This is a genomic window from Thalassobius sp. Cn5-15 (assembly GCF_022347685.1).
In the GTDB taxonomy this organism is placed as follows: domain Bacteria; phylum Pseudomonadota; class Alphaproteobacteria; order Rhodobacterales; family Rhodobacteraceae; genus Thalassobius.
Genome location: NZ_JAKRGF010000002.1, coordinates 56600 through 169625, shown reverse-complemented (window position 1 = coordinate 169625; position 113026 = coordinate 56600). Strand labels below are relative to the sequence as shown.

113 protein-coding genes (1 of these 113 only partly in view) are annotated in these 113026 nt (G+C 58.9%); 69 read left to right on the top strand and 44 right to left on the bottom strand.

Annotation, left to right across the window (positions count from 1 at the left end):
• Positions 1-296: 296 nt before the first annotated feature.
• The 21 genes from ruvC (at position 297) to MHM86_RS06570 (ending at position 19597) form a co-directional block, all read left to right on the top strand.
• Positions 297-836 carry a crossover junction endodeoxyribonuclease RuvC gene (gene ruvC, locus MHM86_RS06670; RefSeq protein ID WP_239197262.1) on the top strand — a complete coding sequence of 180 codons (540 nt, stop codon included), beginning with the start codon at positions 297-299 and terminating at the stop codon, positions 834-836.
• Positions 833-1528 carry a Holliday junction branch migration protein RuvA gene (gene ruvA / locus MHM86_RS06665; RefSeq protein WP_239197260.1) on the top strand — a complete coding sequence of 232 codons (696 nt, stop codon included), beginning with the start codon at positions 833-835 and terminating at the stop codon, positions 1526-1528. Before ruvC ends, ruvA begins: the two co-directional genes overlap by 4 nt.
• 5 nt (positions 1529-1533) lie before the next feature.
• Positions 1534-2568, top strand: coding sequence for a Holliday junction branch migration DNA helicase RuvB (gene ruvB / locus MHM86_RS06660; RefSeq protein WP_239197258.1), 1035 nt, complete (start codon positions 1534-1536; stop codon positions 2566-2568).
• Entirely contained in the window at positions 2558-2899 is a 342-nt protein-coding gene (locus MHM86_RS06655) for a hypothetical protein (protein ID WP_239197256.1), read from the top strand. The genes ruvB and MHM86_RS06655 overlap by 11 nt, the downstream gene beginning before the upstream one ends.
• Positions 2896-3579, top strand: coding sequence for a hypothetical protein (locus MHM86_RS06650; RefSeq protein ID WP_239197254.1), 684 nt, complete (start codon positions 2896-2898; stop codon positions 3577-3579). Before MHM86_RS06655 ends, MHM86_RS06650 begins: the two co-directional genes overlap by 4 nt.
• Positions 3576-4127: an RNA 2',3'-cyclic phosphodiesterase gene (thpR, locus tag MHM86_RS06645; RefSeq protein WP_239197252.1), complete on the top strand. Its 552-nt coding sequence runs from the start codon at positions 3576-3578 to the stop codon at positions 4125-4127. The genes MHM86_RS06650 and thpR overlap by 4 nt, the downstream gene beginning before the upstream one ends.
• Positions 4128-4169: 42 nt before the next feature.
• Complete coding sequence (ybgC, locus tag MHM86_RS06640; RefSeq protein WP_239197250.1) at positions 4170-4556, top strand: tol-pal system-associated acyl-CoA thioesterase; 387 nt, start codon at positions 4170-4172, stop codon at positions 4554-4556.
• 183 nt (positions 4557-4739) lie between these two features.
• Entirely contained in the window at positions 4740-5435 is a 696-nt protein-coding gene (gene tolQ / locus MHM86_RS06635; RefSeq protein ID WP_239197248.1) for a protein TolQ, read from the top strand.
• 3 nt (positions 5436-5438) lie between these two features.
• Positions 5439-5927, top strand: a complete 489-nt coding sequence (tolR, locus tag MHM86_RS06630) for a protein TolR (RefSeq protein ID WP_239197246.1) — start codon at positions 5439-5441, stop codon at positions 5925-5927.
• Positions 5928-5933: 6 nt separating this feature from the next.
• A complete protein-coding gene (locus MHM86_RS06625) occupies positions 5934-7004 on the top strand; it encodes an energy transducer TonB (protein ID WP_239197244.1) in 1071 nt (356 codons plus the stop codon).
• Positions 7001-8323, top strand: coding sequence for a Tol-Pal system beta propeller repeat protein TolB (tolB, locus tag MHM86_RS06620; protein ID WP_239197242.1), 1323 nt, complete (start codon positions 7001-7003; stop codon positions 8321-8323). The genes MHM86_RS06625 and tolB overlap by 4 nt, the downstream gene beginning before the upstream one ends.
• A gap of 204 nt (positions 8324-8527) precedes the next feature.
• A complete protein-coding gene (gene pal, locus MHM86_RS06615) occupies positions 8528-9028 on the top strand; it encodes a peptidoglycan-associated lipoprotein Pal (RefSeq protein WP_239197240.1) in 501 nt (166 codons plus the stop codon).
• Between the two features lie 60 nt (positions 9029-9088).
• Positions 9089-9904: a tol-pal system protein YbgF gene (gene ybgF, locus MHM86_RS06610; protein WP_239197238.1), complete on the top strand. Its 816-nt coding sequence runs from the start codon at positions 9089-9091 to the stop codon at positions 9902-9904.
• Positions 9901-11151, top strand: a complete 1251-nt coding sequence (gene tilS / locus MHM86_RS06605) for a tRNA lysidine(34) synthetase TilS (RefSeq protein ID WP_239197236.1) — start codon at positions 9901-9903, stop codon at positions 11149-11151. Before ybgF ends, tilS begins: the two co-directional genes overlap by 4 nt.
• A 79-nt stretch (positions 11152-11230) precedes the next feature.
• A complete protein-coding gene (ftsH, locus tag MHM86_RS06600) occupies positions 11231-13147 on the top strand; it encodes an ATP-dependent zinc metalloprotease FtsH (RefSeq protein WP_239197234.1) in 1917 nt (638 codons plus the stop codon).
• Between the two features lie 169 nt (positions 13148-13316).
• Positions 13317-14000 (top strand): hypothetical protein, encoded by a 684-nt coding sequence (locus MHM86_RS06595; protein ID WP_239197232.1) that lies wholly within the window; start codon positions 13317-13319, stop codon positions 13998-14000.
• Positions 14001-14054: 54 nt separating this feature from the next.
• Positions 14055-14657: a sulfurase gene (locus MHM86_RS06590; RefSeq protein ID WP_239197230.1), complete on the top strand. Its 603-nt coding sequence runs from the start codon at positions 14055-14057 to the stop codon at positions 14655-14657.
• 182 nt (positions 14658-14839) lie between these two features.
• A complete protein-coding gene (locus MHM86_RS06585) occupies positions 14840-16516 on the top strand; it encodes a formate--tetrahydrofolate ligase (RefSeq protein ID WP_239197228.1) in 1677 nt (558 codons plus the stop codon).
• Positions 16517-16643: 127 nt separating this feature from the next.
• Positions 16644-17525, top strand: coding sequence for a bifunctional 5,10-methylenetetrahydrofolate dehydrogenase/5,10-methenyltetrahydrofolate cyclohydrolase (locus tag MHM86_RS06580; RefSeq protein ID WP_239197226.1), 882 nt, complete (start codon positions 16644-16646; stop codon positions 17523-17525).
• Positions 17526-17539: 14 nt separating this feature from the next.
• On the top strand, positions 17540-18430 hold the full coding sequence (folD, locus tag MHM86_RS06575) for a bifunctional methylenetetrahydrofolate dehydrogenase/methenyltetrahydrofolate cyclohydrolase FolD (RefSeq protein WP_239197224.1): 891 nt from the start codon (positions 17540-17542) through the stop codon (positions 18428-18430).
• A 306-nt stretch (positions 18431-18736) separates the two neighbouring features.
• Complete coding sequence (locus tag MHM86_RS06570; protein ID WP_239197222.1) at positions 18737-19597, top strand: LytTR family DNA-binding domain-containing protein; 861 nt, start codon at positions 18737-18739, stop codon at positions 19595-19597.
• An 11-nt stretch (positions 19598-19608) separates the two neighbouring features.
• Here the strand turns inward: MHM86_RS06570 and pdeM are convergent, their stop codons facing one another.
• From pdeM to MHM86_RS06485, 17 genes are all read right to left on the bottom strand, one after another.
• Entirely contained in the window at positions 19609-20298 is a 690-nt protein-coding gene (gene pdeM / locus MHM86_RS06565; RefSeq protein WP_239197220.1) for a ligase-associated DNA damage response endonuclease PdeM, read from the bottom strand.
• A 74-nt stretch (positions 20299-20372) separates the two neighbouring features.
• Positions 20373-22811, bottom strand: a complete 2439-nt coding sequence (locus MHM86_RS06560) for a ligase-associated DNA damage response DEXH box helicase (RefSeq protein ID WP_239197218.1) — start codon at positions 22809-22811, stop codon at positions 20373-20375.
• A gap of 49 nt (positions 22812-22860) precedes the next feature.
• On the bottom strand, positions 22861-24183 hold the full coding sequence (locus MHM86_RS06555; RefSeq protein WP_239197216.1) for an ATPase: 1323 nt from the start codon (positions 24181-24183) through the stop codon (positions 22861-22863).
• Positions 24184-24320: 137 nt separating this feature from the next.
• Positions 24321-24860: a prepilin peptidase gene (locus tag MHM86_RS06550; RefSeq protein WP_239197214.1), complete on the bottom strand. Its 540-nt coding sequence runs from the start codon at positions 24858-24860 to the stop codon at positions 24321-24323.
• Positions 24861-24862: 2 nt separating this feature from the next.
• On the bottom strand, positions 24863-25726 hold the full coding sequence (locus MHM86_RS06545; RefSeq protein WP_239197212.1) for a lipopolysaccharide assembly protein LapB: 864 nt from the start codon (positions 25724-25726) through the stop codon (positions 24863-24865).
• Positions 25727-25756: 30 nt separating this feature from the next.
• Positions 25757-26332, bottom strand: a complete 576-nt coding sequence (locus tag MHM86_RS06540) for a tetratricopeptide repeat protein (protein ID WP_239197210.1) — start codon at positions 26330-26332, stop codon at positions 25757-25759.
• A gap of 20 nt (positions 26333-26352) precedes the next feature.
• Positions 26353-27309, bottom strand: a complete 957-nt coding sequence (locus tag MHM86_RS06535; RefSeq protein WP_239197208.1) for a type II secretion system F family protein — start codon at positions 27307-27309, stop codon at positions 26353-26355.
• 12 nt (positions 27310-27321) lie between these two features.
• Positions 27322-28290, bottom strand: coding sequence for a type II secretion system F family protein (locus MHM86_RS06530; protein WP_239197206.1), 969 nt, complete (start codon positions 28288-28290; stop codon positions 27322-27324).
• A gap of 5 nt (positions 28291-28295) precedes the next feature.
• Positions 28296-29753: a CpaF family protein gene (locus MHM86_RS06525; protein ID WP_239197204.1), complete on the bottom strand. Its 1458-nt coding sequence runs from the start codon at positions 29751-29753 to the stop codon at positions 28296-28298.
• A gap of 41 nt (positions 29754-29794) precedes the next feature.
• Entirely contained in the window at positions 29795-31159 is a 1365-nt protein-coding gene (locus tag MHM86_RS06520; RefSeq protein ID WP_239197202.1) for an AAA family ATPase, read from the bottom strand.
• Positions 31160-31456: 297 nt separating this feature from the next.
• Positions 31457-32143, bottom strand: a complete 687-nt coding sequence (locus MHM86_RS06515) for an OmpA family protein (RefSeq protein WP_239197200.1) — start codon at positions 32141-32143, stop codon at positions 31457-31459.
• A gap of 4 nt (positions 32144-32147) precedes the next feature.
• Entirely contained in the window at positions 32148-33575 is a 1428-nt protein-coding gene (locus MHM86_RS06510) for a type II and III secretion system protein family protein (RefSeq protein ID WP_370644073.1), read from the bottom strand.
• A gap of 233 nt (positions 33576-33808) precedes the next feature.
• Positions 33809-34681, bottom strand: coding sequence for a Flp pilus assembly protein CpaB (gene cpaB / locus MHM86_RS06505; RefSeq protein WP_239197198.1), 873 nt, complete (start codon positions 34679-34681; stop codon positions 33809-33811).
• A gap of 67 nt (positions 34682-34748) precedes the next feature.
• Complete coding sequence (locus MHM86_RS06500) at positions 34749-34955, bottom strand: pilus assembly protein (protein WP_239197196.1); 207 nt, start codon at positions 34953-34955, stop codon at positions 34749-34751.
• A 163-nt stretch (positions 34956-35118) separates the two neighbouring features.
• Positions 35119-35313 (bottom strand): Flp family type IVb pilin, encoded by a 195-nt coding sequence (locus tag MHM86_RS06495; protein ID WP_239197194.1) that lies wholly within the window; start codon positions 35311-35313, stop codon positions 35119-35121.
• Positions 35314-35596: 283 nt separating this feature from the next.
• Positions 35597-35791 (bottom strand): Flp family type IVb pilin, encoded by a 195-nt coding sequence (locus tag MHM86_RS06490; RefSeq protein ID WP_239197194.1) that lies wholly within the window; start codon positions 35789-35791, stop codon positions 35597-35599.
• Positions 35792-36095: 304 nt separating this feature from the next.
• Complete coding sequence (locus tag MHM86_RS06485) at positions 36096-36290, bottom strand: Flp family type IVb pilin (RefSeq protein WP_239197194.1); 195 nt, start codon at positions 36288-36290, stop codon at positions 36096-36098.
• Positions 36291-36579: 289 nt separating this feature from the next.
• Between MHM86_RS06485 and MHM86_RS06480 the strand changes: the two genes are divergently transcribed.
• Positions 36580-37386 carry a lytic transglycosylase domain-containing protein gene (locus tag MHM86_RS06480; RefSeq protein ID WP_239197192.1) on the top strand — a complete coding sequence of 269 codons (807 nt, stop codon included), beginning with the start codon at positions 36580-36582 and terminating at the stop codon, positions 37384-37386.
• 66 nt (positions 37387-37452) lie between these two features.
• Here the strand turns inward: MHM86_RS06480 and MHM86_RS06475 are convergent, their stop codons facing one another.
• The 3 genes from MHM86_RS06475 to MHM86_RS06465 form a co-directional block, all read right to left on the bottom strand.
• On the bottom strand, positions 37453-38097 hold the full coding sequence (locus MHM86_RS06475) for a 3-oxoacid CoA-transferase subunit B (protein ID WP_239197190.1): 645 nt from the start codon (positions 38095-38097) through the stop codon (positions 37453-37455).
• A gap of 2 nt (positions 38098-38099) precedes the next feature.
• Positions 38100-38822, bottom strand: a complete 723-nt coding sequence (locus tag MHM86_RS06470) for a CoA transferase subunit A (protein WP_239197188.1) — start codon at positions 38820-38822, stop codon at positions 38100-38102.
• Between the two features lie 186 nt (positions 38823-39008).
• Entirely contained in the window at positions 39009-39914 is a 906-nt protein-coding gene (locus tag MHM86_RS06465; protein ID WP_239197186.1) for a LysR substrate-binding domain-containing protein, read from the bottom strand.
• Between the two features lie 114 nt (positions 39915-40028).
• Here MHM86_RS06465 and MHM86_RS06460 point away from each other — a divergent pair, with 114 nt between their 5' ends.
• The 8 genes from MHM86_RS06460 (at position 40029) to MHM86_RS06425 (ending at position 46978) form a co-directional block, all read left to right on the top strand.
• Positions 40029-41057 carry an ABC transporter substrate-binding protein gene (locus tag MHM86_RS06460; protein WP_239197184.1) on the top strand — a complete coding sequence of 343 codons (1029 nt, stop codon included), beginning with the start codon at positions 40029-40031 and terminating at the stop codon, positions 41055-41057.
• Positions 41058-41133: 76 nt separating this feature from the next.
• The gene (locus tag MHM86_RS06455) at positions 41134-42177 is read left to right on the top strand and encodes an ABC transporter ATP-binding protein (RefSeq protein WP_239197182.1); all 1044 of its coding nucleotides are present in this window, start codon (positions 41134-41136) and stop codon (positions 42175-42177) included.
• Positions 42177-43037, top strand: coding sequence for an ABC transporter permease (locus tag MHM86_RS06450; protein ID WP_239197180.1), 861 nt, complete (start codon positions 42177-42179; stop codon positions 43035-43037). The genes MHM86_RS06455 and MHM86_RS06450 overlap by 1 nt, the downstream gene beginning before the upstream one ends.
• Before the next feature lie 12 nt (positions 43038-43049).
• On the top strand, positions 43050-43844 hold the full coding sequence (locus MHM86_RS06445; protein WP_239197178.1) for an ABC transporter permease: 795 nt from the start codon (positions 43050-43052) through the stop codon (positions 43842-43844).
• Positions 43845-43847: 3 nt separating this feature from the next.
• On the top strand, positions 43848-44939 hold the full coding sequence (locus tag MHM86_RS06440) for an FAD-binding oxidoreductase (RefSeq protein ID WP_239197176.1): 1092 nt from the start codon (positions 43848-43850) through the stop codon (positions 44937-44939).
• Positions 44932-45234: a (2Fe-2S)-binding protein gene (locus tag MHM86_RS06435; RefSeq protein ID WP_239197174.1), complete on the top strand. Its 303-nt coding sequence runs from the start codon at positions 44932-44934 to the stop codon at positions 45232-45234. The genes MHM86_RS06440 and MHM86_RS06435 overlap by 8 nt, the downstream gene beginning before the upstream one ends.
• Entirely contained in the window at positions 45231-46622 is a 1392-nt protein-coding gene (locus tag MHM86_RS06430) for an FAD/NAD(P)-binding oxidoreductase (RefSeq protein ID WP_239197172.1), read from the top strand. Before MHM86_RS06435 ends, MHM86_RS06430 begins: the two co-directional genes overlap by 4 nt.
• Before the next feature lie 11 nt (positions 46623-46633).
• Positions 46634-46978 (top strand): RidA family protein, encoded by a 345-nt coding sequence (locus MHM86_RS06425; RefSeq protein ID WP_239197170.1) that lies wholly within the window; start codon positions 46634-46636, stop codon positions 46976-46978.
• A 70-nt stretch (positions 46979-47048) separates the two neighbouring features.
• On the opposite strand, the gene MHM86_RS06420 is transcribed toward MHM86_RS06425, so the two are convergent.
• The 3 genes from MHM86_RS06420 to MHM86_RS06410 all read right to left on the bottom strand — a co-directional run bounded on the left by MHM86_RS06420 (position 47049) and on the right by MHM86_RS06410 (position 49899).
• Positions 47049-48530: a helix-turn-helix transcriptional regulator gene (locus tag MHM86_RS06420; protein WP_239197168.1), complete on the bottom strand. Its 1482-nt coding sequence runs from the start codon at positions 48528-48530 to the stop codon at positions 47049-47051.
• A 206-nt stretch (positions 48531-48736) separates the two neighbouring features.
• Complete coding sequence (locus tag MHM86_RS06415; protein WP_239197167.1) at positions 48737-49480, bottom strand: response regulator transcription factor; 744 nt, start codon at positions 49478-49480, stop codon at positions 48737-48739.
• Positions 49481-49566: 86 nt separating this feature from the next.
• Entirely contained in the window at positions 49567-49899 is a 333-nt protein-coding gene (locus MHM86_RS06410; protein ID WP_239197165.1) for a hypothetical protein, read from the bottom strand.
• Positions 49900-50366: 467 nt separating this feature from the next.
• On the opposite strand from MHM86_RS06410, the gene MHM86_RS06405 reads away from it, so the two are divergent.
• The 6 genes from MHM86_RS06405 (at position 50367) to MHM86_RS06380 (ending at position 54245) form a co-directional block, all read left to right on the top strand.
• Positions 50367-51278: a hypothetical protein gene (locus tag MHM86_RS06405; protein ID WP_239197163.1), complete on the top strand. Its 912-nt coding sequence runs from the start codon at positions 50367-50369 to the stop codon at positions 51276-51278.
• A 96-nt stretch (positions 51279-51374) separates the two neighbouring features.
• Positions 51375-51743 (top strand): curli-like amyloid fiber formation chaperone CsgH, encoded by a 369-nt coding sequence (csgH, locus tag MHM86_RS06400; protein ID WP_239197161.1) that lies wholly within the window; start codon positions 51375-51377, stop codon positions 51741-51743.
• 36 nt (positions 51744-51779) lie between these two features.
• Positions 51780-52328, top strand: coding sequence for a hypothetical protein (locus tag MHM86_RS06395; protein ID WP_239197159.1), 549 nt, complete (start codon positions 51780-51782; stop codon positions 52326-52328).
• Between the two features lie 36 nt (positions 52329-52364).
• Positions 52365-52673 (top strand): curli assembly protein CsgF, encoded by a 309-nt coding sequence (locus MHM86_RS06390; RefSeq protein WP_239197157.1) that lies wholly within the window; start codon positions 52365-52367, stop codon positions 52671-52673.
• A 61-nt stretch (positions 52674-52734) separates the two neighbouring features.
• Positions 52735-53709 (top strand): CsgG/HfaB family protein, encoded by a 975-nt coding sequence (locus MHM86_RS06385; protein WP_239197155.1) that lies wholly within the window; start codon positions 52735-52737, stop codon positions 53707-53709.
• Positions 53706-54245: an invasion associated locus B family protein gene (locus MHM86_RS06380; protein WP_239197153.1), complete on the top strand. Its 540-nt coding sequence runs from the start codon at positions 53706-53708 to the stop codon at positions 54243-54245. The genes MHM86_RS06385 and MHM86_RS06380 overlap by 4 nt, the downstream gene beginning before the upstream one ends.
• 108 nt (positions 54246-54353) lie before the next feature.
• On the opposite strand, the gene topA is transcribed toward MHM86_RS06380, so the two are convergent.
• From topA to tldD, 3 genes are all read right to left on the bottom strand, one after another.
• Entirely contained in the window at positions 54354-57008 is a 2655-nt protein-coding gene (gene topA / locus MHM86_RS06375; RefSeq protein WP_239197151.1) for a type I DNA topoisomerase, read from the bottom strand.
• Positions 57009-57256: 248 nt separating this feature from the next.
• Positions 57257-58450 (bottom strand): DNA-processing protein DprA, encoded by a 1194-nt coding sequence (gene dprA / locus MHM86_RS06370; protein WP_239197149.1) that lies wholly within the window; start codon positions 58448-58450, stop codon positions 57257-57259.
• A gap of 114 nt (positions 58451-58564) precedes the next feature.
• A complete protein-coding gene (gene tldD, locus MHM86_RS06365; protein ID WP_239197146.1) occupies positions 58565-59986 on the bottom strand; it encodes a metalloprotease TldD in 1422 nt (473 codons plus the stop codon).
• 189 nt (positions 59987-60175) lie between these two features.
• Between tldD and coxB the strand changes: the two genes are divergently transcribed.
• From coxB to MHM86_RS06315, 10 genes are all read left to right on the top strand, one after another.
• Entirely contained in the window at positions 60176-61102 is a 927-nt protein-coding gene (gene coxB / locus MHM86_RS06360) for a cytochrome c oxidase subunit II (protein WP_239197144.1), read from the top strand.
• Positions 61103-61209: 107 nt separating this feature from the next.
• A complete protein-coding gene (cyoE, locus tag MHM86_RS06355) occupies positions 61210-62160 on the top strand; it encodes a heme o synthase (RefSeq protein ID WP_239197142.1) in 951 nt (316 codons plus the stop codon).
• Between the two features lies 1 nt (position 62161).
• Positions 62162-62335: a hypothetical protein gene (locus tag MHM86_RS06350; protein ID WP_239197140.1), complete on the top strand. Its 174-nt coding sequence runs from the start codon at positions 62162-62164 to the stop codon at positions 62333-62335.
• Positions 62336-62339: 4 nt separating this feature from the next.
• A complete protein-coding gene (locus MHM86_RS06345; protein WP_370644072.1) occupies positions 62340-62927 on the top strand; it encodes a cytochrome c oxidase assembly protein in 588 nt (195 codons plus the stop codon).
• A 24-nt stretch (positions 62928-62951) separates the two neighbouring features.
• Positions 62952-63785 (top strand): cytochrome c oxidase subunit 3, encoded by an 834-nt coding sequence (locus MHM86_RS06340; protein WP_239197136.1) that lies wholly within the window; start codon positions 62952-62954, stop codon positions 63783-63785.
• A 225-nt stretch (positions 63786-64010) separates the two neighbouring features.
• Positions 64011-64688 (top strand): SURF1 family protein, encoded by a 678-nt coding sequence (locus MHM86_RS06335; RefSeq protein ID WP_239197134.1) that lies wholly within the window; start codon positions 64011-64013, stop codon positions 64686-64688.
• Between the two features lie 14 nt (positions 64689-64702).
• Positions 64703-66091 carry a threonine synthase gene (gene thrC, locus MHM86_RS06330; RefSeq protein ID WP_239197132.1) on the top strand — a complete coding sequence of 463 codons (1389 nt, stop codon included), beginning with the start codon at positions 64703-64705 and terminating at the stop codon, positions 66089-66091.
• Positions 66088-67350, top strand: coding sequence for a pitrilysin family protein (locus MHM86_RS06325; RefSeq protein ID WP_239197130.1), 1263 nt, complete (start codon positions 66088-66090; stop codon positions 67348-67350). The genes thrC and MHM86_RS06325 overlap by 4 nt, the downstream gene beginning before the upstream one ends.
• Complete coding sequence (locus MHM86_RS06320) at positions 67350-67928, top strand: GNAT family N-acetyltransferase (protein WP_239197128.1); 579 nt, start codon at positions 67350-67352, stop codon at positions 67926-67928. The genes MHM86_RS06325 and MHM86_RS06320 overlap by 1 nt, the downstream gene beginning before the upstream one ends.
• Positions 67929-67991: 63 nt before the next feature.
• Complete coding sequence (locus MHM86_RS06315) at positions 67992-69419, top strand: FAD-binding oxidoreductase (RefSeq protein WP_239197126.1); 1428 nt, start codon at positions 67992-67994, stop codon at positions 69417-69419.
• On the opposite strand, the gene MHM86_RS06310 is transcribed toward MHM86_RS06315, so the two are convergent.
• Positions 69416-70522, bottom strand: a complete 1107-nt coding sequence (locus tag MHM86_RS06310; protein WP_239197124.1) for a pyridoxal phosphate-dependent aminotransferase — start codon at positions 70520-70522, stop codon at positions 69416-69418. The genes MHM86_RS06315 and MHM86_RS06310 overlap by 4 nt on opposite strands.
• A 139-nt stretch (positions 70523-70661) precedes the next feature.
• On the opposite strand from MHM86_RS06310, the gene MHM86_RS06305 reads away from it, so the two are divergent.
• Entirely contained in the window at positions 70662-71450 is a 789-nt protein-coding gene (locus MHM86_RS06305) for a crotonase/enoyl-CoA hydratase family protein (RefSeq protein WP_239197122.1), read from the top strand.
• A 140-nt stretch (positions 71451-71590) separates the two neighbouring features.
• Here MHM86_RS06305 and MHM86_RS06300 read toward each other — a convergent pair whose 3' ends face one another.
• Together MHM86_RS06300 and MHM86_RS06295 are read right to left on the bottom strand one after the other, a co-directional pair.
• Entirely contained in the window at positions 71591-74488 is a 2898-nt protein-coding gene (locus MHM86_RS06300; protein WP_239197119.1) for a valine--tRNA ligase, read from the bottom strand.
• A 141-nt stretch (positions 74489-74629) separates the two neighbouring features.
• Positions 74630-75064 carry an Lrp/AsnC family transcriptional regulator gene (locus tag MHM86_RS06295; protein WP_239197117.1) on the bottom strand — a complete coding sequence of 145 codons (435 nt, stop codon included), beginning with the start codon at positions 75062-75064 and terminating at the stop codon, positions 74630-74632.
• A 125-nt stretch (positions 75065-75189) separates the two neighbouring features.
• Between MHM86_RS06295 and MHM86_RS06290 the strand changes: the two genes are divergently transcribed.
• Positions 75190-76320: a type III PLP-dependent enzyme gene (locus tag MHM86_RS06290; RefSeq protein ID WP_239197115.1), complete on the top strand. Its 1131-nt coding sequence runs from the start codon at positions 75190-75192 to the stop codon at positions 76318-76320.
• Positions 76321-76408: 88 nt separating this feature from the next.
• Entirely contained in the window at positions 76409-76696 is a 288-nt protein-coding gene (locus tag MHM86_RS06285) for a DUF3572 domain-containing protein (RefSeq protein WP_239197113.1), read from the top strand.
• Between the two features lie 17 nt (positions 76697-76713).
• Here the strand turns inward: MHM86_RS06285 and MHM86_RS06280 are convergent, their stop codons facing one another.
• Positions 76714-77217 (bottom strand): MarR family transcriptional regulator, encoded by a 504-nt coding sequence (locus MHM86_RS06280; protein ID WP_239197111.1) that lies wholly within the window; start codon positions 77215-77217, stop codon positions 76714-76716.
• A gap of 159 nt (positions 77218-77376) precedes the next feature.
• On the opposite strand from MHM86_RS06280, the gene MHM86_RS06275 reads away from it, so the two are divergent.
• Both MHM86_RS06275 and MHM86_RS06270 read left to right on the top strand, forming a co-directional pair.
• Positions 77377-78078 (top strand): HAD family hydrolase, encoded by a 702-nt coding sequence (locus tag MHM86_RS06275; RefSeq protein ID WP_239197109.1) that lies wholly within the window; start codon positions 77377-77379, stop codon positions 78076-78078.
• Between the two features lie 242 nt (positions 78079-78320).
• Complete coding sequence (locus tag MHM86_RS06270) at positions 78321-79430, top strand: GGDEF domain-containing protein (protein WP_239197107.1); 1110 nt, start codon at positions 78321-78323, stop codon at positions 79428-79430.
• An 81-nt stretch (positions 79431-79511) separates the two neighbouring features.
• Here MHM86_RS06270 and MHM86_RS06265 read toward each other — a convergent pair whose 3' ends face one another.
• Positions 79512-81590: a hypothetical protein gene (locus MHM86_RS06265; RefSeq protein ID WP_239197105.1), complete on the bottom strand. Its 2079-nt coding sequence runs from the start codon at positions 81588-81590 to the stop codon at positions 79512-79514.
• A gap of 181 nt (positions 81591-81771) precedes the next feature.
• Here MHM86_RS06265 and MHM86_RS06260 point away from each other — a divergent pair, with 181 nt between their 5' ends.
• Positions 81772-82458 carry a thiamine diphosphokinase gene (locus MHM86_RS06260; RefSeq protein WP_239197103.1) on the top strand — a complete coding sequence of 229 codons (687 nt, stop codon included), beginning with the start codon at positions 81772-81774 and terminating at the stop codon, positions 82456-82458.
• Here MHM86_RS06260 and MHM86_RS06255 read toward each other — a convergent pair.
• The 3 genes from MHM86_RS06255 to MHM86_RS06245 form a co-directional block, all read right to left on the bottom strand.
• Positions 82409-83362: a DMT family transporter gene (locus tag MHM86_RS06255; protein WP_239197101.1), complete on the bottom strand. Its 954-nt coding sequence runs from the start codon at positions 83360-83362 to the stop codon at positions 82409-82411. The genes MHM86_RS06260 and MHM86_RS06255 overlap by 50 nt on opposite strands.
• A 141-nt stretch (positions 83363-83503) precedes the next feature.
• Positions 83504-84877 (bottom strand): L-serine ammonia-lyase, encoded by a 1374-nt coding sequence (locus MHM86_RS06250; protein ID WP_239197099.1) that lies wholly within the window; start codon positions 84875-84877, stop codon positions 83504-83506.
• 1 nt (position 84878) lies between these two features.
• Positions 84879-85580: a glutathione S-transferase family protein gene (locus tag MHM86_RS06245; protein WP_239197097.1), complete on the bottom strand. Its 702-nt coding sequence runs from the start codon at positions 85578-85580 to the stop codon at positions 84879-84881.
• Positions 85581-85747: 167 nt separating this feature from the next.
• On the opposite strand from MHM86_RS06245, the gene rpiA reads away from it, so the two are divergent.
• Positions 85748-86536, top strand: coding sequence for a ribose-5-phosphate isomerase RpiA (gene rpiA, locus MHM86_RS06240; RefSeq protein ID WP_239197095.1), 789 nt, complete (start codon positions 85748-85750; stop codon positions 86534-86536).
• A 27-nt stretch (positions 86537-86563) separates the two neighbouring features.
• Here rpiA and MHM86_RS06235 read toward each other — a convergent pair whose 3' ends face one another.
• Positions 86564-87181, bottom strand: a complete 618-nt coding sequence (locus MHM86_RS06235; protein ID WP_239197093.1) for a CatB-related O-acetyltransferase — start codon at positions 87179-87181, stop codon at positions 86564-86566.
• Positions 87182-87345: 164 nt separating this feature from the next.
• Here MHM86_RS06235 and mgtE point away from each other — a divergent pair, with 164 nt between their 5' ends.
• The 5 genes from mgtE (at position 87346) to MHM86_RS06210 (ending at position 93027) form a co-directional block, all read left to right on the top strand.
• Positions 87346-88794: a magnesium transporter gene (mgtE, locus tag MHM86_RS06230; RefSeq protein WP_239197091.1), complete on the top strand. Its 1449-nt coding sequence runs from the start codon at positions 87346-87348 to the stop codon at positions 88792-88794.
• Entirely contained in the window at positions 88791-89348 is a 558-nt protein-coding gene (locus MHM86_RS06225) for a 5-formyltetrahydrofolate cyclo-ligase (RefSeq protein ID WP_239197089.1), read from the top strand. The genes mgtE and MHM86_RS06225 overlap by 4 nt, the downstream gene beginning before the upstream one ends.
• A gap of 69 nt (positions 89349-89417) precedes the next feature.
• Positions 89418-90239, top strand: a complete 822-nt coding sequence (locus tag MHM86_RS06220) for a TIGR00282 family metallophosphoesterase (protein ID WP_239197087.1) — start codon at positions 89418-89420, stop codon at positions 90237-90239.
• 148 nt (positions 90240-90387) lie between these two features.
• Positions 90388-92166 (top strand): SLC13 family permease, encoded by a 1779-nt coding sequence (locus MHM86_RS06215; protein WP_239197085.1) that lies wholly within the window; start codon positions 90388-90390, stop codon positions 92164-92166.
• 120 nt (positions 92167-92286) lie between these two features.
• Positions 92287-93027 carry a YebC/PmpR family DNA-binding transcriptional regulator gene (locus MHM86_RS06210; RefSeq protein ID WP_239197083.1) on the top strand — a complete coding sequence of 247 codons (741 nt, stop codon included), beginning with the start codon at positions 92287-92289 and terminating at the stop codon, positions 93025-93027.
• 570 nt (positions 93028-93597) lie between these two features.
• On the opposite strand, the gene MHM86_RS06205 is transcribed toward MHM86_RS06210, so the two are convergent.
• Complete coding sequence (locus MHM86_RS06205) at positions 93598-94485, bottom strand: LysR family transcriptional regulator ArgP (RefSeq protein WP_239197081.1); 888 nt, start codon at positions 94483-94485, stop codon at positions 93598-93600.
• Between the two features lie 102 nt (positions 94486-94587).
• On the opposite strand from MHM86_RS06205, the gene MHM86_RS06200 reads away from it, so the two are divergent.
• Complete coding sequence (locus tag MHM86_RS06200) at positions 94588-95187, top strand: LysE/ArgO family amino acid transporter (RefSeq protein ID WP_239197744.1); 600 nt, start codon at positions 94588-94590, stop codon at positions 95185-95187.
• Positions 95188-95259: 72 nt separating this feature from the next.
• Here MHM86_RS06200 and choV read toward each other — a convergent pair whose 3' ends face one another.
• From choV to MHM86_RS06185, 3 genes are all read right to left on the bottom strand, one after another.
• Positions 95260-96279 (bottom strand): choline ABC transporter ATP-binding protein, encoded by a 1020-nt coding sequence (gene choV / locus MHM86_RS06195; RefSeq protein ID WP_239197079.1) that lies wholly within the window; start codon positions 96277-96279, stop codon positions 95260-95262.
• Between the two features lies 1 nt (position 96280).
• Entirely contained in the window at positions 96281-97111 is an 831-nt protein-coding gene (gene choW / locus MHM86_RS06190) for a choline ABC transporter permease subunit (RefSeq protein WP_239197077.1), read from the bottom strand.
• A 115-nt stretch (positions 97112-97226) separates the two neighbouring features.
• Positions 97227-98150, bottom strand: coding sequence for a choline ABC transporter substrate-binding protein (locus MHM86_RS06185; protein ID WP_239197075.1), 924 nt, complete (start codon positions 98148-98150; stop codon positions 97227-97229).
• A 96-nt stretch (positions 98151-98246) separates the two neighbouring features.
• On the opposite strand from MHM86_RS06185, the gene betI reads away from it, so the two are divergent.
• From betI to betA, 3 genes are all read left to right on the top strand, one after another.
• Positions 98247-98834: a transcriptional regulator BetI gene (betI, locus tag MHM86_RS06180; RefSeq protein WP_239197073.1), complete on the top strand. Its 588-nt coding sequence runs from the start codon at positions 98247-98249 to the stop codon at positions 98832-98834.
• 75 nt (positions 98835-98909) lie between these two features.
• Positions 98910-100370, top strand: a complete 1461-nt coding sequence (gene betB / locus MHM86_RS06175; RefSeq protein ID WP_239197071.1) for a betaine-aldehyde dehydrogenase — start codon at positions 98910-98912, stop codon at positions 100368-100370.
• A gap of 143 nt (positions 100371-100513) precedes the next feature.
• Positions 100514-102172 carry a choline dehydrogenase gene (gene betA, locus MHM86_RS06170; RefSeq protein WP_239197069.1) on the top strand — a complete coding sequence of 553 codons (1659 nt, stop codon included), beginning with the start codon at positions 100514-100516 and terminating at the stop codon, positions 102170-102172.
• 92 nt (positions 102173-102264) lie between these two features.
• On the opposite strand, the gene MHM86_RS06165 is transcribed toward betA, so the two are convergent.
• Positions 102265-103047 carry a hypothetical protein gene (locus tag MHM86_RS06165; RefSeq protein WP_239197067.1) on the bottom strand — a complete coding sequence of 261 codons (783 nt, stop codon included), beginning with the start codon at positions 103045-103047 and terminating at the stop codon, positions 102265-102267.
• Between the two features lie 263 nt (positions 103048-103310).
• Here MHM86_RS06165 and MHM86_RS06160 point away from each other — a divergent pair, with 263 nt between their 5' ends.
• Positions 103311-103550: a YdcH family protein gene (locus tag MHM86_RS06160; protein WP_058319921.1), complete on the top strand. Its 240-nt coding sequence runs from the start codon at positions 103311-103313 to the stop codon at positions 103548-103550.
• A 216-nt stretch (positions 103551-103766) separates the two neighbouring features.
• Here MHM86_RS06160 and MHM86_RS06155 read toward each other — a convergent pair whose 3' ends face one another.
• From MHM86_RS06155 to MHM86_RS06145, 3 genes are all read right to left on the bottom strand, one after another.
• Complete coding sequence (locus tag MHM86_RS06155; RefSeq protein WP_239197065.1) at positions 103767-104447, bottom strand: outer membrane protein; 681 nt, start codon at positions 104445-104447, stop codon at positions 103767-103769.
• Positions 104448-104785: 338 nt separating this feature from the next.
• Positions 104786-106183 (bottom strand): short-chain fatty acyl-CoA regulator family protein, encoded by a 1398-nt coding sequence (locus MHM86_RS06150; protein ID WP_239197062.1) that lies wholly within the window; start codon positions 106181-106183, stop codon positions 104786-104788.
• A gap of 91 nt (positions 106184-106274) precedes the next feature.
• Positions 106275-107492 carry a multidrug effflux MFS transporter gene (locus tag MHM86_RS06145; RefSeq protein ID WP_239197060.1) on the bottom strand — a complete coding sequence of 406 codons (1218 nt, stop codon included), beginning with the start codon at positions 107490-107492 and terminating at the stop codon, positions 106275-106277.
• Between the two features lie 196 nt (positions 107493-107688).
• Between MHM86_RS06145 and MHM86_RS06140 the strand changes: the two genes are divergently transcribed.
• The 5 genes from MHM86_RS06140 (at position 107689) to MHM86_RS06120 (ending at position 110893) form a co-directional block, all read left to right on the top strand.
• Positions 107689-109221 (top strand): acyl-CoA carboxylase subunit beta, encoded by a 1533-nt coding sequence (locus MHM86_RS06140; protein WP_239197058.1) that lies wholly within the window; start codon positions 107689-107691, stop codon positions 109219-109221.
• A gap of 104 nt (positions 109222-109325) precedes the next feature.
• Positions 109326-109712, top strand: a complete 387-nt coding sequence (locus MHM86_RS06135; RefSeq protein WP_239197056.1) for a hypothetical protein — start codon at positions 109326-109328, stop codon at positions 109710-109712.
• The gene (locus MHM86_RS06130; RefSeq protein ID WP_239197054.1) at positions 109705-110097 is read left to right on the top strand and encodes a DUF6497 family protein; all 393 of its coding nucleotides are present in this window, start codon (positions 109705-109707) and stop codon (positions 110095-110097) included. The genes MHM86_RS06135 and MHM86_RS06130 overlap by 8 nt, the downstream gene beginning before the upstream one ends.
• 214 nt (positions 110098-110311) lie before the next feature.
• Positions 110312-110455: a hypothetical protein gene (locus MHM86_RS06125; RefSeq protein ID WP_239197052.1), complete on the top strand. Its 144-nt coding sequence runs from the start codon at positions 110312-110314 to the stop codon at positions 110453-110455.
• An 87-nt stretch (positions 110456-110542) separates the two neighbouring features.
• Complete coding sequence (locus tag MHM86_RS06120; protein WP_239197050.1) at positions 110543-110893, top strand: hypothetical protein; 351 nt, start codon at positions 110543-110545, stop codon at positions 110891-110893.
• A 137-nt stretch (positions 110894-111030) separates the two neighbouring features.
• Here the strand turns inward: MHM86_RS06120 and MHM86_RS06115 are convergent, their stop codons facing one another.
• Positions 111031-112158 (bottom strand): DcaP family trimeric outer membrane transporter, encoded by a 1128-nt coding sequence (locus tag MHM86_RS06115; protein ID WP_239197048.1) that lies wholly within the window; start codon positions 112156-112158, stop codon positions 111031-111033.
• Between the two features lie 674 nt (positions 112159-112832).
• Here MHM86_RS06115 and MHM86_RS06110 point away from each other — a divergent pair.
• On the top strand, positions 112833-113026 hold the 5' portion of the coding sequence (locus MHM86_RS06110) for a hypothetical protein (RefSeq protein WP_239197047.1). The gene runs 10 nt beyond the window's last position; only the first 194 of its 204 coding nucleotides appear in the window; its start codon is at positions 112833-112835; its stop codon lies off the right edge, out of view.

The window sequence follows — 113026 nt, the reverse complement described above, 5'->3', positions numbered from 1 at the left end:
TTTCGTTACTTCTACTTTGACGGCATCTAGAGCGCCTTTTTTATCCGCACAACTGGGCTGAATTGCATATCTTCTATGCGGTTTGTGCATGGCCGTCGCAGGGCTGTTATCTGCCTGTAACAAAGGGGCAAAAGCGACATCGTCCGGCGTCGTTTTCAGCGATTTCAGTGGCGAAATTCAGACGCTTTTGACGCGAATAAGCCACGCGCGTCGTTTTTGAGCTTTTCGCTTTGGGCTTGGTGTTTGTTCCCCCTTTGTGCTACTGATTAAAAAAAAATGGATAAAAAGGGGCAGTGATGCGCGTTTTGGGGATCGATCCTGGGCTGCGTAACCTTGGCTGGGGTGTAATTGAGGCGGATGGAAGCCGTCTGAGCCATGTTGCCAACGGGGTGTGCCAATCTGATTCGGGTGCGGATCTGGCACAACGGTTATTGTCTTTGCATGAACAGCTGACCGATGTGTTCAACCGTTTTCAGCCTGACACCGCCGCGATTGAGCAGACTTTCGTGAACAAAGATGCTGTCGGCACCCTGAAACTGGGTCAGGCGCGGGGCGTTGCCTTGCTTGTTCCGGCGCAGTTTGGTCTGCCGGTTGGTGAATATGCCCCGAACAAGGTTAAGAAGACTGTGGTTGGTGTTGGCCACGCGGCGAAACAACAGGTCGACCATATGGTAAAAATGCAGCTGCCCGGTGTGGTGATTGAGGGGCCGGATGCGGCAGATGCGCTGGCCATTGCCATCTGTCACGCGCATTATTCGCGCGGTCCGGGTTTGAATGCCACGTTGGGGGCTGCGGATGGTATAGGTGGCTTGCGGATTAAAGAGGTGCGCAGATGATTGGTAAACTCTCGGGTATTCTGGACTATCGTGGTGAGGATCACGTGCTGATCGATGTGCGCGGCGTGGGCTATATCGTCTACTGCTCAGATCGCACCATGGCGACCCTGCCGCGCGCGGGGGAGGCGGTGGCGCTTTATACCGATATGCTGGTGCGCGAGGATCTGATGCAGCTCTTCGGCTTTCCGACGCTTTTGGAAAAGGAATGGCATCGTCTGCTGACCTCCGTTCAGGGGATCGGTGCGAAGGCGTCGCTGGCGATTCTGTCTGCACTGGGCGCAGAGGGCGTTAGCCGCGCCATCACGCTGGGAGATATTGCGGCGATCAAAGCGGCCAAGGGTGTCGGGCCAAAGACCGCGCAGCGTGTGGTGCATGAGTTGAAGGATAAGGCCCCCGGTGTCATGGCGATGGGCGGCACGCTGTCCGCTGCTATGGGAACCGAGGCCGCCGAACCTGCTGAGGTGATCGAGGATGCGCCAAAGCCTGCACGCAAACCCCGCAAGCAGGCGGAACCCACCGCGGTGCAACAATCGGCGGCGGCGCAGTCTGATGCGCTGTCGGCCCTTTCAAACCTCGGCTACGCACCGGCGGAGGCGGCAAGCGCTGTCGCCCAAGCTGCGCAGGATGCGCCAGAGGCAGGCACATCGGAACTGATCCGCGCTGCGCTGATCCTCTTGGCGCCGAAGGGATAAGCTAGATGATTGACGCCGATCCGAACCTGCGGCCAGACCCGCTGCCCGAAGACAACGACCGCGCCCTGCGTCCGCAGGAACTGGGCGATTTCATCGGTCAGGCAGAGGCGCGCGCGAACCTACGTGTCTTTATCCAATCGGCCCGCCAACGGGGCGAGGCGATGGATCACACCCTGTTTCACGGCCCCCCCGGTCTGGGTAAAACCACGCTGGCACAGATCATGGCGCGGGAGCTGGGGGTGAATTTTCGCATGACCTCAGGGCCCGTTTTGGCCAAGGCGGGTGATCTTGCGGCGATCCTGACGAACCTTGAGGCGCGAGATGTGTTGTTCATCGATGAAATCCATCGTCTGAATCCCGCCGTCGAAGAAGTGCTCTATCCCGCGATGGAGGATTACGAACTGGATCTGGTGATCGGTGAAGGTCCGGCTGCGCGCACCGTGCGGATTGAGTTGCAGCCGTTTACGCTGGTCGGGGCAACCACCCGACTGGGTCTGTTGACGACGCCATTGCGCGACCGGTTCGGCATCCCGACACGGCTACAGTTCTACACCGTGGATGAGCTGAACGAGATTGTGACGCGCAACGCCAAATTGTTGGGGGCGCCCGCAACACCCGATGGTGCGCGGGAGATCGCCAAACGGTCCCGCGGTACGCCCCGTATTGCGGGCCGCCTCTTGCGGCGTGTGGTGGATTTTGCCGTGGTCGAAGGCGATGGCAAGGTCACGCAGGCACTGGCCGATCATGCGCTGACGCGGTTGGGGGTGGATGATCTGGGCCTTGATGGCGCAGACCGTCGTTATTTGAGCCTGATTGCTGAAAACTACGGTGGCGGTCCCGTTGGAATCGAAACCATTGCGGCTGCGCTGAGTGAGAGCCGGGACGCACTGGAGGAGGTGATTGAACCTTTCCTGTTGCAGCAGGGCCTGATCCAACGCACCCCGCGCGGTCGAATGCTGGCGGCGAAAGCATGGCGGCACATGGGGCTGGAGGCGCCACAGCGCAGTGAAAAAGAACAGGGCACCCTCTTTGGCAAGTGATCGCACCGACACCCCGCGTGATTTGGCCGGGTTACAGGACATCGCCGTGCGGATTGGCCAGATCTACGGTGACAATTTTGATGTAACGCGGGATGGTAGTTTCTACCTCGGCAAGATGATGGAAGAATTGGGCGAGGTATCATCGGCCTATCTGAAACTCTCTGGTCGTTCGCGTGGCAGCGATTGTGATCCCGATGTGTTGCGTCGTGACTTAGAGGACGAGATGGCCGATCTTTTTGGCTTTGTCTTGTTGTTTGCAGACTGGCAGGGGGTGGACCTTGCCCATGTCTTTGCGCGAAAATGGGGCAAGTATCTGAAGGATCCAGAATGACACCCGAAGCCCTCTCTCCCGAAGCTGTTCAGGCGCTGTTCACCCGCGACGGCGGCGATTATGTTTTTGCCCGTTGGGGACGTCCCATCGTACCTGTGGTTTTCGGTGTTGAGGAGGAGACGCTGGAGGTCGTCAAAGGCGCGTTGGAGGCTGTGGTGGCCCTCGCCGGTCACAAGATGGCCGAAACAGACCCCGAGTTGGGCGCCAATCTGATGTTCTTCTTCTTCAAGGACTGGGATGAGTTGTTAGAGGTGCCGAACCTTGATCAGTTGGTGCCGGATCTGGCCACGCTGGTGGGCAAACTGAAAGAGCAGGATGCCAACCAGTATCGCGGTTTCAGATTTGATGATCTGGGGGCCATTCAGGCGGCTTTTGTCTTCGTGCAGATGGATGTGTCAATGGCCCAGATGCCCGCTGAAACGCTGGCGCTGACGCAGGTGGTTCAGGTGATGCTGCTTTGGTCAAATGCGGCCTTTGCTGAAACCTCGCCGCTGGCGCTTGCGGGTGAGGCTGTGATCCTGCGGCCCGATGTGGCCGGTGTGATCCGCGCGGCCTATGCACCGTTGATGCCGGGATCAGACCGCGATCCGTCCCACGCGCTGCGCCTTTATGCGCGTCTGCAGGTGCAGGGCGATCTGGTGATCGAGGATGACAGTGACCAGATCCAGCGCGGCGAATGAGGCGGCTGTTCATCGCTCTTGATCTGCCGGAGCCCTTGCGCGATGGGCTGTTGGGGGTGGCAGAGGGGCTGGGCATTGGCCGTGAGGTGGAGGAGGAGAACCTGCACCTGACCCTGTGCTTCCTTGATGCGCAGCCGGACGATGTGCTGGAGCCGCTGCATGAGGGCCTCAGCGATCTGCGTCTGCCGCAGGCGCGCCTGCAATTGCAAGGGCTGGAAGTATGGGGTGGCAAATCCCCGAACGCGCTGGTCATGCTTGCCGAACGGGTTCCGGAACTGCTGCATCTGCAGGAAAAGGTTGTGCAGGTGGCGCGCGGGGCAGGGATCGACCTGCCGCGTCGTCGGTTTAAACCTCATGTGACGCTGGTGCGCTTCCAGCGTGGTCTGCCGCCTGATGCGCAGGCGCGACTGGCGGCGTTTGTGCTGTCACAGGGCGCGGTCACGATGGCGCTTGAGGAGGGGGTGACCTTTTCCCTCTACCAATCGACCCTCACCGCTGATGGCCCTATTTATGAGCCGCTGGCCAGCTATGACTTGCAGCCTCTTTAACGTCTGCTACGGTGCGGTTACCGGATTATAGAAGGCAAGCAGATGATCTACGAACTCCCCGTGCGCGTTTACTACGAAGACACCGACATGGCGGGCATCGTCTATTATGCCAACTATCTGAAATTCATTGAGCGCGGCCGCAGTGAATGGGTGCGTGAGATCGGAATCGATCAGAACGCGATGAAGGCCGAGGGCTTCGTCTTTGCTGTCCGTCGGGTGGAGGCGGATTATTTGGCGCCCGCCAAGCTGGATGATGAGCTGATCGTCACCACAGAGGTGGCGCAGGTAACAGGTGCACGTCTGGTGATGGATCAATGGGTAACATGCCAGGGCAAAGCCCTATTTCACGCCGTGGTCACCGTGATCATGATGAATGAAGACGGTCAGCCCGCCCGCATGCCCGCAAACATTCGCCAGATGGTGAACTAGGCTCAGGATCGGCCGCTGTTACAGCGCTGTTGCGGCAACGGGGGTGGGGCTGCGCCTAAACCTGATCAATTTTAGGCGGAAAGGCGCGTGTTGACGCCATTTTGATGGCTTTCCCCCTGATTTTCAGCTAGCTTTGCGCGTAAACAAAGGTCGACAAACGGCCCAAGAGAGCAGAGCAGGCTTATGGAAACAGAAACCCTTGCCTTGGCGCAGGAGATTGATTTCTCCATGTGGGCACTATTTGCACGCGCCACACTGACCGTGAAACTGGTGATGTTGCTGCTGATTGTGGCGTCGTTCTGGTCTTGGTCGATTATTATTCAGAAAACCATCTCCTACCGTGCGGCCCGGCGCGAGGCGGCGCGGTTTGATCGCGCCTTCTGGTCGGGGGAGCCACTGGACGGTCTCTTTGATCAGATCGGGCCGGACCCCAAGGGGCATTCGGAAAAAGTCTTTGCCGCAGGCATGATCGAATGGCGTCGGTCGCATCGTGATGATGGGGGATTGATTGCCGGTGCGCAGGCACGGATTGACCGGTCCATGGATGTGGCCATCGCCAAAGAGGCCGAGGGGCTGCAAAACGGCCTGCCGGTTCTGGCGACCGTCGGTTCCACAGCGCCCTTTGTCGGACTGTTCGGCACCGTCTGGGGCATCATGGTGGCCTTCATCGACATTGCAGAGCAGCAGTCGACGAACCTCGCTGTTGTTGCACCGGGCATCGCAGAGGCGCTTTTGGCGACTGGCCTCGGCCTGTTGGCGGCGATTCCGGCCGTGGTGTTTTACAACAAGCTCTCTGCCGATGCGGATCGCATCATTGCGGGCTATGAGGCCTTTGCGGACGAGTTTTCCACTATCCTCAGCCGTCAGTTGGATCTGTGATCCATGGGCGCGGGTGTGATGAAAAAGGGGGCAGGCGGCGGGCGCCGCAGACGCGCGCGGCGCGGTGGTGCCCAGCCGATGGCAGAGATTAACGTTACGCCGTTTGTGGATGTGATGCTTGTGCTCTTGATCATCTTTATGGTCTCGGCGCCCTTGATGACGGTGGGTGTGCCGGTGGAGTTGCCGAAAACCGCCGCTGGTGCTTTGCCCGGCGAGCAGGAAGAACCGCTGGCAATCACCATCACTGCCGAAGGCACGGTGATGATCCAGAAAACCGAAGTGGCGCGCGTCGATCTGGTGGGCCGCTTGCGTGCCATCGCGGCGGAGCGTGAAGGCGATCGTGTGTTCCTGCGCGCGGACGGATCCGTGTCCTATGAGGATGTGGTGCAGGTCATGGGCGCGCTTAACCGCGCGGGCTTTAGCAATATTGGTCTGGTGACAGACACAGGCGGCCCCGCACTTGACGCAGAGACAGAGACCACAGGGAACTGATCGCAGATGCAGATCGGCTACACCATTTCAGGCGTTGCACATGTCGGCCTCATCGGCTGGGTGCTGTTCGGCGGGGCGTTCCAGCCCACGTCGGAACCGTTTGAGGTGACCGAAGTGGTGGCTATTTCTGAGGCGGAATTTGACAGTCTGTTCAACACCACCCCGCCAGAGGTGCCGTCCACAGATGTGGTCGCGCCAGAGGTCCCAGATGTGCCCCAGGATCCGCCCGAGGACCCTGCGCCTGTGCGTCCGCCCCCGCGCCCAGAACCGCCCCAACCGGTGGAACCTGACCCGCCTGCGCCGCCGTCGCCTGCGGACGATGTAACGGTGATCGCGCCGGAACCAGAGGCCCCTGAAACTGAGGGCCCGGTGACCCTAGAACCGCTGCGCCCCGAGGCGGCGGATCGTGTGGCACCGACACCGGTAGAGCAGCCTGATCCAGAGGATCAGGTGGCTGATGTGGCGCAGGAGGTGGAAACCTCTGATCAGGCGGGCGAGGAACAGCTGCCCGACCAAGAGCGCACCGTCGAAGAGGCCGCCGCGACAGAGATTGTGACAGAGGCTGAAGAGGCAGAAGAGCAGGGGCTGTCCCGTTCCCTGCGCCCGCGCCTGCGGCCGAACCGCCCCGAGCCACCGCAAGAGGTAGCGCAGCAACCAGCGCAGGAACATACCCAGTCTGCGGTTGACGATGTGCTGGCCGGATTGGCCAGTGAACAAGCAGACACGCCGTCGGAGCCTGCGCGCCCATCGGGTCCGCCGCTGAGTGCGGGTGAAAAGGATGCTCTGCGGGTGTCAGTGGAAAAATGCTGGAACACCGGATCGCTTTCGTCGGCCGCGCTGCGCACGACGGTGGTGGTCTCGGTTGCGCTGTCCGAGGATGGTAAGCCCAACGCAGGCAGCATCCGTATGCTGTCCAGTTCCGGCGGCACCGGCGGGTCTGTTAATCAGGCCTTTCAGGCGGCACGACGGGCAATTATCCGCTGTGGTGCCCGCGGTTTTCCGTTGCCGGTGGAAAAATTTGAACAATGGCGTGAAATTGAAATGACCTTCAATCCGGAGAAAATGAGGATCAAATGATCAGACGTTTCCTGACCTGCCTCGCGGCGACCATGATGCTTGGCCTGCCCGCTATAACAGAGGCGGCCCCGCTTCGGATCGAGATTACCAATGGCGTGATCGAAGCACTGCCCTTTGCCGCCCCTGATTTCGTCGCGGAAAGCAGTAACGCCAGCCAACTGGCCAAGGACATCGCGCAGGTTGTGGCCGATGATCTCAGCGGCACCGGCCTGTTTGAGGAAATCCCAGACAGCGCCTTTATCAGTACGATCACCAGTTTCTCCAGCCCTGTGCAGTTCGCCGACTGGAAGGCAATCAATGCCGAAGCGCTGATTTCAGGCGCGGTCTCTGTGCAGCCGGGCGGTGGTCTGACGGTGAAATTCCGTCTCTATGACGTGTTTGCGGGCACGGAATTGGGCAGTGGGCTGCAGTTTACCGGCACGCAGGATGGCTGGCGGCGCATGGCACATAAGGTGTCGGATGCGGTGTATAGCCGGATCACCGGTGAAAGCGCCTATTTCGACAGCCGTGTTGTGTATGTCAGCGAAACCGGTCCCAAAAATGACCGCAAGAAACGTTTGGCGATCATGGATTATGACGGCGCCAACCTGCAGTTTCTGACCGATAGTCGCGCCATCGTGCTGGCACCGCGCTTTTCGCCCACGGGTGACCGAATCCTTTATACCTCATATGAAACGGGGTTTCCGCGGATCTACGTGTTGGATGTGGCCTCGGTCCGTCGGCGGGTGCTGGAACAGCAAAACGGTACCATGAGTTTCGCGCCGCGCTTTTCGCCTGATGGGCAGACAGTGCTTTATTCGCTGACGCAGGGCGGCAATACCGACCTTTACAAAATGGACATCAATTCGGGGCGTACCCAGCGGCTGACCTCGGCACCGTCGATTGAAACCGCGCCCAGCTTCAGTCCCGATGGTCGCCGCATCGTGTTCGAAAGCGACCGCAGCGGCACCCAGCAGCTGTATATTATGGATGCCAACGGCGGCGAGCCGCGCCGGATCAGCTTTGGTCAAGGGCAATATGGTTCGCCCGTCTGGTCGCCGCGCGGGGATCTGATCGCCTTTACCAAACAGAACAAAGGCCGCTTTCATATCAGCGTCATGCGCATAGATGGGTCTGAAGAGCGGGTTCTGACCTCCTCCTTCCTGGATGAGGGGCCGACGTGGTCACCGAACGGTCGGGTGATCATGTTCACCCGTGAAACTCAGGGTGCCAACGGTAAGGCCAGCTTGTTTTCGGTCGATATCACCGGACGCAACCTGCGCCGTGTGCGCACGCAGGGCGGTGGATCGGATCCGTCGTGGTCGCCGCTGCAGGAATAACAGACAGGCCGCCCGCGCCTTTGGGATGTGGGGGCAGGGCTTGACCTGATTTGCGCTTTGCCCCCCTACTGTTGGAAACGGGCGGAGGCAGGTCAGACTGCAAGCTTGACGGAAACGACACGTGGATTGGTGCGCCGATCAGATAGAGACACGCTCTGCTAGGGCGCAGATAGAGGTAAGGGCAGGAAGATGATGAATTTGGCGATGAATAAAGGGCTCACACGGGCATTGATGCTAACCGGTGCACTGGCGCTGGCAGCCTGTACCAACCCTGGCGCAGGTGATGACGTCTACCTCAGCGGTGATCCGTCGGCAGGTGGGGTGGCTGGCGTGCAGGGTGACCCCAGTTCGCCCGCGTATTTCCAACAGACCGTTGGTGATCGCATCCTGTTTGCGGTGAACGAATCGACAATTTCGCCCACCGCTGCTTCGACGCTGGATCTGCAGGCGGACTGGCTGTTGCAGAACATGGATTTCAGCGCAGTGATCGAAGGTCACGCTGATGAACAGGGCACCCGCGAATACAACCTCGCCCTCGGGGCTCGTCGGGCCAGTGAAGTGCGCCAGTATCTGATCCAACGGGGGATTGCGCCCAACCGCCTGAAGGTGGTTAGCTTTGGTAAAGAGCGGCCGATCTCGATTTGTTCGGACGAAAGTTGCTATTCGCAAAACCGTCGTGGTGTGACGGTATTGTCGGCAAGTTAAGCCCCGCTGCTTGCAGGCAGGTACAACCGGCGGGATCGCCACTACAGGATGAGAGAACAGATGCGCTGGATTGCTATTGTCGCCTTACTTGTTGCCACCGCCCCGCAGGATGCCTGGGCGCAGGATCGCGACCAGACGCTGGCAGATATCCGGCAGGAGCTGTCAGTTCTCTATGTGGATTTGCAGCGGCTGAAGCGCGAGCTGAACACAACCGGCGCCCCCACTGCGGCGTCGGGCGGCACGTTGTTGCAGCGCGCCAATGCGATTGAGACGCAGATGCAGCGCCTGACCGCAAAGACTGAAGAGTTGGAGTTCCGCATCAATCGCATCGCCACGGATGGCGGCAACCGTGTGGGGGATCTGGAATTTCGTCTGTGCGAGTTGGAGTCCGGTTGTGATATCGCCACGCTGGCTGAGGGCAGTACTCTTGGCGGCGACGTCGATGTGGCCGCGCCTGCGCCGGATGCCGGTATTGTTGAGGGGCCTGAGCTGGCGATTGGCGAAGAGGCGGATTTTGAACGCGCTGACGCGGCGCTCAATGCGGGTAGCTATGCTGAGGCGTTGGGGCTTCTGGAGACGTTCCTCACCACCTATCCCGGCAGCCCGTTGGCACCTTTGGCGCATCTGATGCGCGGCGATGCTTTGGCGGGGGGGGGCGATCAAACCGCCTCGGCCCGCGCATACCTTGAGGCATTCAGCGCCGCGCCTGATGGTGATAGCGCGCCGGAGGCTCTCTATAAGTTGGGCTATTCGCTGGGTCAGCTGGGTCAAACTGCAGAAGCCTGCGTGACATTGGCCGAAGTGGGCGTGCGCTTCCCCGGCAGCGACTCTGTCACAGCGGCAGAGGCGGAGCGTAGCCGTCTGGCCTGTTCATGACAAAGGATGCGCTTGCCGCCCAGCTGGCGGCGGCGTTGCAGGATGTGCCTGACGGCCCGCTGGGTCTGGCGGTTTCGGGCGGTAGTGATTCCCTTGCTCTGATGTATCTGGCGGCAGACTGGTCTGCGGGTACGGGCCGTGCCCTGCATGTGGTCACGGTTGATCACCGTTTGCGGCCAGAGGCAGCGGCAGAGGCGGCAGAGGTCGCGCGTCATGCCTCAGCGCTGAAATTATCCCATGACACATTAGAATGGGCGCAGGCGGGCGCGGCGGGTGGCAACCTGATGGATGCCGCCCGCCGCGCCCGCTACCACCTTATGTCCGGGTGGGCGGCAAAGCGTGATATCGCTACGGTGCTGTTGGGCCACACCCGTGATGATGTGGCTGAAACGCTACTGATGCGGCTCGCGCGCGGGGCTGGGGTGGATGGCCTGTCTGCTATGGCGTCTGCCAAAGTGGTTGATGGCGTGACTTTTCACCGCCCTTTGTTGACGGTCGGGCGTGAGGCGCTGCGGGACGCGTTGCGCGGGCAGGGCGTCGCATGGGTCGATGACCCCAGTAATGAAAACCCGCGATATGAGCGGGTGCGAATGCGATGGGCGTTGCAAGGTCTGGCGGAGCAAGGGGTCAGCGTCGATCAGGTGGCCACCTCGGCTGAGGCGCTGGGACAGGCGCGCCAGGCCCTCAACTGGGCGGTGGCGCAGTTTGCCGGCGAGTATGTCAGCCAAGCCGCTGGCGATCTGGCGATTGACGCTGAACCCTTCGCCGCCTTGCCCGCAGAATTGCAACGTCGTTTGCTGAGCCACGCGCTGAGTTGGATCAATGGACAGGGCTACGGGCCGCGGGGGGCGGAACTGACCCAATTCCGTAACAGCGCGCTCGGCGGGCAGGGGGCCACATTAGCCGGTGTGCGCATGACGCATCGCAAAGGCGCGGTCTACCTGCACCGTGAATATGCCGCAGTTGCCGATCTGCGCGGTGAGCCGACAGTGCCGTTTGACACCCGCTGGCATCTGACCGGTCCCATGACGCCTGACCTGCACATCGCGCCGATGGGGGAGGCGGGTCTGCGGGGCTGCGAGAACTGGCGCGAATCTCTGCGCCCTGCGGCGGCGGTTATGGCGGATCCAGCGGTCTGGCGAAACGATCAGCTCATTTCAGCGCCATTGGTGGATCCAAAACAGGGCTGGAGCGGCGAACTTGCGCCCTTCTGCCGCGATTTTGCCAAATGGGTGGTATCTCGTTGAAGATAGGCGCAGGATCTCTATTTAAGTAAGGTGCCGCCTGTGATACCTGCGGTGGCAACCGAATATTGGGAGATTTTCCTTGGGCAACGCGAAAAACATCGCTTTCTGGGTGGTCCTGTTTCTGCTGGTTCTGGCCCTGTTCAATATGTTCAGTGGCTCTGGCGGCAGCCTGCAAAGCAACTCCATCCCCTATTCCGAATTTGTTAAGGCGGTTGACGAAGACAAAGTCAGTTCCGTCACGCTGGATGGTGAGGCCGTGCGCTTCCGCGGCACCGACAATCGTGACTATGTGACGATCAAGCCGGATGACGCCGAAGTCACCAAAATGCTGATTGCGGAGAACATTCCCGTCACTGCAGAAAGCCAGCAACAGTCTGGGTTCCAGACCTTCATCCTCAGCCTCTTGCCGTTCCTTTTGCTGATTGGTGTGTGGATCTACTTCATGAACCGTATGCAGGGTGGCGGCAAAGGCGGCGCTATGGGCTTTGGTAAATCCAAGGCCAAGCTGCTGACCGAAAAGAACGGTCGCGTGACCTTTGACGACGTGGCCGGCATTGATGAGGCCAAGGAAGAGCTGGAAGAGATCGTTGAATTCCTGCGGAACCCGCAGAAATTCTCCCGCCTTGGCGGCAAGATCCCCAAAGGCGCCCTGCTTGAGGGGCCTCCGGGTACTGGTAAGACCCTGCTGGCCCGTGCGATTGCGGGGGAGGCGGGTGTGCCGTTCTTCACCATCTCTGGTTCCGACTTTGTTGAAATGTTCGTGGGTGTTGGTGCATCTCGTGTGCGTGACATGTTCGAGCAGGCGAAGAAAAACGCGCCCTGCATCGTGTTCATCGATGAAATCGACGCCGTGGGTCGCCATCGTGGCGCCGGGTATGGCGGCGGTAACGACGAACGCGAACAGACGCTGAACCAGCTGCTGGTTGAGATGGACGGTTTCGAAGCCAACGAAGGTGTCATCATCATCGCGGCCACCAACCGTAAGGATGTTTTGGACCCAGCCCTGCTGCGTCCGGGGCGTTTTGACCGTCAGATCACCGTCGGCAACCCCGACATCAAAGGCCGTGAGAAGATTCTGGCCGTGCATGCGCGCAAGACACCGCTGGGTCCCGATGTGGATCTGCGCATCATCGCCCGCGGCACCCCCGGCTTCTCTGGTGCGGATCTGATGAACCTGGTGAATGAGGCGGCGCTGATGGCTGCCCGCGTGGGTCGCCGTGCGGTCACCATGGAAGATTTCGAGCAAGCCAAGGACAAGATCATGATGGGCGCTGAACGCCGCAGCATGGTCATGACCGCCGAACAGAAAGAGATGACTGCCTATCATGAGGCAGGGCATGCGCTGGTTGGTCTGAAACTGCCGAAGTGTGATCCGGTCTATAAGGCGACGATCATCCCGCGCGGTGGTGCGCTGGGTATGGTGATGTCCTTGCCTGAAATGGACCGCCTGAACTGGCACAAGGATGAATGTCACCAGAAACTGGCCATGACCATGGCTGGCAAGGCGGCGGAGATCCATAAATACGGTGCTGATCACGTGTCGAACGGTCCTGCCGGAGACATCCAGCAGGCCAGCCAGCTGGCCCGTGCGATGGTGCTGCGTTGGGGTATGTCGGACAAGGTGGGCAACATCGATTATGCCGAAGCGCACGAAGGCTACTCTGGCAACACCGGTGGCTTCTCCGTCTCTGCGAATACGAAAGAGATGATTGAGGATGAGGTGAAGCGCTTTATCCAAGAGGCCTATGAGCACGCGCAAAAACTGGTTGTCGAACACGAAGAAGAGTTCGAGCGTCTGGCGCAGGGCCTGCTGGAATACGAAACCCTGACCGGCGAAGAAATCAAGCGCGTGATGCGTGGCGATTCTCCTTATGCAAGTGAGGATGAGGATGACAATTCCGGCGCGGGCAACGCCCCCTCCGTGGCTGCCATCCCGAAAACCAAACCCAAGGCGAAGCCCAGTGGTGACGGTGGCATGGAGCCAGAGCTGAGCTAAACACCAGCCTCCCCGAAAGATCAAAGCCCCGTCCGGTGTCACCGTGGCGGGGCTTTTCATGACGCAACGTTCCGTACGGTATCCAAACTGTAACAAATTTGTGTCATTCCTTGCGGTCGATGATCGAGACTTTATCTAGATTTCATCAAACCGCACGCTGGATCCCCAAATGGCCGAGAGATCTTCAGCCGCCGCATCCGAAGGCGCGCTATCCGCATTGTTAAACACCGCCAGACAACCCGGGTCGCTTAAGACCTATTTTGTTGTCCTGCTGCTGCTGTTGATGTCCAGCGTCAATGCCGCAGGCTGGAAGGTTACCGTCACCAAAGAAATCGGCGCCTTTGAAGAGGCGGCCTTTATCAGTTTGGCGCTGGCGACGCTGCTGAGCGGCTATATTGCGGTGCTGGGGGGCAAACGCTTTATCTCTGTGCCGCTGTTCACCGGCTTTCTGGCGCTGCGCGAACTGGATTTTCACAATTGGTGGTTTGAACCTGGTGTGCTGCATATCGGGATCTTTTCGGCGCCGGTTCCGCTGTGGCAAAAAGGGGTGTCTGCAGCGCTGATGCTGGTCATCCTGCTCACCGCGATCCACCTCATTTGGGCGGGCAGCAAACCTGCCTTGCGCGCGTTGCGCGCCGGTGAACCTTGGGCGCGGGTTGCTTTTCTTGGGCTGGTCTCGGGTTTCTTCGGCAGCCAGCTGGACGGTTTGAAGCGCAATCTGGTCCCCTATGGTATCGAAATATCGGATTGGACACATCAGGCCTCTATGGTGCTGGAAGAGACCCTGGAGTTTGGCTTTGCCTTTGCGACACTTTCGGCAGTTGTGTTCTACGCCCGTCGCCATATTGTCTGACCTGTCCGGCCAGACCGGACGCCCGTAACAAGCAACCGGGAGAGCGGGACAGGCATGCCGGCACTAAAACAAACCGATTTTCACGGCACCATTGAATGGCTGGGGGTTGTAGAAGACCGCGCTCAGTCTTTGGCGTCCAGCCCGCGCGAGGCGCTGACATTGGATTGGGGCGGTGTCGCCGCAGATTCGCATGCGGGTGTGACGCGCCCCTCCTGCGGGCGGGTGGCAGGGATGCACGCTCGTGGCACTACGATTCGCAACACCCGCCAAATCTGTCTGATGGCTGCCGAGGATCTGGAAGCGATCGCGATAGAACTGGGCATTGGTGACATTGATCCCGCATGGCTCGGCACCACCGTTCTGTTGCGCGGCATCCCTGATTTCAGCCGCTTGCCGCCCAGCAGCCGCTTGCAGGCGCCATCAGGTGCCTCATTGGTGGTGGATATGGAAAATCGTCCCTGCAATTTGCCCATTCCGGTGATCGAGGCGGCGACAAAATCCCCTGCCCGAGGCCTGCGCGCGGCGGCTTGGGCCAAACGGGGCGTCACTGCATGGGTGGAAAGGGAGGGGGAGATAGCACTTGGCGACTCTCTGCAATTGTCTATTCCTGATCAGCCGGAATGGGCGCACTATGATGAGGTGCGTACGCGTCGATAGATTCGATCAAGGGTAAGCGTCGTGTTTCCTATAGGCTACATTAGCTTACCTTGCGGGAGGGCCCGTATGTTAGCGCGACGCAAGCCGTGCCGGAAATGTCGGATTTCGCGATGCACCCCCTCGTGACGCGTCGTTATTTGGGTGAGAAGAAAGATCACTCAAGTACGCCGGGAGGGCGACCCATGAGCTTTAAGACTGATATTGAGATCGCCCGAGAGGCCAACAAGAAACCGATTCAAGAAATCGGTGACCGTCTGGGCATCCCCGCGGCGGACCTGCTGCCTTACGGCCACGACAAGGCCAAGGTAAGCCAGAGCTTCATCAACTCGGTTCAGGACCGCGAAGACGGCAAGCTGATTCTGGTGACCGCGATCAACCCGACCCCGGCGGGCGAAGGTAAGACCACCACCACCGTGGGTCTGGGCGACGGCCTGAACAAGATCGGCAAAAACGCCATGATCTGTATCCGCGAAGCGTCTCTCGGCCCGAACTTCGGCATGAAAGGCGGCGCAGCGGGCGGCGGCATGGCACAGGTTGTGCCGATGGAAGAGATGAACCTGCACTTCACTGGTGACTTCCACGCGATCACCTCGGCCCACTCGCTGCTGTCGGCGATGATCGACAACCACATCTACTGGGGCAATGAGTGCGAGATTGACATCCGTCGCGTTGCATGGCGCCGTGTGGTCGACATGAACGACCGCGCCCTGCGTCAGATCACTGCCAGCTTGGGCGGCGTATCGAACGGCTTCCCCCGTGAAACCGGTTTCGATATCACTGTTGCCTCTGAGGTTATGGCGATCCTGTGTCTGGCCAACGATCTGGAAGATCTGGAAAAGCGTCTGGGCGACATCATCGTAGCCTACCGCCGCGACAAGACCCCGGTTTATTGCCGCGACATCAAAGCAGAGGGTGCAATGACTGTTCTGCTGAAAGATGCAATGCAGCCCAACCTGGTTCAGACCCTGGAAAACAACCCTGCCTTCGTCCACGGCGGCCCGTTCGCCAACATCGCGCACGGCTGTAACTCGGTCATCGCAACCAAAACCGCGCTGAAAGTTGCGGATTACGTTGTGACCGAAGCAGGCTTCGGTGCGGACCTCGGCGCAGAGAAGTTCATGAACATCAAGTGCCGCAAGGCAGGCATCGCACCGTCCGCGGTTGTGCTGGTTGCCACCGTGCGCGCAATGAAAATGAACGGCGGCGTTGCCAAGGCGGATCTGGGTGCAGAAAACGTCGAAGCAGTTCAGAACGGCTGCGCCAACCTTGGCCGCCACATTGAGAACGTGAAATCCTTCGGGGTGCCGGTTGTTGTGGGCATCAACCACTTCGTCACCGACACCGACGCCGAAGTTCAGGCTGTAAAAGACTACTGTGCAGAGCACGGTGTTGAGGCAGTTCTGTCGCGTCACTGGGAACTGGGTTCGGAAGGCTCCGCACCGCTGGCAGAAAAAGTTGTGGAAATCGTTGAAGGTGGCACTGCCAACTTCGCACCGATCTACCCCGACGACATGCCGCTGTTCGAGAAGATCGAAACCATCGCCAAGCGTATCTACCGTGCTGACGAAGTGCTGGCGGACAACAAAATCCGCAACCAGCTGAAAGAGTGGGAAGACGCGGGCTACGGCAACCTGCCGGTCTGCATGGCGAAAACCCAGTACTCCTTCTCGACCGACCCCTCGCTGCGCGGTGCGCCCACCGGCCACTCGGTTCCGGTACGCGAAGTACGCCTGTCCGCAGGTGCTGGCTTCATCGTGGTTGTCTGCGGTGAGATCATGACGATGCCGGGTCTGCCCCGCAAACCTGCGTCGGAAAGCATCCGCCTGAACGATGAAGGTCTGATCGAAGGCCTGTTCTAATCAGGCGCTGATCCCGAACAGCCCAGAGCCTACGCTCTGGGCTGTTCCTTTTGGGGCGGAATGTGCGCCTCATGCGACGAAGCCCGCATAAAGGCAGAAACGCCTGAACGAAGAAGGAAATACCCCGATGCGAGCGCAAACCATTGATGGCAAGGCCATCGCCCAAAAGATGCGTGACGAGGTGGCCGTAGAGGCCAACGCACTGGCCGAACAGGGCTGGCAGCCGCGTCTGGTGTCGATCAGCGTCGGCGATATGGCGGCCTCTGAGCTTTATGTGCGCAACCAGCAACGTTCGGCCGAAAGCGCCGGTGTGCAGTTTGAGGCGCGCAACTATCCCGAAGATATCTCGCTGGAACAGCTGACCGGTGTGCTGCAGGGCCTGAATGGCGACCCGCGCGTCAACGGTATTATCATCCAGCGTCCGCTGCCGGCCCATATTCCGGTGAAAACGCTGCAAAAAGCCGTGCACCCGCTGAAGGATGTGGAGGGTATGCACCCCGCCTCGATCGGGAACATCGTTTATAACGATCTGGCGCTTGGCCCCTGTACTGCCGTCGCGGCGGTTGAGATTTTGAAGACGTTGCCTTTGCAAATGGAAGGTCTGAACGTCACCGTGATCGGCCACAGCGAAATCGTTGGTAAGCCCATCGCCTTCTTGATGATGGGTCTGGGCGCGACGGTTACCGTATGCCACCACATGACGCGCTCGGTTGCAATGCACTCGCGCGCCGCGGACGCAGTGTTCGTGGCCGTGGGCAAACCCGGTCTGGTCACGGGCGACATGATCAAACCCGGCGCGGCAGTAATTGACATTGGCATCAACCGCGTGGATGGAAAGACCGTGGGCGACGCCGACTTTGACAGCTGCGCCGAAGTGGCCGGCTGGATCACCCCTGTGCCGGGCGGCGTTGGTCCGGTCACTGTGGCGACACTGATGAAAAACGCCGTGTTGGCAACACGGATGCAGAAAGATCACTACCGGGACAGCTACGCCCGGACCGACGTTTAAAAGAGGGTAGGCAGATGACTGCAACATTGATTGACGGCAAGGCCTTTGCGGCCAAAGTGCGCGAACAGGTGGCGGGACATGTCACCCGTCTGAAGGAAGAGCACGGCATCACCCCCGGTCTGGCGGTGGTGCTGGTGGGCGAAGATCCCGCAAGTCAGGTTTACGTGCGCTCCAAGGGCAAACAGACCGTTGAATCGGGCATGAACTCTTATGAGCATAAGATGGATGCCGACACGTCTGAAGCAGATCTGCTGGCGGTGATCGACCAGCTGAATAACGATCCTGCTGTTCATGGTATTCTGGTGCAGTTGCCGCTGCCCGGCCACCTGAACGAAGATCTGATCATCAACTCCATCGCGCCGGAAAAAGACGTCGATGGCTTCCACATCTCGAATGTGGGTCTGCTCGGCACCGGCCAGAAATCCATGGTCCCCTGCACCCCGCTGGGTTGCCTGATGATGCTGCGTGATTATCATGGTTCCATCTCTGGTATGAACGCGGTTGTGATTGGTCGTTCGAACATCGTTGGCAAACCGATGGCGCAGCTTCTGCTGAACGACAGCGCCACCGTGACCATCGCCCATTCGCGCACCAAGGATCTGCCCGGTGTGGTGAAACAGGCCGACATCGTCGTTGCCGCTGTAGGCCGCCCCGAAATGGTGCCCGGCGACTGGATCAAGGAAGGCGCCACCGTGATTGACGTGGGCATCAACCGGATCGAGCGTGACGGCAAAAACAAACTGGTCGGTGACGTCGATTTCGAAAGCGCGTCCAAGGTGGCCGGTGCCATCACCCCCGTTCCCGGTGGTGTCGGTCCGATGACCATCGCCTGCCTCTTGGCCAACACTGTGACCGCCTGCTGCCGTGCCAACGGTCTGGCAGAGCCGGAAGGCCTGACCGCCTAAACCCCTGATTCGGCAGGGCGCCCGCGATTGAACTGGCGCCCTGTTTTGCCCAGAATTGACCGGGCGAACCGACATGTTGACCGGGCCAAACGGTCGCATTTTTCCACCAAATATCACCAATCGCTGCGCCTCGGAGCGTCGTGACAGAGGGTGTCACGATTTTTTCTGCTTTGGTGCCTGATGTGACTTTTTCCCCCTAGTCTCTAACAGGATGGCGCGTGCATACGTACTATATCCTAGAAGCAGATCGCCTGTTGGGAATTCTCCCTATGAGGGCGTGATGGAAAATAAGTAGACGGTGCGATTTTGACCCTATCGAAGTCTGTAAAACGTGCAGTTCGGCGCTTGATCGCGCCGCGCGTGTTGAGCATCTGGATGCTGGCTGTGGTGGCGGGTGTGATCATGGGGCCGTTTGATACCTATTCCAGCCTTGTACTGTGTCAGCGCACCCTTTTCTGGGCGGTGATTAGCGCGACGTCGGTCGTGCTTAGCACGGTTATTCGTGACATGCGTGAGCACTATTTGCCCAACGCCTCTGATAGTCTGGGCGAGGTGCTGCATGTCGCTGGCTTTACTGTGCTGCTTAGCCCTGTGGTCTATATGCTCAGTCTCTTCTATCCGCTGGAGATCTTACAAGGCGGGACGGCGCCTTACGTGAAGGTGCTCGGCCTTGTCTTTATGGTCGCGTCCCTGTTTTCTGCCCTGCGCTTGATCACGGCGCATCCCGAATTGCTGGTCGCCTCGGCGCCCGCGTCGGGACCAGCGGTGGCTTTTGATGCCTTCGGCATGCAGGCGCCCACGTCAGAAAATGCATCAGAGGTGGCTGTAGAAGCGCCCGCGCGTCTTTATGAACGGCTGCCTGCTGGTACCACAGGAATGATTCTGCATCTGTCTGCACGCGATCACTTTGTGGATGTGGAACTGGCAGGGGCGCTGATTTCTTTGCGCATGCGATTCAGCGATGCGGTGGCGGAAATGGATGGGGTTGCGGGCATGATCACCCACCGGTCTCATTGGGTTGCCAAAGAGGCGATCACTGGCGTGCTGCGTGAAGAAGGCAAGATGTACCTGATATTGGAAACAGGCCGTCGCGTGCCTGTCAGCCGCAGTGCGCGCACACGGTTGGAGGACGAAGGCATCCTCGCTCGGTTCAACACCTCTGTTTGATTGGCGCGGCCTCAGATCTCATCATGTATGGAGCTGCGTCGCCCGGGCATCGGTATTGGCTGCGCCACATCGCCGGTCAATACCGCCAGCGCCTCTGGTCGCATCAATCCTACCAGCGCCGGATCATCGCACATCAACCCGCCCGTGTAGCTGCCATAGGCGGGCATGATCACCCGATCACTGTCAATCAGGAAACAGGGGCGGCTCAGGGTGCCTGCTTTGGTCTTGAGCTGTGCCTTCGGATGGTAGTGCCCCGAAATCTCGGCCGCGCTGCCAGGTACGGCGATATGGCGGAACTGAACCGGTGGTAGTGGCAGTTCGGCCATATGGGTGCCGCCCATCGCCAAGGGACCGGGATCATGATTGCCCTCGATCCAGACCCAGTGACGGCCGGCCTGTAGGCGGGTGATCCATGTGAACTCTTGCTCACTGATGCCACGCGCGGCGATGGAATCATCGAAACTGTCGCCCAGACAGATCACCGAACGTGCTTTGGTGCGGGTCAGGTCCTTTTCCAGCCGGGTCAGCGTGTCGCGTGTGTCATAAGGGGGCAGCATCGCGCCGCCCAGTCGGGCGATCCGTTCGCTTTTGCCAAAGTGCAGATCGGACACGCAGAGCAGGCTCTGCTCGGGCCAGAAGAGGGCCCCAGATGGCATGGCTTCCATACTTTGTCCGGCGAGGGTGAAGGAATATCTGCTCATACCTAAGAGTGTGCACACCAAATCTTGAGCTGCAAGAGATTCGCTATGGCTGATCAGATTTCCGCCACTCTTGCCTAAGCCAGTCCTGCGTCCATCAGCCCCGCCTCTGCCATCAGTTTCGCGGTCTCTTCACGCAGCAGACGTTCGCGCCCCTCACCATCGATACGGACGCGGCCCACCTCCAGCAGCAGCGGCGCGGCCAGCGGGGTGATACGATCCAGATGGCGGTGGTTGATCCGACCTGCAACGCGCGCCACAAGATCGCGCAAACGGGCAAAGTCGATCAGCCCGCTCAGCGCCTCTTGTCGTGTGATCTGTAACAAGAGGTGATCCGGGTCATAACGTTGCAGCGTGTCGTACAGGATGTCGGAGGAAAAAGTCGCCTGTCGCCCTGATTTACGCTGGCCCTGAATGTTGCGCTGTATCAGCCCTGCGATGGTGGCAACAGTGCGGAAACTACGCTTCATCAGTGCGTTAGAGGATAGCCAGCCCTCCAGCCCGTCCTCCAACGTGGCCAGATCAAACAGCGGGGCAGGGTCGCGCAATGCTTCGAGCCCCCAGATCAGCGTCGCCTGATCCGTCGCCACAAAGCCCAAGGGGCCGAGCCCCATCTCTTCCATCCGGCGGGTGGCAAGGAGGCCGAGCGTCTGCTGCGCGTTGCGCCCTGCAAAGCCATAGATACAGGTGTGTGCAAGCCCATCATGGGGGAAACTTTCGATCAGCAGTGTATCGGGGCGGGGCAGTTCGGACATCTGTCGTTGCAGATGCAGCCAGTCGGCTGTGTGGGCGGGCAGGGTGGGCCAGTCCGGTTGGTTCAGCAGATGCAGGATGCGCTGGCTCAATTGGGTGGAGGTGGCGAACTTGCTGCCCATGAAGGTGGCGACTTTGGGTCTGCGCCCCTTGTCGCGGCTGACTTGCACCACCATTTCGCGCAAGATCTCATAGCGCACGATCTGCCCGCCGATCAGAAATGTATCACCGGGGCTGAGAGAGGCGGCAAATCCCTCCTCAATCTCCCCCAACGGTGTGCCATGACGCCCGCGCATTTTGACCTTTAGCCTGTCGGTGTCCTGAATGGTGCCGACGTTCTGGCGGATCACGGCTGCACTGCGGGGATCGCGCAGCTGCCAGCTGCCGTCGGGGCGCTGTTGTAACCGTTGCCATTTGTCATAGGCGCGCAGGGCATAGCCGCCGGTGGCGCAGAAGGTCAGGCAGTCGTCAAACGCCGCGCGGGCCAGATCGGCGTATGGCCCAGCCTGTGTGACCTCTGCATATAACGTGTCTGCCTCAAAGGGGCCGGAGCAGGCGCACAGCAGGATATGCTGGCACAGCACATCGCGCGGTCCAGAAGGGCGGGGATCACCGTCCAGATCGTTCTCCTGCACGGCCTCAAGCGCGGCGAGGCATTCGATCACCTCAAACCGGTTGGCGGGGACCAGTATGGCTTTGGACGGGGCGTTATAGCGGTGGTTGGCGCGGCCAATGCGCTGCACCAGCCGTTTCACAGCCTTCGGTGCGCCGATCTGGATCACCAGATCCACATCGCCCCAGTCGATCCCCAGATCCAGAGATCCGGTACAGACAACCGCGCGCAGGTCGCCTGCGACCATTGCCGCCTCTACCTTTTCGCGTTGCGCACGGTCAAGAGATCCGTGATGAATACCGATCGGCAGGGCATCGTCATTGGCCAGCCACAGATTGTGAAAGAAAATCTCAGCCTGCGCGCGAGTATTGTGGAAGATCAGTGTGGTTTTGTGGTGTTTCACCTGTTCCAGCACCGCAGGGATCGCATAGGCCGCACCGCTGCCCGCCCATGGCGGGGCCTCAGTCGTTTGCAACATGGTGATGTCCGGCGCAGGGCCGGGATCCGCGCGCACAATGGCGCAGCCTGTGGGGGCCAGATAGCGGGCAATTGCGCGGGGATCATCGACGGTGGCCGACAGCCCCACGCGGCGCAAATCAGGGCAGAGCGCCGTAAGGCGTGACAGCGCCAGCATCAGCTGATCGCCACGCTTACTTTCGGCGAGTGCGTGAATCTCATCCACGATAACACGTTGCAACCCTTGGAAAATACGCGGTGCATCCTCGTAGGACATGAGGAGCGCCAAGCTCTCTGGTGTGGTCAGCAGAATATGGGGCGGATCGGCCCGTTGACGCCGTTTGCGGCTGTTCGGGGTGTCGCCGGTGCGGTCCTCAATGCGGATCGGCAGGCCCATGCCCGCCACCGGTGTTTCCAGGTTGCGTTTGATGTCTGCGGCCAGCGCCTTCAGTGGGGAGATATAGAGGGTGTGCAACCCGTCGTACCCACCGTCCGCCAGTTCCGTCAATGTAGGCAGAAACCCCGCCATCGTTTTGCCCGCACCTGTGGGCGCGATCAGCAATTGCGCGGGCTCCGCACTGCGCGCCAGCATATCACGCTGATGCGGGTGCAGGGACCAACCCTGATCGGTGAACCAGGTGCTGATCTGTGCGGGCAGAGGTTGCTCTGGGATATGTGGGGGTAGGGCGGTCATGCCGCCCAAGCTAGGGCGGCGTGATCTGCTTGACCAGTGAGATGGCCGGTTACTTCACGATATCCTCGTCCTTGAGGAACATGTTTGCCCATGCACGATCGATAAGCTCTGGCGTCATTTGATAGGGGATCCCTTCAAAGTCGCAGATCGAGATCATCTGGTCGATCAGAAACACCGGCTGATAATTTGCATAAATGTTGTCAATGGAGGGATATTTGCGGTGCAGTAGGTGCACCAGTGCATCCTCTGCCAGCGGCATCCCCTTCTTCTTCGCCACAAGAGAGAAGATTTTGAGGAAGTTCTTCTGATCCGGTCCGTCGATCTTGATCTTGTAGAAGATCCGGCGCAGCGCCGCTTGGTCAAAGATCTTGTTGGGGTGGAAGTTGGTGGAAAACACCACCAGCGTGTCAAACGGGACCTCGAACTTCTCACCTGATTGCAGGGCCAGAATGTCCTTTGACTCTTCCAGCGGCACAATCCAGCGGTTGACCAGCGACTGCGGCGGTTCCTGCTGCCGGCCAAGGTCGTCAACGATGAAGATGCCGCCTGTTGCCTTCAGCTGCAGCGGCGCCTGATAGGTGCGGGCGGTAGCGTTGTAGGTCAGATCCAGCATATCCAGCGTCAATTCGCCACCAGTGATCACGGTGGGGCGGTCACAACGCACATAGCGGGTATCAAATCCCTTTTTGCGTCGTAGGGAGTTTGGATCCTGCGCCTCTGCCTCAGCCTTGGAATGCACGATGGGGTCATAAACAGTGATCACCTGACCGGCGTATTCGATAGCGAGGGGGACATAGATCTTATCCCCCATCGCGTCGCGAATACCGTTGGAGATCGAAGATTTCCCATTGCCCGGCGGGCCATACATCAGGATTGATCGGCCAGAACTGACAGCGGGGCCAAGGTTTGATAACAGGTCCTGTGGCAGCACCAGATGGCCCATCGCATCGGTCAGCTGTTTGCGAGTCAGTTGGATGTCACGGATTGACTGGCGTTTGATCTGCTGGCGGTAAACCTCCAGCGGCACGGGCATGGCACCGTAGTATTCGGATTGCGCCAGCGCGTCCTGCGTGCGCGATTTGCCGGCATCGGTCAGTTGAAACGCCATTTCATTACCCGCACCGGCATGCAAGGTGCCCATCGCTTCCATCAGTTTCTGTTCACGGCACAGATCAATCAGCTCCTGCACCACGTTGCGCGGCAGGCAGGTGGACTCTGCCATCTCTGTCAATGTGCTGAGGGATTTGCGGAAACATGTCTTTAGCAGGATGTCCCGCATCATAGTGATCGGCAGTTGCATATCGGCGAGTCCCGCCGGGGCAGGTGGGGGCGTAACGCGAGTGCGCGCCGGAACAGGTGTTTGCATGGTCATGGTTACAACGCCTTTGGCCAGAATCTGCGCGCAGATGATGCTGCGGCTTTGGGCAAAGGTGGCGGCAGATCATGGCAGAAAAAGGGTGAAACCTGTGCGCCTGCGGGGCATTTGCCCTGCTTTGCATTGTATGCGTTTTAGCTGCCGTAAATCGCGGCCAATGCCAGATATGCAGATAGGGTTGGGCCAAGGGCAAGGCCCATGGGGAAATCCTTCTTCCGCTCCCAGCTGGCCCAGTCAGGGGCGAGGGTGCGCAATGGTGTGGCACGGGCCAGACGGTGGGTGGCGACTGATCCCAACAGGATCAGCGCAAACAGCAGCACCACAAAGCGTATGTCCCCCAGCATCACATAAGGTGCAGCAGCGGCGGCGAACTTTGCGTCACCTGCCCCCAGCATGCCAAGGGCGTTCATCACAATGCCCACGCATAACACAATGGCCAGCTGCGCCAGTTGCCAGCCGTACTGGGGCAAGGGCATCAGGAACAGACCAGCTACGACAAAAACCCCGGCGAGTGCCAGTACAGCGTTGTTGCGGATCAGCATGTGTTTGAGGTCGCTCATTGCGACCCAAATGCACAGGGGCAGGGTGAGAATGAAAAACGTCAGCCCCGCTAGCTGCCCCTGCGCCAGACCTGACGCATCACCCCAGAGGAAGTACATCAGATTCGGCATCATGGTCAGCTTTCCAGCGCCCGAAGTGCGCGCACCGCTGCCTCAAAGTGTTGGGGATGGGTGTCGATTGCCTCGCGCAGCAGGCTTTCACCGGTGCGCACATCGCCCTGTTTGACCGCGCTTAGGCCCATGGTGTGCAACAGTTGGGCGCGTTCGATCTGGCTCATTGGGATGACGGGCAGCGAATAGTTACGTTGCGCGCCGCGGGCCAGAACGATGTTGTTTTTGGCGGTAAACAGCGACTGATCATTTTTGATCGCCTCTGCAAACAAACGTTCTGCGTCGGCATAATCGCCTCGGGTCAGTTTGGAATAGCCCCAGTTGTTCAACACGCCTGCGGGCCGGGTGGTCAGGCCAACGGCAGTCTCATAGAAACTGTCGGACTTCTGCCATTCCTTGTTGCTGTCCGCGACCATCGCTTCCAGTCGGTAGCGCTTGTAGGTTTCCACGGTGGGGGGCACGCTGTCCAGAACGCGGTCTGCTTCATCCCATTGACCGGATCGGATCATCGCATCGGCCATATCCACCGCGTCGTTCTGTGTCGCCCCCTCCATTGAGGTCACTTGCCGCCAGACCGCCACCGACTCGGTTGCGCGGGAGGCACGCACAAGGGATTGGGCCAGACCACGTTTCAGGTCGATCCGGCCGGGATTTTCCTGACTAGCGCGCTGGAAATAACGAACGGCCTCATCTGCATCTGCCACGGTCAGCATGATGTCAGAGAGGTTGTTTTCATCTACCGCGTTAATGGCAGATATCGCGCGGTCAACCTGATTGCCGCCGCGCAGTTCGTCACATGCGCTCAGCGAGAATAAGGCGAGTACCGAAACGGTGACGCGCAGGGGGGTAAAACGAATGAGGTGGCGCATGTGCCTGCGTCCTTCAACTGCTCTTGCCTGTTATGGTATCGCGCGGATCAGGTAATCGCTGCTGCCACGTCGTACCAATTTATAATCTTCTTCTTTTGGGGCATCATAGACCGCATTTTCCGTTTTTGCGAGGGCTTTGCGCAAATTGTCACGGATCGCGTCTGTGGCGCCATTGTCCAGGGCAAAGGCTTTGCGCAGGACCAGCTGGGCTTCGCCGATAGCGCCCTTTTCCAACAACAGTACGCCGAGGTTGTTCCACACCTCTGGGCTGGCTTCAGGCTTGGCCACCGCGCGGCGGAGCAAACGTTCGCCTTGCCCTAAACGCCCCAGCGCCAGATTGGCGCTGCCAAGGCCTGCCAGCACATCGACGTTCATCCCATGCACCAAGGCTGCGCGGGTATAGGCCTCGATCGCCAATTCGTATTCGCCGGCATCCATCAGGCGGCCGCCAACAACCAACCCATCAACCGCTTCGCCACGTCGATCAACGCCGGGGGCAAAAACCTGATCCTCGGACGGGCTGAAACCGCCTGCAGTGCAGGCGGTTAGGGTCAGGGCACATAGTCCCGTGACAAGCGAGGCGCGCACGCCGATAGGTCGTTTCATCTGCTCTGCTCTTTCAGGCTTTATTGGCCGAGCGCAGTAATCCCTACGACCGACGGTGCAACAAGAATGATCAGCAAGGGCGGCACCGTCAATGTCATTGTCGCCAATGTCATCTTGGTGGGCAGTTTGTTTGCCTTTTCTTCGGCCCGCATCACCCGCTTATCGCGCATTTCGCCCGCGTAAACCCGCAGCGCCTCGGCGATGGAGGTACCGAAGCTTTGCGATTGCACCAGAACGGTCACAAAGCTGGAGACGTCCTGTACACCGCAGCGTTCGGCCATTTCGTTCAGAACGTTGGCCTTGTCCATACCCGCCTTGATCTGCTGGCTGACAATCTCGAATTCATCGGCAAGGGCAGGATATGAACTGCGGATTTCACGACTGACGCGGATGATCGCCTGATCCATCGACTGACCGGCCTCTACGCAGACCAGCATCATATCGAGGGAATCAGGGAAACCTTGGACGATTTGTTCCTGACGCTCCTGCTGGCGTTTGGTGATCCAGTATTTCGGTGCCATGTAGCCCACACAGCCGGGGCCAAGGACCCACATCATCATCTGCGTTGCGGTGGCATCGGGGCCGGATTTCACCAAAAGGTAATAGATCAGTCCCACAGCCAAGAGGCCCAGCCCCAGCGCAAACTGGGCGAAGTGGAAGATCATCACCGCCTCTTTGCTACGATACCCCGCGCGCATCATTTTCTGACGCATTTCCGAAAATTCTTCGGCATCCTGCGGCTGTAGGAAGGTAGAAAACTTCTCCAGCTGTTTGGCGCTGCTGTTTTGGGGGCGCAACCCGCCCCCCGCTGAGGCCGCAGCGGCATCGGCGCGCACGGTCTGTTTCAGCTTGTCCAGCGGATCGGGTTTGGTGTTGATCAGGAAGGGCAAGGTGCCAAGGATCAGCGCGACCCCAAGGAAGCCGACAAGAAACAGAGGCCCCAGGCCGCCGCCGAAGATTGTGCTGAGGATGTCCATCTATAGCCCTCCTTAGACCTTGATATTTACAAGCATCCGCATGACGAACATGTTGGCGGCCAAAAACACGCCCACGGCCACACAGGCAGGGATGAACATGGCGTGGTCCATCACCTCGTCATAATAGTTGGGTTCCAAAAGGTTGATGCCCACCAGTGCCATCAGGGGGAAACCGGACAGAAACTTGCCCGACCACTGCGCTTCGGCGGTGATCGCTTTCACCCGACGGAACAGGCGGAAACGGGCGCGGATCACCTTGGCCAGACCATCTAGGATCTCTGCCAGGTTGCCGCCCGATTGCTGCTGGATCGTCACTGCCACCGCAAGGAAACGCAGATCCTGCATGTCCAGACGGTCGGCCATTTCCTGCAACGCCTCGCCCACGTCACGGCCATATTGTGCCTCATCTGCGATCATGCCGAATTCACTGGCAAGGGGATCGTCAATTTCACGGCTGACAATCTGGATCGCAGAGTTGAACGGGTGACCAACGCGCAGCGAACGTACCATCAGTTCGATGCCGTCTGGCAGCTGCTCTTCGATCATCGACATGCGTTTTTTGGCCTTCATCGACACCCAGATAAAGATGCCACCAACGCCCATCGCCACCGAAATGCCGGCGCGCACCACCAGATCGGTCGCTGTACCAACGGTCAAGGCCACAAAGGCCATGACCGAAAGCGCGCCCATCATACCAATGAGCTGCATTGGGGAAAACGCAAGTGCCGCCTTCTGCGCCTTGGACGCCAGCAGCGAATACACGGGGAAGTTGGTCCACTGCATATGCTGGGACATTTCCTTGCGCAGGGTGTCCATCACCTCGGATCGGTGTTTGCCCTGTTCCATCATGTCCAGGCGGCGGTTCACCTTGCTGTTGAGGCTGATGGATTTGCCGAACATCGTCAGGTAGATGCCTTCGACAATTACCAGAACACCAATGAAGACAAGGCCATAGATGACAACTTCGATGGGGACAGACATGTTGATTACTCCGCCGCCATAGGTTCAAAGATCTCCGCCGGCAGGTCATAGCCCCAAAGGCGGAACCGTTCAGAGAAGTGGCTGCGCACACCTGTTGCAGTGAAATGGCCCATGATCTTGTTATCCGGCGTCAGTCCCACACGCTGGAAGCGGAACACCTCCTGCATCGAGATCACGTCGCCCTCCATACCAGTGATTTCAGTGATCGAGGTCATCCGGCGCGATCCGTCCTGAAGACGCGAGGCTTGCACAATCAGGTTCACCGCCGATGAAATCTGCGTGCGCACTGCTTTCAGCGGCATTTCGATCCCTGCCATCGCGATCATGTTTTCCAGACGGCTGATGCCATCGCGGGGGTTGTTGGCGTGGATTGTGGTCATGGACCCATCGTGGCCCGTGTTCATCGCCTGCAGCATGTCGATCACCTCTTCGCCGCGGGTTTCCCCCACGATGATGCGGTCTGGACGCATCCGCAGGGCGTTTTTCAGACAGTCGCGGGGGGATACTTCCCCCTTGCCTTCGACGTTGGGGGGGCGGCTTTCCATGCGGCCAACGTGGATCTGTTGCAGCTGCAGTTCGGCGGTATCCTCAATCGTCAGGATCCGTTCAGAGTTGTCGATGAAGCTGGACAGCGCGTTGAGCGTGGTCGTTTTTCCGGACCCTGTACCGCCTGAAACGATGATGTTGAGGCGGGTCGCCACAGCGGCCTGCAGATAGGCGGCCATCTCTTCAGAAAAGGCGCCGAAGCCGACCAGATCATCAATGCCCAGCTTGTCCTTTTTGAACTTACGGATCGACACCAGCGAACCGTCGATCGCAATCGGGCCAACCATAGCGTTGAAACGCGACCCATCGGCCAGACGGGCGTCCACATAGGGATTTGATTCATCAACCCGACGACCAACAGCGGAAACGATCTTGTCGATGATCCGCAAGAGGTGCTTTTCGTCCTTGAACGACACTTCGCTCAGTCCCAGCTTACCGTTGCGTTCGATAAAGATCCGCTTGGGCCCATTGATCAGGATATCGCTGATGCTTTCATCTTTCAGCAATGGCTCCAGCGGGCCAAGGCCTGTGACCTCATCATAAAGTTCCTGAAAAACGATCTGACGATCATCGCGGTTCAGCACGATGGATTGTTCAGACAGTGCTTCATTGCTGATCGCGTTAATTTCGGCCCGCAGATCCTGTTCGCTGGCGGTTTCCAGCGCGGAAAGGTTCAGGTTGTCCAAGAGCGTGTGGTGCAGGTCCAGTTTGATGTCGTTCAAACGGTCCTTGCGCTTGCGCTCTTTGTCCATCGGCGTGACCTGCGCGGCCACCTTGGTGGGGCGGCGCATTGGGCTTTGAGGGGCGGTGGTCGCAGCAGGGGGGGCTGCAGGGGCAGCGGCTTTTGCGTCTGTTTTTGGCAGCTCGACGACTTTGGCCGATGCGGGTTTGCCGGTCTTTTTGTATTTAGAAAACATCGCAGTCCCCCTTTTCTTACGTCTTCGCTAGGGCGGGCGGCTTAGTTGCCGTCCGCCTGTTTCAGTTTGTGCAGCGAGGCTGCCAGTTTGACGATTTCCTTGCGCAGCGGATTTTTCGCCGCGGACTGCGCCAGAGGGGTGCCGTGATCGCCTGATTGCACGATTTGCTTGCCACCATCGGGCAGTTGGACCTCGATCTTGATGTCCAGACTGTCCGCCAGACGCTTGACCCGTGATTTGCCGCTGAGGTCGGTGAATTTGGGGGCCCGGTTCAGGACAAAACGCAGCTTGTCAAAGGGCAGCCCTTCGCCCTGCAAAGCCCGTTTCAGGCGCAGGGTGTTCTGGGCAGACCGCATGTCCATTTCGATCGTGGCGAAATAGATATGGGCGGCTTGCAGAACGGTTTCGGTCCACTGCACCAGCGTTTTGGGCAGGTCGATGATCACATAGTCATAATGCTTGCGCGCCATGTCGATCAGACGCTGGATGTCTTCGGGTTCGGCCAGATCCAGCGGCAGCACGTCGGCAGGTGCCGTCAGCACGTCGATCTTGCTGTCAAAGGGCGTCAGGGCCTGTGCGAACATATCGGCATCCATCGCCTCGGTATCGCTGAGCATCTCATAGACGGCTTCGCGGCGCGGCAGATCCAGATAGGTCGAGACAGAGCCAAACTGCAAATCCAGATCCAGAATGCAGACACGCGGCGGGGTTTCTTTCTTCTTGGCAATAGTGGCCAGTTCCCAGCCGAGGTTCACGGCCAATGTCGTCGCACCGGTGCCACCGGCCAGACCCTGCACCGCAATCACCACGCCCTCATGGTCGCCGCTGGATTTTTGTACAGCGGGCGCAGGAACGGGTGCGGGCGCGGCGGGCGCGGCCTCCGCAGGCGCATCAGCCGGAGGTTCTGCGGGCGCATCGGCCGCGATTTCAGGCGCAGCCTCTTCAGCAGGGGCTTCGGCCTCAACGGATTCTTCATAGGTTTCCAGCACGATAGGGTCCGGTGCGCGGACACGTTCGACCGCGGCCAGCAGCTCACCTTCGGGCAGGGGATAGGGAACAAATTCATCGGCGCCCTGACGCAGCAATTGATGCAGCGCACCCGGCGTCACCTCATGGGTGATCAGGATCACCTTGATCATCCGCTCCTTGGCGGCGGCGATGATATCACCCAGCGCGATCAGATTCTGTTCGTCGTCGTGATCAACCGCAATGGCAACAAATTCCAGCGCAGTGGCGTCGGGTTGTTGGAAATAAGGAATGGCATCATCGACACCCAGATCACCCCAGGCTTCGCCCATGATGTCTTCCATGTCGTCGATCAACAGTTCAAAGTTCTGCACATCACGGCTGATGGTACAGGCGAGGATCGGTGGAACCTCTGCTTCGGTATAGTCGTTACTCGTCATAGCCTCATGTCCTACATTTACAATGCAACGGGGCGGTTGCCTTGATGGCGTTATGATCCCGTCCTGTTGCAACCCGTCCGGCATAGCCGAACACACTGCTCCCAGTAGGGCTAAGATCACGCTCAATGTGGGCGGAATTGGGGCTAAAAAAACGTATTTGTGCGGAATTGTTTGGGGCAGTTCAGGGGCAATTGCGGCAGGCCTTAGGGGCGGGCGCGCGGCATTTTGGGGGGCTAAAATGCAAACGGGGGGCTGTTAAAACAGCCCCCCGTCTAAAATTCAGTGCCTATCCGGCGATCAGTTCGCAGCAGCGATGCCGGTTTCCAGACCCGTCAGCGTTGTCGGAACCTCGGCGCTGGCGACATAATCGCGGAACACAATCTGCGTGTATTTGCCATCCAGAACCAGTGGCGCATCCTGCACAAAGCCCGACACTTCGGTCACCGTGCGGCGATTGCGACGTTCGGCCGATTCCGTCACGATCAGGGGACGGGATTCGCCATGGCTGACCACGGCCTTCAGGCGCTTGCGGCTGACGCCGTGGCGCACCAGATAGTTCACCACCGCATTGGCGCGGCGTTTGCCAAGAGAGCGATTGTAGCTGTCAGATCCCACCGCATCTGCATGGCCGAAGACGGTAAAGCGCACCTCAGGGAACTGACGGATCCAACGCGCCTGTACATTCAGCACCTCAGCCGCTTCTGCGTCGATCTGGGCCGAGTTGAAGGCGAAGTTCACTGTGCCCGGAACCTCTTGGGCGAACCGTTTGGCCAAATCGATGACAAAGGGCCGTTCGCCATTCTGAGCCAGCGTGTTGTGCATCGTTGCATTGCCGAAATCACCGCCCGAGACCAGCGCCCCCGCTTCGCCCGTCAGGCTGGAGTAGCTGTTGGTGGTGCAGGCCGAAAGTGCCAGTGCCGAACACAGGGTCAGGGCAAGGCCGCGCGACAGAAAACGGGCAGGGGAGTGCAGGTTGAAAGTCATCTGATCACTCCATCACATAGCCATAGGAGCCGTTGAAATCCTGACGGGCCACTTCACCTGCCGCACCTTTCAGTTTGCGCGACTTGTCGGTGGCGACGTTGCCGAACAGGAACAGATCCGATTCGGACGGTGGTTTGATCCGGTCGGTGGGCAGGGCCAGCGCCTCGCCACGGGTGGGGGTCACCAGATGGGCCGACACAATCACCACCAGTTCTGACTGCTGGCGCTGGTATTCAGCACTGCGGAACAGCGCGCCCAGAACAGGGATGTCGCCCAGCCACGGGATCTGTCCGTTGCTGTCGATGAATTCGTCCTGCAATAGGCCCGCGATGGCAAAGCTTTGCCCGTCGCGCAGTTCTACCGTGGTCGATGTTTCGCGGCGACGGAAGGCGTCGATGGTGAAGGCTTCGGTGCGGAAACCGTTGGTGGGGTCGATCGCCGACACTGCAGCGTTCATTTCCAGATTGACCAGATCGCCGTCCACAACGCGCGGAACGAAATCCAGTTCAACACCGAAGGGTTTGAATTCTACTGTGATTCGGCCATCTTCCTGACTGATCGGTACGGGATATTCGCCACCGGCAAGGAATTTCGCCTCCTGGCCCGAGAGCGCCACAAGGTTGGGTTCCGCCAGGGTGCGTACAACGCCTTTGTTTTCCAGCGCCTCGATCAGCAGGCCAACCTCAACAGACCCGACGCCAAACCCGAACAGCAATGCGCCGATGTTTTCGTTCACCGCCGGCACTGTGCCGCTCAACGAACTGGCAACGCTGCTAGAGGTGTTGGTGGTGCCGGTGCCGCCATTGATGGTGGTGCCGCTTTCGATCCCGTTCAGTGACAGGGACGAGCTGAGCGATTTGCGCACACTGCGCTGCATTTCGGCAAAGCGTACTTTCAGCATGACCTGCTGCACGCCACCGACATTCATCAGGTTTGACACCCGTTCCGGCGCATAGCGTTCCGCCAGATCCAGCGCCCGCTGCAGCCGCTGGGCGGAGGACACAGTGCCTGACAGTACGATGCCGTCATTGGCAGAGCGTACTTCGATTTTTTCGCCGGGAAGGATTTGACGCAGACGTTCTTTGAATTCCGTCAGGTCTGCCGCCACCACCACGTCCACGTTGGTGATCAGACTGCCGGTCGCGTCCAACAGGGTCAGCGTCGTGGTGCCGGGCGCTTTGCCCAGAACGTAGATCGAGCGATCCGATAGGGAAGAGATGTCTGCGATTGCCGGATTGGCAATCGACAGTTCAGCGAAAGGTGTTTCGCTTTCCACCACAACCGCACGGTTCATCGGCACGTTCAGTGACGACGAGGTGTTGCTTTTCACGACCTTCAAGGTCTGTGCATTCACGATCTCTGGCATCAGGCTGCCCGCCGTCGCCAAAGCAAAACCGAAACAAGCGGCTTTGAAAATAGTCCGATATGTCATGTGACCTGCCTTTTGGATCACGCCTCAGATCCGGGTCTGTTGCCCGCTTAATTGCGGCTACCCTGCGCGAATTTCCGCAAATATGCAAGAATCAATGAAAATGCCTGACTTTCGTAGGGAGCAAGCTGGGCAATTCATCTGCGTTCTGCGGCGGAAATGCAACGGGCGCCCCCTGTGAGGCGCCCATTTTTATCTGACAGGGCGGTTTGCCCTAAGATCAAGTTGCGCGGACCTTAGTCGTTGCAGGGGATCTCGATCGCCACCACCTCGGCGCCGCGACGGGTGCGGATGGTGCAGATCTCAGGGCGCACTTCGGCCTGAACTACGGGGGCGGGTGCGTCGACGATGCCCAGAAGGTCACGCTGGTCCACCTCGATCTGCTCGGCCACGGTGTCATCACGGGCACCCACCAGAGACAGCGACAGACGCCCGGTCGATTGCGCCTGAGCCAGTGCAGCAACCTGCGCAGGGGAGGCAGCAACAGTGACGGTGCGGGCGATGGTCGCCTCGGTCTCGTCATCGTTGGTGGTCTGGTCGACAGCAATCAGCGGAACCGAGCTTTCGATCAGCTTGGTAAAGCCGCCACGGCCAGTGGAGTCCAGATTGGCCGCACCGGTCCAGTAAACATCGACACGGTCGCCCGGACGCAGGAAGCCAGAAACGCCAGAGGTCACATCAACCTTGATCGCAAAGGCGCGCTGACCACGTTCCAGACGCGATGTCAGACCAGCGTCTTGACCCGGTTTGGTCACTTTGAGCGACAACACCGGTTCGTTCACCTCAATCTGACGCAACACCACACGGCGTAGGCTGGGATCATTGGGGTTGGGGAACAGTTTTGCGGTTTCGGTAAAGAAGCCTTCGGGCAGGGCGTCCTTGGGCCATTTGATCTGGCGGACATCCTTTTCACCCAGCGCCTCGCCGTATTTCAACTGACGGGTGGCGACGTAGACGTCGACCGTAGGCATTTCGACCACTTTGTTTGATGTGGCGCGGGCTTTGGCCAATTCGGTCTGATAGCCTGCGATATAAGTCTGGACCATGTATGCGGCAAACCCGGCCAGGCCGAGGCCAACAACAAGGACCAATCCAAAGACGGCTCGCATGGGATTTCCTTTCATGGTTAATAAGTGTGCAAGTGTGTTAGCCCCGCTTCAAACGGGGCTGTTGTGTTTAATTTGTGTTCGCGGCTGCTGTCATGGCCTGAGCGAGGTTTTGGTTTGATGTCGCCGCAGCACCTGTTGTGCCGTCCGAGAAAACGGTGACAACACCGATCCCAAGGCCGATCACAGCAGCGGTCAGAACCACCCAGTCGACAGTCACAGCACCGGACATGTCGCGTTTGAAAAACGCCAGTTTGGATTTGATGAACTTCTGCATTCTAAAAACTCCGATTAAATTCCAGCTTGAGGTTGGATCGCGCCGGATGGGGTCATACAAACGCACGAGGTACCAAAGAAACTGTTTTACACAACGGAGCCGCCCCGGCAGGGCGGCTCCGGAAAACTTTGGTGCTGGTCGGTCTTGCCGCCAGCAGGTGGTCTTAGTTGACGCCTTCGGCCGCGGTCGAGGTGGCCGCCAGATCGGTCACCAGCGAAGTGGCTGCAGTGTCGATGCCGTTGGAAACGGTGGTTACGGCGGCGATGCCCAGACCAACGATGGCTGCGGTCAGAACAACCCAGTCTACAGTTACGGCGCCGTCTTCGTCTTTGCGGAAGTTTTTGATGAACTTGATCATGGTGTCTCTCCAGAAAATGTGTGTGCCTTGGCCTTACGTGTCGAAGCGGTCTCTCACTTCCGCCTCTGTGCCTTGGCTAAGGATGTTATCGACCCAGATTGGGGCGCGAATGGGGCGCGTTTCGGGTCAGTTCAGGGTATGTTCGCGGTTGTTTTATGAAATTGGCGATATTTGCATTTTTGTTTGATGGTTGGCGCGCTGCGCTGACGCGCCCTGCAGAATCGCAAAGGCCCCCTCACATCTGTGAGGAGGCCTACGTCTCAGTGTGCTAAGCGCTTAGGGCTTAGTTGACACCTTCAGCAGCGGTCGAGGTGGCCGCCAGATCGGTGACCAGCGAAGTGGCTGCAGTGTCGATGCCGTTGGAAACGGTGGTTACGGCGGCGATGCCCAGACCAACGATGGCTGCGGTCAGAACAACCCAGTCTACAGTTACGGCGCCGTCTTCGTCTTTGCGGAAGTTTTTGATGAACTTGATCATGGTGTCTCTCCAAATAAAGGTTTGTGTTTGCCTTGGCGGCTTAAGGTCGAAGCGGTCTCTCACCTCCGCCTCGTTGCCTTGGCTGACACTGTTTTCGCCGCGGAATGGGGCGCGAATAGGGCGCGTTTCGGGTCAGTTATGGGTATGTTCGCGGTGGTTTTATGGAAGCCGGTTAATGCAGAATTTTTCGATTAACTATTTGTTAATGATCGCAGAAATGATTCTGCAGCCTACGTGCAGAATCGCAAAGGCCCCCTCACATCTGTGAGGAGGCCCATGTCTCAGTGTGCTAAGCGCTTAGGGCTTAGTTGACACCTTCAGCAGCGGTCGAGGTGGCCGCCAGATCGGTGACCAGCGAGGTGGCTGCAGTGTCGATGCCGTTGGAAACGGTGGTGACGGCTGCGATACCCAGGCCAACGATGGCTGCGGTCAGAACAACCCAGTCTACAGTTACGGCGCCGTCTTCGTCTTTGCGGAAGTTTTTGATGAACTTGATCATGGTGTCTCTCCAAATAAAGGTTTGTGTTTGCCTTGGCGGCTTAAGGTCGAAGCGGTCTCTCACCTCCGCCTCGTTGCCTTGGCTGACACTGTTTTCGCCGCGGAATGGGGCGCGAATAGGGCGTGAATCGTGCAACTTCGGAGCAATTGAACTTTTTTGCTAAAACAACATTAAGCTACTGTTTTTGTTTTGTTTTGAATAAAAGTCCTCAGACTTATTCACAGATTCTAGTCAGGCTTTGGCCTTTATGTCATACTGTCGCCCAAATCAGAGGCAGGGCAGCCCAAGTATGACGCGTATTTTCAAGGTAGTCGCTGTGTGTGCAGCAGCAATATGTGCGATGCCGCTTTTGGCGGAGGGACCGAAACCCTTTCCTGATTTCACCTTCAAGAAGGTGACGCCACCGGCACCCGGCACCAGCAAGCGCATTACCGTGCAGGTGGGCCCAAACGTGCCTGAAGCCGCCGCGCCAGCAAGCGAAGGCGCCCCTGCTGCCGTGACAAGCGCACGCTATGACTGGTTCTGGCAGGATGTTTCCCCGGCGATTGCAGACACCGGTCCGGGCCGTTTGGAGGCAGCGCTGACCGCATTGGCCACCGCATCTGCAGAGAACGCCGTGGCGGCACCGCGTCTGGACAGCCTGTTGGCCATTGCCAATGCCCATGCGCCGCAGATCCTGATCAGCAGTGTGAACAGCCGCGTCTCGCCAGCGCTGGTGCTGTCGGTGATTGCAGTCGAAAGCAGCGGGCGCAGTGATGCGGTGAGCGGGGCAGGGGCGCAGGGGCTGATGCAGTTGATCCCCGCAACTGCTGAACGGTTTGACGTACAGGACGCGATGGATCCCGGTCAGAACATCCGTGGTGGCGTGGCCTATCTGGATTGGCTGCTGCGCGAATTTCAGGACGATCCAGTATTGGCGCTGGCGGCCTACAATGCGGGCGAAAACGCGGTGAAGAAGCACGAAGGCGTGCCGCCTTATCCTGAAACCCGCGATTACGTGCCGAAAGTGCTGGCGGCCTTCGCCGTTGCAAAGGCGCTGTGCAAAACGCCGCCAGAGCTGATTTCAGACGGCTGCGTGTTCAATCTGACACCCTAAACGTAAAAGCCCCAACGCAAAGCCCCAGCCAGATCGGCCGGGGCTTTTTGTGTTCTGTAGCAAGGATCAGTTGACGATCGTCGCCTCTGTCGCGGCGCGCAGCTCATCCTCGGATACACCGTCGGCAGTTTCGACGATCTTCAGGCCACCCTCCACGACATCCAGCACGCCAAGGTTGGTGATGATGCGATCCACCACGCCCTTGCCGGTCAGCGGCAGGGTGCATTCCTTCAGCACCTTCGACACGCCATGTTTGTTGGCGTGATCCATCACCACGACCACACGGCCCACACCGGCGACCAGATCCATCGCGCCGCCCATGCCTTTGACCAGCTTGCCGGGGATCATCCAGTTGGCCAGATCGCCGTTTTCGGCAACCTCCATCGCGCCGAGGATGGCCATGGCGATCTTGCCGCCGCGGATCATCGCAAAAGACTGCGCGCTGTCGAAATAGGCGGTTTGCGGCAACTCAGTAATGGTCTGCTTGCCCGCGTTGATCAGGTCGGCGTCCTCATCCCCTTCAATGGGGAAGGGGCCCATGCCCAGCATGCCGTTTTCAGACTGCAGCGTGACCTCAACACCCTCGGGGATGTAATTGGATACCAGCGTCGGGATCCCGATGCCTAAGTTCACATACCAGCCGTCCTGCAGTTCCTGTGCGGCGCGGGCCGCCATTTGATTGCGATCCCATCCTTTGGTCTCTTGGGCCATGATTATGCCTCCTCGCGCGGACGAACGGTGCGCTGTTCGATACGTTTTTCGTGATCACCTTTGATGATGCGATGCACATAGATGCCGGGCAGGTGGATGCTGTCGGGGTCCAGGGATCCGGTCGGCACAATCTCCTCCACCTCAACCACGCAGACCTTGCCACAGGTGGCAGCAGGGGCGTTGAAGTTGCGGGCGGTTTTGCGGAACACGAGGTTGCCGGTTTCGTCGGCTTTCCACGCTTTCACGATGGCGAGGTCGGCGAAAATGCCTTCCTCCATGATGTAATCCTCCATCGCGCCGTCTGCGCCGGTGGGGAACTGTTTTTCCATCTTGCCTTCGGCAATCACCGTGCCCACGCCGGTTTTGGTGAAGAAACCGGGGATACCCGCACCACCTGCGCGCATGCGTTCGGCCAGTGTTCCTTGTGGGTTAAACTCCAGCTCCAGCTCGCCAGAGAGATACTGGCGCATGAATTCGGCGTTTTCGCCGACGTAAGAGCTGATCATCTTCTTGACCTGTTTGGTCTGCAACAGGATGCCGATGCCAAAATCATCAACGCCCGCGTTGTTGGAGGCAAAGGTCAGGTTCTTGGTGCCGGCATCCTTGATCGCGTCCAATAGCAATTCAGGAATGCCGCACAGGCCAAAACCACCCGAGGCAATGAACATGCCGTCCTTTAGCAGCCCGTCCAGGGCGGCGGCGGCGTTCGGATAGACTTTTTTCATAGAAATCTCCCGTTTCAGGTATGGCGTTGGTTGTGACGTGGCGTCGTATCGCTGTCAATGTGAGGGAGGGGGACATCGTATTCCTACGTATGGATGTACGTAGTTTTGACGGCGGGTCAATTTATCAGGGCTTCTTCGTTTGCACGTGAATGGCAATATGGGCGACAGTTAACTCCGCCCGCGCGGTCAGCACGCCATCAGGCGCTGATGCAGCCGTTCTTTGGTGATCCTTGCGAAGGCTTCGCAGATCTGGGAGCGTGGGCGGTGGCGGGGGAACAGCATCTGGTAGGCGTAGCTGACCGATGGTTCAAACGGACGGGCCACGACAAGGTTCAACCGCGTGAGGTAGTTTGCCGTGATCGGATCAATGACCGAAATGCCTGAGCCACTGGCGACCAAATGACCGGCAGCAAAGGACAATTGCGTTTCTGCCTGTAGTCGTCGTTCTACGTTCGCAGCTTTGAAAATAGCGTCGATCTGCTGGCGAATGGCGTAATTCAAACCCATCGAGATGAACGATTCCCCTTCCATGTCCTGCGGCACCAGTACCTCTCGATCCGCAAGTGGATGACCGATAGGCAGTACCGCCACCATCGGCACTTCGCACAGTGTCTCGGAGGCGACTGCCGGGTGGGATACACTGCGTTCGGCAAAGCCCAGTTCATACTGCTGCGACGCGATGCATTGCAGCACCTTCTGAGAGCTGTGTATCTGCAGGGCGACGGAAATGTCCGGTCGGTCTGCGCAAAATTCGGAAATCACGTCTGGCAGAAACTCCAGCGCCAGCGCGGGCAGGCCAGCAATATGCAGGGCCCCACGGCGGAAGGTGCCAATTTCGCGCGCTGCTTCGGCTATCGTGGACAACCCGATGAAGGAACGATCCACCTCTTCAAACAGGGCGATCGCCTCTGAGGTGGGGGTCAGGCGTTTGTTCTGACGAATGAACAGGGGGTAGCCAACTTGCAGTTCAAGGTCAGACAGCAACCGACTGGCTGCGGGCTGGGTGATGTGGATCCGCCGCGCCGCTTCGGTGACGCTGCTGGTTTCCATCATGGCGCGAAACGCTTCCAGCTGGCGATGGTTGAGTTTCAAGGCATCTTTCCCTATCCATAACATTTGCGCATGAATAGCACGAATATTTGAATTTGAAATATGATATTCACCCTCGCTACAAAGGATCCAATCAAAACGCCTAGGGAGGATCAAATGCGTTCCACACTGATTGCGGCAAGTGCGCTGGCCATTTCGGCAGGGCTGGCACATGCAGAAGACAAAACCCTTTATCTTGCGGCTTACGGTGGCTCGACCGAGACGCTGTTCAAGGAAGTTATCATTCCCGCGTGGCAGGAAAAATCCGGTGCTAAGGTGGTCTATGTATCGGGCAACTCCACCGATACGCTGGCGAAACTGCGCGCCCAGGAAAGTGCGCAGGAGATTGACATCGCGTTTATCGACGATGGCCCGATGACACAGGCGATCAACTTCGGCTACTGCGATACCGTAGACGAAGCGACTTTTGCCGATCTGTATGATGCGTCCCGCATGCCCCAAAACAAGGCCGTCGGCGTTGGCATCGTGGCAACCGGTTTGGCCTATAACGCCGAGATGTTTGAAAAGAACGGTTGGGCGGCCCCGACCTCTTGGGCGGATCTGGCGGACCCGAAGTATAAGGGCAAAGTGGCGATCCCACCGATCACCAACGGCTATGGCCTGCATGCGTTGATCATGGCGGCAAAACTGAACGGTGGTGGCGAAACCGATATTGAACCTGGTTTCGAGATGTTCCAGGACAAGATCGACGACAACGTACTGGTTTATGAACCTTCGTCCGGCAAAATGTCTGAACTGTTCCAGAACGGTGAAATTGCGCTGTCTGTCTGGGGGTCTGGCCGTCTGAAATCGCTGGCGGACACCGGTTTCCCGGGCGCGTTTGCCTACCCCGAAGAGGGCGCGGTGAATCTGTTGATTGCAGCCTGCCCGGTGGTTGATTCCGATGTGCCGGAACTGTCCCAGGACTTCCTCAAGTTCATCACCTCTGCCGAGATGCAGCAGTACTTTGCCATTGAAAAAGGCTGGGGTCCGGTGAACAAAAACGTTGCGCTGACCGACGAACAGATCGGTGCCCTGCCGGTGGGGCCAGAGCGCGTCGACACGCTGGTGAACATTGACTACACCGTGGTCAACGAACAGCGCGGCGCATGGACCCAGAAATGGACCCGTCAAATCGAGCGTTAATCGCGCCTCATTGCACTAAATTCAAAGGCGCGGGACTGAACACCCGCGTCTTTCTTAGCCTCTAGGGACAGCGTGGATGTCTTTCCTCAGCCTCAAGAACCTCAATAAACAATTTGGCGAATTCACCGCAGTGCGCGACATGACACTGTCGATCGAAAAGGGTGAGTTTGTATCGCTGCTGGGCCCGTCGGGCTGCGGCAAGACGACGACCCTGCAGATGATTGCCGGATTGCTGGAACCCACTTCCGGTCAGATCCTGCTGGACGGTCGCGATATTTCGCACACGCCCCCCAACAAACGTGGGCTGGGCATAGTGTTTCAGTCCTATGCCCTATTTCCGCATATGTCGGCGCTGGACAACGTGGCCTTCGGGCTGGAAATGCGCGGTGTCGGCAAAGCCGAACGTCAGGACCGCGCACGCAAAGCGCTGGAACAGGTTAAACTGGGCCAGTTCATGCATCGCTTCCCCAAGGAGATGTCCGGTGGTCAGCGACAGCGGGTTGCCCTCGCACGCGCATTGGTGATTGAGCCGCCGGTTCTGCTGCTGGATGAACCCCTTTCCAATCTGGATGCCAAACTGCGTGAGGACATGCGGCTGGAACTGCGGCTGTTGCAGCAGGAAATTGGCGTCACCACTATTCTGGTCACCCACGATCAGGAAGAAGCCCTGTCGATGTCCGACCGCATCGTGGTGATGAAAGATGGCGAAATGGAACAGATCGCTGCGCCGCTGGACCTCTATGAGCGTCCGGTCAGCCCGTTTGTGTCGGATTTCGTCGGCAAGACCAACCTGTTCGATGCCCAGATTATTGATGCCGACCATGTGAAGGTCGCCGATCACGTTTTGCTGCTGCCCGCTCACGGAATGCCAGCTGGCGCCTCTATGCAATTGTCGATCCGGCCTGAAAAATTCGCGCTCAGCCCTGAAGGCGACGGCGATGAAGTTCAGGTTGAGGCGGCGATTTTCCACGGTGCCAATTGGCTTTACCGTGTGCGCGGTGCGATGGGCGAATTGTTTGTGACACAGCCCAATACCGGTGCGCCCGGCTTTGCCCGTGGCCAAACCGCGCGGTTGAACTGGCCCGACGGTGCCCTGTCCATGTTTGCGGAGGCCTCGTGATGGCCAGCTCTGCAAACCGTGCCGCATGGGCCATGACGGCCCCCGGCGTGATCTTCTTTGCCGCCCTTCTTGGTGCGCCGATGATCATGACCTTCCTGCTCAGCCTGCACGCCTATGATTTCAACGCCGGTGTTCTGCCGGATTGGACATTGGCGAATTATGCTGACGTTCTGGGCGACAGCTACTTTCACAAGATTTTCCTGCGCACCTTCGGATTGGCGGCGCTGGTCACTGTTATCTGTGTTCTGATCGGCGCACCCGAAGCCTATGTGCTGTCGCGGCTGCAAAACCCGTGGAAGTCGATCTTCCTGCTGGTGGTACTGGGACCGCTGCTGATCTCGGTTGTGGTGCGCACGCTGGGATGGGCGTTGTTTTTTGGCGGTAACGGTATTTTAACCATGATTGCGCAGGGGTTGGGGTTCAGCGATGAGCCGGTCAGCCTGATGTTTACATTTGCCGGGATGACCATTGCGCTAGTGCATGTTCTGGTGCCCTTTATGGTGATTTCGGTCTGGGCGTCGTTGCAAAAGATCGACCCGCAATCCGAGGATGCCGCATGGACCCTTGGTGCCTCCAAGCTGACCGTGCTGCGTCGGATTACTCTGCCGCAGGCGATGCCTGGCATTCTGTCCGGGTCGATCATCGTGTTTGCCCTGACCGTCAGCGCCTTTGCCACGCCCGCCATCATCGGTGGCCGCCGGATGAAGGTGGTCGCGACCGCTGCCTATGATGAATATCTCAGCACATTGAACTGGCCTCTGGGGGCCACGATCGCTGTTCTTTTGCTGGTGGCAAACGTGGTGATTATCGTCACCTACAACAAACTGGTGGAACGCCGTTTCGCCAAAGTCTTCGAATAAGGAGCGCACAGCATGCAACGTCTTGGCCCTATTGCCCTGATTTTTCACGCGCTGTTTGTCGCGTTCATCATGGCCCCCCTGTTGATGGTGATTGCCGTGTCTTTCACCGACAAAGGTTATCTGTCCCTGCCCACCGACGGTCTGTCGCTGCGCTGGTTCTATGCGATCCTTGATAATCCTGATTTCATCTCGGCCTTTTGGGTGTCGGTGTGGTTGGGGCTGATTTCAGCCAGTATTGCAGTGGCGATGGCGGTGCCGGCCGCATTGGCTATCGCACGGCGCAAGTTTCCGGGGCGCGATGCCATTTCCGCCTTCCTGCTGTCGCCGTTGATGATCCCGCATCTGGTGCTGGGTGTTGCCTTCCTGCAGTTTTATTCCAAGGTCGGGATGGGTGGCAGTTTTGCCGGATTGACAGCGGCGCATGTGGTGCTGGTCATGCCCTATGCATTGCGTCTGGCGCTGGCCTCTGCCACGGGGCTGCCGCAGGATGCGGAACAGGCCGCGATGACCCTTGGTGCGTCGAAGTTTACCGTGTTCCGTCGCATTACGCTGCCGTTGATCCTGCCTGGTGTGGCAGGGGGCTGGATCCTGTCCTTCATCACCAGCTTTGACGAACTGACCATGAGCGTCTTTGTGGCCTCTCCCGCCACGCAAACCCTGCCGGTGCGCATGTATCACCACATCGCGCAGACAATTGACCCGCTGATTGCCTCGGTCTCGACCGTGTTGATCGTGCTGACCTTCCTGCTGATGCTGGTACTGGACCGCCTCTATGGGTTGGACAAGATCTTTGTGGGCAAAGGATAAACGATGACTACGCTAGTGATTGGCGGCGGCGTTGTTGGCCTGTCGGTTGCCTATGGTCTGCTGAAACAGGGCGCACAGGTCACTGTCATTGACGGCAGCGACACGGATGCGCGTGCGTCGCGCGGCAACTTTGGTCTGGTCTGGATCCAAGGTAAAGGCGCCAAGGCCCCGCATTACGCCGCGTGGTCGCGCAGCTCTGCCAAACTTTGGCAGGGCTTTGCGAAGGACCTGAAAGAGGCGACTGGCATCGACATTGCCTTCAGTCAGATCGGCGGGGTGGAGTATTTTACCGATGCCGATGCGTTGGCTCAGGATGCCGCTGGCTTGCAGGGGTTGCAGGATCACTTTGACGGGGATTACCCGTTCGAGGTGCTGGAGCACAGCCGCCTGAAACAGCTGGTGCCAGAGATCGGTCCGAAGGTTGTCGGCGGTATCCATTCGCCGATGGACGGGCATGTGAACCCGCTGCTGCTGTTGCGGGCCCTGTCAGTGGCGGTACAGCAGATGGGCGGGCGGTTGCAAACCGGTGCCAAAGTGACAGAGATTGCCGGTGGCGACCGCGCTTATACCGTGACACTGGAAACAGGGGAGAGGATCGAAGGCAATGCCTTAGTTCTGGCTGCTGGCCTCGGCTCTGCCGAATATGGCGCGGATCTGGGGTTTGACGCGCCGGTGCGCCCGCAGCAAGGGCAGGTGCTGATCACCGAAAAACTGCCGTTCTTTCTGAAATATCCGTCTGGCCGGATCCGGCAGGTGAACGAAGGCGGTGTGCAAATCGGGGCCTCAAAGGCGGAAACCGGTGCTGACAGCACCGATCTGCCAACCTTGCAGGATCTGGCCCGTTATGCGGTCGATGTGTTCCCGCTGCTGGAACATGTGCAACTGGTGCGCAGCTGGGCTGCGTTGCGGGTGATGTCGCCGGATGGTCTGCCGATCTATCAGCGTTCAACCAAATTCGCGGGGGCGCATTTCGTGACCTGCCACAGCGGTATCACGCTGGCGGCCGCGCACGCAGGGCTGTTGCCTGACTGGATTCAGGACCGCAACACCGCCCCCGACCTCTCTTTGTTCAGTGAAAGCAGGTTCAATGTTTGATCCCCTTGAGCCACAGGGCACCAATCAGGTGCAGTTCCAGTTTGAAGACCGACAGCTTTCTGCACCTCAGGGTGCGACTGTGGCCTCAGCCTTGTTGGGTGCGGGGATAACTGCTTTTCGCGACACGCCAGTGTCCGGCGCGGCGCGGGGGCCATTTTGTTTGATGGGGGCGTGTTACGATTGCCTTGTGTCCATTAACGGCGTGACGGTGCAAGCCTGCATGACACCGGTGCAGGATGGCCTGCAGGTAAAACGCGTCGGCTCCCGCCAAGTTGACAGTGAGGGTGCAGTATGACCGACACCTTTGACATTGCCATTCTGGGGGCCGGACCTGCCGGTATGGCGGCTGCCGCCCGTGCAACGCAACTGGGCGCCAGTGTGGTGGTTCTTGACGAACAGCCCAATCCGGGCGGCCAGATCTACCGTAATGTGGATCAGGCCAGCGATGTGCAGCATCGGATCCTTGGCCCTGACTACAGCCATGGGCGGGTTCTGACGCAGGGCCTGCGTGACAGCGGTGCGCTCCACCGTGCGGGCGCCACCGTCTGGGATGTAACCCGCGACGGCGTTGTAACCTATTCGCAGAACGGCAAACCCGAACAGATCAGCGCGCGTCACCTGATCTTGGCAACGGGTGCCACCGAACGGCCCATGCCGCTGCCCGGTTGGACCCTTCCGGGGGTAATGACCGCTGGTGCGGCGCAGATCCTGCTGAAATCCGGTGGGCTTGTGGCGCGCGACCCGGTGCTAATCGGCTGCGGCCCGCTATTGTATCTGCTGGCGGCGCAGATGATTGCGGCGGGGCGCAAACCCCGTGCGTTGATCGAAACGCAAAGCCGCAGTGACATGTGGGCGGCGCGCGGTGATCTGGCCGGGGCATTGCGGGGTTGGCGCTATCTGGTCAAGGGCGCGGGTCTGATGGCCAAGATCATGGCCGCAGGCGTGCCGCGCTATACGGGTGCACGCGACATCGCGCTGGAGGGGCAGGGCGCCCTGACATCTGTGCGGTTTACCGTGCGCGGCAAATCCCATGAGATCGCGACCGATACGGCGCTGCTGCACCACGGGGTTGTGCCAAACACCCAGATCAGCCGCGCGCTGCGGTTGGATCACGTCTATGACCAGACCCAGCGCTGTTTTCTGCCGACGGTTGATGCGCTCTGCACGTCCTCTGAACCCGCGGTCAGCATCGCGGGGGACGGTGCAGGTATCGGTGGCGCGAAAGTCGCCGCGATATCGGGGCAGATTGCGGCCCTCGGCGCGGCCTGCCAGTTGGGGTTGCTTACACCGCACGCGTTGCAGTCTGCTGTCGCGCCGCTGCAGCGCCAAAGAGCGCATGAGCTGCACGCGCGCCCGTTTCTGGACCGGTCCTATCCGCCAGCCGCACAGTCTCTGTCGCCCGCAGATGCCACAATCATTTGCCGCTGCGAGGAGGTGGCCGCCGGTGACATCCGCCGCTTTGCGAAACTGGGCTGTAAAGGTCCCAATCAGGCCAAGGCTTTTGGCCGTGCAGGGATGGGACCGTGTCAGGGACGCTTCTGCGGTTTGACCGTGACAGAGTTGCTGGCGCAGGAAACCGGGCAAAGTCAGGACGAAACCGGTGCGCTGCGCATCCGCGCACCTCTGAAACCCGTCACATTGGGGGAGCTGGCCGCCTATGATGCCAGCAGCCAAGATACATAAAGGACATGACCATGATTGAACGCCAGCACACCGGCCAACGGATGAGTAAGATCGTCAAGCACAATGGAACCGTCTATCTCTGCGGTCAGGTCGGCAATGCGGGAGAGAGCGTAGCAGACCAAACCGCCGAATGCCTGCGCCGGGTCGATGCCCTTCTGGCAGAGGCAGGATCCTCGCGGGAACAGATCCTGCAGGCCATCGTCTGGGTCGCTGATATGGCGGATTTTGCTGAAATGAACGCCATTTGGGACGCATGGGTGCCCGAAGGCCACGCACCCGCCCGCGCCTGTGGTGAGGCCAAACTTGCCCGTCCCGAACTCAAGGTCGAAGTGATCATCACCGCTGCCTGCGACTGACGCAGGCCCACACCCCGCGCCGGATCTGAAAACATGTGTTAGGATGTGGACAGAACCGGCGCAATCCCCGTTACTGAAGGTGCCGTTCCAGCGACTTTTGCTGGATTTCGTTTTTCAGGGTCCGGGCCTTGGCGCGATAAAAACTCCCTGCTTCGCCTTCATAGATCCGCAGAGCGGCGAGGATATGCGTTTGCGCACGTTCCAGATACTTAGCCGATACCTCTGCCTGCGTCCTTTCCCCCAGCGCCTTGGTCACGATCGCAAGGTTTTCCTGCGTTAAGGCCCAGTCAAAGGGGGTGTCGCTTTGGGTGCGCACGTCCAATGTGTTTTCCAGCAGGTCTTTGGCCTTTTCCAGCAGCGCCGTGCCCTTCGTACCGTCGGTCAGTTTGGCCTTTTCCAAAAGGGCAACCGCCAGGTTCTGCGTCGTCATCGCCCATTCCACCGGCATCTCTGTTTCTGAACGCAGCTTCAATGCGGTCGAAAACGCATCTATCGCCTGACCCAGATAATCGCGCGCTTCGGCGTGATGGGCCGCATGTTTGGCGCGCAATGACAGCGTCGCCCCTAGGTTTTGCTGGATCATGCCCCATGTTTCACCGTGGTCTGTGTCTGTTACCAAACGCAGGGCTGAATGATAGGCACTGATGGCGTCATCCAGCAATGGGGTGCTGTCCGGTGCATCTGTGCGCATGCCCATGTTTGCCAGCGCATTGGCATAGTTCTGCAGTGCCCGCGCACGCCGTGGGGCCGGCCAGCACTGCACAGCAACCGCTGGTTTCAGGATCTCGGCTGAATAGCGCAGACCGGCGGGGTCGTAGCGCAACCCGTGTTCAAACAGGAAACGGTGATATTCCAGCCGCTTTTCCGCTGACTGCATGGTATCAAGGGTGTTCAGTGCCTCTGCCGCGCTGGAAAAAACCAGAAATGCTTCCTCGATCCGTCCGCGCAGCAGGGCGTTATGGGCCCGTGCCTCTTTGGCGCGCACCGCCATCGAGCTGTAGATGCGATCCACCTTGATCAGCAGCATATCATATTCCGCAAAATCAAGCCGGGCTGCCGCTTCGGCTGCAGCGGCCTTGGTGTTGGTCAATTCAGCCGCCAGCCCATCCAGTTCTTGAAACCGTTGTTTGAACACACGGTATTCCGTTGCCTTGTCATCCAGCAGCACCCGCAGCTCCGCATCCGATCTGTCATAGACGCGGTCGATTTCAAACCGGCTTGCCAGTGCTTCCAGTTGATCACGACGCGCATTGCCGAGTCCGTCGAGTTGCGGGGGCATCGCCTCGGCTGGTTTCTGTACAGCTTCACGCAGCGCATCGATGTCGTCTTGCGGGATGTCGAGAGCATGGGCCAGCGTCTGTACTGTGCGCGCTGTGGGGTTTGCGACATGGCCGTTTTCAAGGCGCGAAATGCTGGCTTTGCGCCCCTCATCATTCCATGCGCGCACGGCCAGATCTTTGACCGACAGGCCAAGGTCATCGCGGAAAGAACGCACTAATAGACCGAAACGCACCCCAAAAGCGGTGCCTTCTTTGTCATCACCTTTCGTCAATTTTCGACACCTCCGTCTTTGAAGTACCGTGCTAGTTTGCCTTAAGAAGTCCTGATCCAAATGCTTCTGATTAGAAACAAAGGTTAATTTTCCCAGCCTTGACTGGAGCCACTGTCCCCCCCGTGGTTCCAGTCAAATATTTCTAAGGCCTGCAAGGCGCGCTAAGACGGGCAGGACCCTGGTCAGGTAATGCGACGGTGTTTGCGTCATATCTTCAGGCTGGTCGTTTTGGCCGCTGCCGTAGAAACGCCGCCAGTGATGGTTCTGAACTGGCTGACTCGTGGTGTTGAGGGGCGCTCGTAGTCGTCTGTGTTTCGCCTTTTGTGCGGTAACTCGTCTGTGACACCGCTTAGTGCCAGCGCAGCTTGGGTGCGATTGACCACCTTCAGCTTTCGGATGACCTTGGACACATGTGCCTCAACGGTGTTGACCGAAATATCCAAGGTGCGGGCAATAGATTTGTTTGATTGCCCCTGCGCGACCTGCTGCAAAATCTCCAGTTGACGTTCTGTGAGCAGCTTCAATCGCCCGGATTGCGGATGCGACGTAAGCGGATCGTGATGGTCAGCCTTGGTGGAATAGGAAATGATCCGGTGCCCTTCTACCACAAGAGAGATAACCGATTTGATCTCGCTTGCCAGCATATCGGGCGACACAACCGCCGCGACCTCATTGGGCAGACTGCTCAACGATTGCAGCAGCGATGGATCCAGCGGAAACAGTACGATCCGTGGTGCGGTCAGCCGATTGAGAAGGATATCGATATCCTCAAGCAACCCTTCTTCGTTTGTGAAAGATAGTAAAACAACTTTGGAAATTGGTTGGACGGAATTTGCGTCCTCAATGGTATAAAATGGCAGCTGCAACTCGGAGGCAATCTGCTCCAAAGCTGACTTTAGTAAGTGGGTACGCGCCAGAATACTCAACGAATGCACGTCTACATGACTCATCAAATGTCCCCCCCTAATAAAAGGTCTCGCGACAGTGTCTAGAAAAGCAGCCAACGGGTGAATTGACTGAAGGAATGGTTCAGGTCTTAGCGCACAGCAATGTGCGCGTTGGGTAGTACCGGGAGTCCGCTTGCCGGAAGCTCCAGTATTTCAGCGTCTTGTACTGAAACGGCCTGCACTTGTTGTTGCTGCGCCCTTGCTTGCCGGGCTCGCGCTTGTTGGGCGCGCTTGGCTCTGGCGGCAGCTGCCGCTCTGACGTTGCGAACCTGATGAGCCTGCAGCACATAAACGCTGCCAACCCGATCCTGCGCTTGGGGAACAAACACTTTGCTATCAGCCTGTGCAATGTGCCCCCAGACAACGGTGGCCGCGCAAACTGCGGCCATTGGAAAAAAACGAACTTTAGAATTCAAAATCATTGCTCAAGTCCCACGTAAATTGCGTTTAGACGGTCAGGCTCTGACTTGGCCCGCAGTGCGGAATTCTTGCTCTTAACAAATTAACGGTTTGTTAACCTTTTGAGGGCACATTAACCTTTCAGAGTGACGCTAAGTCAAGAAAAATGGGCAAATTGTCGCGAAATTCCCCTAAACGGTTGCAAATATTTCGGTCGAGTTACTGGAATCTTGTATGCGAATCGCCGGATTTTCGCAGGCTAACCGGTTTCCGTACCCCCCGCATAACCGGAATCGGTTACGCGCCTTGGGGCAAATAGTCGAATCCGGATAGGGGCTACCTCCTTTTGTACAGGAACCCATGCAGCGGAGCCTGAGTGATCTCAGGAATGTCCGGTTCGGTCCTATCTTCCTATCGTCCTTACATCGCTGCTGACCTGAGGGGGTTACGGCGGTGTTTTTGGATCAAAGGACATCGAAAGGACTTGACTATGAAAAAGCTATTTTTGGCTTCGACCGCTCTGGTGCTGACTGCTGGCATGTCATTCGCGCAAACCGCAACTGGTGGTGGGATCGCACCAGCGAACGCGTCGGCTGAGAGCAACACTGCTGCGACAGCGAATGAGACAGGCAGTATCTTCAACAGTGCCGAAGCGCTCGATTCAGCTGGTGGCGGGAACGACGAAACAGCGATTGCCACTGCTGGTGAGGCCGGCAACGGCGCACGTGCACGCGTGAACCTGAGCTCCGCGATCACTGCGCAAGGCCAGACCACTGGTGGCATAAGCGCGACCGTTGCCCAGCAGGCTGCGAACGCGAACCTGCAGTTTCAGGTTGGTAACAATAACCAAGCTGTAAACCTGCAAGCCGGTGTGCGTCAGGAATCTGCGACCCTGCAGCGCGGCGACCGCAACGATGCCATCATCAGCCAGACTCAAGCTGGCAACGAAGCTGCGATTTCGCAGTATGGTGATGACAACATGAACGCGATCATTCAGGACGGCATCGACAATGGCGCGGCATCGGCACAGGTCGGTGACTTCAACGTTTCGACCATCCTGCAAGCTGGTGACCACAACATCGCAGCGCATTCGCAGTTTGGCCTGAACAACAACGCGATGACCTTCCAGAACGACGGCGATAACACCGCCGCGCAGGTTCAGGTAGGTGATGGGAACGCCTCTCTGATCTCACAGGGCGGGGGTGCTAGCCAAACGCTGGCCGCGATTGACGGTGCAACCCGCAATGTGGCCATTCCCGCCGGCCTCGTTGTAGGCGGTGCTGTGGCAGGTGCAGCCTCTCTGAACTCCGCGGCCAGCATCCAGCTGGGTGATGGCAACTCCAGCGCCATCATTCAGCAGGGTAACGGCAACGAAGCGGTCAACTACCAGAACTCGAACTAATCTCCAGTTGAGACAAGTTTGAGTAGCTAAACACTTGTGGGGGCGCTTCCTTGGTGCCCCCACTTTCGACCTCATCAGGTGTGAAGGTTGCCTGACATGTTTTTAGCTTTGGATTTATTGATTACACTTGCGGTGAGCTCCGCCGTTTCCGCAGATGATGCGCGCGCGCAGGATTGCTCAATCCATTTAAAAGAAAACGAAAATCTGGTCACGCTGCAGGGCGCGGTTGATCCGCAAATCTGGACCGCTGGCACCTACACACTGTTGGTAGAGACGCGCCAGAACGGCAATGTTTCCCTGTCTCAACAGGCCGGTGCCTTCGAGGGGGGCACGCATCAGACACAGGAAATTCTTGTTCTTTCGACAACCACGATCTACCTTTCTAGGGGGAGTCAGCTGAACGCGCGGCTCAAAATTAACGATGGGAAGCAAAGGTCGTCTTGTTCACTGAGCTATAGGAAATAGTGCCTGTATTACAGGCCAATCACCGAGGAGCACGGAATGCAATATCGTCATCTCTCTCTCTTAGCTGCAGCTGTTTTTGGCCTGTCGTCTCTTGGCCCGTCTTCCCCTGCATTTTCACAAGATTTCGGGTTTCAGATCAGCAACGGTCTGACGCTGGAACAGGTTGTCGTATCCACGGGCATTCCTGAAAATACGCCTTTTAGTTCAAGCGGCGGGACATCGACCCTCATCGAACAGGCAGGCAACCTGAACAGCGCCCTGTCGTCGATCACAGGCAGCCAGAATGCTGGCACAGCCGCTCAGCAGATCGGCAATTCCAATTCGGCGATCGCAGTCATTCAGGATTCTCCTGGCAGTGCGATCGCGCAGGCCCAGTTGGGCACCAATCTAAACTCGGTCGCGGCGATTGTTGGCGGGTCTAACAACGGCATCGCGACCGCGCAAATCGGTCAGAACCTCAGCAGCTCGGTTGCGCTGGTGAACTCTGTCGGGACCACGGTTGTCTATGGTCAGGCCGGTGAGGGCTATAGCGGCGGTATTGTGATTGTAAACGCGGCCGAAGGCACCGTCGTCAGACTGAATTGAGGTTAACAAGACCACGCATTTTGAAAGGGAGACGTTATGAAGATATCAAAACTACGGTTTGGAGCGGGCATAGCATTATTATCGGCCCTTATCTCTGGCAATGCCCTTGCAGGTGATTTGATCTATCGCCCCATCGTGCCCGGTCTGGGGGGCAACCCAGATTATTGGACACCCCTGTTGGGCGCGGCACAGATTGAAAACCGCTTCGTTCCTGAAAGCAGCGGCGGTGGCGGGGCACCAGACATTAACTTTCCACCAATTGTGATTGATCTGGGTGGCATCGGCGGGACACCTCCGGTGACGCCAACGCCGCAAGATCCAGCAGCGGCGGCGCCTTCCAACTGACCACAGTGTGTCAGGAAAGCGAACCCAAAATACTTAAAGATAATTAACGTAGGTTGGCAGCATGGGACAGTTTAAAACTTTGTTTTCGAAGACGCGTGCGTTTGTGGGCGGGGTATTGGTTGTCGTGGCGGTCAGTGCCTGTTCGGATCCGGGACGTGAAAGCGTCGGGACCAAATTTGATTCAAACGCAGCGCCACCGCTTTCGACACCGGAAACTGTATCCGGCACCCGTTTGAAAAACCTCGCCGCGCCGCGTCAGCGGGTGGATGTGGCGGTCTATCGATATGACGATAAAACCGGTCAGAATGATGAATCCGATAATCTAACGCGATTTTCGCGGGCTGTGTCGCAGGGGATGTCAGACGTCCTGATCGACGTGCTGACTGACGTGGGCGACGGGCGCTGGTTCAATGTTGTGGAACGTGCCGCCCTGCAGGACCTGCTGACGGAACGCCAGTTGATCGACCAGACCAATCAGAATTACCGCGGTACGCGACGCTCGACCCTGCAACCGCTGCGCTTTGCAGGCCTGATCGTTTCGGGTGGGGTGATTGATTATGACACCAACGTCATCACCGGCGGCATCGGGGCGCGTCTGCTGGGGATCGGCAACCGTGTGGAGTACCGGCGCGATCGGATTTCCGTGATTTTGCGGGCGGTCAGCGTCCAAACTGGTGAGGTGCTGGCATCTGTGCAGACCGAAAAGACCATCTATTCGCTGGCGGATCAGGTGACTGTGTTCCGCTTCGTTGGGGTTGATAGGTTGCTTGAATTTGATGCCGGTATCTCTGTCAACGAACCCACTGGCATCGCTGTACGCCAAGCGGTGGAGCTGGCCGTCTATGACCTTATCCTTGAGGGCGCACGCAAGAATGTCTGGCATTTCCGCAATGGCAATGTCGAACGCGAATTGTTGTTGAAACAGCGCGAACGGCTGGCTGGCGCCACAGTCGCTGCCGACGAAGATCAAGACTCGTTGGTGAGCCGCGCGGCTAAGATGATCGATGCTGAGGCAGCCAAGACAGGTGCATCATGACTGCCATAGCCCGCGCGGTAATTGCGTATGGTCTGGCGGGGCTGATTGCATGGGGCAGCCATGTGCCGGCGCAGGCTCAGTCCACATTCGATACGGCCAAGCGGCAGCTTTCAGGTGACTGGGTGGTGGAATGTTTGGCAGGCCGCGATCCCGGACCAGAGAGTTGTCAGCTCTACCAACGTATCCTGACGCAGGATCCGAACACCGCTGCACTGGTGGTGGCGCTGGTCTGGCTGCCGGATCAGGGCACGCTGCAGTTACAGGCGGCCCTGCCTTTGGGGGTGGATCTACAAGTGCCGCCAGAGTTGCGTGTGGACGGCGCAGTGGTTGAGACATTCATGTGGTCCCGCTGCCTCAAAGCCGGTTGCATGGTTGAGGCCCCTTTGTCCAAAGCGGCCTTTGAGACGCTTGAGCAAGGTCAGGGCGCGGCGTTTATGGTGACAGTCCCCAATGCCGGGCCGATCGAAATTCCTGTCTCTCTTGGTGGGTTCAGAAACGGTCTGGCGATTATTTCTACCACCGCCGCTGACGGGTAAGACCCGCACAGTCGTGGTGCGCATCCATCCTCTGCGGTGTGGGGACGGGGGCACGTAAGGAAATTGAGAGCTGAGAGCAAAGAAAAACGGGCCCTCGGGCCCGTTTCTTTATGCGTCAGCGTCTTTGGTCGCAGTTTTCTTTGGCGTTGCCTTTTTTGCTGGGGCTTTCTTGGTTGTCGCCTTTGCAGTCGTTTTCTTGGCGGCGGTTTTCTTCGCCGCTGGCTTCTTGGCAGTGGTCTTTGCCGCAGCCTTCTTGCGGCCCGGCTTTTTCGCGGCCTTTTCGTTCACCAGTTCAACCGCTTGTTCGACGGTGATGTCTTTGGGTTCCACATCCTTAGGCAGGGTGGCGTTCACCTTTTCCCATTTGATGTAGGGACCATAACGGCCTTCCATCACGCTCATCTTACCGCCATCGGGGTGATCACCCAGTTCACGCAGGGCTTTTGCGGCAGCGGCGCCACGGCGACCGGGATTGGCGCGTTTTTCGGCCAGCATTTCCACCGCGTGATTCATGCCGATCTCAAACATCTCTTCCCATGTTTTCATATTCACATAGGTCGGTTTTTCCGCCTCTGGCAGCTTGTGCATGATGTAGGGACCAAACCGTCCAAGGTTGGCGCTGATGCGTCCACCTTCGGGGTGGTCGCCCACGTTGCGCGGCAGGCTAAGCAGTTTCAGCGCCTGTTCCAGCGTGGTGTCCGCCTTGGGCCAGCCGCCGTGACGGGTCTGGGGCAGGGAGGAACGCTTGGGTTTTTTGTTTTCCGGCGTGGCTTCGCCGCGCTGAACATAGGGGCCATAACGGCCATCCTTCAGCCAGATTTCATCCTCACCATCGGTGCCAAGGAGTTTCTCTTCGCCCTCAGCGCCTTCACCGGCGATGGGGCGGGTGTAGGTGCATTCAGGATAGTTGCCGCAGCCGACAAATCCGCCCGTGCGCGACGTTTTCAAGTGCAGCTGTCCGTTGCCACATTTCGGGCAGACACGCGGATCGGTGCCATCCTCGCGCGGGGGGTAGAGTTGCGGCGCCAGCGCGTCATCCAGAACGTCCAGAACCTCGGTAATCCGCAATTCGGTCGTTTCAGAAATTGCTGCGCCGAAATCGCGCCAGAACCGTTCCAGAACGCTCTTGTAATCGCGTTCGCCAGCGGACACGTCGTCCAGCTGTTCCTCCAGCTGCGCGGTGAAATCATAGCCGACGTATTTGCGGAAGAAATTGAGCAGGAAGATCGTCACGATCCTGCCCTTATCCTCTGGGAACAAACGATTTTTATCCTTGCGGACATATTCGCGTTCCTGAATCGTACCCAGCACAGATGCGTAGGTAGAGGGGCGACCAATGCCCAGCTCTTCCATCTTTTTGACCAGCGTCGCCTCGGTGTAGCGTGGCGGTGGCTGGGTGAAATGCTGTTCGGGGCTGACGGTGCGCTTGTCGGCCTTTTCGCCCTGCATCACCTGCGGTAGACGCTTGTCATCCTCGTCGCCACTGGCGACGTCATCGCGGCCCTCTTCATAGACGCGCATGAAACCGTCAAACATCACCACCTGACCGGTGGCGCGCAGGCCAACCTGCTGGTCGTCGCTGCCGATGTCAACGGTGGTGCGTTCCAGACGGGCGCCGGCCATCTGACAGGCCAGCGTCCGCTTCCAGATCAGATCGTACAGCTTGCGCTGATCCGCCTCCAGCTTGGCCAATTGGCCAGCGTCCACCGACATATCGGTAGGGCGGATACACTCGTGCGCTTCCTGTGCGTTTTTGGCTTTGTTTTTATAGATGCGCGGGCTATCGGGCACATATTCGGCGCCGTAGCGCGTGGCGATTTCCTCACGCGCGGCGGTGATTGCCTCTGGCGCCATGTCGATGCCGTCGGTCCGCATATAGGTGATGTAGCCCGCTTCATAGAGGCGCTGGGCTGCGTTCATACATTGGCGCGCACCCATGCCAAATTTACGGCTCGCCTCTTGTTGCAGAGTGGAGGTCATGAAGGGCGCCGATGGATTGCGGCTGCCGGGTTTCGCCTCAACCGAAGTGATCGTCAGATTGCGGCTGTTGATCGCCTGCACCGCCAGCTCGGCCTGCGTTTCATTGGTGATCGAAAACTTGTCCAGCTTGTCACCGCCCAGAACGGTCAGTCTCGCCTCATATTCCTGCCCACGCGGGGTGGCGAGCATGGCCTTGACCGACCAGTATTCCTGCGGATTGAATGCCTCAATCTCCATCTCGCGTTCAACGATAAGACGCAGGCAGACCGATTGCACGCGACCGGCGGAGCGCGCACCCGGCAGTTTGCGCCACAGAACCGGTGACAGTTTGAAACCCACGAGGTAGTCGAGGGCACGGCGGGCCAGATAGGCTTCCACCAGATCGGTGTCGACCTGACGGGGGTTTTGCATCGCTTCGGTCACGGCGGATTTGGTGATCGCGTTAAAGACCACGCGGCTCACCGGCGTGTCCTTTTTGACCGCGCGGCGTTTGCGCAGCGCCTCTTCAAGATGCCAGCTGATCGCCTCTCCTTCGCGATCGGGGTCGGTCGCGAGGATCAGTTCGTTGTCGTCTTTCAGGGCATCGGCGATCGCTTTGACGTGTTTGCGGGAATCGTTGCCCACCTCCCATGTCATGGCAAAATCGTCGTCTGTGTCGACCGATCCGTCTTTGGGTGGCAGGTCGCGGACGTGGCCATAAGATGCCAAAACCGTATAATCCGAGCCAAGATATTTGTTAATTGTCTTGGCCTTGGCCGGAGATTCTACAACAACGACTGGCATGTCAGTGGCGACCTCTGTGATGAAAAAACGCGTGCTTTCTATGGCCGCGCAAGATGAGGCCTGCAAGAGGGTATTGTCAATTGCTGTCTTTCTTCTGGTGGAATTGGCGTCTTTGTGAGGGGGTATTTACGTCGTTTTGATGAGACCGGAGCGCAAGGACAGAGGCTGGGGCGCTGGCAGCGGCGCGACATTGCGCCCCGCTGCCAGCCCCCTGTTTCGGTGCAAATGCCGGATGTTGGATGGCGTGGTCAGGACGTTCCCTGATCCGGTCCCTGATCTGGCATCCGTGACAGCAAGCCGCCCGGTTGGCGTTTGATCCGCCCGGTCATTTCCAGGTCTGTCAGTATTGGTGCGACATGACGGGCAGAGGCGCCGACGTCGCGGATCAGCTGATCCTCCGCCACAGGGGTGGGGCTGAGGCGCGACAGAATCTGCTGGTGCAGCGCAGCTGTATCGCGCAGGCCGCGTTTTTCAGTGGCCGGTTGTGACGGTTGTGCGGGCTGTTCGTTGAGATCCAGTGTCGTTTGTGTCGCCGTTGCCTCTTGGGTCACAGGCGGCGGTAGCGCCTCCAGCACGTCGGCGCCGCTGCGCACCAGCCGCGCGCCGTCGCGGATCAGTGCGTTGCAGCCGCCGGCGCGGGCATCCAGCGGATGGCCGGGGACCGAGAGTACCTCTCGCCCTTGATCCAGCGCGGTGCGGGCGGTGATCAAACTGCCAGATCGATAGGCCGCCTCCACCACCACCAATGCGCGGCTGAGGCCAGAGATAATGCGGTTACGGCGGGGGAAATCACGTGCCTTGGGCTGTAGGCCAAAGGGGCGTTCGGACAGGATCAGGCCCTGCTCGCATATGGCAGAATATAGAGGTGTGTTTTCCGCCGGATATATGATGTCCGCGCCGCCTGCCAGAACGGCGATAGTGCCAGTATCTATCGCTGCGCGGTGCGCTGCTGCATCGATGCCACGGGCAAGGCCGGATACCACCACCTGTCCCGCCTGCCCCAGATCTGCCGCCAGATGCCGCGCCATGCGGGTGCCAAGCGATGAGGCATTGCGCGCCCCCACCAGCCCCACCTTGGGCTGTGACAGCAGATCCAGCCGTCCCAACGCCCAGAGGACAGGGGGCGCATCGGGGATTTCGGCCAGTTCAGCGGGATAATCGGGTGCGCCGTGACACAGCATCCGCGCACCGATTGCATGACCCGCGCGCAGTTCTGCCAGCGCACGGTCAGGGTCATAAGGCGCGTAATCCTTCACCCCCGCCTTTGCAGCCACCTCTGGCAGCGCGTCCAGTGCCGCCTGCGCCGACCCATGTGTGGCCATCAGCCTGTAGAAGGTCGTTGGTCCTACCCGATAGGACCGAATAAGGCGGAGCCATGCGACCCTGTCCACTTCCGAGGCGGGTAGGGGTGGGGAGTGGTTGGAAGGGGACATAGGTATCATTTACAGGGCTCCGCCAGGCTAGCCCGATGAGTCTTAGGCTGAGTCTGGTTAACAGAGGGTGAACCCTGCGAAGACTTCGGCGCCGCGTGACGATTATGCGGCGCCGATGGTCCCTCAGGTCGCCGAGCCGCCAACGGTGAGGCCACCGATCATCACGGTTGGCTGGCCGACGCCAACCGGCACCCATTGGCCTTGCTTGCCGCAATTACCCATTCCCGGATCCAGCGCCATATCGTTGCCAAGGGCGCGGATCTGTTTCAGCGCGGTGGCGCCATCACCGATCAAGGTCGCGCCTTTCACTGGCGCGCCGACCTTGCCGTTTTGAACGCGGTACGCCTCCGTGCAGGAAAAGACGAACTTACCATTGGTGATGTCCACCTGACCGCCGCCGAAGCCAACGGCGTAGATGCCATCCTTCAGATCGGCCACAATATCGCCGGGCGTGGCATCGCCACCTAACATATAGGTGTTGGTCATCCGCGGCATCGGCGCGTGGGCGTAGCTTTCGCGCCGCCCGTTGCCGGTGGGTTTTACGCCCATCAGACGGGCGTTTTGGCGGTCCTGCATGTAACCGACCAGAATGCCATCCTCAATCAAGACGTTCTTGCCAGACGGTGTGCCTTCATCATCAAAACTGATTGATCCGCGACGGTCGGGAATGGTGCCGTCGTCCAGAACGGTCACGCCCGGCGCGGCAATGCGCTGGCCCATCAGCCCAGCAAAGGCAGACGATCCTTTGCGGTTGAAGTCGCCCTCAAGGCCGTGACCAATCGCTTCGTGCAGCAAAATACCGGGCCAACCCGGCCCCAGAACCACATCCATCACACCCGCGGGTGCAGGTTCGGCGTCCAGATTGACCACCGCCACGCGCAGCGCCTCGCGGGTTTTGGCCTGCCAGTCTGCTGGCGCGATCAGCCCATCAAGGCCGACGCGACCGCCGCCCCCTGCCGATCCGCTTTCACGGCGGCCATTCTGTTCTACGATCACAGAAACATTGACCCGTGTCATTGGGCGTACGTCGCGCAGATGGGTGCCATCGGGGCGTAAAATCTCTACCTCTTGCAGAGATGCAGCAATAGTGGCCGAAACCTGTACCACACGCGGGTCCAGATCGCGGGCGAAGGCATCGATGTCGCGCAACGTGTCCACCTTGACCGGGAAAGAGGCGCCTGCAATGGGATCCTCATCAGTATAAAGGCGGGTGTTCGTTGCCTGCGGTGCATCGGCCAGCGTGCCGCCGCCTGCACCGACCGCCAACCGGGCGGTTTGGGCGGCGCGGCGCAGTGAGGCTTCGCTCAACTCAGTGGAATGGGCGTAGCCGGTGACCTCTCCGCGTACCGCGCGCAGACCGAATCCTTCGGAAGCGTCGTAAGAGGCGTTCTTCAGCCGGCCGTCATCAAACACCAGTGCCTCAGCGCGGCGGCGTTCCAGAAACAGCTCACCATCATCAGCGCCCTGCGTTGCCTCCTGCAAAACTGAGAGGGCTGCCCCCTGATCAAGAGCGGTATCAAAGGGGCGAAAAGGTGCATCGCTCATAAGTGTTTTCCTGTCTTTCCCAGAGGGCGAATTTGATCTAAATCAAAAAAGCGACCGTTTGCCGCGTCGGGATTATTGTTACGTAAGCTAGAATATGCTTTGTATCCTCGGCAAAACAACGAGATTCCGCTGCCTCAGATATCTAAGGCGGCAAAAAACGAAGAACAGCTCAACCGATCAGGGTGACATATGCGACTTAACACTAGCCTTCTGGCCGCAACAGCAACCGCCATTGCGGCTCCGGCCATTGCCCAGGAAGCCGTCGAAACTATTGGCAAGCCGACCCCCAAAGGCCTAAACTTTCAGCCTGCGGCCACCGAACTGGCCCGTGACCTTCAGTGGCTGGACGGCCTTCTGCTGTGGATTATTACCCTGATCACCCTGTTTGTGGTTGGTCTGGTGGCCTACATCATCGTGCGCCACAACCGTAAGGCAAACCCAACGCCGGCAACCTTCACCCACAACACCGGGATTGAAATTGCTTGGACCATCGTACCGATCTTTATCCTGGTGATCATTGGCGCCTTCAGCCTTCCGGTCCTGTTTAAACAGCAGGAAATCCCCGCAGGTGACGTGCACATCAAGGTGACCGGTTACCAGTGGTACTGGGGGTATGAATACACCGATCACGAATTTGCCTTTGATCAATACATGATCGGCCAGCCTGCAACGCTGGATTCTGATACGCGCGCGGCAGATGCTGATGTGTCCCCCTATGTTCTGGACGACGCGATGCGCGCCAAGCTGGTGGACGCTGGGTATAATGAGGACGAGTTCCTGCTGGCCACCGACACGCAGGTCGTGGTTCCGGTCAACAAGGTTGTGGTCATGGATGTGACTGGCGCTGACGTGATCCACTCATGGACCATCCCCGCCTTTGGTGTGAAACAGGACGCTGTCCCTGGACGTATCGCCCAGCTGTGGTTTAAAGCCGAACAGGAAGGCATCTACTTTGGCCAGTGTTCTGAACTGTGCGGTAAAGACCACGCCTACATGCCGATCACCGTCAAAGTCGTCAGCGAAGAGGCCTACCAAGAGTGGCTGAAAGGCGCGATTGACGAATACGCTGGCGATATCACCACACTGCCCGGCTATCAGGTCGCCGCCGCGAACTGATCCCGAAGGGCTGATGCCTGATCTCAACGGCCCGCCGGTGAAAGGGCGGGCCGTTGGCTGACCCCACCATTCCCCTGCGTATGACGCGCAGATTTGGAAGGCAAAGAATGACTGACGCAAGTTTCGATACCTCCGTAAATAACAACACCCATCCGGGCGAAGCACAGTTTGGCGATTACTTCGCTCTGCTGAAACCGCGTGTGATGTCGCTGGTGGTGTTCACAGCCCTCGTTGGCCTGATCGCGGCGCCGGTGTCGGTGCATCCGTTCATTGCCTTCTGTGCAGTTCTGTTCATTGCAGTGGGCGGCGGTGCCTCTGGCGCGCTGAACATGTGGTGGGACGCCGATATTGATGCGGTGATGAAACGCACCACCTCACGTCCGATCCCGTCGGGCAAGGTGCAACCGCGCGAAGCGATGGCCATCGGCCTGGCGCTGTCGGGCATGGCGGTGATCATGCTGGGGCTGGCAGCGAATTGGTTTGCTGCGGGTCTTCTGGCCTTCACCATCTTCTTTTACGCAGTCATCTACACCATGTGGCTGAAACGCTGGACCCCGCAGAACATCGTTATTGGTGGTGCGGCGGGTGCTTTTCCTCCGATGATTGGCTGGGCCGTTGCGACCGGCGGTGTCAGCGCCGAATCCGTGTTGATGTTCCTGCTGATTTTCATGTGGACGCCGCCGCATTTCTGGGCGCTGGCGCTGTTCATGAAGTCTGACTACAAAGAGGCAGGCGTGCCGATGCTGACCGTAACACACGGCCGTAAAGTGACCCGCGCGCATATCCTCGTCTACACCATCCTGCTGGCGCCTCTGGCGATCGGCACTGGCCTGACCGCGATCGGTGGGCCGATCTACATGACAACCGCCGTCGTCCTGAACGCGATGTTCCTGTGGGGTGCGGTAAAAATCTGGCGTCGTCCCGAAGAGGCTGCCGAGGCGGATACCTACCGTGTCGAGAAGTCGTTTTTCGGCCTGTCGCTGCTCTATCTGTTCCTGCACTTCGGTGCGATTCTGGCCGAAGCGGCGTTGCGCCCCTACGGTCTGGGAGGCTGGTAAAATGGGTTTTGAAAACGTCGAACACGAGTTGCACAAGCGCCGCTCCAGTCGCAATATTGGTGTCGGCCTGACGCTGGCCGCCTTTATTGCCATCGTTTTTGGACTGACCATGGTGAAAATCACCAGCGGCGGCCTTGAGGCAACGATCACCAACGTAACACAGGGTGAGGGTTAAAGCTGTGGCAATGGACGCCAAGAGTAAAACCGTGGTGAAATTGGTTGGCGTGGTGCTGACCATGGGCGCGCTGGCCTGGGCCTCGGTGCCGTTTTACGACTGGTTCTGTCGGGTGACCGGCTTTGGCGGCACCACGCTGGTGTCTGAACAGGGCGCGGACCAGATCCTTGATAAAACAATTAAGGTGCGCTTTGACGCCTCCAAGGAACGCGATATGCCGTGGGAGTTTAAGCCCGTGCAGCGTGAGATGGAGGTACGTATCGGCGAAACCGGTCTGGCCTTCTACGAGGCCTATAACCCTACCGACAAACCCATCGCAGGCCAGTCGACCTATAACGTCGCGCCTTACGCGGCGGGTGGCTATTTTACCAAGATCGACTGCTTCTGCTTCACCGAACAGGTGCTGCAACCGGGGGAACGGGTACAGATGCCCGTGACCTTCTTTGTGGATCCCGAAATCGTCGAGGACAGTGAGGGTAAATACCTTCACCAGATCACGCTGTCCTACACTTTCTATGAAATCGACTTGCCCGAGGAGGAAGCGCAGCAAGAAGCGGCGCTTGCGACGGGCAAGAAAACAAACCTAAACTAAAAGCCTTCCAACGAGGGAAAAGAAATGGCGCACGCTAAAAATCACGATTATCACATTCTGCCCCCGTCGCTGTGGCCTCTTCTGGCCTCGCTCTTTGCTTTTGTCATGCTATACGGCGCAGTTGTCTGGATGTCGGGCGACGTGCCGATGTTCGGCGGCAACGTTGTGCTGAACGGCCCGTGGATGTTCCTCATCGGCTTCGTCGGTGTTCTGTACGTTTCTTTCGGCTGGTGGGCCGAGGTGGTGCACGAAGCACAGACCGGCGATCACACCCCTGTTGTTGCCATCGGCCTGCGCTACGGTTTCATTCTGTTTGTAATGTCCGAAGTGATGTTCTTTGCCGCATGGTTCTGGAGCTTCTTCAAGCACGCAATGTACCCGATGGGTCCCGAAAGCCCCGCAGTGGACGGTGTTTGGCCCCCCGTTGGGATTGAAACCTTTGACCCCTGGCATCTGCCGCTGATCAATACGCTGATCCTGCTGTGCTCGGGCTTCGCGGCCACTTGGGCGCACCACGCGCTGGCGCATGAAAACAACCGCAAGGATTTCGTTATGGGTCTGGCGATCGCGGTTGTGCTGGGCCTGATCTTCACCGGCTTCCAGGCTTACGAATACACCCACGCCTCCTTTGGTTTTGCAGGCAACATCTATGGCGCCAACTTCTTCATGGCGACCGGTTTCCACGGGTTCCACGTTGTCGTCGGCACCATCTTCCTGTTCGTCTGCATGCTGCGCGGCATGAAGGGGCACTTCACCCCTGAGCGTCACGTCGGTTTTGAAGCGGCTGCATGGTATTGGCACTTCGTTGATGTTGTGTGGCTGTTCCTGTTTGCCGCAGTTTACATTTGGGCCGGCTAAGCCGCGTTACAGCTGAATGGTTTTAGCCCCTCGCAGGTGACTGCGGGGGGCTTTTACTTGGATAGGGTACGGTGTGATTGCAGGGGGAATGGCGTATTTGAGGATCATTAAAAGGAATTTGTCGCAGAGCGTCGCGAATGCAGTTGTAAATCAGGCTGTGATTGGCAAAAACAGGCGCAAGCTGCCCACTGCTGGGCACTGCGTTGAAAGGACGTTCTTGCCCTTATGATCCGGTTCGCTGTCACCTTGATCCTTGGTCTGGTCTGCTTTGGCATTCTGGTCAGTCTGGGCAATTGGCAGATGCGCCGTATGGGCGAGAAAGAAGCCTATCTGGCCGAGGTGGCATCGTTGATTGATGCAGCCCCCGTGGCGGTCCCTGCTGCACCTGATCCGGTGCAGCACAGGTTTCTGCCGGTTTCGGTGCGTGGAACTTTTGTGGGCGACACGGTCCGCGTGCTGGTCAGCCACAAGAAGATGGGCGCAGGCTATCGCCTGATCACTGCGCTGGACACGGATGCGGGGCGCATCATGGTGGATCGTGGGTTTATCCGCGTGGCCGACACACAGCCTGATCTGCCAGCGGGGGTCGTCACTGTGACCGGCAACCTGCACTGGCCCGAAGAGCGTGATAAATACACGCCCGACAATGATCTGAGTGATAATATCTGGTTTGCCCGCGAGGTGTCGGTTCTGGCCGCGCATCTGCAGGCTGACCCGGTGCTGGTGATTGCACGCAGCACATCTTTCGTTGACCCACAGGTGACGCCGCTGGGTGTTGGCACTGAGGGCATTCCTAACGATCATCTGGAATATGTCGTTACTTGGTATGGGCTGGCGGCCGTTTGGCTGCTGATGCTTGGCCTTTTCCTGTGGCGCATGTACAAATCCGCACGCAACCTCTGAAAGGGATCTGAGCCGTGAAATATGTTTCGACCCGGGGCAAGGCGCCCGTCCTGAATTTTGAAGAAGCGATGCTGACCGGGCTGGCCCGTGACGGTGGCCTGTATCTGCCCGAAACCATCCCGACCATGAGCGCGGATGAAATCGCAGCGCTGTCTGGCTTGCCCTATGAAGAGGTGGCGTTCCGGGTGATGAAACCCTACATCGGCGATACCTTTGCGGATGACGAGTTTAAAGAGATCATCGCCAAAGCCTACGCTGGTTTCGGCCACGCCGCCCGCGCCCCGATGGTGCAGCTGGGCGACAATCATTTTCTGCTGGAACTGTTCCATGGACCCACGCTGGCGTTCAAAGATTTCGCCATGCAGCTGATCGGCCAGATGTTTCAGGCCTCGCTCAAACGCTCTGGCAGCCGCGTGACCATCGCAGGCGCCACCTCTGGCGACACCGGATCGGCGGCGATGGAGGCTTTTAAAGGTCTCGACGCGGTGGACCTGTTCATTCTCTACCCGCACGGCCGCGTGTCTGAGGTGCAGCGCCGTCAGATGACCACGCCAGCGGACAGCAATGTACATGCGCTGGCGGTGGATGGTCATTTTGATGACTGTCAGGCCCGCATTAAGGACATGTTCAACGATTTCGACTTCCGCGATGGCGTACGTCTGGCCGGTGTGAACTCGATCAACTTTGCCCGCGTATTGGCGCAGGTGGTCTATTACTTCACCTCTGCCGTCAGCCTTGGCGCACCGCACCGTAAGGTCAGCTTTACCGTGCCGACTGGCAACTTCGGTGACATCTTTGCAGGCTATATCGCCAAGCAGATGGGCCTGCCGATTGATCGTCTGGTGGTGGCGACCAACCAAAACGACATTCTGCACCGCTGTCTCAGCACCGGGGAATATCGCCCTGATGGGGTGGAGCCGTCGATCAGCCCGTCGATGGACATTCAGGTGTCCTCGAACTTCGAACGGGCGCTTTACTATGCGTACGATCAGGATGGCGCGGCGGTCAGCCAGTTGATGGATGAACTGAAAGCGGACGGCTTCAGCGTGTCGCAAGGCGCCCTGCAGAAGCTACAGGCGTTGTTTGACAGCGGCAATTGTTCCGAGGAGGAGACCTCGGCAACGATCAGAACCTTCTTTGAGACCACTGGCGAATTGCTATGCCCGCACAGCGCCATCGGCGTGAAAGTGGCCGAGGAAAAACGCGACGCATCGGTGCCGATGATCACTTTGGCCACCGCGCATCCGGCGAAATTCCCCGCTGCTGTGGAGGCCGCCAGCGGCCAGCATCCGGCGCTGCCCGCCCGTATGGCGGATTTGTTTGAGCGTGACGAACGTGTGACCCGCATCGGCAACGACCTTGCCGCGCTGGAGGCGCTGGTCAAGGAGCGTATCGCTCAGTGACTGTGAAACTGCACACTTTGTCCAACGGGTTCCGGGTCGTGTCGGAACTGATGCCGGGGTTGCAATCGGCCTCTATCGGGATATGGGTTCTGGCAGGCGGTCGTCATGAACGCCCCGAACAGAACGGGATTGCGCACTTCCTTGAGCATATGGCGTTCAAGGGCACCAAGACGCGCAATGCGTTGCAAATCGCTGAAGCGATCGAGGATGTGGGCGGCTACCTGAACGCCTACACTTCGCGCGAGGCGACCGCCTATTATGCGCGCGTTTTGCAGGACGATGTGCCGCTGGCACTGGATGTGCTGTCCGATATCGTGCTGAACCCGATCTTCGATCCTCATGAGATTGAGGTGGAGCGCGGCGTGATCCTACAGGAAATCGGGCAGTCGCTGGACACGCCCGACGATGTGATTTTCGATTGGTTGCAGGAACAGGCCTATCCCGATCAGGCATTGGGTCGCACTATTTTGGGCCCGTCGGAACGGGTAAGCAGTTTTAGCCGCGATGATCTGGCGCAGTTTGTCGGTGAACGCTACGGACCGGGGCAAATGATACTGGCCGCTGCCGGTGCGGTGGATCATGATGCGCTGGTCAACGCGGCCGAGGAGCTGTTTGGCCATCTGCCCGCGATTACCAGCAGTGCTTATGAGCCAGCCAAATACCTTGGCGGCGAACACCGTCAGGTGAAGGATCTGGAACAGGCCCATTTCGCAATGGGTCTGGAAAGCCCTGATTATCGCAGTGATAACATCCATGCAGCACAGATTTACGCGGCGGTGATGGGCGGGGGTATGTCTTCGCGTCTGTTCCAAGAGGTACGGGAAAAACGCGGCCTCTGCTATACGATCTTTGCCCAGGCGGGTGCCTATGCGGATAGCGGCATGATGACGTTTTACGCAGGCACCTCTGGCGATCAGCTGGCGGAACTGGCCAACGTCACGCTGGACGAGATGAAACGCGCCGCCGATGACATGGGCGAGGAAGAGGTCGCCCGCGCCCGCGCCCAGATGAAGGCAGGCATGTTGATGGGACTGGAAAGCCCGTCAAACCGTGCCGAACGTCTGGCGCGAATGATCCAGATCTGGGGCCGTGTGCCCGGCGTGCAGGAGGTGGTGCAAAAGATTGACGCGGTCTCGCTCGGCGATGTGACGGATTTTGCAGAGAAAATGGCCGTTTCAGCCCCCGCGGCGCTTGCGCTCTACGGACCTGTAGAGCAGGCTCCGACACTGGAGGCGATGCAGGAGAGGCGCAATTCGTGATGTTCGGCGGTAAAAAGCAGGTTCGGGTTGAGACCGAGCGGCTGACCCTGCGTCTGCCGCAACATGGCGACTTTCAGTCATGGACCGCTTTGCGTCGCGAGTCCGAGGCATTTTTAACACCGTGGGAACCTGCTTGGGCGCCGGACCATCTGGCGCGCAAGTCCTTTGCAAATCGGGTTTATTGGGCCAACCGCGCGGTCAAGAATGAGACCGCGCTGCCGCTGTTCATCTTGCGGCGCGACGATGACGAACTGCTGGGCGCAATTACGCTGGATCATATCCGGCGCGGCCCTGCGCAATCGGGCACGCTGGGCTATTGGATCGGCGAACGCCACGCCCGTCAGGGTTATATGCGCGAAGCGATTGATTCTGTCGTCTACCACGCCTTTCATCGTATGGATCTCAGCCGGATCGAGGCGGCATGCCTGCCGGAAAATAAACCGTCGCGCGATCTGCTGGAAAAATGCGGCTTCAAATACGAAGGCGTGGCGCAAAGCTATCTGGAAATCGGCGGTCGCTGGCGCACCCATGTTCTTTATGCGCACATCCGTCTGGACCGCCGTGGCCGGGCGGAGTAATTCTGGTTTTCTAATGCTTGCAGCGACGTGACTTTACCGCCCGGGCGACCTATGTCTGATTGCATGACTTTGAACTCTGCCACCCCCGCTTTTGTCGAGACCTTACGGGCTGCGCTGCCCGCCGCGACCTTTCGTGAGGCGACCCCCAGCTATCTGGAAGAACCCCGTGGCCGCTGGCAGGGGCAGGCAGGCGTGGTGCTGGCACCTGCCAGCGTTGAGCAGGTCTCAATCATCCTCAAAGCGGCCCACGACGCCCATGTGCCTGTGGTGCCCTATGGCGGGGGCACAGGACTGGTCGGCGGGCAGATCAAACCTGAGGGCGCGGCCCCCATCCTGTTGTCACTGGAACGCATGACCGCGGTGCGGGCGTGCTATTCGGATGAAAACGTCTTGGTGGTTGAGGCGGGCGCGATCCTCGAAGACATCCATGCGATCGCCGCAGATCACGACCGTCTGTTCCCCATGTCCATCGCAGCCAAGGGGTCTGCCCGTATCGGTGGTTGTCTGGCGACGAACGCGGGCGGGGTGAACGTGCTGCGCTACGGCAATACCCGCGATCTGGTGCTGGGGCTGGAGGTGGTGCTGGCAGACGGCCGGATCTGGAACGGCCTCAGCCGCTTGCGCAAGGACAACACCGGCTATGATCTGCGCAACCTGATGGTCGGCTCTGAGGGAACATTGGGCGTGATCACCGCTGCCGCGCTGAAACTGGCACCTATTCCTGCAGAGCAGGGCACAGCGGTGATGGTGGTGCCGTCGCCTGCGGCGGCGCTTAAGTTGCTGTCACTGGCGCGCAGTCATATGGGCGAAGGGGTTTCCGCGTTTGAGTTGATCCACCGTCAGGGGATGGCGTTTATCGCCGAACATCTGCCGGACCTGCGCCTGCCATTTGAGGATTTCCCCGAATGGTGCGTGTTGATTGACGTGGGCCTTGCCCGAGGTCTTGATCCGGCAGGCGCTTTGGAAACGCTGTTTGCCGATGCTGCTGAGCAGGACCTCGTCAGTGACGGCGTGATTGCGCAGAGCGAACAGCAACGCCGCGCCCTGTGGGACATGCGTGAACAGATCCCCGAGGGCAATCGACGGGTCGGATCGGTCTCTAGTCACGACATCTCGCTACCGCTCAGTCGTATGGCCGAATTCATCGCCGAGGGCTGGCAGGCGCTTACCGATTTGGCAGATGTGCGGATCAACTGTTTTGGGCACTTGGGTGATGGCAACCTGCATTTCAACGTCTTTCCCACGAAAGGTAAAACGCGGGACGACTACGCCCATCTGCGCGATGCGATCAAAACCTGTGTGCATGATCTGGTTGCCAGCTACGGCGGGAGCGTCAGTGCTGAACATGGCATCGGGCGGCTGAAGGTTGAGGATCTGGAAAAATACGGCGATCCGGTGAAGCTGGCGCTGATGCGTCAGATCAAGGACAGTCTGGACCCCCATGGGATCATGAACCCCGGCGCCGTGCTGCGCGTGGGAGAACCTGCCTAACCGCGCGCCTCTGCCAGCGCGGCAGGCAGGGCGGCAGCGAAGACCGCCAGATCCTCTGGTCGTCCGGCGCTGACGCGGATGCAGCGGTTTTGCGGCGCAACAAAAGGCATCCGCACGAAGACGCCCCGCGCCACCAGCCCGTCCAGTACCGCCTTGGCGAAACCGCCATCGGCGCCACAATCAATGGCAACGAAGTTGGTGGCAGAGGGTAGGGCGTTTAGCCCGTTTGCTGCCGCGATCCGCGCAATCTCATCGCGTGCCGCGCTAACCTTGGCGCAGGTCTCGGCCAGATAGGGCTGATCCTGAAGGGCCGCCAGCGCCCCCGCCTGCGCGGCGCGGTTCATCCCGAAATGGTTGCGGATTTTGTTGAACGCGGTAATCAGCTCCGCCGCGCCTAGTGCGTATCCCACCCGTGCGCCCGCCATTCCGTAAGCCTTGGAAAAGGTGCGCATGCGAATGACGCGGGGATCATGAATGTCGATTTCAGCTGCGGTGCCTTCGGGGGCGAACTCCACATAGGCCTCATCCAGGACCAGCAGGCACCCTTCTGGCACCATCTCCAGCGCGGCGGTGATATCGCTGCCCTTGTGCCATGTGCCCATCGGGTTGTCTGGGTTCGCCAGATAGACCAGTTTCGCCCCCACCTCTGCCGCTTTGGTCATCAATGCCTGCGGGTCCTCATGGTCGCCCTTATAGGGCACCTTGTGCAGCGCACCACCAAAGCCCGCGACATGATAGTTGAAGGTGGGATAGGCGCCCTCTGATGTTACCACAGGATCACCGGCGCCGATCAGCAGCCGCACCAGATAGCCCAGCAGGCCATCGATCCCTTCGCCCACCACGATATTTTCTGCCCCAATACCCAGATCCGCCGCCAATGCCTGACGCAGGTCATAGCTTTCGGGATCGCCATACATCCAAATCTGTCCCGCGCCAGCCTGCATTGCGGCAATGGCGGCGGGCGACGGGCCGAAGATGTTCTCATTCGCCCCCAGCCGCGCGTCAAAGGCGCGGCCCATGTGGCGTTCCTGCGCTTCGGGGCCGACGAAGGGCACGGTTGCGGGGAGGCTTTCGGTCAGCGGGGTGTAGCGTGGTCCAGTCATGCCCCCTGAGATAGCGATGCACCTGCCACCGGGCAAGTCTGCAATCCACCCTCTTGGCCGCTGTCTTTCCCCGACGTCTGGCTGGATTTCACGCACTGGTCGCAGCAGAGTCGCCCCAACTAGTGGAGGAAAGAATAAAATGGCACGTGTCAGCATTGTAATCGAAAACCATGTGGCCCATGTCACCCTGACCCGCGGCGACAAGATGAATGCACTGGATGTGGAGATGGTCGATAGCATCATTGCCGCCGGTCAGGCCCTGATCGACAACGACGATGTCCGCGCAGTTGTGGTGTCCGGTGAGGGCACGGCGTTTTGTGCCGGGCTTGATGTGATGAACTTCGCCAAGTTCGCCAATCAAGACCCCGAAGGACTGGTGATGCCGCGCACCCACGGCAATGGCAATTCGTTCCAAGAGGTCTCTCTGGTCTGGCGCCGGGTGCCGGTGCCAGTGATTTTTGCGCTGCATGGGGTCTGCTATGGCGGTGGTATGCAAATTGCGTCTGGCGGTGACATCCGCATTGCACACCCCGATACCAAACTGGCGATCATGGAGATGAAATGGGGTCTTGTCCCCGACATGGGTGGCATGATCACCCTCCCGCACCTGATGCGCGCCGATCACCTGCGCCGCCTGACCTACACGGCTGATTCTATTCTGGCCCCGCAGGCGATGGAAATGGGGCTGGTCACAGAACTGTCCGATGATCCGTTGCAGGCGGCACGGGATCTGGCGGCTAAGATCGCCCTGAAAAGCCCCAGCGCCATCCGCGCCGCCAAGCGCCTGCTGGAGTTCGCCGAAACCTCTGATGATGAGGAGGCGGTCCTGCTGAAGGAAAGCCGCGAACAAACCGACCTGATCGGCAAAGCGCATCAGATGGAGGTGATCGCCGCCAACATGCAAAAACGCGATCCGGTGTTCAAATAACTGCTAGGTCAGAAAGGGAGCTAAACGATCCCTTTTTCAGTGTTGCAGTGGGCACTCGAATGCCGCCATCGCGGCACTGACCACAAAAATGAAAAGGGCTGCCCGCAGGCAGCCCTTCAATCCTTTATCTGACGACTGGATCAGTCCAGTTCCGCCAGACGCGCCAGTGCAGCGTTCAACTGGGTTTCTTCCTCTTCGCGCAGGGCCATGTTTTCACGGGCCTCTTCGATCACCTCTTCGGGGGCCGATGCAACGAATTTCGGATTGTTCAGACGCCCTTTCAGACCGCCCAGCTCTTTCTGGATCTTACCCAGTTTCTTCGACAGACGCGCCTTTTCTGCCGCAACATCAATCAGGTCGGCCAGCGGCATCACGATGGTTGCGCCTTTGGCGGCAATCGCGACGGAGCCTTTGGGCGTGGCTTCTGCTTCGCTCAGGCCTTCAACGCGCGCCATCTTCTTGATCAGCGCTTCGTTGTTGCCCCACGCGGCGCGGGCGGCCTCATCAGCCTCTGTCTGGACCAGCGACACAAAGGCACCCGCCGGCACGTTCATCTGCGCACGGGCGGAGCGGATGTTCTCAATAATCGAGATCACCCAAGTGATTTCCGCATCCGCAGCCTCATCCACCAGTTCGCCGCCGTAGGTCGGCCAGTCGGCGTGGACCAGCATCTTGGCGCGCTCACGGTTTGACCACAGCTCTTCGGTCATGAAGGGCATGATCGGATGCAGCAGCATCAGCGACTGATCCAGAACCCAACCCATGGTCTGCTGGGTTTCCAGACGCAGATCATCGTTCTGGAACAAGGGCTTGGTAAATTCGTTGTACCAGTTGCAGACCTTGCCCCAGAAGAAGGCGTAAAGCGATTGCGCCGCGTCGTTGAAGCGGAAGTCGGCCAGCGCCTTATCCACCTGTTCACGCACGCGGCCCACCTCGCCGATGATCCACTTGTTCACCGCATGGGTCGGTTCGGGACGGGCGGAACAATCAACGTCAAAGACGCCGTTCATTTCGGCAAGAATGTGCGACTGCCACAGTTTGTTGCCAAAGTTGCGGTAGCCCTCGATCCGTTTCATGTCGAGTTTCAGCACGCCACCAATCGACGCCATCGCCGCATTGGTGAAGCGCAGCGCATCGGCGCCATATTCGTCAATGATGTCCAGCGGATCCACCACGTTGCCGGTGGATTTCGACATCTTTTTGCCCTTCGCATCGCGCACCAGACCGTGCAGGTAGACGGTGTCGAACGGGATGTCATCGACCACAGCCAACTGCATCATCATCATCCGGGCCACCCAGAAGAACAGGATGTCCTGACCGGTGATCAGCGTCGAAGTGGGGAAATATTTTGCCAGCTCATCGGTGTTTTCCGGCCAGCCCAGCGTGCCGATCGGCCAGAGGCCGGAGGAGAACCAAGTGTCGAGAACGTCGGGATCGCGGGTCAGTGCAACGCCTTCTCCAGCAGCGGCCTGCGCCTCTGCCTCGCTCGCGGCGCAATACTGGTTGCCGTCGGCGTCAAACCAAACCGGGATCTGATGCCCCCACCACAACTGGCGCGAAATACACCACGGCTCGATGTTTTCCAGCCAGTGGTAATAGACCTTCTCACCGCTTTCGGGGATGATTTTCACGTCGCCGTTTTTCACCGCGTCCAGAGCCGGGCCGACGATTTTTGCCGTATCGACAAACCACTGATCGGTCAGCATTGGTTCGATCACCACCTTGGAGCGGTCGCCGAAGGGCTGCATGATTGGTTTGTTTTCGACATATGCCACGGTCTCGGTGACTTCGGACTCATTGCCGTCGTCATCCCTCACGGTTTTGGTCACTTCGACCATCACCGCCAGACCTTCATCGGTGATCTCTTTGATCACGGCTTTCCGTGCCTCGAACCGGTCCAAACCGCGCAGGTGATCGGGGACGAGGTTGATGCCGTCCACTTCGTTTTCAGTGAACTCCGCACCCTTGGCGTGAGCCTGCGCCTTGCCAGCCTCTTCGCTGTAAGGTGCACCATCGGCCCGCATCGCGCCCTGCATGTCCATCAGGCGATACATCGGGATGCCGCCACGTTTGGCGACCTGATAGTCGTTGAAATCATGCGCGCCAGTGATTTTCACTGCGCCCGAGCCGAAGTCTTTGTCAGGGTATTCATCTGTGATGATCGGGATCAGACGACGGTGCTCTTTGGGACCAACAGGGATTTCACACAGTTGGCCAACGATGGGCGCATAGCGTTCATCCGAAGGGTGCACCGCGACCGCACCGTCGCCCAGCATGGTTTCCGGACGGGTGGTTGCGATAGAGATATAGTCGCGCTCTTCCTCCAGCGTGATGTTCCCATCCTCGTCCTTTTCGACGTAGGTGTAACGCGCGCCGTTCGCCAGCGGGTATTTGAAGTGCCACATGTGGCCCGCAACCTCGATGTTTTCCACCTCAAGGTCGGAAATCGCGGTTTCAAAATGCGGGTCCCAGTTGACCAGACGCTTGCCGCGATAGATCAGACCCTTGTTATACATCTCAACAAAGACTTTGATCACCGCGTCGTGGAAATTGCCCTCCGACTCTGTGGCAGGGGCACCGGGGGCGCCCGACATGGTGAAGGCGGTGCGGTCATAATCGCAGGACGCGCCCAGACGTTTCAACTGGCTGATAATGGTGCCGCCAGACTGTTCTTTCCAGTCCCAGACTTTTTCCAGAAACGCCTCACGGCCCAGCTCACGGCGCGACGGCTGGCCAGTTTCAGCCAGCGTGCGTTCCACAACCATCTGGGTGGCGATGCCCGCGTGGTCGGTGCCCGGCTGCCACAGGGTGTCAAACCCCTGCATCCGTTTCCAGCGGATCAGAATGTCCTGCAGCGTGTTGTTGAACGCGTGCCCCATGTGCAAAACGCCGGTCACGTTCGGGGGCGGAATCATGATGCTGTAGGTTGAGGCCTCGGGCTTTGCGTTTGCGCCTGCCTTGAAACAGCCCGCGTCTTCCCAAGCTTTCAGCAGCCGCGCCTCAGCTTCGGCCGCGTTGAAGGTTTTTTCCATCGCCATGATCATGATCTCGTGTCAAATCCGTTTCAAAACGGTCTATAGAATTGGGGCGTGAAGGAAAAGCCGTTACTGCGCATCCCCTTAATAGAACACGGCTTGCGCCCCACGCGTCTGCCACAACGCACAGCCCGCCACAGACGATTACATGCCACGATCAATCTTGGTGCTGAGGTGGATCAGGCTTTCGGAACTGCGCACACCTTTGGCCTCGCCGATCCAATCCAGCGTTTCATCCAGCTCTTCGGTGGTGATGGCGCTAATTTCGGCGATCATGTCAAAACGTCCCGATGTGGTGTGTACCCGCACCACATTTGGCAGCGCCTTCAGCCGTGCCAGAACCGCAGGGCCGGCGCGGGGTTCGACGGACAGCAGCGCGGTGGCCCGCAACGGGCGCTGTGTGGCTTCGCCCAACCGCACGGTATAGCCGCTGATGGTGCCGTTGGTTTCCAACCGCTCCAGCCGCGCCTGCACGGTGGTGCGCGCCAGATCCAATTTCCGTGCGAGTTGTGCCACTGGCATGCGGGCATTTTCACCCAAGAGGGCCAAGAGGCGCTGGTCAATATCGTCGTTTTGCATGGCTCATTCGTAAAATAGACGTTGAAAACTGTCAAACCGATCATCCTGCCTGTGCAGTGTGACCGAAAGGCGGGGAATACTGAACAGGCACAGGAAAAACAACGCACGAACAACAAGAGGTATCTATGCGCCCCGATCCCCATTGGCTGAGCCCCGAACATCATCTGCGGCGCGAACAGCCCGACCATCCGGTGATGTATTTTTCGCCCGTGGTGCTGCAACAGACGGCGCAGCGGTTTCTGGACGGGTTTCCGGGGCTTGTGACCTACGCGGTGAAGGCCAACCCGGATGAGGCGGTGTTGGTCAATCTGGTGGCTGCTGGGATCACGGCCTTCGATGTGGCGTCCCCTGCGGAAATGGCGGCGGTGCGCGCGGTCTGCCCTGAGGCGGTGTTGCATTATAACAACCCCGTGCGTTCGATCGCTGAAGTGACAGAGGCGGCTCAATACGGCATCACCTCTGCTTCCATCGACTGTCTGTCGGAACTGGACAAACTCACCCCCCTTGGCACGGATCTGGAGGTTACGGTGCGCCTTGCCCTGCCGGTGAAGGGTGCAGCCTATGATTTCGGCGCCAAATTCGGTGTCGGGCCTGAAGGCGCGACAGCGCTGCTGAAAGAGGTGGCGGCGCGGGGCTATCGCCCCAGCCTCTGTTTTCATCCCGGCACGCAATGTGATGATCCCGCCGCATGGGCTGCTTATATCCAAGAGGCGGCAGATGTCGCCCAAGCGGCTGGTGTGGTGATTGCCCGACTGAACGTCGGTGGCGGTTTTGCGTCGCATCGTGCGGGGGTCAATCCGGATCTGGAGCGGATCTTTGACGGTATCCGCGCTGCAGCGGCCGGGGCCTTCGGCACGGCGGTGCCTGAGCTGATCTGCGAACCGGGTCGTGCCTTGGCGGCAGAGGCGTTTACGCTGGCCACACGGGTGAAGGCGGTGCGCGACAGCGGGGCGGTGTTCCTCAACGATGGGCTTTATGGCGGGTTGTTCGAGTTTCGCGATATTTTCGCCGTGGATCGCCTGCGGTCTGTGTCCAGTTCCGGCGCGCTACGCGATGGTGAAATGACCCCGCGCATGGTCTTTGGCCCGACTTGCGACAGCCTGGATCAGCTGCCGGAACCGGTGCAGTTGCCTGACACGTTGGTTGAGGGCGACTATGTGCTGTTTTCCGGCATGGGGGCCTATTCGCTGTCGCTTTCAACCGGATTTAACGGCTACGGCGTCGGGCGTCCGGTGACGGTTGCGGCGCTCGACTAACGGTCGTCGTGCATCTTGTTCAAGGGCGGCATTCATGGCAGATGTTGGGCCAATCCAATCCAACCCAATCCCTGCCAAGAGGCCGCCAATGTCCATTCTCTCCGCTGATGCTGCCGAAACCCGTGCGCTGCAGGCGCTGGCGTGGCTTGCTGGAAACGAAGAGCTGTTGCCAGTTTTTATGGGCGCCACGGGGGTGGGGCAGGACGATCTGCGCCAGCAGGCGGGAAGTGTAGAGTTTCTGGCCTCGGTCCTTGATTTCCTGCTGATGGATGACGCTTGGGTGATGGCCTGTTGCGACGCGTTGAACCTGCCATATGACGGTCTGATGCAGGCCCGCGCCGCCTTGCCCGGCGGCGCGCAAATCCACTGGACCTGACGTTTGCCCGCTGCAGATTAAAGCGTCGGCAAGGGTAACGTTCCACTGCCCTGTAGTTTCAGCAGCAGGCGTTTCAGCTCCTCCTCCTCCTCCTCGGTCAAGGGGGCGCGCAGGATCGCGGCGTTGTCCTGCGCAAACGGTGTGCAGCGCGGGATCAGCGCCGCGCCGGTTGCTGTCAGCAAGACCTGTCGCGTGCGCTTGTCATTCAGACCCTCGCGCCGCTCTAGCCAACCTTTTTGTTCCATCTGGCGCAATGCGCGGGAGGTGGCGGTGCGGTCAATTCCGACAAAATCAGCAATATCAGATGGTTGGCACAGGCCCTCGTTGCCGATGGCCAAGAGGATGCACCAAGTTGTTCGAGTCAGCCCTGCGGTTTTCAGGTCTTCATCCAGTCGCCTTTCTTGCTGACGGGCAGCAATGGACAGGTGGTAACCAAGCGAGTGATGCAATCTGTAGCGGTCGGAATGTGCCATAGCCGAACCCGACAGCAAGCGGGCGGCAGTGTCAAGCAGCCAGCCCACCGGAACCGTGCCCACTGGAGCATAAGCTGTGCATTTCCGCCGCGACGGCACAGGGGCACAAAAGTGAAACCGCTTGCCTTTGCGGCAACTTCTTCGCACTAATGTGCGTTAAAAAGGGCGGGGTGCGCAAAGGCGCCTCCGGATCAATGAGGGGCCCACATGACCGCACCGCGCAAGCTGGATGGAATCTTGTTCGACAAGGACGGAACCCTGTTTGATTTCCGCGCAACTTGGGACGCCTGGGCGGCAGATTTGATTGTCGAATTGGCCGAGGGTGACGCAGCGCTTGCCGCCGAAATCGCAGCGGCCATTGCCTTTGATCTGCCCAATGGTCAGTTCATGCCGCATAGCCCTGTCATCGCGGGAACGGGTCGTGAGGCAGCGGAATGTGTTGCACAGGCATTGCCGGGTGTTGATCTGGACGCGTTGGAATTGCGGATGAACACCAGTGCGGCCCATGCCCCGCTGGCACCCGCCGTGCCATTGTCGCCGCTGCTCGCCGCGCTTTCGGGGCGCGGGCTGGCGCTGGGCGTGATGACCAATGACAGTGAAATGGGCGCGCTGGCCCACCTGCAGGGCGCTGGGGTGCAGGACCATTTTGATTTTATTGCGGGATTTGACAGTGGTTTTGGTGCCAAACCTGACGCCGCGCCGTTGTTGGCCTTTTGTGACCACATGCGCCTGTCACCCGGACGGGTGGCGATGGTGGGCGACAGCAACCATGATCTGATGGCCGGCCGCGCGGCAGGTATGGTGACAATTGGGGTGCTGACCGGCATCGCGGGTGCGGATGATCTGGCGCCTCTGGCGGATGTTGTTTTGCCAAATATCGGCGCGCTGCCGCAATGGCTGGACAGTTGAAACTGCCTTTGACGCGGGTGTCCTTGCGTCATTTTCTGAAACGTAAATCTCTTCTTAACTTCTGTATGCGATCTTGAGGATCAGTACTATGGGGCGCGGCCTGTGCGGTCGTGGAAGACGATGTTTGTGTCCAAATCTAAATATGCCGCCGAATCTGTGAGCCGGACGCAGGCTGGCGGATCCATGTCACGTGGCCGATCGCAGTCCTTCTTGCGGGGTTTGGTTCCGCAGGGGGGCATTTGATGGAACGGCCGTTGAGGAAACAGGCGCCCACACTCGCCAGCGGCTATCCATCGGCGGGGTTCCAGTCTGACCACGCGCCGACGCCACGGCTCCAATCCCTTGGTGCAGCGGCGGTTGATCCGGCGGCGCTGGAATTGCCGGTGGAATGGGTGCGGGCGCTCAATGCGCTGATGCCGTTTTATCTGCTGCTGGATGAGGGCGGGCAGATCGTCGCCTGTGGCCCGTCAATGCGCAAGCTGTTGGTGGGCCGCGTGGTAGAGGGCGCGGACGTAGATGAGGTCTTTCAACCGGTGCCGGAAAACGGCCTGACACCGCGGCAGGCGATGCGGCTGCCGGATGGCGGGAATTTGCGCTTGCGCTGTTCGTTGGGCGGTGGCTTTGCTGCACGGGCTACGATTACGCCGCTGGCGCTTGGTGATCAGAGCGGGTGGTTGATGAATGTCAGCTTCGGCACCGGCGCGACACGACTGTTGCGCAGTGGGAAGTTGGAGGAGGCGGATTTTCCTGCCACCGACATGTCGGCAGAAATTCTGTCGCTCAGCGCGGCGAAATCTGCAGCCATGGCCACTGGCTTGCGGCTCAACCGTCGCTTACGGGGGGCGTGGTCTGCGGCGGAAAAGTTGGCAAATACCGATGCGCTGACCGGGCTGCAGAATCGTCGTGCTTTGCAGGACACCCTGTGCAGGCTGCGCCAATCGCCGGTGCCTTTTGCAGCGGTGCATCTGGATCTGGACCATTTTAAGCAGGTCAACGATAGCTTTGGCCATGCTGCGGGTGATTTTGCCCTGCAACATGTGGCCGGGATCTTGCGGCAAGAATTGCGCAGTGAGGATACGATTGTGCGTCAGGGAGGGGATGAATTTGTGCTTATTCTTATCGGTAGCCAGACTCGCGATGATCTCTCTGCGATGGCGCGTCGACTAATTTTCCAGATTGCGCAGCCCTTTGAATTCAAAGGGAAACAACGTTTCGTGACGGCCAGTATGGGCATCGCCTGTTCAGGTGATAGCGGCGCAGCCGACCCCGATCAATTGCTGCGTGATGCTGATGTCGCGCTTTATGCAGCAAAGGATGCGGGCCGCAACGGTTTCCGCTTTTTTGATCCCTGATGCGTCTAGCGCAGGAGATAAATAAATATACCATCCGATGTGAACCGGATGGTATTCGTTTTTTCGATCTTGGATCAGGGATTAACCTGCCGCGCGGGCCTTGGGATTGAAGCCGATCTGATCAGATACGGTGAACCGTCCGCCTTGCAGTTTTTCAATTTTTCCGTCACGCAGCAGCTGCCCGAAGGAACGCAGGCCGTCTTCGCGACTGAACTCCAGCGTTTCGATCTGACGGGCCTTTTTCATCAGCTGCGGGCGCGAGAATTGGTCAAGCCCTTCAACATGCGACAGGTAAGAGGCCGCGGCCTCCAACATGTCGGGCAGTTCCTGTGCGCCCATAGTTTCCGCAAATTCCGCAAAGCTGGAGAAAGCAGCGGGTGAGGGCGCTGCGCTGTCCACAACAGGCTGCTGCGGTTGCAGTTTACGCACACGGCGCGGGCGCACCGGTTTCACCGCCTGCGGTGCAACGGGGGCCGCTGCGGCAGGTTGTTCAACAGGTGCGGGCGTGTCGTCAACGCGTTGTTCTGCAACCAGTTTCAACGGGGCGACCTCTTCAGTGTCAGTTTCGGGTGCCCGGCGCTTCGGGCGCACCACAGTGTTCAGATCCTCACGGTAGGCGTGTGAGGCGCCGGCGCGATCATTCAGCACACTGCCGGCATCGCTTTCGGCGCGGGTCGCCTGAACAGCGGCGCGCAGATGGGCAATGGCGTTGCGGCGATGGGTGCCTTCAGGGTTGTCCATTTCGGAAACAGTTTTATCCATCAGGCGTGACACATCAGTTTCACCGGCTTCCTCGGCAAAGATGGAACGCACCTCGTCCGGGGCCAGATCCTGTTCCGGTTCCTCGGCAAATTCTGCCTCAACCTCAGCCAGTTCGCGCAGCAAATCTGCCTCCTCCTCAGCGCTGAGGGCGCCATCATCTTGCATTTCTGCAGGCGTGGCTTCGGTGGCGGGGCCTGCTTCGGACGCATCAGGCGCTTCGGTGGCAAGACCGGCCTCATAGTCGGCGCGCCTCATCTTTATCACGCGCACCGGACGTACTGAACGCACAGTCGCAGGTTCGGGTGTGATTTCATTTTCGAGCGCAACGTCGGCCTCGGGTGCTTCCGGTTCGGTCGTCTCGGTAACGTCTTCCACCGGCTCTTCTTTTTCGGCCAGCTCTTCAACAGGGGCGTCGATCGCTGCCTCTTCCTCTTCGGCATTGCGTACCGCGGCGAGGATCGCGCCGAAGTCGTCTTCGGCCTCTGCCGCCACGTCTTCGGACACTTCGATGTGGGTTTCCTCGGGTTCGACATCCTCTGTTACATCGGCGGCTGCCTCTGCGTTCAGTTCCGCGATGGCGGCCAGAACGGCGGCATCGGTGTCGTCTTCGGCATTCAGTTCTGCGGTGGCAGCCGCCAGTGTGTCGGCATCCTCTGGTTCGGAGTCGATATGGGCGACGTCTTCGACCAGCTCTTGAATCTGTTCCTGCGGTGCCTCTTCGGCGTGTTCGTCTTCGGAATATTCCTCTTCGGCGTAGTCGGCAGCAACGTTTATTGCCTTTTCGATCGGCGCTGCCTCGGCATTGCGCGAGACCACCGCGCGGATGCGGCGCAGTTTGTTGGCAACGCTGTCGTCGTCTGCTTCTGCAGCCGCAGGTTCGATGTCGATCGGCGCCTCTTCGGCAGTGGCGTCGATCACCTCTTCAACCGGCGCTTCGACGGGCGCCTCCGCAACAACCGATTCTGGCGCAATCTCGACAGCGGGGTCTTCCACGACTGCGGGTTCTTCGATGACTGGCTCCTTGGCAGCAGGAGGTTCCACTGCTGTTTCTGCAACAGGCGCGGGGGCCGCGGGGGCCGGTTCGGCAACTGGCGTCGCAACAGGTGGCGTCGCAACAGGGGCGACTGCGGGCGCTGCACCCTGTTCGGCAGCGCGCAGGTGGATGGTGCCATCATCCTGGCGGGCAACAACCTGACGGGCGATCTCGCGCTCTGCAATGCGGGCCAGCATTTCGGCGTCGGGGGTGGGTGGTTCGGCACCAAAGTAGCGGTCGTCTGCGGCCAGATCGCGGAAATACTCCGCAATTGACTTCATCGTGTCGAAGGAATCATCAAACCCCTCGAGTGTGCACGAGAAGGTTCCGTAAGAAACCGTCAGTACTTTGTTGTTCGTAACCATCGTATACTCGCCTTTCTCGCCTCAGGTGGCCATGCCCACCTCACTGTTGGGGGCATGTGTCGCGTCTCAGGGTTCAATTTACCAAGTATATCCAGTCGAAAGGTGAACGATTCTTGGAAAAGAACGGTATCATTTTGTGTCCATATTGTGGTCTCCTTCCAAAAACGGCAGGAATTGCCACATGTTGAACAAGATTGTGCAGTCTGCGGCGCCTGTGACGCTGCTAGGAGCGGGGCGGGTTGAGCGCCCCGTATTTGAAGAGGCGCGCGGATTTGCGCCCGAAGTGGTCTGTGCCGATGGCGGCGCGGATCATGCGCGGGCCTTTGGCGTGGTGCCAGATGCGGTGATCGGCGATCTGGACAGCCTGTCAGCGGCCAGTCGCGCAGCGTTGCCATCCGGGCGACTGTATCACATATCCGAACAGGACAGCACCGATTTTGACAAGGCTTTGCGCAGCATTGCAGCGCCATTGGTGTTGGGGGTCGGGTTTGACGGATCGCGGGCGGATCACCAGCTGGCAGCGCTGAACGTGTTGGTGCGCCGGGCTGATCAACGCTGTATCCTGCTGAACGCGGATCAACTGATCATGGTTGCGCCGCCGGTGCTGGAGATTGCGTTGCCGGTTGGGTCATTGCTGTCGCTGTTTCCGATGCGGGCGGTGGCGGGGCGGTCATGCGGTTTGCGATGGCCGATTGAGGGCTTGGCGTTTGCGCCGGACGGGATGATTGGCACCTCAAACGAAGTGTCTGGGCGCGTGCGGTTGGAGATGGATCAGCCGGGCATGCTGCTCATCCTGCCGCGGACGGCGCTGGGGGCGGTTATTGCCGCGCTGGCTGCTCAGCCTGCGCAGTGGCCTGCGACTGCATGATCTGGCGCTGGGTGATCTGTTCGCGCCAGATGATATAAAGCCCCGCACCCAACGTCGTGAAAATACCCAGACTGGCCAGTGGGCCCGGCAGATCGCCGAAGATCAGCCAGCCCATCAATGTGGCAAAAGGGATCTCCAGATACTGCATCGGGGCGAGTGTGGCAGAAGGCGCGTAGCGCAGGGACCATGTCATCATCAGGTGCGCCGCCGTGCCCACCGCGCCGCTGGCCAGTACCAGAAGGGCTGCGGTGCCTTGCGGCCAGATGATTTGCAACGGTGTGATGCCCGCCCACGTGCCGATCACCAGTGCGGGGACCAGGATCACGCAGGCGATGAGGCCAGAGGCAACTTGCAGGCCGATGGGATCGGTGTCCTTGGCCAGTTGGCGCGTTGAGAGCATGAACAGGGCGAAATTGACCGCAACCCCCAGCGGCAGCAGCGCGGGCCAGCCCACGGCGGCAAAGCTGGGTTGCACCACCAGTAGCGTGCCGATGAAGCCGACGACACAGGCGATCAACCGGCGCGGGCCAACCTGTTCGTGCAGCACGTATTTCCCAAGTAGCAGCATGATGAACGGCATGACAAAGGCAATCGCCACCGCATCGGCCAGCGGCAGATAGCCAAGGGCGGTGAACATCATAGCAATGCCAGTGATATGCAGCACGGTGCGCCAGATCAGCAGGCGCAGTTGTCGCCCCCTTAAGCGCCACGGGCGGTGTGAGGCGATCATCACCGGCGCAAGAAACAGCGCCTGCAGCAGAAACCGCGACAGCACCAGAACCCCCAAGGGCAGCACTCCATAGAGAAGCTTTGCCAGTGCATCGCCCAACGGCGCAGCAACGCAGAAGCCCAGCATCAAAGCGATGCCGAAGAGAGGGCGGTCAAGGATTTGTGTCTGGCTCATACGGCCAGTTTTCACGGATCACGCGCCTTGGCAATGCAGGGGGAATACGGGAAGCGGGGCATACGGATGCGCATGGGTGGGCAATCTGATGTCAGATTGCCCCAGGCAAGAAGGCGTGCTTTTTGCCCCCGGTTTAGCGCATCAGCAGTTTGGCACGTTGACGGCCAGGCCGCCGAGCGAGGTTTCTTTGTAGTGCTCGTGCATGTCACGGCCCGTTTGGCGCATGGTTTCGATCGCCGCATCCAAGGGAACGAAGTGATCGCCCGTGCCGCGCAACGACAGAGAGGCCGCAGACACCGCCTTGATTGCGCCCAGACCGTTGCGTTCGATGCAGGGCACCTGCACCAGACCTTTGACCGGATCGCAGGTCATGCCCAGATGATGTTCCAGCGCGATTTCAGCTGCGTTTTCAACCTGTTCAACGGTGCCGCCCATCACTGCGCACAGGCCGGCAGCGGCCATTGCGGCGGCTGATCCCACCTCTGCCTGACAGCCTGCTTCAGCGCCGGAGATAGAGGCGTTGTGCTTGATCAAGCCACCGATGGCAGCGGCGGTCAGCAGGAACTCTTCGATCTTCCCCTGCGACGCGCCGGGCACGTGGTCCAGCCAGTAGCGCATAACCGCAGGCAGAACGCCTGCTGCGCCATTGGTCGGCGCGGTCACAACCTGACCGCCAGCGGCGTTTTCCTCATTCACCGCCATGGCGTAGGTGCTGATCCAGTCATTGATCGTATGCGGTGCCACAAGGTTCATGCCGCGTTCAGCCTGCAGGGCGTCGTGGATGCTCTTGGCTCGGCGTTTGACTTGCAACCCGCCGGGCAGTTCGCCCTCATTCACCAGACCGCGTTCGATGCAGTCGTTCATCACCTGCCACAGGCGTTCAACGCCTTGTTTCAGATTCTGCGCCCCGCCGCGCGAGATTTCATTCGCCTTTTTCATATGCGCGATGCTCTTGCCAGAGTCTCGCGCCATTTCCATCATCTCATCCGCGGTTTTGAACGGGTAGGGGACGGGGCTGCCTTCATCGGTGTTCTTGCCCGATTTCAGCTCTTCGGCGGTCATCACGAAGCCGCCGCCGATGGAATAGTAGGTCTCTTGCAGGATCACGTCGCCTTGGGCGTCTGTTGCCATCAGGATCATGCCGTTGGCATGTCCTTCCAGCGCGGGGCCGAAATCAAACTTCAGGTCCGCTTTGGGATCAAAATGCAGTGGGGGCAGGCCATCGGGCAGCACCTGATGATCCTTGTGGATCGCCGCCAGCGCGGCTTCTGCAGCTTCGTGGTCATAGGTGTCGGGCAGGAAGCCTGCGAGACCCAGAATGGTGGCGCGATCGGTGGCGTGGCCGACGCCGGTAAACGCCAGAGAACCGTGCAGAGAGGCCTTCACCCCATGCGGTTCAAAGGGCGCTGCGCGCATCCGGTCGAGGAAGCGCGCAGCCGCAACCATCGGGCCCATCGTGTGAGACGAGGAGGGGCCAACGCCCACTTTGAACATATCGAAGACAGATAAAAACATGTTAGAGCGCAACTCCTTCAGGGGGGGTGGCTTGGCGTGGCGCGGTCAGGGGGGTAAGCCCCAGACCTTCGGCCTTTTGCACAGCGGCCATTGAGGGGCGGGTTTCAAGTCGCGCGGCCAGTCGGGCCAGTGCGGGGTAATCAGACAGGCGGAACCAGCTGGCATGGGTGCGCGGGTAAAGCGCGCACCAGCGCAGCGTATAGCCCACGTAGAAATCCAGCACGCTGAGGCGGTCCCCGCCCAGATAGGCCGGCGTATCCGTGCTGATATGGCGATCTATCAGCGTCAGGTGGTCCTTTAGCCGCTCGATCACCGCTTTGCGCATTGACGCTATCGCCGCATCATCGCCGTAACGATGCAGATAGAAATGCATCGCCAGATCAGGGTGCAGCGTGTTGGCGGTGAACAACAGCCATTTCAGGAACGCGGGCCTATCGGCGCTCTCTGCTGTTGGCGCCAGCGCTTTATGTTGTTCCGACAGGTAGAGCAGGCAGGCCGCAACCTCCGACATGGCACCATGTGGGGTGATCAATGTCGGGATCTTGCCCGTTGGGTTCAGCGCGCGGTAGCTGGCGCTGTTCTGCTCATTGGTGGACCGGTCCACCAATTGGGTGGTGTAGGCAATATCCAGCTCCTCCAGCACAAGCCGTAGGATCGCCGATGCATTATCGGGGGCATAGTGTAGAGTGTAGCGCGGTTCCATGAGGGCAGGCTATTGCACCGGCGCGTCGCCGCCAGCCTGAATGCGACGCATATTTCCTGAAAGACGCAATTAGGGGGTAAAAATGACGTCAATTGCCTCTCGCTTAGAGGCAGGGAACCGCTTATAACTGTCGCAAATTGTACAAGCTGTCGCCCTGAGAGGATCCCATGACCGGAGAGCTGTCCCCCATCGACAAAGCCAAGTTCGTCGCTGCTAAAAAAGCAGTGGAATTTGTCGAAGATGGCATGCGTGTGGGGCTTGGCACCGGGTCAACTGCCGCGTGGATGGTGCGCTGTCTGGGGGAAGTGGTGCGCGAAGAGGGCTTGCGCATCCGTGCTGTTCCCACTTCGGCCCGCACTGCCGCATTGGCGCGGGATGTTGGGCTGGATGTGATTTCACTGGATGAGGCGCGCTGGCTTGACCTGACGATTGATGGCGCCGATGAGGTCGATCACGAATTTAACCTGATCAAGGGAGGCGGCGCCGCTCTGTTGCAGGAAAAGATCGTCGCCACTGCCAGTGACCGCATGGTGGTGATCACCGATGCGTCGAAAGAGGTAGAAACGCTGGGCGCCTTTCCCTTGCCGCTCGAGGTGATCCCTTTTGGCTGGCAAACCTCCAAGGCTCTGGTGGAGGAGATGCTGGACAGTCTTGATGTGATGGGCTGCACCAGCAGCCTGCGAATGAATGGCGCTGCGCCGCTCTTCACCGATGAAGGAAACCATATCCTTGATCTGCACCTGAACCGCATCGGTAATGTGCGTCAGTTGGCGATGGTGCTGAACCAGATTCCCGGTGTGGTGGAAAATGGGTTGTTTGTGGATATCTGTGACACTGTTGTTGTCGGTTATGGCGATGGTCGTGTGCAACTGCGCGACCTCAACGACAATTCTGTGCGCGAAGATCGGCTGGAATTTGTCGAGAGTGACAATCTGTTTGCCGATCTGGGCGACTGATCTGTCAGGCGGGGGGGCAATGGCCTGTTACACGTTCGATTGTTTGGGCTGCTCCAGAATATCTAAACAGAGTGTGATATCGTCAAAGGGCAGACCGTCCAGCTCTGCAAGATCGCGTTCCCACCATTTGACTGCCAGCAGGCGCGCAATAATGTCATCAGGGAAACGTTTGCGTACGGGCTTGGCGGGGACGCCTGCAACAATGGTATAAGGGGCCACATCCTTGGTCACGACAGCACCTGCAGCGACGATGGCGCCATGCCCGACGGTGACACCGCGCAAGATTATAGCTTTGGCACCGATCCAGACATCATGGCCGATTTTTGCGCCCTGCGGCTCTTCAAATGTAACGCGCTCAAACTGCCTGTAGCCTGTGGTGCGACGGAAATGCCGGTTAGAATATTGAAACGGGTGCGTTGAAAGGAAAGAAGTCGGGTGCTCCGAAGCTCCGATTTCGCAGCCGCGGGCAATAGAGCAGAACCGCCCAATTTCACTTCCGCCGCCCACGGCGCTGTTATCTCTGAGATAGCTGTAGCGCCCGATCTTGACCCAGTTCCCGATAATAACGCCCTCGCCTAGATTGACGGGGGCCTCTAGTTGCGCGCGACGTCGAACGAAGGCAGTGTCAGAGATGATATTACGCATGAGGCACTGGAGTTTATTTCAGATCCTATCAGTAGCCTTGTGTTACGATCTCTGCAATGTTCACTCATAGAAAATTTCGGGTTTTTTACGCATTTGGTGTGCTGGCCATTGTGTGATGTCTGCGCCCTCAGATAAGAGGGAAACAGCGAAGTTCGGAGGCAGAAATGAGCGAAAATAACGATCAGACGGATCTGTCGCAAACTGACCTCTTGGACCGTGTGGATCCAACGACCGAACTGCAGCTGAACCCCGACGGCACCACCGAAGGCGACTATGAGCTGTCGCGCCGCGATGTGGCCAGCATCCTTTACACAGTTGATACCGGCGATCAGCAGCAGTTGTGGACGTTGCTGGATCCGCTGCACCCCGCAGACATCGCTGACCTTCTGGAACAGCTGAACACCTATGACCGTCGCCGTGTTGTGCAGCTCTACGGGCGCGAATTTGACGGCGACATCCTATCGGAACTGGACGAAGGGCTGCGAGAAGAGATCATCGCCGTCCTGCAGCCAGAAGTTCTGGTCGAGGCCGTGCGCGATCTGGAAACCGACGATGTGGTGGATCTGGTCGAGGATCTGGATGAGCCGCAACAGGAGGTGATCCTTGAGGCGCTGGAAGACGCCGATCGTGTCGCGGTTGAACAGGCGCTAAGCTATCCTGACGGATCCGCTGGCCGTCTGATGCAACGCGAGGTGGTCGCCGCCCCAGAACACTGGACGGTGGGCAATGCCATTGATTTTCTGCGCAAATCCCGTGATCTGCCGGAACAGTTCTACCACATTGTCCTTGTCGATCCACGGATGCACCCCAAGGGCAACGTGACGCTTGGCAAACTGATGTCGTCACGCCGCGATGTGCCGCTGGTCGATCTGGTCGAAGAGGTGTTTGAGGTCATCCCGGTCACGCAGGATGAGGCAGATGTTGCCTATGCGTTTAACCAGTACCACCTGATTTCGGCGCCAGTGGTGGATGAAAATGACCGGCTGGTCGGGGTTATTACCATCGATGATGCGATGATCGTGCTGGATGAAGAGCACGAAGAAGACATCCTGCGCCTAGCCGGTGTTGCGGATGAGGCCAGCCTGTCAGATAGCATCTGGGACGCGGCTAAGGGCCGTGCGCTCTGGTTGGGGGTTAATCTGATGACGGCCATTCTGGCCTCCCTTGTGATCGACCTTTTCTCCGGCACTATTGATCAGATGGTGGCGCTGGCGGTGTTGATGCCCATCGTGGCCTCGATGGGGGGCAACGCGGGCACCCAGACGATGACCGTGACTGTGCGTGCGCTGGCCACGCGTGACCTGACATCGCAGAACGCGATGCGGGTTCTGTTTCGTGAGGTGTCGGTTGGGGTGCTGAATGGGGCGCTCTTCGGCGCGATCATGGCCGGTGTTGCGGTGTTATGGTTTGGTGTGCCGATGCTGGCGCTGGTCATTGGGCTGGCGATGCTGGGCACCCATGTGGCGGCGGCGCTGGGCGGGATTGTGATCCCGATGGCGTTGGATCGGGCAAATGTTGACCCGGCGCTTGCCTCTGGTCCCTTTGTCACTACGGTGACGGATGTTGTTGGTTTTCTGGCCTTTCTGGGGCTGGCTGCAAAGGTTCTGCTATGACCGATCTGACTGCTATCAAGGCCGAGGCGCGCAAAGCGGCCTTTGCGCGCCGCAAAGAGGCGCATAACTCTGGCCTCGTGGGGCGTTCCGCGCTGCTGAGCCAGGTTCTGGCAGGCTACCGCGGCGTGCCGCTGGCCGGTTATATGCCGATCCGCACCGAAATCAGCCCGCTGCCCGCGATGGAAGAGGCCGCAGCGCATGGTCCCGTTGCTGTGCCTGTCATCATGGGCGAGGCGCAGCCGCTGCAGTTTTCACGCTGGGAGCCGGGGTGTGAGATGAAGGATGGCCCCTTTGGCGCCTGGATTCCTGCGCTGGATGACTTCATCACGCCGGAAATCCTGATCGTACCGCTGGTTGGTTTTGACCGCAAAGGCAACCGGCTGGGCTATGGCGGCGGGTTCTATGATCGCACGCTCGAAAAGCTGCGTGCGGCTGGCCCCTGCATGGCGATCGGTTTCGCTTACGGTGCGCAACAAGCGGCAGAGCTGCCACTGGAACCCACCGATCAGCCGCTCGATATGATCGTGACAGAAGCAGAGATCCTTACGTTTTAAGTGTTGCGCCCCCCGAAACCCGCCAAACCCTCTTGCCACAGGCGACAGCGCCGCCTAATCCCATAGCTTATGAAGATATTGTTTCTAGGCGATGTGATGGGGCGGGCCGGACGGCGCGCCGTGGTGGAAAACCTGCCCAAGCTGCGCGACGCGTGGCGGCTGGATTTTGTTGTGGTGAACGGCGAAAACGCCAGCAATGGCATGGGCTTGTCGGCGGAACACGCCAAGGCGCTGCTGGATGCGGGCGCGGACTGCCTGACGCTGGGCGATCACGCCTTTGATCAGAAGGACATGTTGCAGTTCATCGAACGTGAACCGCGCATCATTCGCCCGCTGAACTTCGCCAAAGGTGCGCCGGGGCGCGGCCACCGTGTCTTTTCCGATCGGCGCGGACGCAAGATTCTGGTGACGCAGGTTCTGGGCAATGTGTTCATGAAACGCGCCTTTGACGACCCGTTTTCCGCCGTTGATGCGGTGCTGCGTCAGCATATCCTTGGCGGTGCGGTACAGGCCGCACTGGTGGATATGCACTGCGAAGCGACAAGCGAGAAGATGGGCATGGGCCACTACTGCGATGGCCGTGCCAGCGTGGTTGTTGGCACCCACACCCATGTGCCCACCGGTGATGCGCAAATCCTGCCCGCAGGCACGGCCTATTTGACCGACGCCGGCATGTGCGGCGATTACAACAGTGTCATCGGAATGGAAAAAGCCGAGCCAATGCGTCGTTTTGTGACCGGCATGCCAAAATCCCGTTTCACCCCCGCATTGGGCGAAGCGACGCTATCTGGCGTTTACGTCGAAACCGATGACCGCACTGGCAAGGCTACACTGGTCAAGATGGTGCGTCATGGCGGCCGTCTGGAACAGGCGGGGCCTGCGCCCGTTTAAGGGCCACGCCAGCGCTGCAGTTGGCGCGATTCTGGCTATGGTATGGATGTGACGGGGCCTATGTGCCGTCATCCCTCAACGCACAAAGCCCTTGTTGCTGGGCGCGTGGTGGTGGAAACTGCCCGAAACAAAAATGTCAGGCGAACATATGGCGTTAATTGAACTGTCGCAGACCGGTCAGGCGGTGCTGAGCCTTTGTGTGGTGCTGGGCATGTTTGCCCTGTTCATGAAAGAGATTTTCCCGACCGAAGTGGTGGCAATCTTTGGTGTTGCGATGCTCTTGGCGATGGGGCTTTTGCCTTATGATCTGGCGCTCAATGTGCTGTCAAACCCCGCACCGTGGACGATTGCGACGATGTTTATTGTCATGGGGGCCCTTGTGCGCACTGGCGCGTTGGCGGCCTTTACGAATATGGCCGACAGGGCAGGGCGCACCAATCCAAAGCTGGCGATTGCAGTTCTGATGGTTTTTGTCGTGCTGGCGTCTGCGATCATGAACAACACACCGGTTGTGGTGGTGATGATCCCTGTCTTCGTGCAGCTGGGCCGCACAATGGGTGTTTCTGCCTCTAAAATGCTGATCCCGCTCAGCTATGCTGCGATCATTGGCGGTACGCTGACGCTGATCGGCACCTCGACCAACCTGTTGGTGGATGGTGTTGCGCGTTCCCAAGGTCTTGAAGGATTTGGTATTTTTGAGATTACGCCGCTGGCAGTTGTGCTGGTTGCCTGGGGGATGATCTACCTCTATTTCTTTGGTCGACATCTGCTGCCAGAACGCACCACAATGGCGACGATGCTGTCCGACAAATCCAAGATGAAATTCTTTACCGAGGCGGTGATCCCCCCTGAATCGAACCTGATCGGGCGCGAAGTCACCGGCGTTCAGCTGTTCAAACGTGAAGGTGTGCGCCTGATCGACGTGGTGCGCGGGGACAGCTCTCTGCGCCGCAACATGAAGGATGTGGTGCTACAGGTCGGCGACCGCGTGGTGTTGCGCACCCAGATGACCGAATTGTTGTCGCTGCAGCGTGACAAAAGCCTGAAACGACTGGATCAGGTGGGCGCGGTGGAAACATCAACGGTGGAGGTACTGATCACGCCGGGCTGTAAAATGGTCGGACGTGCGCTGGGATCCATGCGTCTGCGCCGTCGCTATGGTGTCTATCCGCTGGCTCTGCACCGGCGGAATCAGAATATCAGCGGTCAGTTGGACGAACAGGTGGTGCGCGTGGGCGATACGCTGCTGCTGGAAGGCGCGCCGGAGGACATCCAGCGCCTTGCCACTGATATGGATATGGTGGACGTGACCCACCCGTCGGTAAAGGCGTTCCGCCGTGGTCACGCGCCACTGGCGGTGGCAACTCTTTTGGCCATCGTCGGCCTTGCCGCGCTGGGGGTTGCGCCACTGCTGCTTTTGTCGATCATCGGTGTGGCGGTGGTGCTGGTCAGTCGTTGCATCGACAGTGATGAGGCGTTTTCCTTTATCGAAGGCCGCCTGCTGGCGCTGATCTTTGCCATGTTGGCCATCGGCGCTTCACTGCAGCACACCGGGGCTGTCTCCTTGATTGTTGAGGCCATCGCACCCTATCTGACGCAGTTGCCGCCCTTCTTTATCGTCTGGGCCATTTACCTGTTGACCTCGCTGCTGACGGAAATGGTGTCTAATAACGCGGTCGCAGTGGTGGTGACGCCGATTGCTATCGGGCTGGCGGATGTGATGGGATTGGACGCGCGCCCCTTGGTTATTGCGGTGATGGTCGCAGCCTCTTGCAGTTTTGCCACCCCTATTGGCTATCAGACCAATATGCTGGTTTACGGCCCGGGCGGTTATAAATTCACCGACTTTCTGAAGGTCGGCGTGCCGCTCAACATCACGATGGGGCTGCTGGCTTCGGCGCTTATTCCGGTGATTTGGCCGCTGTGATCCTGCAAGCGGGCTGAAAACCCGCGTTTTCACCTCTTTGACAGAGGCGGCAGGCTTGCAGCCCCCTGCGACGCTCCTTTATAGATCGGGACAAACAGGATTACATGAACGGAGGGTGCCATGGCTGGCCACTCAAAATGGGCAAACATTCAGCACCGCAAAGGCCGTCAGGATGCCGCGCGGTCTAAACTGTTTTCCAAATTGTCGAAAGAAATCACTGTCGCCGCAAAAATGGGCGACCCTGATCCCGACAAGAACCCGCGCCTGCGTCTGGCGGTCAAAGAAGCCAAGAGCCAATCCGTCCCCAAGGATGTGATCGACCGCGCGATCAAGAAGTCGGCAGCCGGTGAAGGCGATGATTACGAAGAAATCCGCTATGAGGGCTACGGTCCGAACGGTGTGGCCGTGATCGTTGAGGCGATGACCGACAACCGCAACCGTACCGCATCCACCGTGCGTTCGACCTTTACCAAAAATGGCGGTAATCTGGGTGAAACCGGCTCCGTGGGGTTCATGTTCGACCGTAAGGGGGAGGTGTCGTATTCTGCAGCCGTGGGCGATGCGGACACCGTGATGATGGCCGCGATCGAGGCTGGTGCAGAAGATGTCGAAAGTTCGGAAGAGGGACACCTGATCTACTGCGCTGACAGCGATCTGCATGAGGTCTCTGGCGCATTGGAAACAGAGCTGGGTGAATCTGAATCGACCAAACTGGTGTGGAAGCCCACCACCACCACCGAACTGGATCTGGAAGGCTTGCAGAAGCTGATGAAGCTGGTAGACGCGCTGGAAGACGACGATGACGTGCAGCGCGTGACCACCAACTTCGAGGCCTCGGATGAGGTGATGGAGCAGCTCTAAGCCTCTCTCAACCGCTGGTGCGGCCCTAGAAGTGATCTCTCAGATCAAAACGGCGTCCAATCGGGCGCCGTTTTGTATTTTGCGCGATCTGAGGGGCGATTTTGGCAGGGAAGGGTGTTTGAATTTCATGTCTTTTTGACTCTATTAAGTTTTATATGGTTCATAAGTAGCGCTCTTCCTATCCAAAAGAGTCATTTCATAGCTCATTACTGAGCAGCGAAGCCCGTGCCGTTCCGCCCCCTGATTTAATCCCATCGCATAGGTTTTCCGCTGGTCTGCAGCGCTGAATTAGGGCATTTTTATCCCATATGGACGATATCACGGCAGGCTCATCAGCTGCAGGTCCCGTGCCAACATCGTGACATCTGACTTATCCACAGTCAGAATTTTTTTGACACTGTGATATTTTGTATAAATTTTGCCAGCTTGAAATATATTGTGGATAAACCTGTGGATAAGTTGTGGATAATTCCACCCATCGCCTCTCTGGCTGAACTCCTGAATCAGCTGTGGATAAGTCTGTGGTTAAATTATGTATAACTATTATTTATAAGGTATTTGCAACGACGTTTACTTGTCCACAGAAGTATCCATAGGGGGTAATCTCTCTGCTGATACACGGCGGACTGCCTCAGTGATTGGCGCTAAGCTGTCGGAGAGGTGCCGGGGGGACTGCCAAAATAATGGCACCAGCAGGTCGCTGTTTTCCACAAGCCGAACAAGGCGGCCATCGGCCAGAAATTCATCCACAAGTACCTGTGGATTCATGCCCCAACCCAACCCAAGACGTGCTGCGGTGACGAAACCCTCTGTGGATGGAATTGTGTGTGACCTTTTGCTGTGGATAAGTCCAAAATTCCTTTTTATCCAAACATCTTGCAAAGTATCTTTTTTGTTGAAAACTAGCATCGGAGCGGCCTCTAGAGATGACTTATCCACAGGCTGGGGCAGGTATTTCCGCATGAATTCGGGGCTGGCAGAGGCCACATAAACCATCACACCCAGCGGAATCGAGTTGCATCCTTGCGGAGGGCGCTCTTGGGCGGTGATTGCGGCGCTCACCTCGCCCCGACGCAGCCAGTCGCTGGAATGGTCCTGATCGTCGACGATAATCTCGTACAGCTGATCGGGCACCTCGGCTAATGCCTCCAGCACCCACGTGCCCAGGCTGTCGGCATTCACCGCAATCCGCAGCCGGGCCAGTGGATCAGGCTGGGCGCCAGTGACGCGCGCTTCCATCAAGGCCACTTCCTGCGCGTGCCTCGCCAACCGTTTGCCAGTTTCCGTGCCCACACAGGGGCTGCCGCGTTGCACCAGTGGGGCGCCAATGCGTTCCTCTAGCTGACGAATGCGCTGGGAGACAGCAGATTGGGTGACGTGCAGGTGCTGCGCGGCCGCCTCAAAACTGCCCAGGCGCAGAACGGTGGCGAGGGTTTCCAGCTGGCTGTAGTCAAGCATTAGAATTTCTAATCCTATGATAGTTTCTTTAATTTGATTAAATCAGCCTGCCCCCTTAGTCACAAGTGCAGCACGAAAGCAAAGGACGGACTGATAGTGGATATGACGACGCTGATCGCGGGCTTCGGCCTGTCACTGTCGCTGATTGTGGCGATCGGGGCGCAGAACGCTTTCGTGCTACGGCAGGGGCTGCTGCGGCAGCATGTGTTGCCGTTGGTGCTGTTTTGCGCCTGTAGTGATGCACTGCTGATCAATGTGGGCGTTGCAGGTTTCGGTAATCTGGCAGAGGCACTGCCGTGGTTTGAGCCGGTGATGCGCTATGGTGGCGCGGCGTTTCTGATCGTTTACGGCGCGCGCTCGGCGCAAAGCGCCTGGCGTGGTGGGGCCGTGATGGAGCAGGGGGAGGGGCATGGGATCAGCCTCGGCGCGGCGCTGTTGACCTGCCTGCTGTTCACTTGGGCCAATCCGCACGTCTATCTGGACACTGTTGTCCTACTGGGGTCCATCGCCGCGCAGTATGAGGATCGCACCAGCTTTGCCATCGGGGCGTCGGCGGCCAGTTTTGTGTTCTTCTTCTCGCTGGGATACGGCGCGCGGTTGCTGGGGCCGCTGTTTGCGCGACCGCGGGCGTGGCAGGTGCTGGATGCAGGGATTGCGCTGTTGATGTGGTTTATCGCCTATTCGTTGCTGGCTGGCGGCTGAACGCAGGAATTTAGATATAAAGAAAGCGCCCGCATTGGGCGCTTTCTGTAGTTTTAGCGGAGGGATACGTGATCAGGCGCCGCGCGGATCCAGCAGTTTCTGCAGCACCGTCTGCGGTGTGGCCTGACCGATCACCTGACCGTTTTCTGTCACCGCAACCGGACCTGTCTGTGACAGCATCATCACCTCGCGGATATCGGCATCCGCAGTCAATGTGGCGCTGTGATTGCCTGTGGCGGGTTCCAGAACATCGCGGGCGCACAGAACCCCCAGCGGGTTCATATGGGCAACAAAATCAGCAACATAGTCCGTCGCCGGATTGCTGAAGATCTGCTGCGGCGTGCCGCATTGCACGATGCGTCCGCCCTCCATGATCGCGATCCGGTTGCCGATTTTGAACGCTTCATCCAGATCGTGACTGACGAAGATGATGGTGCGGTTCAGCTTTTCCTGCAGTTCCAGCAGTTCGTCCTGCAGACGTGTGCGGATCAGTGGATCAAGGGCCGAAAACGGTTCATCCATCAACAGGATCGGTGCGTCAGTGACGAAGGCACGGGCCAGACCCACACGCTGCTGCATGCCACCTGACAGATCAGATACCTTGCGGTCCGCCCAGTCCGACAGGCCCACAAGGGCGAGCTGTTCGTTGGTTTTTTCCCACCGCTCGGCTTTGGACATGCCGGCCAGTTCCAACCCCAGCCAGACATTTTCCCGCACGCTGCGCCAGGGCAGCAGGCCGAACTGCTGGAACACCATCGCGACCGAATGTTGGCGGATGTGGCGCAGGGTTTTGGCGTCGGCGTGGGTGACGTTTTCCATGCCGTTTTCGGTGGCCACAGATACGCTGCCACGCACCACGGGGTTCAGCCCGTTTACAGACCGCAACAAGGTTGATTTGCCAGAGCCGGAGAGGCCCATGAGCACCAGAATCTCGCCCTTATCCACGGTCAGCGAACAGTTGTGCACCCCCAGCACCTGACCGGAGCTGTTCTGGATTTCTGCCCGCGTCTGGCCCTGGTCCATCAGGGGCAGCGCCTCGGCGGGTTTTTCGCCGAAGACGATGGAAACATTGTCAAAAGTTACAGCAGTCATATCAACGCTCCACTCGCAGCATACGGTCAAGGGCGATGGCCACGGCGACGATCACCAGTCCGCTTTCAAAGCCGAGGGAGGCATTCACCGTGTTCAATGCGCGCACTACCGGCACGCCAAGGCCGTCCGCGCCGACCAGCGCGGCAATCACCACCATCGACAGCGACAGCATGATCGTTTGGTTCAGGCCGGTCATGATCTGCGGGAAGGCAGAGGGCAGTTCGACCTTCCACAGGATCTGCATGCGGGTGGCGCCAAAGGCTTCGCCGGCCTCTGTCAGCGCACGCGGTACCTGACTGACGCCCAGTTGGGTCAGGCGGATCGGGGCAGGCAGAACAAAGATAAAGGTGGCGACCAGACCGGGCACCATGCCGATGCCGAACAATACGATCATCGGGATCAGGTACACAAAGGTCGGAATCGTCTGCATCATGTCCAGAACCGGCAGGATCGCCTTGAAAAACTTGGGCCGATGGGCAGCGTAAATCCCGATGGGCACGCCAACGCCCATACAGAAAATCACCGCAAAGAAGATCAGCGTCAGGCTTTCGGTGGTTTCTTCCCAGTAGCCTTGGTTCAGGACGTAAAGGAAACAGACAATTACCAGCGCCACACGACCAAGGCTGCGTTGCAGGTAGTAGGTCAGGGCCGCAAACAGGGCCACGACGATCAGCGCTGGCGGTGCCTGTAGTAGCCACAGGAATCCGTCAATTCCGTCGCTCAGAAAATCATCAATTGCGTCGAACAGCACCCCGAAGGTGTCGGTCAACCAGTCAAATCCTGCGGCAATCCACTTGCCGACGGGGATTTTGCTTTCTTCAAGCCAGTTCATATGGCCCCCTATTCCGTGAGTGTTTGATCAGGTTCGCGTCTGATCTCGGCTGTGCGCCACCCCTTGCAGCCGACAAAAAGCGCGCCAGACAGGTCCGGCGCGCTTTGGGATGTTTTTACAGACCCAGCGAGGCCTTCACGGCGGCAACTGCATCGCCACCGTCTTTGGTGGTGACGCCGTCCAGCCAGCCCATGAAAGCGGCGGGGTTTTCTTTCAGCCAGGCTTTGGCAGCGTCATCGGCCGCTTCACCGTCGTTCAGGATCGCGCCCATGATTTCGTTTTCCATCGCCAGCGAAAATTCGAGGTTCGTCAGCATCTTGCCCAGATTTGGGCATTCGGTGGAGAAACCAGCGCGGGTGTTGGTGTCGACCACTGCGCCGCCCAGATTTGGGCCGAAGAAATCGTCGCCGCCAGTCAGGTAAGACATGTCAAAGTTGGCGTTCATCGGGTGAGGTTCCCAGCCGAGGAAGACGATCGGTTCGTCCTTTTTGCTGGCGCGCGCAACCTGTGCCAGCATCCCCTGTTCGGAGCTTTCGGCAACCTCGAACGCCTTCAGGCCGAAGGAATCGCCATCAATCATCGATTGGATCAGACGGTTGCCGTCGTTGCCGGGCTCAATACCGTAGATCTTGCCTTCCAGCGCGTCGGCGTGCTTGGCGATGTCGGCGAAATCCTTGATGCCCAGCTCTGCGGCCACTTTGTTCACCGCGAGGGTGTATTTCGCGCCTTCAAGGTTGGTGCGCACGGTCTCAACGGTGCCGGCCTCGCGGTAGGGGGCGATGTCTGCCTCCATCGTTGGCATCCAGTTGCCGAGGAATACGTCGACGTCACCGTTTGCCAGCGAGGTGTAGGTCACAGGAACGGACAGAACCTTGATGTCGGTTTCATAGCCCATCGCTTCCAGCACCACGGTGGTGGCTGCGGTGGTGGCGGTGATGTCGGTCCAGCCCACATCAGAGAAGGTGACACTGCCACAATCGGCCAGCGCCGGGGTGGCTGCCACGAGGGCCAGAGCGGAAAGAGTTGTCTTAAGGGTCATTGCGACCTCCCTGTTCTTTTTCTTGATTGACGAGTCAATAAAAAACAAATTAGCTTAATGAGGCAAGTAATTTTCTACGACACAGACGAGAAACTGATGCCAAAGCTAGGGATGGAGCCTATACGCCGCGCAGCACTGGTGAAAGCGGCGATCGCTGAGATCGGGGAATCCGGTACGCTGGACGTGACCGTCAGCCAGATCGCCAAGAGGGCGGGGATGTCTTCGGCTTTGGCGCATCACTATTTCGGTGGGAAAGAGCAGATATTCTTGGCGGCAATGCGCCATACGCTGGCGGTTTATTCGGCTGAGGTGCGTGGTGCCTTGGGGATGGCCAATACCCCGCGTGAACGGGTTGAGGCGGTGGTAAAATCCAGCTTTAGTCATATGAACTTCCGTCAGGATGTGGTGGCGGCATGGCTGAATTTCTACGTTCTTGCCCAAACGTCAGAGGAGGCGAAGCGCCTGCTGAACGTTTACCAGCTGCGCCTGCGCCGCACCCTTGGTCACGCGCTGCGCCCTGTTGTGGGCGATCGTGCACCAGCGGTGGCAGCACGGATCGCCGCGCTGATTGATGGCATCTATCTGGAACAGTCGCTGGGCTATGAACCGGCCTCCAGCGAAAGCGCCTTTGCGCTGATCATGGGCTACGTCGGTCTGGAAATAGATCGCGGTCCGTCTGGCTAGCCTCCTTTCCTGTGGGTGGCTTGGGCCCTGAAAAATCACCAGAAAACACTCCTTCCGTACTGAAAGCACTGCAAAATGACATATGATTTCCAGCCTCTTGCCAGCCATTTCGTCAATGGCCGCTACGTCGAAGATACCGCTGGCACCGCGTTTGACGTGATCTATCCGGCGACCGGCAAGGTGATCGCCAAACTACATGAGGCGACCGAGGCGGTGATCGAAGAGGCGATCACATCTGCACTGGCCGCGCAGCAGGCATGGGCCGCGATGTCCGGCACCGAACGGGGCCGTATCCTGCGCCGCGCGGCGGATATTATGCGTGAACGCAACCACGATCTGTCGGTTCTGGAAACCCACGACACCGGCAAGCCTTTGCAGGAAACGCTGGTGGCTGATGCAACGTCGGGTGCGGATGCGCTGGAATACTTTGGTGGTCTGGCGGGCAGCTTGACCGGTGAGCACATTGCGCTGGGAGATGGTAATTTCGCATACACCAGCCGCGAGGCACTGGGCCTTTGCGTCGGAATTGGCGCCTGGAACTATCCGACGCAGATCGCCTGCTGGAAAGGCGCACCAGCGCTGGCCTGTGGCAACGCAATGATCTTCAAGCCGTCTGAAACGACACCGCTGTCGGCCCTGAAGGTTGCCGAAATTCTGGTAGAGGCAGGCCTGCCCGCCGGTCTTTACAATGTGGTTCAGGGCACCGGTAAGGTCGGCGGCCCGCTGGTCACTGATCCGCGCGTGAACAAGGTATCACTGACCGGGTCTGTGCCAACAGGGCGCAAGGTCTATGCGGCGGCGGCCGAGGGCATGAAACACGTGACGATGGAACTGGGCGGCAAATCCCCGCTGGTGATTTTCGATGACGCCGATCTGGAGAGCGCCGTCAGCGGTGCGATCAACGGCAATTTCTATTCCTCCGGTCAGATCTGTTCCAACGGCACGCGGGTGTTTGTGCAAAAGGGCATTAAAGAGGCCTTCCTCACCCGACTGAGTGAACGCCTGAAGGGGGCCAAAATGGGCGATCCGATGGATGAAAGCGTGAACTTTGGCCCGATGGTGTCGGAAAATCAGATTTCCATCGTCGAGCGTTACGTGGCCAAAGGGCTGGAAGAGGGCGCGCGTCTGGTCAGCGGCGGTACGCGTCTGGATCAGGATGGGTATTGGATCGAACCGGCGATCTTTGCTGATGTCAGCGACGATATGGTGATCGCGCGCGAAGAGATCTTTGGCCCCGTGATGTGCGTTCTGGATTTCGAGGATGAGGCAGAGGTGCTGGCGCGCGCCAATGACACGGAATTTGGTCTGGCCGCTGGCGTTTTCACCTCTGATCTGACCCGCGCGCACCGTGTGGTCGCAGGGTTCGAGGCGGGCACCTGCTACATCAACACCTACAACGACGCGCCGGTAGAGGTGCCGTTTGGTGGGTCAAAAATGTCCGGTGTGGGTCGCGAAAACGCAAAAACCGCGATCAATCACTATAGCGAGTTGAAGTCGGTCTTTGTGCGTCTGGACGCCTGCGAAGCAGCGTTCTGATCCCTTTATCGCGGGCCGGGTGACAAGGATCCCCCGGCTCATCGCCCACCCACCCACCCCGATGCGCCGGGGGATCCTTACGGATCGTTTGGCGCATCGGGACAGGGAAAGTGCGGCATCCATCTGTTTCTGGAGTATGAAGAATGGAAGCGGATTTTGTAATCGTAGGTGCAGGTTCTGCCGGTTGCGCTATGGCCTACCGGCTGAGTGAGGCGGGGGCATCCGTTATTGTGATCGAACACGGTGGCAGTGATGCGGGTCCGTTCATCCAGATGCCTGCGGCGCTGAGTTACCCGATGAACATGTCGATGTATGACTGGGGCTATATGTCGGAACCGGAACCTCATCTGGGTAATCGGGAATTGGTTTGCCCGCGCGGTAAAGTGATTGGCGGATCGTCGTCGATCAACGGAATGGTCTATGTGCGCGGTCACGCCCATGATTTCGACTACTGGCGCGATCAGGGCGCGGACGGCTGGGGCTATGCGGACGTGTTGCCCTATTACAAACGGATGGAAACCTGGCACGATGGGGGCCATGGCGGAAATCCTGACTGGCGCGGCAAGGATGGCCCGCTGCATGTAACCCGTGGGCCACGTAACAACCCGCTGCACGCCGCCTTTGTTGAGGCGGGGCGTCAGGCGGGCTATCCGGTGACAGATGATTATAACGGTGAGCAGCAAGAGGGCTTCGGCCCGATGGAGCAGACGGTATACAAAGGCCGCCGCTGGTCTGCAGCAAATGCCTACCTGAAGCCAGCTTTGAAGCGTGAAAACTGCACGCTTGTGCGCGGTCTGGCCTGTAAGGTGGTGATCGAAGAGCAGCGTGCCACAGGGGTCGAGATCAAGCGCGGCGGCAAAACAGAGGTGATCCGCGCCCGCCGTGAGGTGGTTCTGGCGGCTTCGTCGCTGAATTCGCCCAAGCTGTTGATGCTGTCGGGCATCGGTTCGGCGGCGCATCTGGCGGACCATGGCATCGACGTTGTGGCAGATCGCCCCGGTGTCGGCGCCAACCTGCAAGACCACCTTGAGGTCTATTTCCAGATGGCGGCCAGTCAGCCGGTGACGCTTTACAAATACTGGAACCTGATCTGCAAAGGCCTGTTGGGGGCGCAGTGGCTGTTCACCAAAACCGGCCTTGGTGCGTCGAACCAGTTTGAAAGCGCGGCTTTCATTCGGTCACGTGCGGGCATTGATTATCCCGATATCCAATATCACTTCCTGCCGTTGGCAGTGCGCTATGACGGTAAAGCGGCGGCAGAGGGTCATGGGTTCCAGGCCCACGTCGGCCCGATGCGGTCCGAAAGTCGTGGAAATGTGACCCTGCGCTCCAGCGATCCAAACGCCGCGCCGGTGATCCGTTTCAATTACATGAGTGAAGAAAGCGATTGGGTGGAGTTCCGCCAGGCCCTGCGCCTGACCCGTGAGATCTTCGGTCAGGAGGCGTTCAAGCCCTACGTCAAGCATGAGATCCAGCCGGGCAAGGATCTGGTCACAGACGATGAACTGGATGGTTTCATCCGCGAGCACGCAGAAAGCGCCTATCACCCCTGTGGCACCTGTCGCATGGGGCGCGCCGATGATCCGCTGGCAGTGGTGGATCCCGATGCGCGGGTGATCGGCGTTGATGGCCTGCGGGTGGCGGACAGCTCGATCTTTCCACGCATTACCAACGGCAACCTCAACGCGCCGTCGATTATGGTGGGCGAAAAGGTATCTGACAGCCTGCTGGGGCGTCCGCGTCTGGCGTCTGACAATGCACAGCCGTGGATCAGCCCGACCTGGCAAACCGCGCAGCGGTAACGCATCGCCCGAGGTGCATCGATATCGTTAAACATACGGCGCGCAGATCCCCTCTGCGCGCCGTGATTACGTGGAGCTGTGTGCGGGTGGTATCAGCTGCTTTGACCCACTTTGCGCAGCAGGGCAGGCAAGTCGGAGATGTCGATGCCCCGGCGCACGCGAAAGGCGGGGTTCTGGCTGCCGCCGCTGTCTTTCCAGTAGGGACGCATCACATAGACCGCAAAGGCCACTTCGGTGTTTTCTCCTTGAATGGCCTGCAAACCGCGGCCCTGTAGTTCAATCGCGACATCAAAACCTTTGAGAGGGACGCGAAAGCCACCCCCGACCTTGGTGTCGCCATCCACCAGCAGGGTGATGCCATCGCCATATGTCACGTCGCGCACCAGCACGTAATACTGGGTGGGGTTGTTCACCGCCTCGGCAAATCCCCATTCATCCAGCAATGCGCCTCCCTCTTTGATGTCTGGGGTCAGATAGTCAGACAGGCGCGTATAGACCCGATTGTAGCTGACGCGGTTTGGATAGGCGATCTCAAAGCTGGAACGCGACCGAATCAGCGCATCTGCATGCAGTTTGATGGCCGGATTGCCAAACTCTCCGCCCAGATCCACCCCGCCGCTATAGCTGGCGGCATCTGACGTTTTGTCACGTGGATGATCTGGCACATCGAAACCGGGCACATCGCCAAGATAGCTGAGGGTGTTCTGGTCCTGATCCCACAGGAACAGACTGCCAGCCTTGTAACCGCCGGAATTGATAAAGCCATAATTCGTATGGGAAAAATCAAGGTTGATTGGAATGGTTTGGCCTGATTTGAAACAGCCGCTGAGGCTGAGGATGGCCAGCAGTGACAAGAGGCGCAGAGGGGTGATCATGGTGGGACTCCCAAAAATCTGTGGTGCAGAAACGGCGAAAAGAAAGGATCATGAACGGATTGAATAGGGCCACTATACATAATTCTGCACAAAACTCACCAGTCGGGGGGGATGCCGTGGGATCGGGGTGGGCGTCGCCGATCATGCCCCACAAAGTTATGCAGGTTTTTTGCATTGAGCGGCACAAGTTGATCCGCGTCAAAGTGAGGGCTGAGTCTCAGGGTTAACCTGCACTCAAACGCAAGGAAAAAGGAGATGCGCTGATGTCGAACACCCCTCATGAGCTGGCCGAAGAGTTCCCGGAATTCGTCGAAAAAATGTCCGCCCTGAAGGTTTCGGATGCCCATTTTGCCAAAATGGCAGAGGAGTATCACGAACTGAACCGTAAGGTGCATGGCGCCGAAACCAATGTGGCACCGCGCGAAGAACTGGCCGAAGTGGACCTGCGCAAGCGTCGTGGCGCACTGAAGGATGAAATCTACGCTTACCTGAAAGCCAACTAAGCCTGAGGTGATCAGGTTTGGAGCCGACCTTGGGGTCGGTCATAAAAAGGGCCCGCCACCCAGGGGACAGCTTGGGGGCGGGCCTAATTGTTTGCAGCCTTGGCCGGTAAGTGGCTGGAAACAACAGTTGGATATTTGAGGGAACTCGTTACCAAACGTCAGGGCCGTGACTGGCAGTAGGGATGCGTCACGACCCGGATCTGAAGGCGTGTTGGATCAGAATTTGAAACGTACGCCGAAGTTCACCGAGGTGCTGGACAAATCGTCTGACACGCGGGCCACGCCAGCGGGCGACGTGCGGGTGCCGTTGACGTCGTAGCTGCGGGCATAGCGGACGTCACCGAAGATGGCGGTCGACTCGCTCACGTCATAGGAGGCACCTGCGATCAGCTGGGTGGTGAACACCTCATCTTCGCCCCGGATGGTGACGTTATTATTTGCACCGTAAACCACGTCCTGATCGATAAAACCAACACCAATACCGGCACCCAGGTAGGGGGTGAAGGCGCTGCCAATGTCAAAATCGACAATGGCGTTTGCCAGCAGGAAGGTGGAGGAGATGTCGCCAGCCGGGTTGGCCTCGTTGCCAGCGCCGTTTCCAGAGAAGTCTACAGCGTCAACGTCGTTGCTGCGGTAGGACAGTTCGATTTCACCGCGCAGGGTTGCGCTGCTGCCCAGCGGGCCGATTTCACGGCCGATGGCGATACCGTAGCTGGCGTTTTCGTCCAGATCGGTTTCAACGGTCTGACGGTTGCCGCCGATGCGGCCGGAGAAGTCCAGGTCGTCTGCGTAAGAATATCCGACGAAGCCTGAGGCATACCAGTCTTGGGCAAATGCGGGGGCGGCGACGGTAGCGGATGCGATCAGCGTGGCGCCAAGGAGGGTGCGTTTTAACATATTTGAACCTTTGATGTGATAAGGGCGGTGGGGCCGTGTGGTGACTTTCTTCGATGGGCCTAAACCACCACGGGGCCGCCATTTTGTCATTTCACAAGGTCCAAAGAATTTGTGTGCCGATGCCAGTGATCTAAAATGGAAACTGGGATTTGAAGAGTAACTATTTGATAAAATTATATAAAAATTCACACATTTTGTCACGCGCAGCTCACATGCGGATCTCAAAGGCCGTAATGTCTGCGCGCCACGCGCGGAATTGAGGTGTGTGTGATCGGCTGTGCTCTTAAGGTTTTGCCTCCGTCTCTGAGGTTGGGCGGAAAGGGCACAGATAACGGCGTTCAGCCGACGTCGTAGGGCAGGACTTCGCGCCGGTTGTTGTTCACAGTAAGGCGTCTTTCCAACGGAGGAACGGCCCGTTGATGGCAATTTTGGCGCTCGCAGATTCGGCAGGAAATGCCGATCGGTTCGTAAACATGTGGGTTATTGAGGTCGAGGCCGTCAGCATAAACCAACTCATCCGCATGGCGGATCTCGCAGCCCAGTGAAATCGCATACCGCCGTACCGGTGCGCCGAAACTGCCGCCCCATTTTGATACATCCCGTGCCAGGCTGATGTAGCGCACCCCGTCCGGTGTTTCTGCCAATTGGCGTAGGAAGCGGCCCGGCGTTTCAAACGCGCGGTGCACGTTCCACAGTGGGCAGGCGCCGCCGAAACGGGCAAATTGCAGCCGTGTGGCTGAATGGCGTTTGGTGATCGTGCCTGCCTGATCCACCCGCACAAAGAAGAACGGGATGCCCTTAGCCCCCGGACGCTGCAGGGTCGACAGTCGATGCGCGATCTGTTCGATCGATGCGCCGAAACGGTGCGAAAGCAGTTCCAGATCGTGACGTGTCGCCTGCGCTTCGGCCAGAAAATCGGCATAGGGCATCAGCGCGGCACCGGCGAAGTAGTTGGCCAGACCGATTTTGGCGATGGAGCGCGCCTCCTCCGACTGGAAACGTGCCAGATCCAGCGTCGCTTCCAGCAGTTTGTTTTGGTGCAGTAGGGCGATTTGCAGCAGCAGCTGAAAGGTCTGGGTTTCCGGCGCGGTGCGGCTGGACATGGTCAGTGTGCGGCTATCGGGATCATAGTGGCGCACCGGTGCGCTGTCGTTGAAATTGACCTTCAGTCCGGCAGATTTCAACGATTTCAGCGCATGCAGGCGAATGCCGCCGGGGCCCGCCGCATGAGAGAAGTGTTCCGCCGCGCGGTCGACAGCGTCAATATAGTTGTCACAGTAATGGAAGAAGTCGCGCACTTCTTCCCATGGGCTTTGCTGACTGCCGCGATCCTCGCGCCCCAGTGCCTCATCCAATGAGGCAAGGCGTTCATGGGTCTGGCGGTAGGCGCGGTGCAGGTCCAGAAAGGCCCGCGCCAGCGCTGGTGCGTTTGAGGCAGTCAGGCGCAGATCGGCCAGCGGCGGCATTGCGTCAGCAAACAGCGGGTCGGCCAATGCCTCGCGCATGTCGCTGACCATCCGTTCGCTGTCGCCGGTGCTGAGTTCAGTGACGTCAAACCCGAATTCCTGCGCCAAGGCTAGTACAACCGTGGTCGACACCGGACGGTTGTTGTTTTCCATCTGGTTCAGATAGGGCAGGGAGACACCCAGTTTGGTGGCAAACTCTTTCTGTGTCAGGCCAAGCCGCTGGCGTGTTTCGCGCAGTTTCGCACCCGCGTAGAGTTTCTGAGTGGCCATTGCGTACGCCTCGGGGGTTTACAAGTTTGCTTTTGCAGTATCGTAGTTTTGCAAACCCACCGAGGCAAGAGGGGGCGCGATCAAGCCAATATCAGGCGGCTGCCAATTGCCGGTCGCGGCGCATCACATAGAGGATGCACAGCACAGATAGGGCGGAGGACAGTGCCATCAGCGCAATAAGCGGTAGATCACTGCGCGCCCCCTGTACCAAGCCGCCGCTATAGGCCGACAGCGCGGCGCCGCCGCCGATCAGCAGCGTGCTGCCCAGTCCGGCAGCGGTGCCTGCCAGCTGCGGGCGCACGGACAGCATGCCTGCGGCCGCATTCGGCAGTGCCAGCCCGTTGCCGAGCCCAACCAAGACCATGGCGCCAAAGAAATTCAGCGGCGCGGTGAAGCCCGCAAGGCTTATCAGATAGGCCGCTGTGGTGCCAAAGGTGGCCATTAGCGTGCCCCATAGGACCATAGTGTTCACCCCAAAACGCGCGGCAAAGCGGCCAGTGATATAGTTGCCAAAGAAATAACCAAGGCCAGGTGTTGCCATCCACATTCCCAGCGTGGTGGGCGAAATCTGATACAGGTTTGCCCCCAGATATGGGGCACCGCCCAGGTAGGCAAAGAAAGCACCGGAGGAGAGGGCAGAGGCCAGCGCATAGCACCAGAACCGATGTGACGTCAGGATTAGCGGATATTCGCGGATCTGCTGGCGCAGTGGTGTGCCGGTGTTGGTCGCGGTCTCGCCGACATCGTGGTAAATCAGTGTCAGCAGCATCAGGCTACAGACCAACAGCAGAATAAAGGACGCCTTCCAGCCGAACAGAATGTCCAGCGCGCCGCCCAGTGCCGGCGCCAGCATCGGGATCAGCGCCATTCCCATTGTGACGTACCCCATGACTGATGCGGCTTGATCCTGTGGGTACAGGTCGCGGATCACCGCGCGGCTTAGCACGATGGCAGCGGCAATCACGGCCTGCATCATGCGAAACACCATGAACACCTCTGCGTTTGGAGAGAGGAGGCAGCCCAGTGTTGCCAGCGCAAACAGCGCGGTTGCCCAAAGTAGGACGGGCCGCCGTCCGTAGCGATCTGACAGCGGGCCAATGAACAGTTGCAGCACGGCATTTACCCCCAGATAGAGGGCGATTGACAGCTGGATAAAGGCGTAATCGGTTTGAAAATAACGCGCCATGCTGGGCAGGGATGGCAGAAAGACGTTGATCGCCAGGGCTGACATGCCCGCCAGAACAACCAGTGTCGCCACATGCGGTGGCGTCTGGCGGTCGAGGAATCTGATCTGTGGCTGGCTGGTCATGTGCGGTCCTGAAGGGGGGAATCGTGTGTGGTGGTGTGCGTCAACCTAGGGTGGGAGAGGGGGCTAAGGAATAGTGGCTTCGCAAGTTTGCAATTAGCTTCTGTCTATCTGCCAAGTTTTTGCAAATTTGCCGGATTTCCCTTTGAGCCGCAGGTTGTTCTGCCTATACCTGTGTCAAACCATGAAGAGGTCCGTCATGAAAGATATTCTCCAGCAACTGGAAGACCGCCGTGCCGCCGCCCGTCTTGGGGGTGGTCAGCGCCGCATCGACAGTCAGCACGCCAAAGGCAAACTGACTGCCCGTGAACGTATCGAACTGCTGCTTGATGAAGGCAGTTTTGAAGAGTTCGACATGTTCAAGACTCACCGCTGCACCGAATTTGGCATGGATGCTGATAAGCCTGCTGGCGACGGTGTGATCACCGGCTGGGGCACGATCAACGGTCGTATGGTCTATGTCTTCTCGCAGGACTTCACCGTGTTCGGCGGTTCGCTGTCGGAAACCCATGCGCAGAAAATTTGCAAAATTCAGGACATGGCGATCCAGAACGGTGCGCCGATTATTGGTCTGAATGATTCTGGCGGCGCGCGTATTCAGGAAGGTGTCGACAGCCTTGCCGGCTACGCCGAGGTGTTCCAGCGCAATATTATGGCTTCGGGCGTGGTTCCGCAGATCTCTGTCATCATGGGGCCGTGCGCTGGTGGTGCTGTGTATTCGCCCGCGATGACCGACTTCATCTTTATGGTCAAAGATACTTCCTACATGTTCGTCACCGGTCCCGACGTTGTAAAAACCGTGACCAATGAGGTTGTGACGGCAGAGGAGTTGGGGGGCGCGTCGACCCACACCAAGAAATCGTCGGTCGCTGATGGAGCCTTTGAAAACGATGTTGAGGCACTGGCCGAAGTGCGCCGTCTGGTCGACTTCCTGCCGCTCAACAACCGCGAAAAGCCGCCGGTCCGCCCCTTCTTTGATGAGCCGGGCCGCATTGAAAATTCGCTCGACACCATCGTGCCGGAAAACCCCAATACGCCTTACGACATGAAGGAACTCATCACCAAAGTGGCTGATGAAGGGGATTTCTACGAAATTCAGGAAGACTACGCGAAAAACATCATCACCGGTTTCATCCGTCTGGAAGGTCAGACTGTAGGTGTTGTCGCCAACCAGCCGATGGTTCTGGCGGGCTGTCTGGATATTGATGCCAGCCGCAAGGCCGCGCGCTTCGTGCGCTTCTGCGACTGTTTTGAAATTCCGATCCTGACGCTGGTTGACGTTCCGGGCTTCCTGCCGGGCACCTCGCAGGAATACGGCGGCGTGATCAAACACGGTGCGAAACTGCTGTTTGCCTATGGTGAGGCCACCGTTCCCAAGGTCACCGTGATCACCCGTAAAGCCTATGGGGGTGCCTATGACGTGATGGCGTCCAAGCACCTGCGCGGTGATTTCAACTACGCTTGGCCGACGGCAGAGATTGCGGTGATGGGTGCCAAAGGCGCGACCGAGATTATCCACCGTGCTGATCTGGGCGACGCCGATAAGATCGCGGCGCACACCAAAGACTACGAAGACCGTTTCGCCACCCCGTTTGTGGCCGCTGAACGGGGCTTCATTGATGAGGTGATCCAGCCGAAATCGACCCGTCGCCGTGTGTCCCGTGCGTTCGCCAGCCTGCGCAACAAGCAGCTGAAAAACCCGTGGAAAAAGCACGACAATATCCCGCTCTAAACAGCACTGCGTCACAGAAGTGACGGCCCGCATCCGCCGGTTTTCCGGCGGGTGCATGTGAACCCATTCGGGTGGCCTCTGGCTGCCATTGAAGGACTCTCTGTATGACTCGCCGCACCCGCAGCACATGGCATATCCAAAGCGAAGGTGACACCTTAACGGTGGCACGCCGCGTGCCTGTGCGGATGGATGTGGCAGCACAGGCGACCTTCCCAGCTTGCAACCGTTTGGCGCTGGCACAGCAGATCCGTCAGGATCTGTGGCGCCGTCTGCAGCGGCTGCGCGGTTTTGCCCCTGTGGTACAGGTGGTGCGCGAAGCGGACGGTCTGCGCGTCACCGCTGGCGGGCAACTGGCGGCGGCCGCACCGGACCATACGTCGGCGTATGTGGCTGAGATGCTGAACACACCGCATCTGCGCCAGCGCTGGATTGCCAATGCCAGTAAAGGGCAGCAGGCGGGGGCCGCTGGCAGGGAGGTGCGTGATGTTTGACCTACTCCTGACCTCTGTGGCGGCGGGCGCCCTTGCCACCTCTGGTCTGGTGATGGAGAGCGTGGCTCCCTCTGGCCTGACGCTGAAACTTCTCGATCAGCGGATCGAGGCGCTTTATGACGGCGGCGCGCTGGCCCGCTACCGCTTTGTCGCGCCTGCGCTGGCTGAAAAAGAGCTGCAATACGATTCGGTTGCCGATGACTTTGCCTATCTTTGCGAATCCTTTGCGTTGCCGGATCTGGCGGCCAAACAGGCTGACGTCGCGCAAATCATTATCTCTTTTTCTTCTGCAGAACTGGAGTTCGGCGATACTGCGCCTGATATCGTTCAGTTTTTTGAAGCTTTCCGTGTCGAAAACGACCGCTGCATCTGGGAGGCGTACTAATGTCTCCACAATATCTTGTGCAGAGTGCTTTGGTGCAGGCGCCGGTTGCGACTTTGGCGTCACAGCTTGGTGTGGCGGGCGTCATCTGGTGGCCCTTTGAGGTTGTTCGGGGTATGATTGGCGGCGGTAGCCGTCAGGCTGCCGTTACCTCATATTGGGGGCAGGCAGGGGTTTTGGCCCTTGTTTCACAGGTTCCGAACGACAGGAGAAAGACATGTCGAACCGTATCAAAGCTGTGCTGGCCGTTGGCATCGTTGCTGCTCTGGCAGCCTGCGCACAACAAGCAGAAGAAGAATTTGTTGTGGTCGAGCCCGAACCGATCTCGGTTGAGCCCGTCTACACCGGCAAATACAAGTAACGCAGGCACTCGCCTCGTCACACAGGAACAGGCCGTGGGTCGGCCTGTTCCGGTCTGCCCGCGCGCCCTTAACACAGGGAGCAGACCATGCTGAAACACCGCGGGTTTCCGGGCCGTATGCCCAGCACCGATTACCAATTCACCATCCGCCGTGCCAATCCCAAGGGGGCAACCCCGTTGATTGCGCGCGAACGCTACCGCGACCGCCGCCCACCGGATCGGCGCGCCGACACCGCCTTTATGAAGGCGCTGTGGGAACATTTCGGCGATCAGCCGTTTGAACGTGGTAATCTGGATGGTGGCCGCCTCAGCTGGATGTTCGGCCGCGAGGTGCTGGCGGCCGAAGAAAACTTCGATCCTGAAAGCTATGAAGCCCTGCTGATCATTGACGAAGCAAAGGCGCGTGCGGCTTTCCCAGAGGCGTTTGAGGATATTTGATGGGTCACACGGGTGCATATCACACCTGTGGCCGTCAAATGACGGCCCCACCCCCAGTGGGCAGCCTGCGCTGCACGCCGGTAGGGCGGGGCCTGGGTGAGGGGCCGATGACCGGCCCCTCCGAGGGATCGTTAAGATCAGAAGTTCAGCTGCGCCGAGATCTGGATACGATCATCGTCGAAGGAACGACCGGTGATGGTGTCGTTCCGCTCGCCGTAGAAGTATTCAGCGCCGATGGTCAGATCGTCCGTCAGGCTGTAGAAGGCGTTCAGGTGAACCGTCTCCAATTCATCGAAGGACAGCGTGCCGGTCGAGGTCGGCAGGTCGTATTCTTCGCGACCGTAGGCGATGCCCACGCTCAGCTTGTCGTTGACGCTCTGACGGAATTCGACGGTATAACCTTCGACGTCATTGGCTTGGCCACCAACAGCGGCAGCGCCGCCACCGATCATCAGCGGACCCAGGGCTTCGCCGTAGACGTAAGTCGCGGTGAAGGTACCACCGGCCCAGGGGCTGACGGTGCCCGATACGGTGATGCCGGTCTGGTCGATGTTGGACCCACCGGATTGAACCGTGCCGGTCAGACCCGCGATGCGTGCGCCCCAGCCTTCGCCATTGTAGGCGGCTGCTGCGGTGAACACCGGATCTTCGGAGGCCGCGTTGTTTTCTTCGATCGAGGCCGAGAGGCTCACGTTGTCAAAGCTCGTGGTGTAGCGGATCTGTGGCACACGGGCAAAGGTGATGCCGACGGGGCCATTAAACTCTACCGAGGTGGGGTAGTGGCTGATCGGCATGAAGTTGGTCCAGTCCTGACCAATCAGCCAGGTGCCGCCGATGTCGATGCTGGCATGACGCAGACGCAGTTCCGCTGTGCCGCCCGAACCGAACAGGTCCAGTTCCAGTTTGCCCTTCACGTCGCCAAGAGCGCTCGGGGTGCTGGTGCGGAAGCCAAGGCGCGTCTGGCGCGCTGTGGCACCAAAATCGCCGCTGATGGCATTTGCGGGTTCACCGATGTTGTTGACGAAGGCAGTGTCGCCCTGCGCAAAGTCGTTTTCATAGAAAAAATCGGCTTTCAGGTAGCCGTAGATGTCTACGGAGGTGCCGCCGAAGCTGAGGTCGCCGCCACCGGCTTCCAGTGCCTCAACACGCGCGCGCAGCTCATCAATCTCGCTCTTGGAGCCGTGGCCGTCTGCGAATGCTGCGGTACCGGCGGAGGTAATTCCCAGCGCGGCCAGCGTCAGCAGTTTGGTTGCTTGGTTCTTCATCATGTAGGTCCTTTCCCTAGCGTTGGCCCCACCATGCCTCACATGCGGGCAGCGTCTGACGAAGTAACATCGGAGAGAAGTGCCGTTACCGTATTTTCACGTTATCGAGAGTGTGATGTGACGCTGCGGCAGATTTTCGGAAAATCAGTGGTTAAGCATCTGGAAACCCTTGCCGCGTTTTCGTGTGCTTTGGCCTACGCGGCGGCGTTTGACAGTAATAATTCTGCGGTGCAGCACGTCAAGTGTAACGTTTTTGTAACAGGTGTTTTTGGTCAAATTCCCCTGCTTGGAGAGTTTTCTTTAGGCGAGAACTTGCCTCGGTTGTCGAGAATTGAGCAGGAAGCGGCCCATTTTTGCACCTCTGGCGCGGTATCCTTGGCTGTCGAGTCGGGCTTTGGCACCCTGTCTGCAGTCGCGACCGCCCCAAAGCCTGGGGGCGCCGCGATCGCTTGTGTCCCAAGCCGAAACCCTTCCCCTCAAGGACGGAGGCGCCAGTCTGCGGCACCTTCGTCCTCTTTTTTTGTCACGCGCCCCCCGCGCCCTGCGCAGGGCGCAAAGCTGGGCCCGAACCAGCAGGGCCTTGCCGATTTTGCGTCCAAAGCGCCGCTCCGCTTGGCAAACAGGCGTAAGGGCGGTGAACTCTCTATCCACGTGATGCGAAAGAGAGGCCAAACATGCCCAGAAAAACCTGGTTATTTGTCACGCTCGCCGCGAGCGGCCTGTCGGCCTGTGGTGACACGGTTGCGGAACGCGCCATCGTTGGCGCAGGCGCAGGAGTTGCAACCGCGGTTGTCGTCAACGGCAACGCGGGTACGGGGGCCATTGTCGGCGCTGCTGCCAATGTCGCCTATTGCGAAGCTTACCCGTC

Coding starts and splice junctions, on each gene's coding strand:
- ruvC (WP_239197262.1), top strand. CDS start 297: ATGCGCGTTTTGGGGATCGATCCTGGGCTGCGTAACCTTGGCTGGGGT.
- ruvA (WP_239197260.1), top strand. CDS start 833: ATGATTGGTAAACTCTCGGGTATTCTGGACTATCGTGGTGAGGATCAC.
- ruvB (WP_239197258.1), top strand. CDS start 1,534: ATGATTGACGCCGATCCGAACCTGCGGCCAGACCCGCTGCCCGAAGAC.
- MHM86_RS06650 (WP_239197254.1), top strand. CDS start 2,896: ATGACACCCGAAGCCCTCTCTCCCGAAGCTGTTCAGGCGCTGTTCACC.
- thpR (WP_239197252.1), top strand. CDS start 3,576: ATGAGGCGGCTGTTCATCGCTCTTGATCTGCCGGAGCCCTTGCGCGAT.
- ybgC (WP_239197250.1), top strand. CDS start 4,170: ATGATCTACGAACTCCCCGTGCGCGTTTACTACGAAGACACCGACATG.
- tolQ (WP_239197248.1), top strand. CDS start 4,740: ATGGAAACAGAAACCCTTGCCTTGGCGCAGGAGATTGATTTCTCCATG.
- tolR (WP_239197246.1), top strand. CDS start 5,439: ATGGGCGCGGGTGTGATGAAAAAGGGGGCAGGCGGCGGGCGCCGCAGA.
- MHM86_RS06625 (WP_239197244.1), top strand. CDS start 5,934: ATGCAGATCGGCTACACCATTTCAGGCGTTGCACATGTCGGCCTCATC.
- tolB (WP_239197242.1), top strand. CDS start 7,001: ATGATCAGACGTTTCCTGACCTGCCTCGCGGCGACCATGATGCTTGGC.
- pal (WP_239197240.1), top strand. CDS start 8,528: ATGAATAAAGGGCTCACACGGGCATTGATGCTAACCGGTGCACTGGCG.
- ybgF (WP_239197238.1), top strand. CDS start 9,089: ATGCGCTGGATTGCTATTGTCGCCTTACTTGTTGCCACCGCCCCGCAG.
- tilS (WP_239197236.1), top strand. CDS start 9,901: ATGACAAAGGATGCGCTTGCCGCCCAGCTGGCGGCGGCGTTGCAGGAT.
- MHM86_RS06595 (WP_239197232.1), top strand. CDS start 13,317: ATGGCCGAGAGATCTTCAGCCGCCGCATCCGAAGGCGCGCTATCCGCA.
- MHM86_RS06590 (WP_239197230.1), top strand. CDS start 14,055: ATGCCGGCACTAAAACAAACCGATTTTCACGGCACCATTGAATGGCTG.
- MHM86_RS06585 (WP_239197228.1), top strand. CDS start 14,840: ATGAGCTTTAAGACTGATATTGAGATCGCCCGAGAGGCCAACAAGAAA.
- MHM86_RS06580 (WP_239197226.1), top strand. CDS start 16,644: ATGCGAGCGCAAACCATTGATGGCAAGGCCATCGCCCAAAAGATGCGT.
- folD (WP_239197224.1), top strand. CDS start 17,540: ATGACTGCAACATTGATTGACGGCAAGGCCTTTGCGGCCAAAGTGCGC.
- pdeM (WP_239197220.1), bottom strand. CDS start 20,298: ATGAGCAGATATTCCTTCACCCTCGCCGGACAAAGTATGGAAGCCATG.
- MHM86_RS06560 (WP_239197218.1), bottom strand. CDS start 22,811: ATGACCGCCCTACCCCCACATATCCCAGAGCAACCTCTGCCCGCACAG.
- MHM86_RS06555 (WP_239197216.1), bottom strand. CDS start 24,183: ATGACCATGCAAACACCTGTTCCGGCGCGCACTCGCGTTACGCCCCCA.
- MHM86_RS06550 (WP_239197214.1), bottom strand. CDS start 24,860: ATGATGCCGAATCTGATGTACTTCCTCTGGGGTGATGCGTCAGGTCTG.
- MHM86_RS06545 (WP_239197212.1), bottom strand. CDS start 25,726: ATGCGCCACCTCATTCGTTTTACCCCCCTGCGCGTCACCGTTTCGGTA.
- MHM86_RS06540 (WP_239197210.1), bottom strand. CDS start 26,332: ATGAAACGACCTATCGGCGTGCGCGCCTCGCTTGTCACGGGACTATGT.
- MHM86_RS06535 (WP_239197208.1), bottom strand. CDS start 27,309: ATGGACATCCTCAGCACAATCTTCGGCGGCGGCCTGGGGCCTCTGTTT.
- MHM86_RS06530 (WP_239197206.1), bottom strand. CDS start 28,290: ATGTCTGTCCCCATCGAAGTTGTCATCTATGGCCTTGTCTTCATTGGT.
- MHM86_RS06525 (WP_239197204.1), bottom strand. CDS start 29,753: ATGTTTTCTAAATACAAAAAGACCGGCAAACCCGCATCGGCCAAAGTC.
- MHM86_RS06520 (WP_239197202.1), bottom strand. CDS start 31,159: ATGACGAGTAACGACTATACCGAAGCAGAGGTTCCACCGATCCTCGCC.
- MHM86_RS06515 (WP_239197200.1), bottom strand. CDS start 32,143: ATGACTTTCAACCTGCACTCCCCTGCCCGTTTTCTGTCGCGCGGCCTT.
- MHM86_RS06510 (WP_370644073.1), bottom strand. CDS start 33,575: ATGACATATCGGACTATTTTCAAAGCCGCTTGTTTCGGTTTTGCTTTG.
- cpaB (WP_239197198.1), bottom strand. CDS start 34,681: ATGCGAGCCGTCTTTGGATTGGTCCTTGTTGTTGGCCTCGGCCTGGCC.
- MHM86_RS06500 (WP_239197196.1), bottom strand. CDS start 34,955: ATGCAGAAGTTCATCAAATCCAAACTGGCGTTTTTCAAACGCGACATG.
- MHM86_RS06495 (WP_239197194.1), bottom strand. CDS start 35,313: ATGATCAAGTTCATCAAAAACTTCCGCAAAGACGAAGACGGCGCCGTA.
- MHM86_RS06490 (WP_239197194.1), bottom strand. CDS start 35,791: ATGATCAAGTTCATCAAAAACTTCCGCAAAGACGAAGACGGCGCCGTA.
- MHM86_RS06485 (WP_239197194.1), bottom strand. CDS start 36,290: ATGATCAAGTTCATCAAAAACTTCCGCAAAGACGAAGACGGCGCCGTA.
- MHM86_RS06480 (WP_239197192.1), top strand. CDS start 36,580: ATGACGCGTATTTTCAAGGTAGTCGCTGTGTGTGCAGCAGCAATATGT.
- MHM86_RS06475 (WP_239197190.1), bottom strand. CDS start 38,097: ATGGCCCAAGAGACCAAAGGATGGGATCGCAATCAAATGGCGGCCCGC.
- MHM86_RS06470 (WP_239197188.1), bottom strand. CDS start 38,822: ATGAAAAAAGTCTATCCGAACGCCGCCGCCGCCCTGGACGGGCTGCTA.
- MHM86_RS06460 (WP_239197184.1), top strand. CDS start 40,029: ATGCGTTCCACACTGATTGCGGCAAGTGCGCTGGCCATTTCGGCAGGG.
- MHM86_RS06455 (WP_239197182.1), top strand. CDS start 41,134: ATGTCTTTCCTCAGCCTCAAGAACCTCAATAAACAATTTGGCGAATTC.
- MHM86_RS06450 (WP_239197180.1), top strand. CDS start 42,177: ATGGCCAGCTCTGCAAACCGTGCCGCATGGGCCATGACGGCCCCCGGC.
- MHM86_RS06445 (WP_239197178.1), top strand. CDS start 43,050: ATGCAACGTCTTGGCCCTATTGCCCTGATTTTTCACGCGCTGTTTGTC.
- MHM86_RS06440 (WP_239197176.1), top strand. CDS start 43,848: ATGACTACGCTAGTGATTGGCGGCGGCGTTGTTGGCCTGTCGGTTGCC.
- MHM86_RS06435 (WP_239197174.1), top strand. CDS start 44,932: ATGTTTGATCCCCTTGAGCCACAGGGCACCAATCAGGTGCAGTTCCAG.
- MHM86_RS06430 (WP_239197172.1), top strand. CDS start 45,231: ATGACCGACACCTTTGACATTGCCATTCTGGGGGCCGGACCTGCCGGT.
- MHM86_RS06425 (WP_239197170.1), top strand. CDS start 46,634: ATGATTGAACGCCAGCACACCGGCCAACGGATGAGTAAGATCGTCAAG.
- MHM86_RS06415 (WP_239197167.1), bottom strand. CDS start 49,480: ATGAGTCATGTAGACGTGCATTCGTTGAGTATTCTGGCGCGTACCCAC.
- MHM86_RS06410 (WP_239197165.1), bottom strand. CDS start 49,899: ATGATTTTGAATTCTAAAGTTCGTTTTTTTCCAATGGCCGCAGTTTGC.
- MHM86_RS06405 (WP_239197163.1), top strand. CDS start 50,367: ATGAAAAAGCTATTTTTGGCTTCGACCGCTCTGGTGCTGACTGCTGGC.
- csgH (WP_239197161.1), top strand. CDS start 51,375: ATGTTTTTAGCTTTGGATTTATTGATTACACTTGCGGTGAGCTCCGCC.
- MHM86_RS06395 (WP_239197159.1), top strand. CDS start 51,780: ATGCAATATCGTCATCTCTCTCTCTTAGCTGCAGCTGTTTTTGGCCTG.
- MHM86_RS06390 (WP_239197157.1), top strand. CDS start 52,365: ATGAAGATATCAAAACTACGGTTTGGAGCGGGCATAGCATTATTATCG.
- MHM86_RS06385 (WP_239197155.1), top strand. CDS start 52,735: ATGGGACAGTTTAAAACTTTGTTTTCGAAGACGCGTGCGTTTGTGGGC.
- MHM86_RS06380 (WP_239197153.1), top strand. CDS start 53,706: ATGACTGCCATAGCCCGCGCGGTAATTGCGTATGGTCTGGCGGGGCTG.
- topA (WP_239197151.1), bottom strand. CDS start 57,008: ATGCCAGTCGTTGTTGTAGAATCTCCGGCCAAGGCCAAGACAATTAAC.
- dprA (WP_239197149.1), bottom strand. CDS start 58,450: ATGATACCTATGTCCCCTTCCAACCACTCCCCACCCCTACCCGCCTCG.
- tldD (WP_239197146.1), bottom strand. CDS start 59,986: ATGAGCGATGCACCTTTTCGCCCCTTTGATACCGCTCTTGATCAGGGG.
- coxB (WP_239197144.1), top strand. CDS start 60,176: ATGCGACTTAACACTAGCCTTCTGGCCGCAACAGCAACCGCCATTGCG.
- cyoE (WP_239197142.1), top strand. CDS start 61,210: ATGACTGACGCAAGTTTCGATACCTCCGTAAATAACAACACCCATCCG.
- MHM86_RS06350 (WP_239197140.1), top strand. CDS start 62,162: ATGGGTTTTGAAAACGTCGAACACGAGTTGCACAAGCGCCGCTCCAGT.
- MHM86_RS06340 (WP_239197136.1), top strand. CDS start 62,952: ATGGCGCACGCTAAAAATCACGATTATCACATTCTGCCCCCGTCGCTG.
- MHM86_RS06335 (WP_239197134.1), top strand. CDS start 64,011: ATGATCCGGTTCGCTGTCACCTTGATCCTTGGTCTGGTCTGCTTTGGC.
- MHM86_RS06320 (WP_239197128.1), top strand. CDS start 67,350: ATGTTCGGCGGTAAAAAGCAGGTTCGGGTTGAGACCGAGCGGCTGACC.
- MHM86_RS06315 (WP_239197126.1), top strand. CDS start 67,992: ATGACTTTGAACTCTGCCACCCCCGCTTTTGTCGAGACCTTACGGGCT.
- MHM86_RS06310 (WP_239197124.1), bottom strand. CDS start 70,522: ATGACTGGACCACGCTACACCCCGCTGACCGAAAGCCTCCCCGCAACC.
- MHM86_RS06305 (WP_239197122.1), top strand. CDS start 70,662: ATGGCACGTGTCAGCATTGTAATCGAAAACCATGTGGCCCATGTCACC.
- MHM86_RS06300 (WP_239197119.1), bottom strand. CDS start 74,488: ATGGCGATGGAAAAAACCTTCAACGCGGCCGAAGCTGAGGCGCGGCTG.
- MHM86_RS06295 (WP_239197117.1), bottom strand. CDS start 75,064: ATGCAAAACGACGATATTGACCAGCGCCTCTTGGCCCTCTTGGGTGAA.
- MHM86_RS06290 (WP_239197115.1), top strand. CDS start 75,190: ATGCGCCCCGATCCCCATTGGCTGAGCCCCGAACATCATCTGCGGCGC.
- MHM86_RS06285 (WP_239197113.1), top strand. CDS start 76,409: ATGTCCATTCTCTCCGCTGATGCTGCCGAAACCCGTGCGCTGCAGGCG.
- MHM86_RS06275 (WP_239197109.1), top strand. CDS start 77,377: ATGACCGCACCGCGCAAGCTGGATGGAATCTTGTTCGACAAGGACGGA.
- MHM86_RS06270 (WP_239197107.1), top strand. CDS start 78,321: ATGGAACGGCCGTTGAGGAAACAGGCGCCCACACTCGCCAGCGGCTAT.
- MHM86_RS06265 (WP_239197105.1), bottom strand. CDS start 81,590: ATGGTTACGAACAACAAAGTACTGACGGTTTCTTACGGAACCTTCTCG.
- MHM86_RS06260 (WP_239197103.1), top strand. CDS start 81,772: ATGTTGAACAAGATTGTGCAGTCTGCGGCGCCTGTGACGCTGCTAGGA.
- MHM86_RS06255 (WP_239197101.1), bottom strand. CDS start 83,362: ATGAGCCAGACACAAATCCTTGACCGCCCTCTCTTCGGCATCGCTTTG.
- MHM86_RS06250 (WP_239197099.1), bottom strand. CDS start 84,877: ATGTTTTTATCTGTCTTCGATATGTTCAAAGTGGGCGTTGGCCCCTCC.
- MHM86_RS06245 (WP_239197097.1), bottom strand. CDS start 85,580: ATGGAACCGCGCTACACTCTACACTATGCCCCCGATAATGCATCGGCG.
- rpiA (WP_239197095.1), top strand. CDS start 85,748: ATGACCGGAGAGCTGTCCCCCATCGACAAAGCCAAGTTCGTCGCTGCT.
- MHM86_RS06235 (WP_239197093.1), bottom strand. CDS start 87,181: ATGCGTAATATCATCTCTGACACTGCCTTCGTTCGACGTCGCGCGCAA.
- mgtE (WP_239197091.1), top strand. CDS start 87,346: ATGAGCGAAAATAACGATCAGACGGATCTGTCGCAAACTGACCTCTTG.
- MHM86_RS06225 (WP_239197089.1), top strand. CDS start 88,791: ATGACCGATCTGACTGCTATCAAGGCCGAGGCGCGCAAAGCGGCCTTT.
- MHM86_RS06220 (WP_239197087.1), top strand. CDS start 89,418: ATGAAGATATTGTTTCTAGGCGATGTGATGGGGCGGGCCGGACGGCGC.
- MHM86_RS06215 (WP_239197085.1), top strand. CDS start 90,388: ATGGCGTTAATTGAACTGTCGCAGACCGGTCAGGCGGTGCTGAGCCTT.
- MHM86_RS06210 (WP_239197083.1), top strand. CDS start 92,287: ATGGCTGGCCACTCAAAATGGGCAAACATTCAGCACCGCAAAGGCCGT.
- MHM86_RS06205 (WP_239197081.1), bottom strand. CDS start 94,485: ATGCTTGACTACAGCCAGCTGGAAACCCTCGCCACCGTTCTGCGCCTG.
- MHM86_RS06200 (WP_239197744.1), top strand. CDS start 94,588: ATGACGACGCTGATCGCGGGCTTCGGCCTGTCACTGTCGCTGATTGTG.
- choV (WP_239197079.1), bottom strand. CDS start 96,279: ATGACTGCTGTAACTTTTGACAATGTTTCCATCGTCTTCGGCGAAAAA.
- choW (WP_239197077.1), bottom strand. CDS start 97,111: ATGAACTGGCTTGAAGAAAGCAAAATCCCCGTCGGCAAGTGGATTGCC.
- MHM86_RS06185 (WP_239197075.1), bottom strand. CDS start 98,150: ATGACCCTTAAGACAACTCTTTCCGCTCTGGCCCTCGTGGCAGCCACC.
- betI (WP_239197073.1), top strand. CDS start 98,247: ATGCCAAAGCTAGGGATGGAGCCTATACGCCGCGCAGCACTGGTGAAA.
- betB (WP_239197071.1), top strand. CDS start 98,910: ATGACATATGATTTCCAGCCTCTTGCCAGCCATTTCGTCAATGGCCGC.
- betA (WP_239197069.1), top strand. CDS start 100,514: ATGGAAGCGGATTTTGTAATCGTAGGTGCAGGTTCTGCCGGTTGCGCT.
- MHM86_RS06165 (WP_239197067.1), bottom strand. CDS start 103,047: ATGATCACCCCTCTGCGCCTCTTGTCACTGCTGGCCATCCTCAGCCTC.
- MHM86_RS06160 (WP_058319921.1), top strand. CDS start 103,311: ATGTCGAACACCCCTCATGAGCTGGCCGAAGAGTTCCCGGAATTCGTC.
- MHM86_RS06155 (WP_239197065.1), bottom strand. CDS start 104,447: ATGTTAAAACGCACCCTCCTTGGCGCCACGCTGATCGCATCCGCTACC.
- MHM86_RS06150 (WP_239197062.1), bottom strand. CDS start 106,183: ATGGCCACTCAGAAACTCTACGCGGGTGCGAAACTGCGCGAAACACGC.
- MHM86_RS06145 (WP_239197060.1), bottom strand. CDS start 107,492: ATGACCAGCCAGCCACAGATCAGATTCCTCGACCGCCAGACGCCACCG.
- MHM86_RS06140 (WP_239197058.1), top strand. CDS start 107,689: ATGAAAGATATTCTCCAGCAACTGGAAGACCGCCGTGCCGCCGCCCGT.
- MHM86_RS06135 (WP_239197056.1), top strand. CDS start 109,326: ATGACTCGCCGCACCCGCAGCACATGGCATATCCAAAGCGAAGGTGAC.
- MHM86_RS06130 (WP_239197054.1), top strand. CDS start 109,705: ATGTTTGACCTACTCCTGACCTCTGTGGCGGCGGGCGCCCTTGCCACC.
- MHM86_RS06125 (WP_239197052.1), top strand. CDS start 110,312: ATGTCGAACCGTATCAAAGCTGTGCTGGCCGTTGGCATCGTTGCTGCT.
- MHM86_RS06120 (WP_239197050.1), top strand. CDS start 110,543: ATGCTGAAACACCGCGGGTTTCCGGGCCGTATGCCCAGCACCGATTAC.
- MHM86_RS06115 (WP_239197048.1), bottom strand. CDS start 112,158: ATGAAGAACCAAGCAACCAAACTGCTGACGCTGGCCGCGCTGGGAATT.